The organism is Pseudomonas sp. AIG, assembly GCF_977020205.1.
In genome coordinates this window covers 1-106,037 of record NZ_CDROCK010000017.1, presented here as the reverse complement: position 1 = coordinate 106,037, position 106,037 = coordinate 1, and the positions used below count along the sequence as shown (strand labels likewise).

The window sequence follows — 106,037 nt, the reverse complement described above, 5'->3', positions numbered from 1 at the left end:
GTGCTGGCACCAAACCAAACGGAACATGGGGTAACCAAAATTGATCCCATTATTTAAGACCTTTTCGTAACCCCATCACCCCCCCCCCCCCAGCTTGAAACAGCGCTATCCATCGCCTCAACATCGCCCGCCTGGTTAACCATGGCGCCAGCGTGGACGGCGCTATCCGCGCAATTAGCATCGATGATAATAAATATAATCATGCGCTCAGCCTTAACGAGATTAAGAGCTGAGCACGTCAACCGTGTCTGCAATATCGTCCGTGATTCAGCGATAAACCCCACTGATGTGGTGGGCCTATTTTTATGTGCACCAGCCGCAGGAGCGATGGTCGTGTCGGAGGTGCTGCAGATTCAGTCTGGGTTTCAATGTCAGCTCAAGGCGCGCCTTCTTCACGGATAAGTTCGATTTGAATGAATATGTCACAGACTGCTACGAAGGCCTTTTCGCCGAAACCATGTAGGCGAACCGCAGGATAGGCGGATCGAATGATCCATCCGTACTTTCATTCTCCTAACTGTTAGCCCGACCAGTTGCCGTGACGTTGAATAGTGCAGGGTAGTCAATGCTGGGGCAGGGCGGATGAAGCAGTTCTGCGCGAGCCCCACCATCTACGTAGTAGGTAGACTGCCAAACTTACTTAGAAAAATAGCGAAAGATAGTATTACGATTTGCTGAGTTTGCGGATAGATATCATGACAGCTGTTAGTCGTCGGATATTTTGAGCTTCGTTGGCAATATTCGGGTTGTCCGATGTCATTGCTATATCTGCAAGACGCCCCCTAATCGAACATATCATTCGCCAAAGCGCCGTGAGGGAAAATGCGCCCAGTGCGTAACCTCTGGGAAAGAGATTGGAGTCAGGTAAAGGCTGTTTGGAGTCGATATTCAGGTAAAATAGGTAACGCTCAAATGCCTGTCCAAATTCAATTGATAAGGACACCAAATTGCCATTTTTTGGGTTGGTTTCCTGCCAAATACCCTGATCACTGCGCGTGAACTGCTCAACGCGTCCGGGGCTTGATGCGGTACCCAGCACATGCCACATGGGGCGAGCCGAATGCCTAGCGATCATCAGGTACATCGAAAGCAGCTGCACATCGTGCGTGCTCAAATCCAATGTTGGTAGAGTTTTCAATATCCAGTTAAAAACTTCATCAGAAACAGCGCCTAGAGCCTCTGAAATTTTAAATGTGAGAAATTTAAGTCTTTCAGTGGCCACGTTCTCTCTGTTTGTGGACACGGTCTTCAGGTAGAAATCCATGAATTGACTTACGCATCTAATCTCTCGCTCCCACACCTTTTTAGCAAATTCACGAGATCCTGCGGGACGGTTGCCTTGGAAAATTATCCAAGTAGGATTGATTCTCCATTCTCGAAAATCCTTGGATGGACTTCCTAAGAACCTCGATTGTTTTCCAGCCGATGTCCAATCAGGCGGAGGACTACGGATAAATTCCGAATAACTCTCGAAATCGGAGCGCGTCCAATCAAGCAAACAACGATTGTTCGCGAAGCTCCAGTTGAGCATTTTTTCTAGACCATTGATGCATGAGCTGTAATGCAGTTGAGGATTAATAGGGTTCCAGCAGTGGGCAACCCAATTGATGAACTGATTGACGTACCAAGTACTAATGAATGGATGGCTCGATTGGCTGACGTCATTTAGACAGTCTATGACTTGTAGATTGCTTGGGAAATCTGGCACCCGATTAGGATGCCAGTGACTGTAAGGAGGAAAGATAGGGAATGGGACGAACGGCCGCTTCATTGCTGCACTCGCCAGCTAAAATCATTGATGGTGTACTTATTTTTAGCAGATACGCCATGCACTGACCAGTTTCTGGGTGTTATTGCTGAACCGGACGTTAATGACAGGGCAACCTAAGAGAGAATATGCGGATGGAGCGCCAAGCGTCTGATTTTCCAGCAAACGGAGTTTTCTGGAAAAGCGATCGGGGTTTAGTGAGAGTGGACAACTGTCGTTGTATGGATCAATTGACATGATTTAACATAATATACATTACACGTAACAAGATGTTTCGAGATTAGCCTCGTTGTCCACGGGATTTCATTCTCCTGCGAAGCCTCAAATCGTCTTTCCCTTCAATCTTATAATCCCTTGGATCTGCATCGCTCAATCCTCATCCCGCGTCAGCTTTTCAATCAACGCTCGATGCTGTGGAAACGCTGTCGTGAGCTTCTGGCGACTCCCCATCTCCATGTCGGCAAAATCAAACCCTGGCGAAACCGCTTCACTGATCAATCCAAATCCGTTTGCGCCATTCAGCAATCGTGATGCTTTCCAGATGCCGCCCGGTACGTGCAATTGCAGATGCTGTCCGGCCAAAACGTCGTTGCCCATCACCAGCGTTTGCAGCGAGCCGTCAGCATCAATCAGGTTGTATTCGATGGCGTCGCCCAAATGGAAAAAATGCAGGATGTCCGACTGGTTGAAATGAAACTGGCCCACCGGCGATTGTTCGGTCAGCAGATAGTAGATCGACGTCATCAGGTAACGCGGTCATGCAGCGGTTTCAAGCCAGTCACGATGGTCTGACTGATAGGTTCTACGAAAATAGCCACCCTCGAGGTGAGGTTCGAGATCCAACGCATTGATCACGTCTTGTGCGCTTGTTTCACGTTGAATCATCGCCCGCTCCATTGATTTGATCGTGGCTTTTTGATAGCTCAACTAAACGACCATTTAGTGTAGTTAACTGTAAATGGGCGACAATCGACGATTTTTTCGATCATCACCCTACTTCTACACCCCATCACGAAATCAGCGACTCAAAGATTTTCGTCTAGCACCTAAGCACTCAGCTGCTTGATCCAGTCAAGACTCGCAACGGTAGAGCCAGAAGGACGGTATTCACACCCGATCCATCCTGCATAGCCGCGTTGCTCCAGCGCCGCGAACAACGCTGCAAAGTCGATACTCCCCGTTCCCGGCTCGTGACGACCCGGGCAATCGGCAATTTGCACATGGACGGTTCTGTCATAAAACCGCGCCAGCACATCGGCTGCGTCTCCGGTCAAAAGCTGCGCATGGTAAAGATCAAGAATCAGCCCGACACTCGGGAAGGTCTCCAGTACCTGTTGCGCCTTGCTGAAGTCGGACATGTAATAGCCCGGCATCGCCTCCGCGCTGATCACTTCGATAAGTGGCCGCAGCCCTTGGTCTTCCAAGTACTTAACCGCATAGTCCAGGTTGCCCGCGTAGATACGCTCTGCCTCATTCTGCGTGGTAACGCCCGACATGATGTGGACATCCGAACATGCCAACGCCTTTGCGTAGCGGGCGGCCTGGCGCAACCCATCGCGAAACTCCTCTTCCCTGCCCTGTAACGCGGCGATGCCTTTGGTCACGCCCGCCGGGGCGGCGAACTGAATCAACGGCAAGCTGTATTGGGCTAGATGGTCGGCAAGCAGACTTGCGTCGAATTCATACGGCGACGGGAACTCCACCGCCCGGAAACCCGCGGCTGCGGCGGCTTCGATGCGTTGCAGAAAAGGCAGTTCATTGAATTGGAAGCCGAGATGAGCATTGAACTTGAGCATTGGGTAATCATCCATCCTGGGAAGAAACGACATCATCAGCCTGGAGCATCCTTCGCCGCTCCAGCACTGCACTATCGCAAGTGCGTTCAACGATTAAAACCAGGTTTCCATCTGTATACCGTACTGCCACACCCCTCCAGCCTGGAAGTCGGACATGCCAAAGGAGTCGTTAGTACTGAACCTGTCCAGATCCGAAGACCAGTTCATGTAGCTGGCGAATACGCGCAACTCCGGACGCGTGAGTAGATCGCCAACGTCAAGTTTGAATGTCGGGGCGACAGTGAATTTCCAGAAGTTACCATCGACCGCATTACGTTGTAGATAGCCTTTGGGGTCGAGGTTCATGGTTTGCCAGCTCATTTCGTAGGCCATTTCGAAGTTGCTGTTGATTTTGTTGGCCAGTCGCACGTTCAGCGTCAGCCAGCGGTAGTCGTCACCTTTGACGTATCGATCCTTGCTCTGTTCGGCCAGCACACTGGGGCCGATGCGCCAGTCAGAGGTCAGCGGGGTCTCCCCGTAAAGTGCCAGACGCAGCGCGCGGGCCTCGTCGATCAGTTCACCATCCGAGCCAACGTTCTTGACCTCTGCCCCCAGACCTTGCCCATAGAGCAGCGCCGTTTTGAAGAAGCCTTCCCTGCCGAAAAAGTTCTTCTGGTGATTGGCCAGCATGCTGTGCAAACCGGAATCCGCAGGCGTTAAACCGGCTTTATTGGTGCGGGTGCCGAAATCATTTTTCTTTGCGCCGATGGCGTTGTACATCCACTGCCACTGGCCATCGTCGAAGAACTGGTTGGAGGTCAGGATGTAGCTTTCCACATCGGCATTAATACCGCCTTGACTGAAATCCCCGTAGCTACGCCCGATCAATGAGTAATTCGAGCGCCAATGTTTGTTCACCTGCACATCGTAAATTCCACCGCCGGTACCGGCCAGGTAGACGACGTCCGAGTCCAGCCAGTGGATATCGAAATTATCTCGATCGAACCGCTTGCCTGCCCACAGCGTAGCGTTCTCGAAGACTGAATTACCTTTGAACGCAGCGACATGGTCGAGCGTTGTGAAGACCTGGCGAACGTTGAGTTTGCTTTCGTCGGCCGTCCAGTCATTGGAGCTTTCCACGCCGTCGGCGATGGAGACCGTGAATTTGGCACGGGTGCCGTTTTGCGCATAGGTCTCTTTCGACAGGTCGATACGCATGTAGGTGTCGTCTTCGTTGCCGAGTCGCCCGACTGCCCCCCCCACCGAGCCGGCCGGCGTTGTATAAGGGCCGCCACGGCCACCCCCCAGTCCCTCATCGACCAGCAATCCGGAGCGCGCGTAGCCGTTGAAGCTGAACCCATCGGTGAGGTGTCCGGTACCGCCCTCCTTCTCCAGGCTTTGCTGACGGGCTTCGAGTTTTGCCAGTCGCGTGTCCAGAGCAGGCGCCGAAATGGCTGTTGCGTTAGACGCGACAGGTTGCAAGGGCGGCGTCGCGAATTTGATCTGCTGCAATTCCCGGGCGAGTACCTGGGTCTGCTGTTCGGCCGTGGCTGCACGTTTTTCCGCTGCGCTGGCACGGGCTTCAAGTGCGGCCATGCGCTCTTCCAGCGTCGCGGCCTGAGAAGCCGCCGCCGATGTGCCGAGCACACCGACCAGTAGCCAGCTTGATCCTTTCTGCATGTTGATTCCCTGTTTTGTTTTTATTTTTGGTTGCCGCGATTGCCTTTTTTGCGTGAGTCGCGAGTTGTCACAAACGACAAAAAAAGGATGCCTCCTCGCAAATACGCTGCTACATTTGGCGATGTTAACGTTAACTTTTCTAAAAACAAAAATAAAGGACGCTCGATGAAACACCTGAAATCGCTCCTGCCCGTCGCATTGATCACCCTGTCTGCCGCACTGCCATCCGTCTCGAGCGCAACCGATCTGACGATCTCGTGCGGTGCGGTGGGTGCGGAGTTGCAGCTGTGCAAGGAGGCTGTCGATGCATGGTCGAAACAGACTGGCAACAACGTCGAGGTGGTCTCCACGCCTAACTCGGCGACCGAAAGGTTGTCGTTCTACCAGCAGATCCTCAGTGCGCAGTCCACCGACATCGACATCATTCAAATCGATATGGTCTGGCCGGGGATGCTGGCCAAACACCTGATGGATCTGCGTGAGGTGCTGCCCGCCAACGCGACCCAAGGCTACTTCCAGGCACAGGTCGATAACGCCACGGTCAACGGCCGACTGGTGACGATGCCGTGGTTCACCGACTCGGGGCTGCTGTATTACCGCAAAGACTTGCTTGAGAAATACAACAAGCAGGTTCCTCAGACGTGGGAAGAAATGACCGCTATCGCCAGGGATGTGCAACAGGCTGAACGCAACGCCGGCAACGCCAATGCGTGGGGTTATATCTTTCAGGGACGTGCCTACGAGGGGCTGACGTGTAATGCGCTGGAGTGGATCAGCAGCCAGCCGCAAGGCGGACTGATCAATCAACGCGGCGACATCGTGGTCAACAGTCAGGCCTCAAGAGCGGCGTTGACCCTGGCGAAAAGCTGGGTCGGGGATATCTCCCCGCGTGGCGTGCTCAACTACACCGAGGAAGAAGGACGTGGCGTATTCCAGTCGGGCAATGCGCTGTTCATGCGTAACTGGCCTTATGTCTGGGCCTTGGTGCAAAGCCAGGACAGTGCCGTAAAAGACAAGGTCGGCGTCGCTCCCCTGCCCCGCGGCGGCGAAACCGGCGAGCATGCCTCCACCCTCGGTGGCTGGGGCCTGGCGGTCTCGCGTTACAGCGCGCATCCCAAACTTGCCGCCGAACTGGTGAGCTACCTGAGCAGTGCCCAAGAGCAAAAGCGTCGTGCCCTGAGAGGCGGCTATAACCCGGTGATCGAGTCGCTGTATCAAGATCCCGAGTTGCTCGCGGCCATGCCTTATTACGCGCAGCTGCACAGCATTCTCAACGATGGGGTCATGCGCCCCGCCGCCATCACCGCCGATCGCTATCCGCGGGTCTCCAATGCCTTCTTCGATCGGGTGCATGGCGTGCTGGCCGGCGAGTTGCCCGTCGATCAGGCACTGGCCGAACTGGAAAGCGAACTCACGCGCATCAAACGCCGGAACTGGTAAGCCACAAGGAAGGAAATCACCATGTCTGTCTCTACGACCCATGCCCCCTTTGACGAGCTGCTGCTCACGAGGGAAACGCCTGTACAACGTCGCCGGGTGCGCGCGGCCTGGTTGTTTCTGACGCCAATGCTGGTCTGCCTGGCCCTGGTGGCTGCGTGGCCGCTGCTGCGCACATTCTGGTTCAGCCTGACCGACGCCAGCCTGGCGGACACCGGTGGCGCAACCTTCATAGGCTTGAGCAATTATCTGTTGTTCAGCGATGCCGGCTGGTCGGGCATCCTCGTCGATCCACAGTGGTGGAATGCGGTGCGCAACACGTTGTATTTCACGGTGGTCTCGGTGGGGCTGGAAGTCGTCCTGGGACTATTGGTGGCGTTGCTGCTGAACATCAAGTTCACCGGCCGCTCTCTGGTGCGTGCGTTGATTCTGATTCCGTGGGCGATTCCGACGATTGTCTCGGCGAAGATCTGGTCATGGATGCTCAACGACCAGTTCGGCATCATCAATCACCTGATGCTCAGCCTCGGCCTGATTGACGCCCCCCTGGCCTGGACGGCAGATGCGGACCTGTCGATGTGGGCGGTGATCATCGTTGACGTCTGGAAAACCGTGCCCTTCGTCACGCTGCTGATGCTGGCGGCCTTGCAGATGTTGCCGAGCGATTGCTACGAAGCGGCCAGGGTCGATGGCATTCATCCGCTCAAAGTGTTCTGGCGCGTCACGCTGCCACTGTTGATGCCTGCACTGCTGGTGGCGGCGATCTTTCGCATCCTCGATTCCCTGCGGGTATTCGACGTCATCTATGTGCTGACCTCGAATTCGTCGAGCACCATGAGCATGTCGGTGTATGCCCGCCAGCACCTGGTGGAGTTCCAGGATGTCGGCTACGGCAGCGCGGCATCGACGCTGTTGTTTCTCGTGGTCGCGGTGATCGCCATGCTTTATCTCTACCTCGGACGCCGTCAACTGGAGGTCCGCGCATGAGCCCGCGCCTGCTGAAAAAAGCGCTGTTGCGCCTCGGGTTCTGGTGCCTGATCGGGGTGTTGCTGCTGTATGCGGTGTTCCCGTTTTACTACGCCATCGTGACGTCGCTGAAGCCCTCCAGCGCGTTGTTCGAGGTGAGCTACTGGATCGAACATCCCGACTTTTCCAATTACGCGGCGGTCCTCCAGCAGGCCTCATTCCTGCGGGCGATCGGTAATTCGCTGGTGGTTGCGCTGTGCGTGGTGACCCTGGCGCTGTTCCTCAGCCTGACCGCTGCTTATGCCTTGGGCCGGGTGAAATTCCGTGGGCGTGGCACGGTGTTGATGATGGTGCTTGGCGTGTCGATGTTTCCCCAGGTCGCAGTGCTGTCGGGTCTGTTCGAAGTGATCCGCGCCTTGGGCCTGTACAACACGTCGTGGGCGCTGATCCTCAGCTACACGATTTTCACCCTGCCCTTTACCGTCTGGGTGCTGACCACGTTCATGGGACAACTGCCCCATGAACTGGAGGAAGCGGCAATCATGGATGGTGCTTCACCCTGGGTGACGCTGACCCGCGTGCTGTTGCCGCTGCTCTGGCCCACCCTGGTCACCACTGGCTTGTTGGCCTTCATCGCCGCATGGAACGAGTTCCTGTTTGCCCTGACTTTTACCCTCACCGACAGCCAACGCACCGTGCCGGTGGCCATCGCCTTGATTTCCGGCGGCAGCCCCCATGAGTTGCCTTGGGGCTTGTTGATGGCCGCCTCGGTGCTGGTCACCGTCCCCCTGGTGATTCTGGTGCTGATCTTCCAGCGCCGAATCGTTTCCGGTCTCACTGCCGGCGCGTTAAAGGGTTGATGCCCAATAAAGACAAGGAACCGCATCGTGATGAAATTGAAACTGGACAACGTCAACAAACAATTGGGCGGCGCGCGGATTCTTCGCGACATCAACCTGGAGATCGCTGCGGGTGAATTCGTGGTGTTCGTCGGTCCTTCAGGCTGCGGAAAGTCGACGCTGTTGCGCCTGATCGCCGGGCTGGACTCGATCTGTGCCGGCGATCTGCTGATCGACGGGCGCCGAGTCAACGACCTGGAACCACGCGAACGTGGCGTCGGCATGGTGTTTCAGTCCTATGCGCTGTACCCACACATGAGCGTCTACGACAACATCAGTTTTGGTCTCAAACTGGCCAAAACTGAAAAGAGCAGCTTGCGCGATCGCGTACTGAAAACCGCGCAAATCCTGCAATTGGACAAACTGCTGCAACGCAAACCGAAAGAACTGTCTGGCGGGCAGCGTCAGCGTGTGGCCATGGGCCGGGCCATGGCGCGGGAACCGGACATTCTGTTGTTCGATGAGCCGCTTTCCAACCTGGATGCATCCTTGCGGGTGCAGATGCGCAACGAAATCGCCCGGCTGCATGACCGATTGGGCTCGACCATGATCTACGTCACTCACGATCAGGTGGAAGCGATGACCCTGGCCGACAAAATTGTCGTGCTCAATGGCGGCCATATAGAGCAGGTCGGCTCACCGCGCGAACTCTACGAGCGCCCGGCGAGCCGCTTTGTCGCCGGTTTTCTCGGTTCGCCGAGAATGAATTTCCTGCCGGCACGCCTGCAGGCGCCGGGCGAAACCAGCCTGATCGATGCTGCCGTTTTGGGGATGACCACCCTGCCCTTCGACAGCTCGAACCTGGCGGCGGACGCCTCGCTGAGCCTGGGCGTTCGCCCGGAACACCTGTCGCTCAGGGCAGCGTCGGGAACGGCTGGCGTCGTCGTGACCGGGGTCGAATACCTGGGCAGTGAAACCTATGTGCATCTGGATACCGGGCAGGACGAGCCACTGATCTGTCGTTGTGAAGTCAACGCCGGATGGCGGACAGGCGATCGGGTCGAACTGCACCTGGACATCGACACAATCCACCTGTTCGACACCGACGGCACGGCATTGAAGCGCCACCCGCACGCCATTGAATCCGTGGCGGATGACCTCTCTCTGCGCTCAATCCGAGCACACGCCCTATGACCTTGTCTTTGAATACCGCGAGCGATCCAATGCCTTCGACCCTTGACCTTGCGCAGCGCGCCCTGGCTGACAGCCAGTCTCGCGTCATCGAGGATTATCGACCCGGTTATCATCTTGCCCCGCCGGCCGGCTGGATGAATGACCCGAACGGGGTCGTGTACTTCCGTGGCGAATATCACGTTTTCTATCAGCATCACCCCTTCGACGCGAAATGGGGGCCGATGCATTGGGGTCATGCCAAGAGTGCCGATCTGGTGCATTGGCAGCACCTGCCCATTGCGCTGGCACCCGGCGATGAGTGCGACCGCGACGGCTGTTTTTCCGGTAGCGCCGTGGTCTGTGGCGACACCCTCGCCCTGATCTACACCGGACACACTTGGCTGGGCGAAGTGGGTGACGAGCGCTTGATCCGCCAGGTCCAGTGTCTGGCAACCAGCAACGACGGCATCCGCTTCGTCAAACACGGCGCAGTGATCGACAGCGCGCCGCAAGACACCATCATGCACTTCCGTGACCCCAAGGTCTGGCAGGCGGATGACCATTGGTACCTGATTGCCGGCGCACGTCTGGGCGACACGCCGCTGCTGCCGTTGTACCGCTCCACGGATCTGCACGTCTGGGAATTCCTCGACTATGTATCCACTGGCAGTGAAGGCGATGGCTATATGTGGGAATGCCCGGACCTGTTCCGATTTAGCGGACGCGATGTGCTGCTGTACTCACCACAAGGCATGCAAGCCGACGGTTATGACCGGCTCAACAAGTACCAGACCGGTTATCGAGTGGGCCAGCTCGACAACCAGTGGCGCTTCACCGGTGGGCCTTTTATCGAGCTGGATAACGGCCACGATTTCTATGCGGCGCAAACCCTGGTGGCCGCCGATGGTCGGCGCCTCCTATGGGCCTGGCTGGACATGTGGGAAAGCCCGATGCCGAGCCAGGCCCATCACTGGTGCGGCATGCTCGGATTGCCCCGCGAACTGGAACTGTGCGCCGATCGCCTTTGCGTGTATCCGGCACGGGAGCTCAGCGCGCTACGAATGACGCAATTGCCGGGGACGCCCTGGTGGGAAGCGTCGGGAACCCGCCGGGTGCCGGAGGTAAACGGCGACATGCTGGAAATCCATGTGCATCTGGATCTGCTCGGCTGCACTGACGGCCACCTGGGAGTCGCCCTCCGTTGCAGCGACGATGGCCGTGAAGAAACCCTGCTCTATTACGATGCGTCACTGCAGCGTCTGGTGCTTGACCGCAGCCGCTCGGGTACGCAAGTCAGCGGCCAGCGCAGCGTCTCGATAGACCCGACGCTAGAGCGTCTTGAGCTGCGCGTGTTCCTCGATCGCTCATCCATCGAGGTGTTCGACGAAAACGGCCGCTTCAGCCTCAGCAGTCGCCTCTATCCGCGCTCCGACAGTCTGGGCGTGAAGCTTGTGGCGAGCGGGAGTGGCGGCCGCGTCTCGATTGCCAAGGCATGGCCGCTCGGTTCTGGATGGTCATGAGCGGCGTCATTCGGGTCGCGAGAAGCCCGGGCCCTGTGTCATGATTCTGCGTCAACCTGACTGGCCGCACTTCGCATGACTTCAGTGAAAGACGTTGCACAACTGGCCGGCGTGTCCCTGATGACGGTGTCTCGAGCGCTCAATACTCCGGAAAAACTGAGCCCCGAAACCCTTCTACGGGTGCGTCGTGCCATTGATGAACTGCAATTCGTACCCAGCCTGTCAGCACGCAAGATGCGCGGTGACAACCTGCAGTCGCGCACCATCGGTGTGTTCGCGCTGGACACCGCGACCACGCCCTTCGCGGTCGAGCTGCTGCTGTCCATCGAGCAGACCGCGCAGCAGGCCGGCTGGAATGTCTTTATCCTCAACCTGCTGAGCAACCCGCCCACCGACCAGAACATCGACCTGATGCTGTCGCACCGTCCGGACGGCTTGATCTTCAGCGCCATGGGCTTTCGCCAGGTCAGCATTCCCGAGCGACTGAAGAGCAAACCTCTGGTGCTCGCCAATTGCCTGGCAGATGACAGCCGCCTCGTCAGCTATGTACCCGACGACGAAATGGGCCAGTATCGCGCCGTACACCACGCGTTGAGCCTCGGCTACAAGCGTCCTCTGTGTATCAATCTGCCGAAACAGAGTCTGGCATGGGGGCTGCGACAAAAAGGCCTGCAGCGTGCCTGTCAGGCATTCGGACTGGCGCCGGACACGCTCCTGCAGTACGACCTTTCCGATCATGATGCCTACAGTGAAACAGCCGCTATTCTCGACCGGCATGTCATTGATGGTCGCCCCCAATTCGATATTCTGATTTGTGGCAACGACCGCATTGCCTTTTGTGCCTATCAGCTGTTGTTGGGGCGTGGCCTGAAAATTCCCGACGATGTCGCCGTCCTCGGCTACGACAACATGATCGGCATTGCCGAGTTGTTCATCCCGCCGCTGACCACGGTGCAACTGCCGTACTACGAAATTGGCCGCCAGGCTGCACGGCACCTGATCGAGACCCTTGAGCTATCGGGAACTCAGCGAGTTGACTGTCCATTGGTGGTCAGGACATCACTCTGAGAGTGGGTCAGTTCGCCGATAGCACGCTTTGGATTTGCCGAGTGGAATCAGAAATCCACTGTCGCTGAAAGCAGATAGGTTCTCGGTGTCGACAACGTCAATCCTGGCTCACTGTCATCCGAAGCGCCTGCTGAACTCCAGTAGCGTTTATCCAGCACGTTCTCGACATTGGCGCGCAGGGTGATGGTTTTCTCATCGACTTTGAAGGCGTACCGCGTACCTACGTCGAAGCGCTCCCAGGAGTCGATTTCCTTGTCGTTCGACTGATCCAGATACTGCGAACTCGAATAGATGCCACGGGTTGTCAGCGTCAGCCCTTGCACCGTCGGCACGTCCCACTCGGCGCCCAGGTTGACGTTGTATTTCGGCGTCGCCGGCGCGCGGTTGCCATCGAAGGTGCCATTGGTGGTCTTGGTCAATTCGCTGTCGATGTACATCACGCCGCCAAGCAAACGGAAGCCTTTGAGCGGTTCGCCGAATACGCTCAACTCCACGCCATTGTTCTCGCGCTTGCCATTGGGACCAAAGACTCGCGTGGTGGCGTTGGTTTCGTACGCCGGCTGCTTGATGCGGAACACCGCTGCGGTCAATGCATACGCGCCGGCGTCGTACTTGGCGCCGACTTCAACCTGACGGCTGATGAATGGCGGGAAGATTTCATCTTCGTTCACCGAGGTCGACGGCGCGATCTTGCCCTGGCTCAGGCCTTCCATGTAGTTGGCGTACAGCGACAACTTGTCAGTCGCCTTGAACAGAATCCCGCCCGAGGGTGAAACTTTTTCTTCGTCATACGCCGTGTCGCCTTTGACGTCATCGCTCCAGTCATCGACTTTCACCCGCTGCCAGCGAGCACCGAGGGTCAGCAGAAGCCGATCATCAAAAAAGCCCAGGGTGTCGGATAACGCCACGCCGCTGAAGCGGTTTTCTGTGTAGACCTTGGCGTCATAGCGCGTCGGTGTGCCGGGTTTGGCGGTTTCCACCGGGTCGTACAAATTGCTTCGGCCTGCGGCATAACGCGCGCCGCCATTCTCGAAATCCATATAAAAGTAGCTGGCCGCCAGATTGACTTCGTGGCTCACCGGCCCGGTGTGGAACCAGTTGCGCACGCCGGCCGTGGCGGTACGGACGTTTTCATCTCGGGTGAAATCACGCGGTTGCACGCTGAAGTCGCCGGCATCGTTGGTCACAGAAACCGCATGCCGGAGGAAGTCGTGATTGCTCTTGCGAGCGCCAACACCGCCATACACCATCACCGAATCACTGACATCAAACTCAGCATTGACGGTGCCGAAGGTGTCTTTGGTCCGCGCCTGGCTCCACGGTTGCGCGTAGTTATCGCGCACCTCGTTGGCGTTGGGCACCTTGGCATTGGCGGCGACTTGCACGCGTTCTTGCGGTGCGTCGGTATCGCGTTCGGTGTGGCCGATGTCGGTCGAAAGCCTTAGCCGCTCACCGCGAAAATCCAGGCCGAGCACCGCCATGTCGCGGTCGACACTCTGATGATCCCACTCCGTGTCACCAGACTGCTTCACGCCGTTGAAACGCAGGCCGAACTGGTTGTCCTCACCGAAACGGCGCCCGACATCCACCGCACCACCGACCTGATTATTCGAAGCGTAATTGGCGGTCAACGACGTGATCGGCTTATCGGTAGCGCGCTTGGGCACCACGTTGATCCCCCCGCCCACACTGCCTCTCGGCGAGATGCCGTTGATGAGCTGGCTCGGGCCTTTGAGAATATCGACGCGATCAGCCATTTCCATGTCGATCGTGTAAGTCGGCAACACACCATAGAGGCCGTTATAGGCCACGTCGCTGTTGAACAGACTGAAACCACGGATGGTGAACTGCTCGTAACGGCCGCCGGCCGGGTTGGTCGCGCGCACCGACGGGTCACTGCCGATCAGGTCACCCAGCGTGCGTGCCTGCTGGTTTTTCACCGCTTCGCTGGTGTACGTGGTCATGCTGAACGGGGTTTCCATGAAGTCTTTTGACCCCAGCAACCCCTGTGAACCACGACGCGCCACCTGGCCTCCGGCAAATACATCGGCATCGCTGGAACCGGTGGCACCGAGAATCGATGTCGGCGCCAGTTGCAGGCTGCCGGCCTCCGCTGCCGGTACCAAGGTGTACGCGTGCTCACCCAGCGGTTGCAGTTGCAAACCAGAGCCAAGCAATAACCGGGTGAAGCCCTCCTCCACGCCAAATTCGCCGGACAAACCATTACTGTTGCGCCCGCTGACCAGTGCCGGGTCGACCGACAGATTGACCCCGGCCAATCCGGCAAATCGTGTCAACGCTGCACTGAGGCTGCCGGCCGGCACCTGATAACTGCGCCGGGCTTCTTCGGCCCAACTCGACTGGATCAACACAGGGCTGGCACTCAGGCTCAGCAAGAGGCTCAACTGCAACAACGGACGCAAACGACTTGGGAATACTGCGGGCATTGGAAGAAGCTCTCGATTTTGTTCACTTACCTGCAATGACCCGTGAGGCGAAAAAAAGGGACAGGCTTCAGCCAACATTTTGCCGAGGCGTAAGAGAAACCCAGAACCGGGTGCGGGTGTGGACTTCAATCGGCAGACTCGCCGTGAGCAGCGCAAGCACTTGATCGGTGTTGTCGAGGCGGAAACTACCGGTGATGCGCAACGCCTCCAGCGCGGGATCCCAACGCAACAGCCCCGAACGATAGCGACTCAGCTCACGCAGGAAATCCCCCAGCGGTTGGTTCTGCGCCATCAACACGCCGTCGCGCCAGCCCGGCATCAACGCATCGAACGCCGTAACGGCACCTGCGCCAGACGCTTGCAGGTTGACTTGCTGTCCTTGATTCAACACCAGCGCGGGTCCGTGCAACGGCTGTAACTGCACCGTGCCGCTGACGACCGAAACATTGCAGTCACGCTCATTGAGACGCACGCACACCTCGCTGCGACTGACGATGATTCGTCCGTAAGGCGCGTTGATGGTCAGCGACGAAGTTTGCGGGACGTTGAGCGCTATCTCGCCACGCACCAGCGTCAATTGCCGTGCCGGCAGATCAACATTTACCGCACTGGCAGTATTGAGTTGCAACGAGCTGCCATCGGCCAACGGCAAACGCTGGTGCTCCCCGGTGCTGGTGTGCAGATCGGCGCGCCACGCGTCCATCGGCAATTGTCGACTGATCAGCCACGCCGCCGGCACCAGCGCAGCCAGGCCGAGTGCACCTTTCAATGCAGCGCGACGCGCCAGATCCGGACGGTCCAGCGTGGCCATGGCCAACGCCGCCGGCACTGCGCAAAAGCGTTGGCGCAACAGCTGGATCTTCTGCCAGGCGTTTTCATGGCGACTGTCGCTGCTGCGCCATTGCTGCAGCCGCGCGTGATCATCATCAGTGGCATCGCCCGATTCGAGCAGCGCCAACCATTGCGCGGCGGCGCGTGCCACTTCGCGCACTTCTGCGTTGGGCGCTACGCGCATGCTAGATCCAACATCAAGCAATGCTCGTAAGCCTGCGCCATATAACGTTTTATTGTGCGTTCGGAAACTTGCAGGCGCTCGGCGATTTCGCGGTAACCGAGGCCTTCAAGCTGACTCCACAAAAACGCCCGGCGCACCGCTCGCGGCAAGCCATCGAGCAGTTCGTCCAGCGCCTGCAGGGTTTCCAGCAGCAGCCAGCGCTGCTCGGGCGACGGCACGCACTCCTCGGGCAATTGCGCCAAGGCTTCGAGGTAGGCTTTTTCCAGACTGCGGCGGGTGTAGAAATTGCTCAGCAGGCGTTTGCCCACGGTCAGCAGATAAGCCCGCGGTTCGCGCATGTCGGCGATCGGTTGCGCGCTGCACAGCACGCGCAAGAAGGTGTCCTGGCTCAGGTCCGCCGCATCCCAGGCATTGCCCATGCGCCGCCGCAGCCAGGTTTCCAGCCAGCTTCGGTGATCGCGATACAGTTCGTGCAGGTGCTGCGGCGAGGGCGTCGCTGCTTCAGTCATCTCAAGAGGTCCTGCGCGAAGTCAGTTCAAATGAGAGTGATTCTATTTAACTTGCGCGCCGACACAAAGCTTTTTATCCGCTAGACCTTTTGTGAACGCTTCAGCGTCTCACTCGGCAACTCCTTGAACAACGTCCGATAACTGCTGGAAAACCTTCCCAAATGCCAGAACGACCAGTGCATGGCCACCTCGGCCACGGTGGTTTCCGTAGGGCGGCGCTTGAGCAATTCGCGGTGTGCGCTGTTCAGTCGGCGCAGGCGCAGCCAGTGACTCGGGGTCATCCCGGTGTAGGCCTTGAACGCCTGCTGCAATTGCCGCAATGGCACCCCTGCCACGTGCGACAGCTCAAGCAGATTGACGGTGTCTTCTGGCGAATCCGCCGCCCACTCGCCTACCCGTTTCATGATCATCCGTTCTTCGCTACGCCGCTGTAAGCCACCGCGATCAAGACTGGTGTGGGCGTTATCGAGAATGAACAGGCAGTCTTCCAGTAACTGCTGAGTCAGCGCATCTGTATCAAACGGATCAATGGCTTGCGATAACTTCGTGAGAGTTGAGCTTAACCAGCGACTGAACAAGGCGTTCTGTCCGCAATTGAGTTGCGTCATGAACAGTCCTTCGAGTTTCGCCAGATCCAGACCGTGTTGACGGACAAATTCCGGGCCGAACACCACGGCGATTTCCTGGTAGTTCTCCGGGGTGATCCAGATATTGCGACTCTCTTCGTTGAGCAAATAAAGCGCGTTGTCACTGCGATCAAAACAGAACGCCAAGGCACCCGACGGCGCACTGAAATTCTGCTCGACGCGGGTGTTCATCTGCTCCTCATAGACCTCGACACCCTGCAGATCCAGATAGCGGATCTGCCCGGCGAAATGGCCCGGCGACATCTGTTGGTAATGCTGGACCCAGCCCGGCGTAACACGGACCTGCTCGGCGACATCGGCGGTGCTGAACGCTTGAACCTGTAACGAATTGCACGTTGTCATGGGGTGACCTTGCGCACTCTTTTGGTGCGCTTTGGTGCTGCTTAAAGTGGATAGATGGAACTGCAAGGCTCGCCCAAGATAGTCGTCAACGCGCCACAGGGGAAGGGGCGGAAGATGAAACCCGCCCTCCCCGGCGCCTATAAAACCAATAACGAGGTCTTTATGAATGCCCCTTTCGATCAGCTGTTCACGTGGCTGAAAGATCACAAGATTACCGAAGTCGAATGTGTGGTCAGCGACCTGACCGGCATTGCCCGCGGCAAGATCGCACCGACCAACAAGTTCCTGCATGAGCGAGGCATGCGCCTGCCGGAAAGTGTGCTGCTGCAAACGGTAACCGGGGATTTTGTCGACGACGACATCTACTACGACCTGCTCGATCCCGCCGACATCGACATGGTCTGCAAACCAGTGGCTGACGCGGTCTACGTGATTCCGTGGGCGATCGAGCCGACCGCCATCGTCATCCACGACACCTTCGACAAGTTCGGCAACCCGATCGAACTATCGCCGCGCAACGTGCTGAAGAAAGTCTTGCAGCTGTACACCGACAAAGGCTGGAAGCCGATTGTTGCGCCGGAAATGGAGTTCTACCTGACCCAACGCTGCGAAGACCCGGACTTGCCGCTGAAGGCACCGCTCGGCCGCTCGGGCCGTGCGGAAAGCGGTCGTCAGTCGTTCTCCATCGACGCCGCCAACGAATTCGATCCGCTGTTCGAAGACGTCTACGACTGGTGCGAACTGCAAGGTCTGGACCTCGACACGCTGATCCACGAAGACGGCCCGGCGCAGATGGAAATCAACTTCCGTCACGGCGACGCGCTGGATCTGGCCGACCAGATCACCGTGTTCAAACGCACCATGCGTGAGGCGGCGCTCAAGCACAATGTCGCCGCGACCTTCATGGCCAAACCGATTGGCGATGAACCGGGCAGTGCCATGCACATTCACCAGAGCGTGGTGGAGATCGCCACCGGCAAACCGATCTTTGCCAACGCCGACGGGCAGATGAGTGAACTGTTCCTGCACTACATCGGCGGTTTGCAGAAGTACATCCCGAAAGTGCTGCCGATGTTCGCGCCGAACGTCAACTCGTTCCGCCGCTTCCTGCCGGACACCTCGGCGCCGGTCAACGTTGAATGGGGCGAAGAAAACCGCACTGTGGGTCTGCGTGTACCGACTTCCAGCCCGGAAGCCATGCGCGTGGAAAACCGCCTGCCGGGCGCTGATGCCAACCCGTACCTGGCGATTGCCGCGAGCCTTCTCTGCGGTTACATCGGCATGGTTGAAGGCATCGAACCGAGCGCTGCGGTCCATGGCCGTGCTTACGAGCGCCGCAACCTGCGCCTGCCGATCACCATCGAAGAAGCGCTGACGCAAATGGAAGAGTGCGAGACCGTTGCGCAGTACCTGGGCGACAAGTTTGTCCGTGGCTACGTCGCGGTGAAACGTGCCGAGCATGAAAACTTCAAGCGCGTGATCAGTTCCTGGGAGCGTGAGTTCCTGATGCTCAGCGTCTAGCCGAACCTAAAAGATCCCCTATGTCGATCGTTCCCACGCTCTGCGTGGGAATGCAGCCCGGGACGCTCTGCGTCCCATCCAAAGCCGAACGCGGAGCGTCCGTTGAGGCATTCCCACGCAGAGCGTGGGAACGATCATTCTAAGAAGAGGTGTCGAAATGCGTCTGTTGAAATCCGTACTCCCGGTTGCCCTGAGCGTGCTGTTCAGCATCGGAGCCCAAGCCCAACCCCAGGTCAGCGTCTACAACTGGACCGACTACATCGGCGAAACCACCCTCGCCGACTTCCAGGCCAAAACCGGGATCAAGGTGATCTACGACGTTTTCGATTCCAACGAAACCCTCGAAGGCAAGCTCCTCGCCGGCCGTACCGGCTATGACGTCGTGGTGCCGTCCAACCATTTTCTCGCCCGTCAGGTAAAGGCCGGCGCGTTCCTCAAACTCGATCGCTCGCAGTTGCCGAACTTCAAGAACCTCGACCCGAAGTTGCTCGAACTGCTGGAGAAAAACGATCCGGGCAACCAGCACTCGGTGCCGTACCTGTGGGGCACCAACGGCATCGGCTACAACGTCGACAAGGTCAAGCAAGTGCTGGGCATCGATCACATCGATTCCTGGGCCGTGCTGTTCGAACCCGAGAACCTGAAGAAACTTACGCAGTGCGGCGTGTCGATGATGGACTCCGCTGACGAAGTGTTCCCGGCGGTGCTCAATTACATGGGCATGGACCCGCGCAGCGAGAACCCGGAGGACTACAAAAAAGCCGAAGCCAAACTGCTGAGCATCCGCCCGTACATCACCTATTTCCATTCCTCGAAATACGTGTCAGACCTGGCCAACGGCGATATCTGTGTGGCCTTCGGTTACTCCGGCGACGTGTTCCAGGCCGCCAACCGCGCCAAGGAAGCCAAGAACGGCGTGAACATCGCCTACGCGATTCCAAAGGAAGGCGCCAACCTCTGGTTCGACCTGCTGGCCATCCCGGCCGACGCGAGCAACACCAAAGAAGCCCATGCGTTCATTAATTACCTGCTCGATCCGCAAGTGATCGCCAAGGTCAGCGCTTCGGTCGGTTATGCCAACCCGAACCCGGCCGCCAAGCAGTACATGGATCCGCAACTGGTCAACAATCCTGAGGTGTATCCGCCTCAAGACGTCCTCGACAAGCTCTACATTTCTACCACCCCGCCCCAGGCGATCATGCGTCTGATGACCCGCTCCTGGAGCAAAGTGAAGTCGAACAAATGAATCAGTACACCCAAGAACACGCTCGCTCCTACTACGCTGCTTCGGCGCGGGCGACCGCCCCTTATCCGGTATTGGACGGTGACCTGACGGCCGATGTCTGCGTGATCGGCGGCGGGTTCACCGGGGTCAACACCGCCATCGAGCTGGCTCAGCGCGGATTGTCGGTGGTGTTGATCGAAGCCCGGCGTATCGGCTGGGGCGCCAGCGGGCGCAATGGCGGCCAGTTGATTCGCGGCATCGGTCATGAGGTCGAAGGATTCGCCAAGTACGTCGGTCAGGAAGGCGTGCGCTATTTGCAGCGCGCCGGAATCGACTCGGTGGACCTGGTGCGTCAGCGCATCGGCGACAACGGCATCGAATGTGATCTGCGCTGGGGCTTCTGCGACCTGGCCAACACCCCCGCGCAGTTCGCTGCGTTCAAGGATGAATTGCTCGACCTCGCCGAACTCGGCTATGCCCACGAAACCCGTCTGATCGGCCCGGAGCAGATCCGCCAGCACGTGGTGAATTCCGACATCTATGCCGGCGGACTGGTCGACATGGGTTCCGGGCACCTGCACCCGCTGGATCTGGTGCAGGGCGAGGCGCGACTGGCGGCGTCACTCGGCGTGCGAATTTTCGAGCAGAGTGAAGTGCTGGAAATCATCCACGGTCCGACCGTTCAGGTGCGTTGCGCCAAGGGTTCAGTGCATGCCGGCAGTCTGGTGCTCGGTTGCAACGCGCATCTGGACGACCTCGAACAACAACTCAGTGGCAAAGTCCTGCCGGCCGGCAGTTACATCATCGCCACCGAACCGTTGTCCGAGGCGCGCGCCGCGCAACTGATCCCGCAGAATCTGGCAGTCTGCGATCAGAAAGTCGGCCTCGATTACTACCGGCTCTCGGCGGACCGGCGCTTGCTGTTCGGCGGTGCCTGCCATTATTCCGGGCGCGATCCGGCGGACATCGCCGCCTATATGCGACCGAAGATGCTCAAAGTCTTCCCGCAACTGGCGGACGTGCGCATTGATTACCAGTGGGGCGGCAAGATCGGCATCACCGCCAACCGCTTTCCACAGGTCGGCCGGCTCAAGCAACACCCGAACGTGTTTTATGCGCAGGGTTATTCCGGGCATGGCCTGAACGTCACGCACTGGTGCGCGAAACTGCTCGGCGAGGCGATTCATGCCGGTCACAGCCAAGGCATGGACGTGTTCAGCGGCGTGCCGCACATGACCTTCCCCGGCGGCCCGGCCTTGCGCTCGCCACTGCTGGCACTGGGGATGTTCTGGTATCGCCTGCGGGAAATGCTCGGCTGACAGCACAAACCGCGCTGACACGATCTGATCGTTCCCACGCTCTGCGTGGGAACGCAGCCCGTGACGCTCCGCGTCACTGGACGCAGAGCGTCCCTTGAGGCATTCCCACGCAGAGCGTGGGAACGATCATCAAGCGCAGGTGAGCTATACACATTTGCTCTATCGCCAAGCACTTCTATATTGATGAGGTGCTTTGGCGTTCCTGACGCTCAGTGCCCAATCAATCGAGGAGGACATGGATGAAGTCGTCAGCCACCGACGAGCCGCGAGCGCCAGGCCAAGCCCCAGTCAAAACCCGCCGTTTCAGCATTTCACTCGTCTGGATCGTGCCGATTGTGGCGGTGCTCGTGGGCATTTCGCTGGTGGTGCACAACTTGATGCAGGAAGGCCCGACGATCATCGTCAACTTCAAGACCGGCAGCGGCCTGACGGCCAACAAGACCGAGGTCAAATACCGCAACGTGGTCATCGGTCAAGTGACGGATGTCGAGTTGAGTGGCGACCAGAAAAGCGTCGACGCCACCATCAAACTGTCCAAACAGGCGGAAACCTTCACACGCGAAGATTCACAGTTCTGGGTGGTGCGTCCGCGCATTGGCGCCGGCGGCGTTTCGGGCATCGACACCCTGCTTTCCGGTGACTACATCGGCGCCGACGTCGGCCAGTCCGATGGCCGCGCAAAGAACTTCAAGGGTCTGGAAAATCCTCCACCGATCACCTATGGCGAACCCGGCAAGCGCTTCATGTTGCACGCGCCGGACCTCGGTTCGCTGGACATCGGCTCACCGGTTTATTACCGCAAGATTCCGGTCGGCCAGGTCGTCACTTACGCCCTCAACCCGGAAGGCAAAGGCGTGGATATCGAGGTGTTCATTCACGCGCCGAACGACGCGTTCGTCACCGAAAACACCCGCTTCTGGAATGCCAGCGGCATCGACATCAATGTCGGTGCCAACGGTTTTGCCGTGAAGACCGAATCGCTGTCGACCCTGCTGGTGGGCGGTATTGCGTTCCGTGCTCCGGAATACAGTCCCAACGATGTGGCTGCCGCCGACGACAAGGATTTCGAACTGTTCGCCGACCAGCAAACCGCCCTCGCCCCGCCGAACGGCAAGGCGCAATACATGGTGTTGCGTTTCGAACAGTCACTGCGCGGACTCAAGGTCGATGCGCCGGTCGAGTTCCTCGGTATGGAAATCGGCCGGGTCGTGGGCATCAACCTGGATTTTGATGCGAAAAAACGCACCTTCCCGCTTAACGTCGGCATCGTCATTTACCCGCAGCGTCTCGGTCAGGCCTACAAAAAGATGCTCACCGAATTCAAGCACGACCCCAACGACGAAGCCGCCGGCATCCGCCTGCTGGGCACCTTCATCGATAATGGCCTGCGTGCCCAGGCGCGCAGTGGCAACCTGCTGACCGGCCAGTTGTACGTGGCACTGGACTTTTTCCCGAAAGCGGAGAAAGTCGCGTTCGATCCGAGCGCTCGCCCGGTCGTTCTACCGACCGTTCCCGGCAGTCTCGAACAACTGCAGGAAAAACTCGAAGCGATGGTCAATAAGATCAACGCACTGCCGATTGAACGCATCGCCGGCAACCTCGACAGCAATCTGGTCGAACTGCGCAAAAGCCTGACCCAGTTCAACGCCAAGACCTTGCCGGGCGTGCAGAGCACCCTCGCCGACGTCAGCAAGACCTTGCAGTCCGCCAGTTCAACGCTCGCCGAAGATTCGCCGCAACGCGAGAAACTCACGGAAACCCTCGACGAACTCGGGCGCATGTCTCGCTCCCTGCGTGAACTCTCCGACTATCTCGGTCGTCATCCGGAATCGCTGATCCGCGGTCGCCCCGACAACGCCGCGCCACTGGATCTGAAAGGACCGCCACGCAATTGAGCACAGGAGCTACCCCAATGGCTTTACCGCTGAAGATCACCGTGCTCGCTGCCTTCATGCTGCTGGGCGCGTGCCGCAGCGACCCGATCAGTTTTCACACGCTGACCCCGGTGCAACTGAGCAATAAGGGCGCCGGCACGCAGATTCCGATCGAAGCCCTCAGCGTGCCGCCACAGGTCGACCGTGCGCAAATCGTTATCCGCCAAGGCAGCAGCGGCCTGGCGATTCTGGAAACCGATTGGTGGGGGGCGACACTTGCCGATGAGCTGCGCGGTGCGCTGAGCGATCAATTGAGCAATACCGGCGGCCAGGGCACTGCCTCGGTACGCATCGAGGTGCAGCGCTTTGATTCGATTCCGGGTCAGTACGCCTTGATCGACGCCAAATGGCGCCTGCGTCCATCAGGGGCGACCGACAGTGGCCTGCTGACCTGTCGCTCGACCTTGCAAACACCTTCAGGCCCGAGCATCGATGAGCTGGTGACGGCCCAGCAGAACAACGTCAAACGTCTGGCTGCAGCGATCAGTCAGGCCGCTGGCAATCCGCGTGGCTGTCCGCCCTCCTCCTGAATCAGCGTCACCGTGAAACGACAGCCGTTGGGTTCACGGGTGGTGAGCTGCACTTGCCAGTGTTGCTGGCTGCAGATCCGCTGCACCAGCGAAAGCCCCAACCCGAGTCCTTCGCCGCGCTGTTCGTCACCGCGCACGAAGGGCTGGAACATCGCATGGCGCTGTTCTTCCGGGATACCAATGCCGCTGTCTTCGACCACGAAGCTGTTTTCGAGCAAGGTCAGGCGCACGTAACCGTGGTCGGTGTAATGCCAGGCGTTGCGCAACAGGTTGCCCATCACTGATTGCAGAAAGGTCAGGTTGAAGCGTCCGGCGCCCGCATGCAGCGGATCGTAGACAAACTCCAGGCCTTTTTCGCGGATCAAGCGGCCCCATACCTCTGTCTGCGCATCGGCGATTTCCTTCAGCGTGCACGTAGATTGCACGCGAACCTCTTCAGGCTTGCGCGCCAGCATCAGAAAGGTTTCGACCAATTGGCGCATCTCGTGGCTGGCCCGGGCAATCCGGCTGACTTGCGCTGTCGAGCGGGTATCAAGCGACGGATTGGCCAATAGCAATTCACAGGACGTGCTCAGCACCATCAACGGCGTGCGCAGTTCATGGCTGACGTCGCTGGTGAAGAGTTTTTCGCGGCTCAAGGTCGCGCGCAGGCGTCCCAACGTCTGATCGAATGAAAGCGCCAGCTCGCCGACTTCATCGGCGGCGTAATCAGGATGCAACGGCGGCGCCACCTCGATGAGCTGATCGCGGTGGCGCACCTGTCGGGCCAGACGAATCACCGGCGCCATGACCCTTCGTGCGAGCAATCGCCCAAGCACCAGCGCCAAAACGATGCTGAGGATGAATCCGACAATCACCACAATAAACAGCAGATGCTCACGCTGTTCGAGGCTTTCCTGGTCACGCAGCAGCACGTATTTGCGCCCGCCGACGGCTTCGACCATGGCGTAGAAGTCATCACCGTGGAAGGTGATTTCCTGAAAACCCAAAGGTAACTCGGCCAGTTGTCGAGTCAGTGCCAACGGCCCCTGCCCGCCCTCGAAGAAAAACAATTCGCTTTTTTCCGGCGTATGACTCCAGAGGCTGACGTCGTCCATCGCCAATAACCGGTGCAGGCCGCCGCTCAGCGTGGTGGTGGTCAACTTGCGCTCCACCACGTGCACGGTGGCGACGATGCCCAATGCAAACACACCGGCCACAAGAGCACTCATCAGGGCGAACACGATCACGATCCGTTTCGTCAGGCTTTGCTTGAGATCCATGCGCTTGAGTGGCCCCTTGTTTATCCGTGTCACGGCAACGATAGCCCAGCGCTACGCCGTTGCCCGGTAATCCTGAGCGTCACCGCAACGGTGCAGACTTGGTAAGGCCCTCCGATAAATAAAAACAACAATTGAGTTTATTTATCAAATGGCCGTTTTAGTTGCCCTGATCAACTTCCGGCAATTTTTTCACATGTTCTTCACCGCGCCCCGACGAGCGTGAACGTAGTGTTCAGCCAGCATTCAAGTTAACAGTCGTAAAGTTGCTCGCTGCCCAAGCCTTACGTTGCACTGAATGAACTATCTGGCGTTTCAAGAGGCGACATTGTGGCGCAATTATTTCAGTTGAAACATTTATTCCGCTACCGGCGTACGCCGCGCTTTCGGCTATGGATTGCACTGGTGTGCGTCGTGCTTGTGGCCATTCTGGTCAGCGGATTTGTCTGGTGGCCACGCTCGCCGACCGACCTCGATCATGCCGGGCACAGCACCACCGCTGAATGGATAAAAGCCTGGCGGGCCGGTGAAGTCGTTGCGCTGGTGCGGCACACCGAACGTTGTGACCGCTCAAGCAATACCTGCCTGGGCCCGGCGGATGGCATCACCGAAGTGGGCAGCAGCGCGGCGCAAGCGGTCGGTCAAGGCTTCGTCAGACTGGGCATGCAGCGGGCCGAGGTGTTGAGCAGCCCGCTGACCCGCACGGCGCAAACCGCGCATTACATGTTCGGCCACGATGCCCTTGCCGAAGACTGGCTGGCCACGTGCGGGCCGACACTTCGCGATGAAATCGTCGCGCGCAAAGTGGCGCAGCAGAATCTTGTGCTGGTCACTCACAGCGGCTGCATCAGTGATTTTGAAAAACAGACCGGTTTTCCTCACGCGATTGCCGCCGAATATGGAAGCACCTTACTTGTACGAATTGATAACCGGAAACAACTTACAGTGCTGGGCATTATCAATACACCGTTCTGGCAGACATTAGACGTTACACATAACCAATGAAAAAACCGCCACGGCTTCTCGTGTTTTAAGCCAGATACTATTTATTCGCCCCAAGGCCCAGTTATGACGTCCGATACCCCACCGTTGCGCCACGCTGCCCGTCATTTGCTGCAACCTCCCTCGCTGATCGAGCGCTGGGCGATCCCCGGGCTGATCCTGGCCTTTGTGCTGTTCTATCTGCTGCCGCTGATGACCCACGGTTTGTGGATCCCCGATGAAACCCGCTACGGCCAGATCAGCCAGGAAATGCTCCTGAGCGGCAACTGGGTCGCGCCGCACTTCATGGGCATTCGCTACTTCGAGAAACCGATTGCCGGCTACTGGATGATCGCCATCGGTCAGGCGATTTTCGGCGACAACCTGTTCGGTGTGCGCATCGCTTCGGCGCTCAGTACCGGGGTCAGCGTCTGGCTTGCGTACCTGTTGGCGCGCCGGCTCTGGAACAACCCGCGCATCAGCGCGGCGTGTGCCCTGCTGTACATGAGTTTTGGCCTGATCGCCGGTCAGGCAGGCTACGCCAACCTCGATCCGCAGTTCACCTTGTGGGTCAACCTCAGTCTGGTGGCGGTGTGGTTTGCCATCGACAGCAGCACCACAAAGGCCCGCCTCGGCAGTTGGGCATTGCTCGGCGCCGCTTGTGGCATGGGCCTGATGACCAAGGGCTTTCTAGCCCTGCTGCTGCCGGTGCTGATCGCCCTGCCCTACATGATCTGGCAGCGCCGTTTCGGCGAACTGCTGCGCTACGGCCCGGTGGCGGTGCTGGTCGCCGCATTGGTCAGCGTGCCGTGGGCACTGGCGGTACACGTGCGTGAGCCGGACTTCTGGCGGTTCTTCTTCTGGCATGAACACATCCGCCGTTTCGCCGCTGGCGATGATGCCCAGCATGCACGGCCGTGGTGGTTCTATCTGCCGTTGCTGTTTGCTTCGACGTTGCCATGGGCGCTGTTATTGCCGTCGACGCTGATTCGTACCTGGCGTGAAAAACACGAGGCAAAAACCGCGTTTCTGGCGCTGTGGTTTGTGCTGCCGCTGATCTTTTTCAGCCTGAGCAGCGGCAAGCTGCCGACCTACATCATGCCGTGCCTGTTTCCTCTGGCCCTGCTGATGGGTTACACCGTGGTCAACTGGCTGGAGCAGCGCAACACGCAGGTTCTGCGCCTGAACGGGCTGATCAATACCGTAATGGGCAGCGTTGCCCTGATTGCGCTGATCTACCTGCAAGCGAGCAAGGAACTCTACGAAAACACCGAGATGTTCAGCCTGTCGCTGGTGTTCATCGTGCTGATCGGCTGGATCATCGCCAATGCCCTGCAAGTCATGCGGCCGCTGACGATGTGGGCCATGCCGGCGCTCGGCATCGGTCTGCTGATCGCCTTGCTGCCCGCCGCCATGCCGGCGCAAATCGTCGACAGCAAGATGCCCGACCAGTTTATTGCCGAGCATCAACAGGCCTTGAGCGAAGCGTCCTCGCTGTTGAGTAATGACCTTGGCGCCGCGTCGGCCTTGGCGTGGCGTCTGAAGCGGCCGCAAGTGGACCTGTTCAATACCGTCGGTGAACTGAAATACGGCCTCGACGATCCGGCCATGGCTGCCCGCAAGGTCGGTCTGGACGATGTCGGCCAGTGGATGACCGAAGCGCGCAAACAAGGCTCGGTGGCGGTAGTGATGCGCGTCAACAGCACCCAGGAAGCCCAGGAAATCGAGCTGTTGCCGGCAGATGGCAAGCATTACCAGCGCGGCAATCTGCAGATCTACATCTTCGCCAAGCGCCAGCCATGACCTCAACGGTCACAGAACGCAGGGCGTTATGGATTCTGCTGGCGGCGACCGCCCTGATGCTGCTGCTCGGGTTGGGCAGTCGCGAACTCTGGGGCGCGGAAACCCGCTGGGCCAATATCGCCCTGCAGATGCTGCAAAGCGGTGACTACTTCGATCCGTATCTCAAGGGCGATCCGTACTACGACAAGCCGTTGCTGTCGTACTGGCTGATCACCGCGACTTCCTGGCTGACCGGAGGCCTGGGGCCTTGGTCATTGCGCTTGTCGTCGGTCATTTCGGCGTGGTTCAGCGTCTGGCTGGTGTACCTGCTGGGCGAGCAATTGTTTCGCAAGGGCACCGGGCTGATTGCCGGATGGATGTTGGCGACGACGTTCTATTTTGTCTTCTGGGCAAGGGTCGCCACTGCCGACATTCTCACGGTCTGCGGGGTCCTGGCGGCGGTGTGGTGGTATTGGCGCGGGCCGGATGACACCCGGCTCTGGCGCTACGTGGTGTTTTTCGGCCTGCTGTCGTTGACGTCATTGTTCAAAGGCTTGATTGGTTTCATTCTGCCGGGGCTGGTCCTGCTGCCGCATCTTTTGCATGGCGGGCGCTGGAAACGCCATCTCAACCTGCGCCTGTGCGCCGCGCTGCTGATCGCAGGCGCGTTCTATGGGTTGCCGTTCCTGCTCTCGCATATTTACGGATCCCCCGACTATCGGCAAAGCGGTCTGGAACTGGTGTTGCGGGAAAACGTCGTGCGGTTTTTCCAGCCGTTCGACAACATCGGGCCGATTTACACGTATTTGTTGTACCTGCCGGTCTACACCCTGCCCTGGGCGCCGTGCTGGATCATCGCCCTGTGGATGGCGCAGAGAAACTGGCGAAACATCGAGCCGAACACCCGCTGGTTGATTCAAGGCCTTGGCCTGTTGCTGCTGTTTTTCACTGCCAGCGGTAGTCGACGCAGCTATTACGTGTTGCCACTGGTGCCATTCGCGCAACTGCTCGGTGCGTGGTGGATCACCCGACGCATGGCGACACGCAACCCCGAAGGACGAGGATTGAAAATTGGTTTTGCGGTCGCCACAGTCATGATGGCCGGTGTGCTCGGCGTGCTGTATCCGTGGACCAACAGCGCTGGCGGCGTGATCCGCTTCGGCGCAACCGTGCGCGAGCAGGCCAGCCAACAGGCACCGCTGAATCAGTGGCGCATGGTCATGATCGAGGTCGACAACAAAGTGCCGATGTACCTGCAAACCGGCGGCGCGCCCTTCTACTACGTGGCAGAAACCGCTGATTTTCCCCGTGCCGGCACCAGCGCTGCGTTGTTCGCCTGGCTGGAGCGCACTAGCGGTCAGCATTGGGATGCGCAACGCACCATCATCGTCGCGCAATACCGAAATGGCGATTCGCTGCCGCTGGATTATCTGAGCGCAGACCACCGGATCATCACCACCACGCCAACCCGCGGCGAACAAGTGTTCCATGGCCGCGCCGACCAGAGCGTCGCCTACCTGCCCAATCCCTCTTGAACACCTGACGCGGAATGACGCACGGCAACCGCGCGTCACCGAGTCGCTGCTAATCTGAATGGCAATGACATGTATTAACGGTTTGTTTGACGTTTTTTTCTCATTTGCCTCTCTACATTGCCTGCGGCTGAATATCTGCAAATCATTCGCATTGAAGTCTGCCCGCGAATGCCTGCCCATAACGTCTAAAAAATCAGGAGCGTCACCGTTATGAATTCAAAGGTCCCGTCCTTTCTGAAACGTGCATTGTTGGTCACCGCCCTGCTCAGTGCCGGCCACGCCTTCGCGGCTGACGGTGTTGGCTTGCTGGTTTACAACGCCCAACACGAAAGCCTGACCAAGGCCTGGGTCGCCGGGTTCACCGAAGAGACGGGCATTCCGGTGACGATTCGCAATGGCGACGACACCGAAATGGGCAACCAGATCGTGCAGGAAGGCGCGGCCTCGCCGGCAGACGTGTTCCTCACTGAAAACTCCCCGGCGATGGTGCTGGTCGACAACGCCAAGCTGTTCGCCCCGATAACCCCCACCACGCTGGAACAAGTGGATGCGGCGTACCGCCCTGCCCACGGCCAATGGATCGGCATCGCCGCGCGTTCAACGGTGTTCGTCTACAACCCGGCGAAACTGGCGGAAAAAGACCTGCCGAAATCCCTGCTCGATCTGGCCAAACCGGAGTGGAAAGGCCGTTGGGCTGCCTCGCCGGCCGGTGCCGACTTCCAGGCCATCGTCGCCGCCGTGCTCGAGCAGAAAGGCGAAGCCGCCACGCTCGACTGGCTCAAAGGCATGAAAACCAACGCCACCGTGTATCGCGGCAACAGCGCCGTGCTCAAAGCGGTGAACGCCGGGCAGATCGACAGCGGCGTGATCTATCACTATTACAGCTTCGTCGATCAGTCCAAGACCGGCGAAAACAGCAAGAACACCCAGCTTTATTACTTCAAACATCAGGACCCGGGCGCGTTTGTCAGTACCTCCGGCGCTGGCGTGCTGGCCTCCAGCAAACACCAGGAAGAGGCGCAGAAGTTCGTCAAATACATCACCGGCAAAGAAGGCCAGGAGATTCTGCACAGCGGCACCTCGTTTGAGTACGCGGTCGGCAAAGACGCACCGTCCAACCCGAAACTGACGCCGCTGAAAGATCTCGACGCACCCAAAGTCGATGCGTCCAAACTCGACAGCAAAAAAGCCGTCGAGCTGATGACCCAGGCGGGAATCCTGTAAGTGCTCCCCGAAACCCTTCCTGCGCAGGTCGCTGCGGCCTCCTCCGCCACCCTAAGGTTAAAACCCCGCGCCCTGACCGGGCGCGGTGGTTCTTGGGTGGTTGCACTGGCCGTCGGTGTTTCACTGTTGTCGTTGCTGCCGATCGCGTTTGTGCTCGGTGTGTCGTGGGCCACCGGTTGGGCGACCATCGAAGCGTTGGTGTTTCGCCCACGGGTGGCGGAACTGCTGATCAACACCGTGCTGCTGGTGTTGATCACGCTGCCGCTGTGCATCTTGCTTGGCACCGCACTGGCCTGGCTGACCGAGCGCACCAACCTGCCCGGTCGACGCCTGTGGTCATTGCTGGCCGTGGCGCCGCTGGCAGTGCCCGCGTTCGTTCACAGCTATGCGTGGGTCAGTCTGATTCCTTCGATTCACGGATTGCCGGCGGGCGTGCTGGTGTCGGTGATCGCTTATTTTCCGTTCCTTTATCTGCCGGTGGCGGCGACGTTGCGTCGCCTCGACCCGGCGATTGAGGACGTTGCCGAATCCTTGGGCCTCAAGCCCTGGGCGGTGTTTTTCCGGGTGGTGTTGCCGCAACTGCGTCTGGCGATCTGTGGCGGTGCGTTGCTGGTCGGCTTGCACCTGCTGGCCGAGTACGGCCTGTACGCGATGATTCGCTTCGACACGTTCACCACGGCGATTTTCGACCAGTTCAAATCGACCTTCAACGGCCCGGCAGCGAACATGCTGGCGGGCGTTCTGGCGTTGTGTTGTCTGGCCATGCTCACCGTCGAATCCGCCGCCCGGGGCAAGGCGCGCTATGCCCGCGTGGGTTCCGGCAGCGCGCGCGAACAGCGCACCGTGTTACTGAGTCGCGGCACCGTCATGCTCGGGTTGGGGCTGCAAGGGCTGACCTGTCTGCTCGCCCTCGGCGTGCCCTTACTGACGCTGGGTCGCTGGCTGATTGCCGGAGGCGTTGAGGTCTGGGGCGGCGGCGAATTGTTGCCGGCGCTGCTGCAAACCCTGTCATTCGGTGTCGCCGGTGCGCTGTTGACCAGTCTGGCGGCGATACCGATTGCCTGGCTGTCGATCCGCGCACCGGGCAAATTGCAGCGCCTGCTCGAGGGCTGCAACTACATCACCAGTTCACTGCCGGGGATTGTTGTGGCACTCGCGTTGGTCACCGTGACCATCCATTTCGCCCGACCGATCTACCAGACCACCCTCACCGTACTGCTCGCCTACCTGCTGATGTTCCTGCCGCGTGCGCTGGTCAGCCTGCGCGCCGGGTTCGCCCAGGCGCCGGTTGAGCTGGAAAACATTGCGCAAAGCCTCGGCCGTTCGCCGCTGCGTGCCTTATGGCTGATCACCCTGCGTCTTGCCGCGCCGGGTGCTGCCGCTGGCGCCGCACTGGTGTTTCTGGCGATCACCAATGAATTGACCGCGACCTTGCTGCTCGCGCCTAACGGCACGCGCACCTTGGCCACCGGTTTCTGGGCCATGACCAGCGAAATCGATTACGCCGCTGCGGCGCCTTACGCGCTGTTGATGGTGCTGCTTTCGCTGCCGCTGACGGCCCTCCTCTATCACCAATCCAGGCGCACCGCTGGCCGATGAACGCACTCGAACTGATTTCCCTGAACAAGTCCTTTGGCGCGCAGAAAGCGCTGGATGACATCTGCCTGTCCGTACCGACCGGCAGTCGCACGGTGATTGTCGGCCCGTCCGGCTCAGGTAAAACCACACTGTTGCGGATGATTGCCGGTTTCGAATTCCCCGACGCCGGTAGCCTCACACTCAACGGTCAGGTGCTGGTCGACAGCACCCACGCCGTGCCGGCTTATCAACGGCAGATCGGCTATGTGCCGCAGGACGGCGCGCTGTTTCCGCACATGACCGTCGCCGCCAACATCGGTTTCGGACTGGCGCTGACCGGCACCGCCAGAGAGGAACGGATCAAGGCATTGATGGACAGCGTCTCGCTGGACGCCAACATGGCCAACCGTTGGCCACATGAATTGTCCGGCGGCCAGCAGCAACGGGTTTCCCTCGCTCGGGCATTGGCGCAACAACCGCGACTGATGCTGCTCGATGAGCCCTTCTCCGCCCTCGACACCGGCCTGCGCAGTGCGATGCGCAAAATGGTTGCGCGCCTGCTGGAGGACGCTGGCGTCACGACGATTCTGGTCACCCATGATCAGGGCGAAGCGTTGTCCTTTGCCGATCAGTTGGCAGTGATGCGCGGCGGACGGCTGGTGCAGTCCGGGCATCCGATGGACCTCTACCGTTATCCCGACGATGAGCAGACCGCGCACTTTCTCGGTGAAGCCGTGGTCATGCCGGCGCGGATCGAATCCGGTCTGGCTCACTGCGATCTCGGCCAGGTGCCGGTGAACAGCAACGGTTTTAGCGGCAACGCGCAGATCATGCTCAGGCCCGAGCAGTTGCAGTTGTCCGGCGCAGTGGCCGGTAATCACGGCTGTCCTGCCGTGGTCACCGAACGCGACTTCGCCGGCAACACCTGCACCCTCACCGTCGAACTGCGCTCGCCGGTCAGTCAGGATCTCGGCCGTTCGCTGCTGGTACGCAGTTCCGGCATGCACGCGCCACCGCCCGGAAGCGACGTGCAGCTATCGGTGCTCGGTGCGGCTCACGTCTTCGCGGTTTCCTGATCACAGGTCGAAGCGATCCACCGCCCGCCGCCGCTCGTTGTCATCGCGCACATCGTAGTTGGCGGTGGTCTGGATGTTGCTGTGGTGCGCGAGCTTCTGCGCGATCGACAGATCATGTTCCTCGATGACCCGCGTGATAAACGAGCGGCGGAAGTCGTGCGGCATGATCTTCACCCCGACCTGCGTGCCACGCTGACGGGCAATGTAATAGATCGCATGTTTGGTGATGCGCTCGCGGGTGATATGGCTGCCGCGACGGATGCGATTGAACAGAAAGCCATCGTCGCTCTCGCCTTCCTTGAGTTGCGAGCGACGCAGCTCCAGCCACGCATCGAGTTTGGCGAACGCCCAGGCCGGCGCGTACTTGATCAATTGTTTATTGCCCTTGCCGGTGACGGTCAGGCTGCGCTCAGTGAAATCGACCTGATTCAAGTCAAGGTCCACCGATTCGGATTTACGCATACCGGTGCCGTACAACAACGCAATCACCGCTGCGTCGCGCAGCCCCTGCGGGCGCGGATCGGCAGCGCAGACTTCCATCAATTCATGGATCAAAGTGCGCTTCAAGTTGCGCCCCTGCGACAACCGCGTACCGGCAATGGCTTTGACCGAACGCATCTTCAACAGATGATCCTGAGAGATCAGGCTCATCCGCCAGGCTTCATTCATTACCCCGCGCACGGCATTTACATAAAGCGAAGAAGTGTTCGGCGCATAGTTGTCTTCGCGCAAAGCAGCGACCAGGGCGACGACATCTTCAGGTTGTAATGCGTGCCAGGGAATATCCTCGACATTCATGTCTTCAAAACCGAGACGGTCGGCCGCATCCTGCAAAACATAGCGCATGGTCAGCTGGCTGGAAGGAGCCAGGCGCGCCAGATACAGGGTCATCGGATTGGTTTGGCGGGTTTGCAGCGGTACAACGGACAAGTCAGTCAAACGTAAAGGCCTTGAGTAAAAACAATTCAACACACCAACTAATAACTGCAACATTCCCAGTATAAGGGGAATACTTCTGTAGGACTTTTCTACTAAAAATGACGATAAGCGGTAGAAGTCTGAACAGTGGCTGTATGGGGTTCAGATAAACGATTCGCCGACCGGTTTTTCATGTTCCTTTCACAAAAACGGGCATAACCTTAATTCCAACAGATCCCGTGCCGGCGCCGTCCAAACTGCCGCGCGAAGCCACAAAAGTCAACCGAACCCCGACGGTAAGTCGTATCAGCAACTTATTGATGCAAAGGTGTTTTTTGCGTCTACGCTGAGATTGGATCCTGTTTGATGAGTTGGTTTTCTTCTGATTGTTTGTGATGAGGTGTTCATGAGTCAGGCGTTTCTCCCCTTTTCTCGTCCGAGTATCGGCGATGAAGAAATTGCAGCCGTAGAACAAGTCTTGCGTTCCGGCTGGATCACCACCGGACCGAAAAATCAGGCACTCGAAGAACAATTCGCACAGTACGTTGGCTGCCGTCACGCGGTGGCACTTTCGTCCGCCACCGGCGGCATGCACATCACCTTGTTGGCTTTGGGCATTGGCCCGGGTGACGAAGTCATCACCCCATCGCAGACCTGGGTGTCGACCGCCAACATGATCTCGCTGCTCGGCGCTACCCCGGTGTTCGTCGATGTCGATCGCGACACCTTGATGACCGATGCCGCACGCATCGAAGCCGCCATCACCCCGCGCACCAAAGCAATCATTCCGGTGCATTACGCCGGCGCCGCGTTTGATCTTGATCCGCTGTACGCGCTGGCCGACAAACACGGCATCGCCGTCATCGAAGACGCCGCCCACGCTGCCGGCACCCGTTACAAGGGGCGCCACGTCGGCTCGCAGGGCACGGCAATTTTCTCCTTCCACGCGATCAAGAACATGACCTGTGCCGAAGGCGCGATGTTCGTCACCGACGACGAAGCCCTCGCCAGCCGCGTGCGTATGCTCAAATTCCACGGTCTGGGCGTTGACGCCTACGATCGCCTGACCGGTGGCCGCAAGCCGCAGGCGCAAGTGATGGAGCCGGGGTTCAAATACAACCTTGCCGACATCAACGCCGCAATCGCGCTGGTGCAACTGGAGCGTCTGGACGCAATCAATGCGCGTCGCACCGAACTGGCCGCCGCCTACCGGCAAAAACTCGAAGGCCTGCCGGTGCAGCCGCTGGCCGTACCGGCCTACGCCCAGACCCACGCCTGGCACCTGTTCATCCTGCGCATCGACAGCGAGCGCTGCGGCATGGACCGCGAAGCCTTCATGAAAGGCTTGCAGGACCAGGGCATCGGTACCGGTATCCATTTCATCGCCACCCACCTGCACACCTGGTATCGCCAGCGTGACCCCGACCTGTACCTGCCCAACACCGAATGGAACTCGGCGCGGCTGTGCTCGATTCCGTTGTTCCCCGACATGAGCGATCAAGACCTTGATCGCGTGGTCGGCGCCATCGCCACTCTTATGGACAAACGCCTGTGAAACCTTATCCGATCCGCTGTGTGTCGATCGTCATCCCGGTCTACAACGAACAGGACAGCCTGCCGGAACTGCTGCGCCGTACCGAAGCGGCCTGCCGCATGCTGCGTCACGACTATGAAATCGTCCTCGTCGACGACGGCAGCCGCGACGACTCCGCCAACTTGCTTGAAGAAGCGGCGAGCCGTGAAGACAGCCCTTTCGTGGCGGTCATCCTCAACCGTAACTATGGCCAACACGCGGCAATCATGGCCGGTTTCGAACAGTGCAAAGGCGATGTCGTCATCACCCTCGACGCTGACCTGCAGAATCCGCCGGAAGAAATCCCGCGCCTGGTTGCCGAAGCGGAAAAGGGTTACGACGTGGTCGGCACCGTGCGCGGCAATCGTCAGGATTCGGCCCTGCGCCGCTATCCGTCGAAGCTGATCAACCTTGCGGTGCAGCGCTCTACCGGCGTCGCCATGAGCGACTATGGCTGCATGCTCCGCGCTTACCGCCGCACGATCATCGACGCGATGCTCGCCTGCCGGGAACGCAGCACCTTCATCCCGATTCTGGCCAACAGCTTCGCCCGCCACACCACGGAAATCGTCGTCGCCCACGCCGAGCGTGAACACGGCGATTCAAAGTACAGCCCGATGCGTTTGATCAACCTGATGTTCGACCTGATCACCTGCATGACCACTACGCCGTTGCGCCTGCTGAGCATTGTCGGTTTCACCATGGCCGGTTTGGGTCTGCTGTTTGCTTTCGCGCTGATCGTCATGCGCCTGGCGTTCGGTTCCGGCTGGGCCGGTGACGGCATGTTCGTGCTGTTCGCCGTGCTCTTTGTGTTCACCGGCGGCCAGTTCATCGGCATGGGTCTGCTCGGCGAATACCTGGGCCGCATGTACAGCGACGTGCGCGCCCGCCCGCGTTTCTTCATTGAAAAAGTCTTGCGCAGCCACGCCGCCGAACCGGCGCCTGCAGTCACCGTTGATGGTCTCTCCACTACTACTTCTACTACCGGTCAGGTTCACTCATGAGTGCAAAAACTGTTGTCTTCGCTTACCACGATATTGGCTGCGCCGGCATTCAAGCCCTGCTCGACAGCGGCTATGACATCGCGGCGGTGTTCACTCACGCCGATGACCCGAAAGAAAACGCGTTTTACGGATCGGTCGCGCAACTGTGCGCTAGCAAAGGCATCCCGGTACACGCGCCGGAAGACGTCAACCATCCGTTGTGGATCGAGCGCATTGCCAAGCTCGCGCCTGAGTACATTTTCTCCTTCTACTATCGCAACCTGCTCAGCGAGTCGTTGCTGGCCGTGGCCAAGAAAGGCGCGTTCAACCTGCACGGCTCGCTGTTGCCGAGCTACCGCGGTCGTGCCCCGGCGAACTGGGTGCTGGTCAACGGCGAGACCGAAACCGGCGTGACCCTGCACCGCATGGTCAAGCGTGCGGATGCCGGGGCCATCGTTGCCCAGCAGCGTGTCGCCATCGAACGCAGCGACACCGCGCTGAGCCTGCACGGCAAGCTGCGCACCGCCGCCGCTGATCTGTTGCGCGATACCTTGCCAGCCATGCTGCAAGGCAAGATTTCCGAAACCCCGCAGGACGAATCGAAAGCCACCGTATTCGGGCGTCGCACCGCCGCGGACGGCAAACTGGTCTGGGCGCAACCGGCCGAGCAACTGTTCAACCTGGTGCGTGCGGTGACCCAACCGTATCCGGGCGCGTTCTGCGCGGTCGGCGAGCACAAACTCATCGTCTGGAGCGCCGAAGTCGTCAAAGGCAATGACGGCCAGGCACCGGGCCGGGTGATCAGCGTCGACCCGCTGCGCATTGCCTGCGGCGAAGACTCGCTGGTGATCCTCTCCGGCCAACGCAACGACAACGGCCTGTTCCTCAGCGGCCCGCAACTGGCCAACGAACTGGGCCTGGTCGACGGCTCGCTGCTGCGCGGCGCTGAATCCGGTCGTGCGCCACGTCGCACCCGCGTGCTGATCCTTGGCGTTAACGGCTTTATCGGCAATCACTTGTCCGAGCGCCTGCTGCGTGATGATCGCTATGAAGTCTATGGCCTGGACATCGGTTCCGACGCCATCGACCGTCTGCGCAGCCATCCGCACTTCCACTACGTCGAAGGCGACATCAGCATTCACTCCGAGTGGATCGAGTACCACATCAAGAAGTGCGACGTGGTCCTGCCGCTGGTGGCCATCGCCACGCCGATCGAATACACCCGCAACCCGCTGCGTGTGTTCGAACTCGACTTCGAAGAAAACCTGAAACTGGTGCGCTACTGCGTCAAGTACAACAAGCGCGTGATCTTCCCGTCGACCTCGGAAGTCTATGGCATGTGCCAGGACAAACACTTCGATGAGGACACTTCCAACCTGGTGGTCGGCCCGATCAACAAGCAGCGCTGGATCTACTCGGTGTCCAAACAACTGCTCGACCGGGTGATCTGGGCCTACGGCGCCAAGGGGCTGAATTTCACCCTGTTCCGCCCGTTCAACTGGATGGGCCCGCGCCTTGATCGTCTGGACTCGGCCCGTATCGGCAGCTCCCGCGCCATTACGCAGTTGATCCTCAATCTGGTGGAAGGCACGCCGATTCGCCTGTTCGACGGAGGCGAGCAGAAGCGCTGCTTCACTGACATCGCTGACGGCGTCGAGGCACTGGCGCGGATCATCGATAACGACAACGACGTCTGCAACGGCCAGATCATCAACATCGGTAACCCGGACAACGAAGCCAGCATTCGCCAGTTGGGTGAGGAGCTGCTGCGTCAGTTCGAAGCGCATCCGCTGCGTGACAACTTCCCGCCGTTCGCCGGTTTCCGCGACGTGGAAAGCAAGGCGTTCTACGGCGCCGGTTACCAGGACGTCGAGCACCGCAAACCAAGCATTGCCAACGCCAAGCGTCTGCTCGATTGGACGCCGACCGTGGAAATGCGCGAGACCATTGGCAACACGCTCGACTTCTTCTTGCGTGAAGCCATGCTCGAACAAGCGGACAAGCGCTAATGCAGGCAGGCCTTCGTATCGACGTCGATACCTATCGCGGCACCCGTGAAGGGGTGCCGCGGCTGCTCGAAATGCTCGACGAGGCGCAGATCAAGGCAACGTTCTTCTTCAGTGTCGGCCCCGACAACATGGGCCGGCATCTGTGGCGCCTGATCCGCCCGCAGTTCCTCTGGAAAATGCTCCGCTCCAACGCGGTCGGCCTGTATGGCTGGGACATTCTGCTGGCCGGCACGGCGTGGCCGGGCAAGCCGATTGGCCGTGATCTCGGGCACCTGATGCGTCAGGCCCGCGATGCCGGTCATGAAGTGGGTTTGCATGCCTGGGATCACCATGGCTGGCAGGCCAACGCCGGGCGCTGGAGCAACGCGCAACTGATCGAGCAGATCCGTCAGGGCGTCGACACCTTGAGCGACATTCTCGGCGAAAAAGTCGAGTGTTCCGCCGCTGCCGGTTGGCGTGCCGACGAGCGTGTGATCGAGGCCAAGCAAGCCTTCGGCTTTCGCTACAACAGCGATTGCCGAGGCAACCGCCTGTTTCGTCCGCTGCTGGCCGATGGCACCCCGGGGACGCCGCAGATCCCGGTGGACCTGCCGACCTTCGATGAAGTCGTTGGCCCCATCGTCGCGGCGCGGGATTTCAACGGTTTCATCCTTGATCACTTCCGCCCGCAACAGCTCAACGTCTACACCATTCACGCCGAAGTAGAAGGGATTCTGATGGCTGAGGATTTTCGTCAATTGCTGGCCGATGCACGCCAGCGAGGTATCGATTTCAAACCGCTGGGCGATTTGTTGCCCGAGTTTTTCAATACCTTGCCCGTGGGTCGCGTGCAACGCGGCGCCCTCGACGGCCGTGAAGGCTGGCTGGGAGTGCAAGGCGCATGACTAAACGCTGGACGCTGCCACTGCTGTTACTGGGTATTTGCCTGCTGGCCTATCTGCTGCCGCTGGGCACGCACGGCTTGTGGATTCCCGACGAAACCCGTTACGCACAGATCAGCCAGGACATGCTGCTCAGTGGCAACTGGGTATCGCCGCACTTCATGAGCCTGCGTTATTTCGAGAAGCCGATTGCCGGTTACTGGATGATCGCGCTGGGTCAGGAGTTGTTTGGGCAGAACCTGTTCGGCGTGCGCTTTGCTTCGGCGCTGAGCACTGGCTTGAGCGTGCTGCTGTGCTATCTGGTCGCGCGACGCTTGTGGAACGAGCCGCGCAAAAGCTTCGTCTGCGCCCTGCTCTACATGAGTTTTACCGTGGTCGCCGGCCAGGCCGGTTACGCCAACCTCGATCCGCAATTCACTTTCTGGGTCAACCTCAGTCTGGTGGCGCTGTGGTTTGCCCTCGACAGTCAAACCGGCGGCAAGCGCATGGCAGCCTGGGCGGTAATGGGTCTGGCCTGCGGCATGGGTTTCATGACCAAGGGTTTTCTCGCCTGGCTGCTGCCGGTGTTGATCGCCTTGCCGTGGATGCTCTGGCAAAAACGCTGGCGTGAACTGCTGATGTTTGGCCCGGTGGCGATCGCCGTGGCGATCATCGTCAGTCTGCCGTGGGTGCTGTCGGTGCACGCACAGGAACCGGACTACTGGCGGTTCTTCTTCTGGCACGAGCACATTCGTCGCTTTGCCGGTGATGACGCGCAACACGATGCGCCGTGGTGGTTCTATCTGCCGCTGCTGGTGGCGTTCAGTCTGCCGTGGGTCGGGTTGCTGCCGACGGCATTCAAGCAGGCATGGCAAACCCGCGTTCAGCCAAAAGTCGTGTTTGTGTTGTTGTGGCTGCTGATGCCGCTGGGTTTTTTCAGCCTGGCCAACGGCAAACTGCCGACCTACATCCTGCCGTGCCTGCTGCCGATGGCGTTGCTGCTGGGCAATGCGCTGGCCGACCGCTTGCGTCTTGAGCAAGGTCGCGCGCTGAGCATCAATGGTCTGCTCAATCTGTTGCTGGGCGTCGTCACGCTGATCGCGCTGGTGTACCTGCAACTGACCAAACCGGTCTACGACCACGAACTGCACAGCATGGTGCTGGTGTTCATCGCGTTGATTGCCTGGATCATCGCCAACCTGCTGCAAGCCTTCCTGCCGCTGCAATGCTGGGCGGCGCCGGCACTCGGCAGCCTGTTGCTGATCGCGGTGTTGCCGGCAGCGCTGCCGAAATCGGTGATCGCCAACAAGACGCCGGATCAGTTCATCAAGCATCACGTCACCGAACTGGCGCAGACCGAACACCTGCTGAGCAACGATCTGGGTGCTGCTTCGGCACTGGCCTGGCGCCTGAAACGTCCGCAAGTGGCGTTGTACAACACGATAGGCGAATTGAAATATGGCCTTGCCTATCCTGACGGCATTCAACAGCGGGTCGACAGCAAAGACGTGCAACGGTGGATGCGCGAGGCGCGCCGCAGCGGCTCGGTCGGCGTGGTGATGCGCGTCAAGGGGCAGGACGAACTGGACGAAATCGACAAGTTGCCCAAGGACGGCATCCGTTACGAACAGGGCAACCTGGTGATCATGATTCTGCCCAAGGAGGCGTCATGAGCCTGTTGCTGCTGTTGGCTGCGTGCCTGCTGACTTGTCTGGGCCAAGTGGCGCAGAAATACGCCGTGGAGAGCTGGCGTGGCGTCGAGTCGACTTGGGCCGACAAACTGCGCTCGCCGTGGTTGTGGCTGGCCCTGCTCGCCCTCGGCTCAGGCCTGTTGGTCTGGCTGCTGGTGTTGCAGCGTCTGGAAGTCGGCGTCGCCTACCCGATGCTCAGTCTCAATTTTGTGCTAATCACCCTGATCGCGCGCTTCGTCTTTCGTGAACCCATCGACCGCCAGCATTGGCTCGGCGTGGCGTTGGTGATCGGCGGCGTGGTGTTGCTGGGGCAACAGTCATGAACCAACGTCGTGGCATCACCTTCGCACTGGGCAGCGTGTTTCTCGTCAGCGCTGCGCAACTGGGCATGCGCTGGAGCATGACTCGCCTGCCCGCACCGGAACAATGGCTGCACATCGACAGCCTCGATTGGCGTGCGCTGGCCGTGGTCATCGCGGCGATTTTTGCCTACGCGCTGTCGATGCTCTGCTGGCTCGCCGCCCTGCGCGATCTGCCGCTGGGCCGGGCTTATTCGCTGCTGAGCATCAGTTATGCGCTGGTTTATCTGTTGGCGGCGAGTCTGCCGCTGTTCAACGAATCCTTCAGTTTCACTAAATCACTCGGCGTGGCGCTGGTCATGCTCGGGGTCATCACCATCAACACTCGTCCGGCTCGTGCGCCCGAATTCAGGAGTGCTCCATGAAAATCACAGTATTTGGCAGCGGTTACGTCGGTCTGGTGCAGGCGGCTGTGTTGGCCGAAGTCGGCCACGATGTCGTGTGCATGGACGTCGACCAGAAGAAGGTCGACCTGTTGCGCCAGGGTCATGTCAGCATCTTCGAACCGGGGCTGGCCAGCCTCGTTCGTGAAGGTCTGGATTCGAAACGGCTGCAATTCACCACCGATGAACAACTCGCCGTGCAGCACGGTCGGGTTGCGTTTATTGCCGTGGGTACGCCGTCGCGTGAGGACGGTTCGGCAGATCTGCGCTATGTGCTTTCGGTCGGCGATGCCATTGCCCGCCATCGTGAGCAGCCGTTGATCATCGTCGAGAAATCCACGGTGCCGGTGGGCACTGGCGATACCCTGCGCACGCACATCGAAAAAGCCTTGATCAAGGTCGGCCGCCTGCTGCAATTCGATATCGTCTCCAACCCGGAATTTCTCAAGGAAGGCTCGGCGGTTGCCGACTGCCGCCGTCCGGACCGTATCGTTATCGGTTGCGAAGGCGATGAAGTGCGCGACGTGATGCGTGATCTGTACTCGCCGTTCAACCGCAACCACGACCGCATCATGTTCATGGACCTGCGCAGCGCCGAGCTGACCAAATACGCCGCCAACTGCATGCTGGCGACCAAGATCAGTTTCATCAACCAGATCGCCGAACTCGCCGAACACCTGGGCGCCGACATCGAATCGGTACGCCAGGGCATCGGTGCCGACACACGTATCGGCTACCACTTCATCTACCCGGGCTGCGGTTATGGCGGTTCGTGCTTCCCCAAAGACATGCGCGCGTTGATCCACAGTGCCGAAGAAGCGCACTGCTCCAGCGACTTGCTGCAAGCCGTCGAGGCGATCAACCAGCGGCAGAAACACAAGTTGTTCGAGCGTATCAACGCCTTCTACAAAGGTGATTTGCGCGGCAAGACTTTCGCCCTCTGGGGCCTGGCGTTCAAACCCAACACCGATGACATGCGCGATGCGCCGAGCCGGGTGTTGCTGGAGGAGTTGTGGGCGGCCGGTGCCAGCGTGCGCGCGTTCGACCCCGAAGCCATGCAGGAAACCCAGAACCTCTACCCGGACGAATCGAAACTGATGCTGATGGGCACCCCGGAATCGGTACTGCCCGGCGCCGATGCGCTGATCATCTGCACCGAGTGGCAGCAGTTCAAGGCACCGGATTTCGACCTGATCAAACAGCGTCTCAACACCCCGGTGATTTTCGATGGCCGTAACCTGTACGACGCCGAGCGTCTGGCGCGCAACGGTTTCCATTACTTCCCGATGGGCCGTGGCGAATCGCGCAAGTTGCCGATCCCGCTGCAACAGTGGCCACACGCGTCCGACGTCGCTTGATCACGTTATCGCCTGAAATCCGCCAGCAGTCCCTGATCGCAGGGCTGCTGGCGTTTTTATTGTTCATGGCCGGGGTCCACGGGCAGGCCCCGATCGGTTTCGATTCGCGGTTTGTGTTGTTCGCGCAGGAAATGCTGCGCCATGGGCCGACGGTGTTTCCGACCACCTATGGTCAGCCTTACGCGGATTACTCAGCGGTTTCGACGCTGTTCATCTGGCTGTTGTCGTTGCCGTTTGGCGCGGTGAATGCGTTGACCGCGTGGGCGCCGAGCGCAATGGCGGGCGCGTTGATCGTGACGTTGATGTATCGCCTGCTGGCACCGTACTCACGGCGCTGGGCGTTGATCAGTATTGCCTTGCTGATGCTCACCAGTGGTTTTGTCACTGAAGTGCGCGCGGTGTCGCAGGACTTGATGCTCGCGGGTGCGGCGTTCGCAGTGTTTTATCTGGGCTATGCCCATGATCATTTTGGCGGCGGGCGTCGTTGGCCGTTGATCTTCGTATTGCTGCTGCTCGGTTTCGGCATACGCGGGCCGATTGGTCTGGTGGTGCCGACCGGCATGCTCTGCAGTTATTACCTGCTCAACCGTGAATGGTCGCGCTTGCTGGTGTTCGGTGTGTTGGCTTCGCTGTTGCTGGCCGCGTGTGTCGGGTTGTTGTTATGGCTGGCGCAGGTCAGCGGTGGCCCGGTGTTCCTGCAGGACGTGATCCGCATGCAGTTCATGGGACGCATGGACGGCAGCGAAGGCGTCAGCGGTTCGCTGTATTACTTCACCAGTTCCTTCGGTAACTATGCGTTGGCCTATCCATTGGCATTGCTGGTATTGGCGGCAGCCTGGCTGAGCAGACCGCAACAGCGTGGCCCGGCGCTGCGTCTGGTGCAGTACTGCGCGGCGGCGGGGTTGATTGTGATGGTCGGGCTGTCGATTCCCCAGGCGAAGAAGGCCCGGTATCTGCTGCCGATGCTGCCCATGGCGGCGATCATTGCGGCGTATCCGTTTCAGGTGGCGCATGGGCGGGTGTTCCGCTGGTTGCGCGGCTTGATCATGGGCTTGTGGCTGGTCACACCGGGCTTGCTGCTGGTGGTTTTGCTGATCGCCCGACGGCGCTTTCCCGAGCAATTGGGGGAGGTTTCCATTGTTTTGATCGCGTTGGGCGTGCTGCAGCTGTTGGCGTTGTCGCGATTATTGGTCCCGCGTTGGCGCGCTGAACTGTTGGCGCTGTGTGCCGTGTTGGCGCTGTGGACGGTGTACGCGGCGGTGTTCGAACCGGTGGAACGGCGTTTGTACGACACCCAGACGTTCAGTCGCGCGGTGTTCGCTCAGGTTCAGCAAAACCCGGCGCCGCTGGTGCTGCACGGTATGGGCAAGGACGCGAAGGCGATCAAGTTCATGGTCAATCTCTCGCAGGACCTGCAGCCGCAGTTCAGCGACTCGATCCAGCAACTGGAGGTGCTCAAAGGTCCGGCGTGGCTGATGATGGATCGCAGTGATCTGCCCTCCCTCAAGGGCACGCCGCTGGAAAGCGCGCAACCGGTGTTGAGTGGGCGTTTCGACAAAAACGACTATGTATTGCTGTGGCTGAAACCGTAACCTGTCGGGCTCTTGACCGGCAGGATGCACCTCAACATGACTTTCGACGTACGCCGCGCCAGCCTTGCTGACGCGGCGGCCCTCCCTGTGATCGAACGCTCGGCTGCGCAATTGTTTCGTCTTGATCCGCCACTGGCGTGGCTGGCAGATGCCGAGGTGCCCGATGCTGCCCGACATCGGCAGGCCATCGAACAGGCGTACGTCTGGGTTGCTGAAAATAGCGATGGGCAACTGACTGGATTTGTTCGTGCTGTCGACATCGATCAGCACCTGCACATTGAGGAGCTCTCCGTCAGTCAGGCTTTTCAAGGACAAGGTATGGGTCGCGCACTGGTTGCGGCAGTCATCGAACAAGCGCGCGCGATGCAGTTGAACTCAGTGACGCTGACCACCTTTCGCGATCTGCCATGGAATGCGCCGTTTTATCAGCGGTTGGGGTTTGTCGAGTTGGCGCTTGCGCAAGCTGATCGCCATTTGCGCGATGCGCTGCAAGCCGAAATCGCCTGCGGATTTCCCCCAGAGCGGCGCTGCGCCATGCGCCTGCGCCTTTCCTGAAGACAACACAAATCCCCTGTAGGAGTGAGCCTGCTCGCGATAGCGGTAGATCTGCCAATGAAGTGTTGAATGTGCAGACGCTATCGCGAGCAGGCTCACTCCTACAGGGAATGGTGTTGTGGCGGCTTGACCGGTGATGGCCGCCCGGTGAGGATGACGCACGCCTGCCAAGTATTTGAAATAAGGACATTGACCCTTCGTGGCCACCTACTCCCGCCTCATCCGCCGGTTGATGATCAGTTCGCTGAGCGTCGTCATCAGTCGTGCCCTGATCAGCCCACTGCTGACGCTGTTCCTCAGCAACAAGCTCGGCCTCAACCCGCAGGACGTCGGTCTGCTGCTGGGCATTGCGGTGTTCAGCGCCACATTGTTGTCGCTGTACGGCGGCTACATCATCGATCGGCTCGACAAACGCCAGTTGCTGATCCTGACCATGCTCTCCAGCGGCATCGGCCTGATCCTGCTGACCTTCGCGCAGAATCTGTATCTGGTTACGCTGGTGCTGATCATCAGCGAAACGGCGTCGGCGCTGTTCCTCATCTGCTCCAAAGCCATCCTCAGTGAAAACCTGCCGGTGGGCCAGCGGGTCAAGGCGTTTTCCCTCAACTACACGCTGACCAACATCGGTTACGCCGTCGGCCCGATGATCGGCGTAGTGATTGCCGGGGTGCAGCCCTCGGCGCCCTTCATCGTCGCCGGTGCGATTGCCATCGGCAGCATTTTTTTACTGCTCGGCGCGGCTCGGGAGGTGAGCCCGATCACTGCTGTCACTGCGCCGCCGAGTTTTCTGAAAACCCTGATCATCCTGAAAAACGACCGCACGATGATCCTGTTCACCCTTGGCTGTCTGCTCAGCACATTGGTTCACGGACGTTTCACCCTGTACCTGTCGCAATACCTGCTGGTCACCCACACCCAGCAACAGACGCTGGACACCATGGCCGCCCTGCTCGCCTGCAACGCAATCACAGTGATTCTCCTGCAATACCAAGTCGGCCGATTGCTCACCCGTGAGCACCTGCGCCACTGGATCGCCGGCGGCACCGCGTTGTTCATCATCGGGCTGATCGGCTTCAGTCTGGCTGACAGTCTGGTCGGCTGGTGCGTGGCGATGTTCATCTTCACCTTGGGCGAAATGATCATTTACCCGGCCGACTTTCTGTTCGTCGACACATTGGCCCCGGAAGACCTGCGCGGCAGCTACTACGGCGCGCAGAATCTGGCGGCCCTGGGCGGTGCGGCCAGTCCAGTCATGTGCGGATTCTTGCTGATGCACACACCGGCGCCGAGCATGTTCTATGCCTTGAGCGCACTGGCGGCTGTCGGCGGCTATTTGTGTTTCATCAGCGGACGCCGCGCCGCTTCAATTCAAAATTAATGCACTAAATCTTCATTAATATGAATTTGTCAGCATCGAGTTTGCCCGGCACACTGTGCACGTTCCTCCCCCAATGTTGGAACACTTCGAGGGCTTTCCGGATATGCCGGACAAGTCCTTTTTTTTGCCTCGGATTTGCTGCAAGGATCGGATTCACATGCTCGCTCGCTGGTTGCCCGCCGCCATCAACACCCGCCCGACCGAATGGAGCCGTGCCGCCATCGGCATGGCCTTGGGCACGTTGTTCAGTGTGTGGTTGTGTGCGCAAGTATTCGGCCATGAAGTCGCCTATCACCTGATCGGTCCGCTGGGCGCCTCGGCCGTGCTGCTGTTTGCCGTGTCCTCCGGTGCACTCGCTCAGCCGTGGTCGATTCTCGGCGGCTATTTATGTGCCGGCGTTGTCGCGCTGCTGGTGGCCCATGTGCTCGGGCGAACGCTCGGCAGCGCGTGTCTGGCGGCGGGCATGGCGCTGATTCTGATGTGCTGGCTGCGTTGCTTGCATCCGCCCGCTGGCGCGTTGGCCCTGACGCTGGTGCTGGCGGATCCCGCGACCATCGCCCTGGACTGGAAAGCCATGGAACCGGTGATGCTCGGCGCGGCGTGCATGCTGCTCAGTGCGCTCGCCTACAACAACCTGACGCGGATTCGTTACCCGAAACGCCCGGCTGAACCGGCGCCGATCGTTGCGCCCGTCGACAGTCACGCGATCACCGCCGAAGACCTCAAACTGGCGCTGGCGGATATGGAGGCGTTCATCGACATCACCCCCGAGGATCTGGAACAGTTGATCCACGCCAGTGAACTGCACGCCAAGCGTCGCAGCATCACCCAAACCTTCCGCTGACTCCGTGTAGGAGCTGCCGCAGGCTGCGATCTTTTGATCTTTAAAATCAAAGTCAAAAGATCGCAGCCTGCGGCAGCGCCTACATGAGCGCGCACATTTTCGACCAAGGCAAAAACGCAAACTCCCCCTGCGAATATCCCGGTTGTACACGGCAAATTTGCACTGTTACGATCCGGTAACGCTCGCGCGCGAGCTTCTCGAATAAAGACAATAAAAGCAGGGAGTTACTGATGACAGCTCAGGCTTCATCCCAGCGGACACCGTCCATGGATGCCACGCAATGCGAAGTGCTGGCCGAGGTTCGCAACCACATCGGTCACCTGACCCTCAATCGCCCCGCCGGCCTCAACGCCATTACCCTCGACATGGTGCGTTTGCTGCAACAGCAACTCGACGCTTGGGCGACCGACGCCAATGTTCACGCCGTTGTGCTGCGCGGTGCCGGTGAAAAAGCCTTCTGCGCCGGGGGCGACATTCGTTCGCTGTACGACAGTTTCAAAAGCGGCGACACGCTGCACGAAGATTTCTTCGTCGAGGAATACGCCCTCGACCTGACGATTCATCACTACCGCAAACCTGTATTGGCGCTGATGGACGGTTTCGTCCTCGGCGGCGGCATGGGCCTGGTGCAAGGCGCCGATCTGCGCGTGGTCACCGAGAGGAGCCGCCTGGCGATGCCGGAAGTGGCCATCGGTTATTTCCCGGATGTCGGCGGCAGCTATTTCCTGCCGCGTATTCCCGGTGAGCTGGGGATTTATCTGGGCGTCAGCGGCGTGCAGATCCGTGCGGCCGATGCGCTGTATTGCGGCCTCGCTGACTGGTATCTGGACAGCAGCAAACTGGCGCTGCTCGATGAAAAACTCGATGTGATGGAGTGGCAGGATACGCCGCTGAAAGCGCTGCAAAACCTGCTGGCCAAACACGCCGTGCAAACCCTGCCCGATGCGCCGCTCGAAGCCTTGCGCCCGGCCATCGATCACTTTTTCGCCCTGCCGGATGTGCCGAGTATGGTTGAGCAGTTGCGCGCAGTGACCGTCGCTGACAGCCATGAGTGGGCGACCACCACGGCCGACTTGCTGGAAACCCGCTCGCCGCTGGCCATGGCCGTGACGCTGGAGATGCTGCGTCGTGGCCGCCACTTGAGCCTGGAACATTGCTTCGCGCTGGAGCTGCATCTGGATCGCCAGTGGTTTGTACGCGGCGACCTGATCGAAGGCGTACGCGCCCTGCTGATCGATAAAGACAAGACACCGCGCTGGAACCCGCCGACCCTCGCTGCGCTGGACGCAGAGCATGTCGCGAGTTTCTTCCAAGGCTTTGATGAGAGCGGGAGCTGAGCCATGCACGATCTCGAACTGACTGAAGAACAAGTAATGATCCGCGACATGGCCCGGGACTTTGCCCGTGGTGAAATCGCACCCCACGCGCAGGCCTGGGAAAAGGCTGGCTGGATCGATGACGCGCTCGTCGCGAAGATGGGCGAACTCGGTTTGCTCGGCATGGTGGTGCCCGAGGAATGGGGTGGCACTTACGTCGATTACGTCGCCTACGCCTTGGCCGTGGAAGAGATTTCCGCGGGTGACGGCGCGACCGGCGCATTCATGAGCATCCACAACTCGGTCGGCTGCGGCCCGGTGCTCAATTACGGCAGCGAAGCACAGAAACAGACCTGGCTGGCGGATCTGGCCAGTGGGCAAACCATCGGCTGCTTCTGCCTGACCGAACCACAGGCCGGTTCCGAAGCGCACAACCTGCGCACCCGTGCCGAACTGCGTGACGGCCAGTGGGTGATCAACGGCGCCAAACAATTTGTCAGCAACGGCAAACGGGCGAAGCTGGCGATCGTGTTTGCCGTGACGGATCCGGACCTGGGCAAGAAAGGTATATCGGCGTTTCTGGTGCCGACGGATACGTCGGGGTTCATCGTTGATCGCACCGAACACAAAATGGGCATCCGCGCTTCCGACACCTGCGCGGTGACGCTGAATAACTGCAGCATCCCTGAGGCCAATCTGCTCGGTGAGCGTGGCAAAGGTCTGGCGATTGCGCTGTCCAACCTTGAAGGCGGACGCATCGGCATCGCCGCTCAGGCACTGGGCATTGCCCGCGCGGCGTTTGAAGCGGCGTTGGTGTATTCACGCGACCGTATTCAGTTCGGCAAACCGATCAATGAGCACCAGAGCATCGCCAACCTGCTGGCCGACATGCACATGCAAATCAACGCGGCGCGTTTGATGATCCTGCATGCGGCGCGACTGCGTACGGCGGGCAAGCCGTGCTTGTCTGAAGCGTCGCAGGCCAAGCTGTTTGCGTCGGAAATGGCCGAGAAGGTGTGCTCTTCAGCGATTCAGATTCATGGCGGGTACGGCTATCTGGAAGATTATCCGGTCGAGAAGTACTACCGCGATGCGCGGATTACCCAGATCTATGAAGGCTCGAGCGAGATTCAGCGGATGGTGATTGCGCGGGAGCTGAAGAACTACCAGATGTAATGGTGTTGGCCCCTTCCCCTCACCCCAGCCCTCCCGAAACGTCGGACCGCCCAGAGGGAGAGGGAGCCGACCGAGGTGTCTGGCGTTATGCATCGACCTGAAAGACCGGGTCGATTATGGATTCAATAAAGCACCTTCAGGTCGGCGTACCTCCCAAGCATCCCCCAATCAGTCCCCTCTCCCTCCGGGAGAGGGTTAGGGTGAGGGGCTTTTCGCTCTAGACCCGTTACTTGCCCTTGAACGCAGCCTCACGCTTGGCAATAAACGCCGCCATCCCTTCCTTCTGATCCTGCGTGGCAAACGCCGCATGGAATACCCGGCGCTCAAAACGTACGCCTTCCGCCAGGTTGACTTCAAAAGCACGGTTCACGCTTTCCTTGACCATCATCGCAATCGGCAGTGACTTGCTGGCAATCACCGCCGCCACTTTCAGCGCTTCGTCGAGCAGTTCATCACTCGGCACAATCCGCGCGACAATCCCGCAACGCTCAGCCTCCACCGCGTCAATCAAACGCCCGCTCAGGCACATTTCCATGGCCTTGGCTTTACCGACTGCGCGAGTCAGGCGCTGGGTGCCGCCCATGCCCGGCAGCACGCCGAGGTTGATTTCCGGTTGGCCGAATTTTGCGTTGTCGCCGGCCAGAATGAAGTCGCACATCAACGCCAGTTCACAGCCGCCGCCCAACGCGAAACCGTTAACGGCGGCGATGATCGGTTTACGGCGGTTAGCCACGCGATCACTGTCGCTGAACAGGTCATCCATGTAGATCTGCGGGTAGGTCAGCTCGGCCATTTCCTTGATGTCGGCGCCGGCGGCGAAGGCTTTTTTCGAGCCAGTGATGACGATACAACCGATGTTCGCATCGGCCTCCAGCGCATCGAGGGCCTGATTCACTTCGCCGACCAGTTGCGCATTCAGGGCGTTCAGCGCCTGCGGGCGGTTCAGGGTGATCAAGCCAACGCGGCCGTGGGTTTCCAGCAGAATGGTTTCGTAAGTCATGGAGAAAAATTCCTTGTCAAAGGTTGCGCGAAATGACCATGCGCTGAATGTCGCTGGTGCCTTCGTAGATCTGGCAGACACGCACGTCGCGGTAGATCCGTTCCAGCGGGAAGTCGTTGAGGTAACCGTAACCGCCGAGGGTTTGCAACGCCATCGAGCAGACCTTCTCGGCCATTTCCGAGGCGAACAGTTTGGCCATCGACGCCTCGACCAGGGCCGGTTGGCCGCTGTCACGCAGGGCCGCCGCGTAATGCACCATCTGCCGGGCGACGGCGATCTGCGTGGCCATGTCGGCCAAGCGGAATGCCACGGCCTGATGCTCGATGATCGGCTTGCCGAAGGTGTCGCGCTCACGGGCGTAATCACGCGCCGCTTCGAACGCCGCGCGGGCCATGCCCACCGATTGCGAAGCAATGCCGACGCGGCCGCCTTCAAGGTTGGCCAAGGCGATCTTGTAGCCCTCGCCCTCTTCGCCCAAGCGGTTGGCCACCGGCACCTTCACATCGTCGAAAAGAATCTGACAGGTGTCGGAGGCGTGCTGACCGAGCTTGTCTTCGACGCGGGCGACTTTATAGCCCGGTGAATCGGTCGGCACGATAAATGCGCTGATGCCGCGCTTGCCGGCACTCGGTTCGGTCACCGCAAACACAATCACGATCCCGGCGTTCTGCCCGGAGGTGATGAACTGTTTGCAGCCGTTCAGCACGTAGTGATCGCCTTCCAGGCGTGCACGGGTTTTCAGGCTGCTGGCGTCGGAACCGGCCTGCGGTTCGGTCAGCGCAAAGGCGCCGAGCATGGCACCGCTGGCCAACGGTTTGAGAAAGCGCTCGCGCTGATCGTCATTGCCGAACTTGAGGATCGGCACGCAGCCGACCGAGTTGTGCACGCTCATGATCGTCGAACAGGCGCCGTCGCCGGCGGCGATTTCTTCCAGGGCCATGGCGTAAGCCAGATAACCGGTGTCGCAGCCGCCCCACTGTTCCGGCACAAGCATGCCGAAGAAGCCCAGCTCGGCCATCTGGCCGATGGCTTCCTTGGGAAAACGGTGTTCGCGATCCCACTCGGCGGCGAACGGCTTCAGGCGTTCCTCGGCGAATTGCCGGGCCATGTCGCGGATCTGGGTTTGGTCTTCGTTGGGAATCATGGTGAATCCTTAAATGTCAGTCGCACCGCTAACCTTGTAGGAGTGAGCCTGCTCGCGATAGCGGTGGGTCATATAAATCAGTGGTGACTGACACGACGTCATCGCGAGCAGGCTCACTCCTACAGGGAGATTGGTGTTGGGCTCAGTAGAGGCATTCCACAGCCATGGCCGTGGCTTCGCCGCCGCCGATGCAGATCGCCGCGATCCCGCGTTTCTGCTTCCGCTGGCGCAAGGCCGACAACAACGTAACCAGAATCCGCGCACCCGACGCGCCGATCGGATGGCCCAGCGCACAGGCACCGCCATGCACGTTGAGCTTGTCATGGGGGATTTCCAGATGGGTCATCGCCGCCATGCCAACCACGGCAAACGCTTCGTTCACCTCAAATAGATCGACATCACCCAGCGACCAACCGGTTTTCTTGATCAACTTCTTGATCGCCCCAATCGGCGCCACCGGGAACAGGCCCGGGGTGTCAGCGAATGCGGCATGACCATGAATCACCGCCAGCGGTTTCAGCCCCAGTTTCTGCGCCTGCGACTGACGCATCAACACCAGTGCCGCCGCGCCGTCAGAGATCGAACTGGAGTTCGCCGCCGTCACCGTGCCGCCTTCGCGGAACGCCGGTTTCAGCGAGGCGACCTTGTCGAGTTTGGCTTTCGGTGGCTGCTCGTCATGGCTGATCAGCACCTGTTCTTTGCCGACGGTCACGGTCAGCGGGACGATCTCGTCCTTGAAGCTGCCGTCCTTGATCGCCTGCTGCGCACGGGTGGTCGAAGCGATGGCAAACGCATCCTGCGCTTCACGGCTGAAGGCGTTGGTTTCGGCGCAGTCTTCGGCGAAGGTGCCCATCAGGCGGCCCTTGTCGTAAGCGTCTTCGAGGCCGTCGAGGAACATCGAGTCGAGCACGCGGCCATGGCCCATGCGGTAACCGGCGCGGGCACGATCGAGCAGATACGGCGAGTTGGACATGCTTTCCATACCCCCGGCGATCACCACATCGGCGCTGCCAGCGATCAGCATGTCGTGAGCGAGAATGGTGGTTTCCATGCCCGAACCGCACATCTTGTTGACCGTGGTGCAACGGGTCGATTTATCCAGCCCGGCGCCCAATGCCGCTTGACGCGCCGGTGCCTGACCGAGGCCGGCCGGCAGCACGCAACCGAACAGCACTTCATCAACCGCGTCGCTGGCGACACCGGCGCGTTCAACCGCAGCCTTGATTGCCGCAGCGCCGAGTTGTGGCGCGGTGAGGCTTTTCAGTTCGCCCTGAAAGCCGCCCATTGGCGTGCGCACGGCGCTGACGATAACAATCGGATCGTTGGAAATAGTCATGACAAATCCTCCTTACTTGGCGGCCATGCGCAAGGCGCCGTCGAGACGGATCACCTCACCGTTGAGCATGCTGTTTTCGATGATATGCCGAACCAGCGCGGCGTACTCGGCAGGCTTGCCCAGGCGCGGCGGGAACGGTACGCCGGCGGCCAGCGATTCGCGGACTTCCGGGGTCATGCCGGCCATCATCGGCGTTTCGAAAATACCTGGGGCGATGGTCATCACGCGGATGCCGAAGCGCGCCAGTTCGCGGGCAGCTGGCAGTGTCAGGCTGGCGATCGCACCCTTGGAAGCCGAGTACGCCGCTTGGCCGATCTGGCCGTCGAACGCTGCGACCGAAGCGGTGTTGATGATCACGCCGCGCTCGCCGTCAGCGTTTGCCTCGGACTCGGCAATTGCCGCAGCGGCCAGACGCAGCATGTTGAAGCTGCCGATCAGGTTGACGTTGATCACCTGAGCAAAACTGGCCAGCGCGTGCGGGCCATTCTTGCCAAGGATCTTCTCGCCCCGCACGATACCGGCGCAGTTGACCAGACCGTTAAGGCTACCAAACGCGGCGACGGTCGCCTGTACGGCGGCTTCGGCGGCGGCTTCGTTGCTGATGTCGGCAACCACGCTTTGCGCACCCAGACGCTGAGCCTGCGCGGCCACCGCTTCGGCATTCATGTCCACCAGCATCACTTTGGCGCCGGCACTGACCAGCAATTCAGCGGTCGCCGCACCGAGGCCGGACGCGCCGCCGGTGACGATAAAAACCTTGTTCTCGATCTGCATGACTGTAGTTCCTGATTCAAGCTGAAACGTTAAGCGCTGCGGCCTCTTGAGCCTTGGCGATTTCCTGGTTGCGCAAGATAAAGCGCTGCAATTTGCCACTCGGGGTCTTGGGCAATTCGCTGACAAATTCGATTTCACGCGGGTACGAATGCGCCGCCAGACGTTTGCGCACGTGCTGGCGCAGTTCTTCGGCCAGCTCCGGCGCGGCGCGGTATTGCGCACTCAGCACGACAAAGGCTTTGACCAGCTCGGTGCGCTCCGGGTCCGGTTTGCCGACGACCGCTGCTTCGACCACCGCCGGGTGTTCGATCAACGCGCTTTCCACATCGAACGGGCCGACGCGGTAGCCGGAGGTGGTGATCACGTCGTCACTGCGGCCGACGAAGCTGATGCTGCCGTCCGGGTTCCATTCGACGGTGTCGCCGCTCAAGTAGTAATCGCCAACGAAGGCTTTGGTTGGCGCGCCTTCATAGCCGCCGAACCAGCACATTGGCGATTGCGGACGGTCGATGGCGAGAATGCCCGGCTGACCGACGCCGAGTTCTGTGTACTGATCATCGAGCACGACGATGCGATGGCCCGGCGAGGCGAAACCGGCGGCGCCGACGTGCACGGCGTGGTCGAGGCCGTGGTGGTTGCACAGGACCATGCCCAGTTCGGTCTGGCCGTAATGGTCGTGAATGACCACGTCGAGGTTGTCGGCAAACCAGCGGATCACTTCCGGGTTGAGCGGCTCGCCGGCGCTGCTGACGATGCGCAATTTGCCTTTGATCGACTTGGCGAACTCGTCACCGCCAGCAATCAGCAAACGATAAGCCGTTGGCGAACCGGTGAGGTTGGTGATGCCGTACTTGTTGATCACCCGGCAGGTGCTTTCGAGGGTAAACGGGCCATCGTAAAAGGTAATCGGATGGCCCATCGACAACGGGCCGGTGACGCCGAAATAGATGCCGTAGGCCCAGCCCGGATCGGCAACGTTCCAGAATGCATCTTCCGGGCGCAGATCGACGGCATCGCGGGTGTAACTCTGGAACGCGACGATGGCTTTGAGCGGCACCGACAGCGCTTTCGACGGGCCGGTAGTGCCCGAGGTGAACATCAACAGAAACGGGTCTTCGCCGGTCAGCAGCACCGGTTCGCAAACGTTGGAATAGTTGGCCAGTTCGGCCCAGAAACTGAAATCACCACGGACGATGCCCTGACCTTTGGCGCCGCCGACGGTAACGAGCGTCGGACAATCGGCAACTTCGGTGAGTTTCGCCCGGTTAACCGCGTCGGTGACCACGACTTTGGCGCCGGAGCTGTTCAGGCGATGTTCGAGGGCTTTGGGGCCGAATGCAGTGAACAGTGGTTGATACACCGCGCCGATGCGCCAGGTGGCCAACACGGTGATGAGCAATTCGATGTTGCGCGGCAGCAGGCCGGCGACTTTGTCGCCCTTCTGCACGCCTTGGGCGAGGAGGAAATTGGCGAAACGCGCGGCGTTGTCCTGCAGGTCGCTGAAGGTGTACGTCGCACTGGCGCCGTCGCGGCCTTCCCAGAACAGCGCGATGCGACCCGGCAAGGCATGGCGGTCGCAACATTCGACGCAGGCGTTGAGCGCCGCAAGCGTACCGCTGAGCGCGGCATCCACAGTGTGCTGATAGTTGAACTGTTCAGTGGCAGACAAGTAATCGCGCATTGCCAGAATCCCTCTGTTTTTTATTAGGCTGGGAAGCGTAAACAACAGGGGGATAGTCGCGCTGTGGGGCGGTGGCGGCAATGGTCAAAGCCATCAATGTGGCTGACTGGTTTGGCCAAGACCGCTACCACACTGATCGTTCCCACGCTCTGCGTGGGAATGCAGCCTCGGACGCTCTGCGTCCGCTCCAGAGCTGGAACGCGGAGCGTCCCTTGAGGCATTCCCACGCGGAGCGTGGGAACGATCAAGCGGCGGAATGTGTTGGATCAGACAACCTCATTGAGGATCAGCGTGCGGTAATGGCCCGGATTCGACCCCGACCACTTGCGAAACGCCTTGTAGAACGAACTCGCATCAGCAAACCCCAACCGCGCGGCAATCTCGACAAAACTGATCGAAGGCTCCGCCAGCCAAGTAATCGCCAGTTCCTTGCGCACGCTGTCCTTGAGCCCCTGATAGGTCTGCCCTTCTTCCGCCAGTCGTCGGCGCAACGTCGAGGCTGACATGCACAACTGTTGCGCCAGTGCCTCGGTTTCCGGCCATTGTTCAGCGGGCAGCTGCCGTAGATCTTGCTTGATCCGGCTGGCGAGGCTTTCCGGATCACGGTACTTCACCAGAATATTGGCCGGGGCGTGGGCGAGAAAGCGTTTCAACTCTTCGGTAGAACGCTTGATCGGCAAATCGAGGCAATCGGCAGAGAAAATCATCCGGGTTCGCGGCCGATCAAAACGTAGGTTTTCCGAAAACATCACCCGGTAGTCATCGGTGAAATCCGGCGCTGCACAGCGCAGTTCAATCGCCAGAATCGGAATCCGCCGCCCCGCCAGCCAGCAGGCCACGCCGTGGACGATCATCCAGTAAGTGAAATAAGCGAAGGCGCGGCGCGGTTCGGGGTCCTCTTCCAGCAGGACGATTTCCGCCAGACTTTGCTGGTGCACCAGTTGCGCGGGCATGCGTTCAAGCATCAATGACAAAAAGCTCAGGCCCGTACTCAAACCCGCCGCCAATGTGGGTTGCGCCATCGCGCTGCGACAGAGGAACTCAAGACTGCCGGACTTGAGTTTGCGCGGGTCCATGCCGAAAAACTCGTCATCGCCACGGCGGGCCAATAACCGCCAGAGTTTGGCGTACTGCGAGGCCGGTACCCGGCCGTACTCGGTTTGCAGCAACGCTGGATCAATTCCGACCTTGTTCAAGACCTCTTCGATGGCTGCGCCCGGGGCACAACTTTGCAGCAGCGCTTCACGCACCAGTTGAATGGCAATGGTGTCCTTTTCCGACATTGAACGTCACTCGGGTGTACGGATTGATCTGTCGGCCATCTTAGGCAGCACTCAGTAAAAAGCCAGCGTTGTGCAAAAGTCGGCTCAACTACCGGCCTCGCTGGCCGATAGGCTGTCGTGTTGAATTGCGCAATTGAAAGGGAGCGGTAAGCGTATGAACGTCGGCGTTGATTTGGCTACGACTGGCCGCCTGGTTGCGGAACGAGGTTCGTGCCGTTGAATTGCTGGGACATTTTGGGGCTGGAAGCCGATAGCGACTTACGCAGCATAAAACGCCAATACGCCGCGTTGCTCAAAGTACATCGCCCGGACGAAGATCCGAGCGGTTTTCAGCGTCTGCGCGAAGCTTACGAGCAGGCAATGGCGTGGAGTCGCCACCTGGCGACAAGGCCTGCGCCCGATGGCCAAGAGCTTGCTGTGCACACTCAGCCGCCGGCTCCCGCGCTTGAACCGCTCCTGAAGATCGAGCGCGACCCTGCAGAACGACAGGCTGCGCAGTTGCTGGAAGGCGTTTGCGTCAATCAACTTGCAGAACGTTTTGCTCAGGCTCAAGTTTCAAACTGCGAGCGGGCGTTCGAAGATCAATTGTTGATGCTGTGCCTGTCACCGCGCGACGACAGGATGCGGCTGGCCGCCTGGGGACTGGAGCGCTTCAACTGGCTCAGTGCCTGGCAGCGCGAGGACTTGTCGCCCGCCGCGCTTGATTTGCTGCTGGGTGCTTACTGCAAACATGTCGAACAGGACTTGCGCGAGTTGCTCGATGCAGGCCAGATCGACGCCTTCATAGAGCGCTATCTGGTGCTCCAAAAGGCTGACTGGTTACAGCCGTTCGAACGCTATGACTGGTTCAATGAGACGCTGGCCTGTTTACTGGTGCAATCGCACGTCTGGTCGCCCCGCCTGTTTGAAACGCTGTGTACGCATCAGCACTGGTACACCGACGACGAGCAATCACGCTGCCCGCAAAGCTGGCCGATCCTGGTGAAACGCCGGGATGACCGGGTGATGATCGAAACCCTTGAAAACCTCGCCGAGCGGGATGACCGCACCCCCGAAAGCCGCGCGGCGCGTCTGTTACTGACACCTATGAGCGACGAGGAACGACGCGCCTTTGCCCGACGTTTTTTCGAAGCCGACTGGAATGCCTGCCTGACGCTCACCGAAACGCTCAAGCGCCTCGACCCGGCGCGAAGTCAGCAGATGCCCAACGCCGATCCGTATTTCTGGAAATCGCTCAGGCAGCCCAATCAAGACTGGCCGATGTACGCCGGGCTGTTTGGCGCGTCACTCACGGTGGTGGGCGCGCAATACTGGGTTGATCGATCAGGGTTCGGCACAAGCCTTGCTGCATTGCTGTTCTGGCTGTGCGCATTGGCAATGCCGGGCGCTGCCTTGCTCTGGGCATGGCGGCCGATGGCAGACCGGTTGTGGTCTCTGGACATGCGCTTGAGCCGGACATTGTCACGGCGCTTCAGTTTCAGACGCCCCGCTCCGCTGGTGCTTCGCCAGTTGTTGCCGTGTTGGGTAATGGGCGCGTTGACATGGGCTTGTTGTGGTGCGGCAGCCTTGGCCGGGTACACCGTGGTGATGCTCGCGGCGAGTCGTTTGAGTCGTGTCGCCCGGCTACGCACGCTGACCCTCAAGCGCCCCAAGGTTCGCCTGCCCGTGCTCGGTGCGGCAGGCTCGGTCGCCCTGATGGTCGGTGTGATTGGTACAACTGTGTTGGTTTTTCTGATTGCGCGCGCGCAATTGATGGGCGTCGATCAAGGCCTGCAACCGTTCGCCAAGCGCAGTTGCAGCGGCGCTTTCGACAGTCGCCCGGAATGCCGGGAAATCCCTGACTTGAAACAATGGTATGGACATTTGCAGGCACGGGAGACTCAGCGATGAACAAACGCGCAAAGGCCGTCGTGCTGACCATCGTGCTGACCGGGGGCTTGCTCAATATCGTGAAAGACAACCATGCGCTGCTGGCCCCTGCCCAGCGTTGGCTCGAACAACCCGACCTCACCGAGCAGGAAACGGCCAGTGCCCTGCGCCCGCTGATTGCGTGCCTGAACCAGGCCGACGGCCGCTGGCGTGATGCCTATGACCGCTACCTGAGCCGGGATCTGAACATTGACCCGCGCAAGGTCGACGCCCGCGACAGGCTCTTCTATGCCAGCGTTCATGACGCGTACGGCTGTCAGATGAATGCACTGCAAAGAAACGCTCTACAGAAATCCGCGCCCGAACTACTGCAACTGCAACAGCGCTACGAAGCCAGCCTGAAGGCGGCCAACGCTGTGGCCACAAGCTTCGACTTTTTCAGTCCCAGGGCGCTCTATTCGGTCAGCGCTGCGGACAAGGCGGATCGCGACAGTCAGTTCATTCCTTTGGCCAGAGACTTTCTCGACGCGTCAGATCAGCTGCGCCGGGCACTTGATCGTCAAGATCAGGATTTGCGGCAGGTGCAACTGCAGCAACTCAAGGCCCGGGAGCAGTTCAAATACGCGCATGTCCTCACCTACATGACGCACGCGCAAAACCTCATGCTCACGCTCGACAAGCGGGTTCGCGATCAGGCGTTTTCGCCCAATGATCTGAGCCTGGGCGCAATGGCACTGCAGGATGCCTGGGACGCGGGCACCGCGTACATGCAGGCACACCCGGCGACGAGTAACGCCGATTCGCCGGAGAACCTCTGGAACTATGTGCGAGCGCCCGGCCAACGGTATCTGGAAGCGGTCAACCGCCTGCACGATCACTGGGCGGCAAATGCTTCCGCGCAGCAGTTGAGTGAAGATTATCAGCGGGTGGGGCGCGCTTATGATCAGTTGATCGAGGTCTACAACGGCCAGGTCGCCCAACTGTATTAAGCGCATTTGAGCCATGCGCTCAGCTGTTCAGCTGACGTTCAGGTAATTGTCAATCCTTGCTGTTTGAGAATGAGTGTCATTATGTTACAAATTGACATCTTCTCTTACAACTCGGTGCCGAATGCTCGTTCCCTTCCTGATCATGCTGCGCGAAGGCATTGAAGCCGCGCTGATCGTTGGCATCATCGCCAGCTACCTCCAGCAAACCGGCCGTGGCCAATGGATGCCCGCCGTGTGGATCGGGGTTTTCCTCGCCGCCGCCCTCGCCCTGCTGGTCGGCGGTGGTCTGGAACTGGTCAGCGCTGAATTCCCGCAAAAGCAACAGGAGCTGTTCGAAGGCATCGTCGGCCTGGTGGCCGTGGGCATTCTCAGCTCCATGGTGTTCTGGATGCGCAAAGTGGCGCGTTCGATCAAGCATTCGTTGCAAGCCTCGCTGGATCACGCGCTGACTTCTTCGAAGCATCAGGTCATTGCGCTGATCGCCATGGTCTTCTTCGCCGTCGCCCGTGAAGGCCTGGAAACGGTGTTCTTCCTGCTCGCGGTGTTCCAGCAGAGCGAAGGCCCGGGCGCGCCGATCGGTGCCCTGCTCGGCCTGATTCTCGCGATCATCGTCGGTTTCCTGATCTACAGCGGCAGCATGCGCCTCAATCTTTCGGCGTTCTTCAAGTGGACCGGGCTGTTCATTCTGGTGGTCGCCGCCGGGATTCTCGCCAATTCCGTGCAAGCCCTGCATGAAGCCGGGCTGTGGAATCACCTGCAAACCGTGCTGTTCGACTTCAGCGCGACGCTGCCAATGGACGGCCCGTTGGGCTCGGTGCTGGCCGGCATGTTCGGTTATCAGGATGCGCCGACCGTCAGCACCCTCGGCGCGTATCTGATTTATCTGCTGGTGGCGCTGGTGATGTTCTTTTACCCGGCTCCGCCGCCGAAGCCATCCGCACAATCGTCTTCCGTTTCCAGCCAATAAGGGCATTCATGTCAAAGCCTAATACTCCTCAGGCCTCCCCTCCCCGCGCCTTGCGTTGGGCGGTGGCCGGTTCGGTGGTGGTGATGATCGCCGCCGGTGGTCTGTTTTATTACGCCTCGAAAATGGCTGCGGCCAAGCGTCAGCACAATCACGATGAAGTGGTGGTGAACATTCATCCGGGCAGTTGCGAGCCAAACGCGCTGACGGTACCGGCCGGTCGCGCCAGTTTCCGCATCGTCAACCGCTCCGAGCGGGCCGTGGAATGGGAAATCCTCGACGGCGTGCTCGTCGTTGAGGAGCGCGAAAACATCGCACCGGGCCTGAGCCAGGTAATCAATGCCAACCTGCAACCGGGCGATTACGCGATCACCTGCGGTTTGCTGAGCAATCCGCGCGGCACATTGCACGTGACGCCGACGGCAGCCTCTGACGCAGCGGCCAAAGCCAAACCGTCGATGGTCGCCTTCGTCGGGCCGCTGTCGGAATTCCGCGTGTACCTGGCCAGCCAGAGCAGCGCGCTGATCAAAGCCGTGACCGCGCTCAATCAAGCCATTGAAAGCGGCGACTTGAGTCAGGCGCAGGCACTGTACTTGCCGGCGCGTGCGGCGTATCAACGTCTGGCCCCTGCCGCGCAACGCTTGGCCGAGCTGGACAACAGCATCAATGCCCGCGCCGATTATTTCGAAAAACGCGAACAGGATCCGGCCTTCGTCGGTTTCCACCGTCTCGAATTCGGCCTGTTCCAACAGCGCAAACTCGACGATCTGACGCCGGTCGCCCAGCGCCTGCTCAGCGATGTCACCACGCTCAAACAACAACTGCTCGCGCAGAGCCTGCCGCCGGAGCAACTGGTCAACATCGTCGTGCGCAACCTCAACACCTTGGCCGATGTGCGTGCTGCCAGTGGGGAAGAAGAACGTTACAGCCACAGCGACCTCAACGGTTTCGCCGCCAACGCGCAAACCGCGCGCAAAGTCTTCGACCTGCTGCGGCCGATGCTGAGCAAATCAGCCGCCGACCTGCTGCCGAAAATCGACAAGGCACTGGCGGACTTCGACACAGAACTCGACACCTACAAGATCAAGGACGGCTACGCCAGCTACGACTCCGTCAGCGGCGCACAACGCAAGCAGATCGCCGACAAGGCTCAGGCCCTGGCCGACGCACTGGATGGCATCGATCCCGCCCTCGGCCTCTCCGGCCTGTAAGCAGAAGACGAATTCCCGATGAAAGATTCAGAAAGCCTCAACCTGCAACGTCGCCGTGTCCTGATGGGCATGGGCGCCGCCGGTGTCGCCCTCGCAGGTTCAGCCCTGAGCTGCCCCGCCATGGCTGCCGCGCCGGCGCAAGTGACCGAAGCGCCGAGCAGCGACAAGACCGAAGACCGCCACGATTTCCACGGCGTGCACCAGACCGGCATCGTCACCCCGCGCCCGGCCTCGGGCATGCTGGTTTCGTTCGATGTGCTGGCCAGTGATCGCGAAGACCTGGAGCGGCTGTTCCGTACCCTCAACGAGCGCATCGCGTTTCTGATGAAGGGCGGCCCGGTCGCGCAGATCGATCCGAAACTGCCACCACCGGATTCCGGCATCCTCGGCCCGAACGTCACGCCGGATAACCTGACCATCACCGTTTCGGTCGGCGAATCGCTGTTCGACGAGCGCTTCGGTCTGGCCGACGCCAAGCCAAAACGGCTGATCCGTATGGTCGGTTTCCCCAATGATGCGCTGGAAGCCGATTGCTGCCACGGCGACCTGAGTTTGCAGTTCTGCTCGAACACCGCGGACACCAACATTCACGCCCTGCGCGACATCGTCAAAAACCTGCCCGACTTGCTGTTGGTGCGCTGGAAACAGGAAGGCAGCGTGCCGCCGCAAGCCCCGGCGAAACCGGGGGTGCCGGCGCAGTCGGCGCGTAACTTCCTTGGTTTCCGCGACGGCTCGGCCAACCCTGACTCCAACGATGGCAAAGCCATGGATCGCCTGGTCTGGGTGCAGCCGGGCAGCGACGAGCCCGCCTGGGCCGCGCACGGCAGTTATCAGGCGGTGCGGATCATCCGCAACTTCGTCGAGCGCTGGGACCGCACGCCGTTGCAGGAGCAGGAAAGCATCCTTGGCCGGGTCAAAACCACCGGTGCACCGATGGGTGGCCAGCATGAAAGCGAAGTCCCGGATTACAGCAAAGACCCGGCGGGCAAGCTGACCAAACTCGACGCGCACATTCGTCTGGCCAACCCGCGCACGGCCGCGACCCAGGCCAACCTGATCCTGCGCCGGCCGTTCAACTATTCCAACGGTGTGAACAAGAACGGTCAGCTCGACATGGGCCTGCTGTTCATCTGTTACCAGGCCGATCTGGAAAAAGGCTTTATCACCGTGCAGACCCGCCTCAACGGCGAACCGCTGGAGGAATACCTCAAACCGGTCGGCGGTGGTTACTTCTTCACCCTGCCGGGTGTCACGGGCGACAAGGACTTCATCGGTCGCTCGCTGCTCAACGCCACACAACCGAAAACCGCTGCATAAAACAATCTCAACACTGGAGCCGCCCCCATGAAAAAGACGCCACTCGCGTTATTGCTGACCCTTGGTTTGCTCAACACCCCGCTGTCGGCGTTTGCCGCGACAGCACCGCTGGATCTGGTGGGGCCGGTGTCGGACTACAAGATTTACGTCACCGAACAACTCGATGAACTGGGCAGCCACACGCAGCAATTCACCGATGCCGTGAAAAAAGGCGACCTGGCCACCGCGCAAAAGCTCTATGCACCGACCCGCGTCTACTACGAGTCGATCGAGCCGATTGCCGAGCTGTTCAGTGACCTCGATGCGTCCATCGACTCGCGCGTTGATGACCACGAAAAAGGCGTGAAAGCTGATGACTTCACTGGCTTCCACCGTATCGAGTACTCGCTGTTCTCGGAAAAAAGCACTCAGGGTCTGAACGAACTGGCGGACAAGCTCAACAGCGACGTCAAAGACCTGCAAACCCGTGTCGCCGGCCTGACCTTCCCGCCTGAGAAAGTCGTCGGCGGTGCCGCTGCGCTGCTGGAAGAAGTCGCCGCCACCAAGATCTCCGGCGAAGAAGATCGCTACAGCCATACCGACCTGTATGACTTCCAGGGCAACATCGACGGCGCGAAGAAAATCGTTGATCTGTTCCGTCCGCAGATCGAGCAGCAGGACAAGGCTTTTGTCGCGAAGGTCGACAAGAACTTTGCCACGGTCGATAAGATTCTGGCCAAGTACAAGACCAGGGACGGTGGGTTTGAGACTTACGACAAGGTGAAGGATAACGACCGTAAAGCGCTGGTCGGGCCGGTGAATACACTGGCGGAAGACCTGTCCACGTTGCGTGGCAAGCTGGGTCTGAACTAAGTTTTTTTAGCGTCTAAGCGGGCCCCTTCGCGAGCAAGCTCGCTCCCACATTTGGAATGTGTTCCCCTGTGGGAGCGAGCTTGCTCGCGAAGGCTTTATCAGCAGCGCTACATAATTTTGATTTTAGAGAATCCGGTAGAGCAACCGCTCAATCCGCACCCGACTCACGCGCTTGAGAAACTTGGCCACCGCGCCCGGGTACTCCGGCAACGTCTCCAGATTCTGGAAATTCTCGATCCGCGTGGTATGGCGGAAAATCTCTTCCAGTTCCTTCGCCCGCGGTTCCAGCCACTCGCCTTTCGGGTCATCGATCAACAACGCGTTTTCCAGATCCAGGCGAAACGCCCGTGGATTCAGGTTATTGCCCGTCAGCAATGTATAACGCTGATCGATCCACATGCCCTTGAGGTGATAGGTATTGTCACCATCACGCCACAAGTGCAAGTTCAATTGGCCGCTGTCGATATTGCGCTGATGCCGTTTGGCAAAGCGGCGCAGGCTGATCTCGTACAGATACGGCAGCGCGGCGATGACCTTGAACGGCTCGCTCGGCGGGATGTAGAAGTCGTTGGCGGTTTTGTCGCCGACCACGATGTCGATCTTCACGCCACGCGCCAATGCGCGGTTGATCTCGCGGATCACGCCCAGCGGCAAGTTGAAGTACGGCGTGCAAATGGTCAGCTGTTTTTGCGCGCTGGCAATCAGCTCGAGAATCGCCCGGTTCAGCGGGTTGTTCTTGCCGACGCCGAGCAACGGTGTCACCGACAGACCGTCTCTGGCGGTGCTGCCAGTGGCCGTGTCGTACGTTGCATATTTGAGGCGGCTGCGCAGGTCGCCGATGTCGTTGCGCAAGCTGCGCGTGGTCGGCAGGTTTGGCAAATCGAGACGGTGCACGGCTTTCGATTCGATCAGACCATGCTTGACCAAGTGATGCATCGAATCGGCCAGTTCGTGGCTGTGCAGGACGTGATAACGGTCGAAACGGTACTTGTCGAACTTGTGCAGGTAGACGTTGTTCAGGCTCGCACCGCTGTAGACCACACAGTCGTCGATCACGAAGCCTTTCAGATGCAGCACACCAAACAACTCGCGAGTCTGCACCGGTACGCCGTACACAGGCACTTCACTCTGGTGCGTGCGGGTCATTTCCTGATACCACGCCGAATTGCCCGGCTGCTTGCCGGCGCCGATCAGCCCGCGCTGGGCGCGCAACCAATCGACCACCACGGCGATTTCCAGCTCGGGACGCTTGAGCTTGGCGGCGTGGAGCGCATCGAGGATTTCCTGACCGGCTTCGTCTTGCTGCAGATACAGCGCGACGATGTAGATGCGCTGGGTCGCAGCAGCGATTTTCTCGAGCAGGCAACGACGAAACTCGGCGGCGCCGGACAGAATGGTCACGGCCTCGGCGGTCAGCGGAAAGCTGCGCAGTTTGGGCAGCAAGGAACGTTTGAAAAGCAACGGCATAGGGCTCGCAATGGGTCGAATCCGAAGAACCCGAGAGCTTACACCATCGCATCCTTCGGGTCTGCCCGCCGAAGACTCGTTCCCACGCTCTGCGTGGGAATGCCTCAACGGACGCTCTGCGTTCGGCTCTTTGGGAACGCAGAGCGTTCCGGGCTGCATTCCCACGCGGAGCATGGGAACGATCAAAAAAAATCCCGCTTGACCAAGGAGAACAATCGTTCTACTGTTCGCCACATGAACGAAATCACTCGCAACGACACACGCGACATCATCCTGGATGTCACCGAAAAGTTGATCTACAAAAGTGGCATCGCTGCCACCAGCATGGATCTACTGGTGAAAACCGCCGGCGTCTCCAGAAAAAGCATTTACCGTTACTTTGCCGACAAGGACGCACTGACCGTCGCCGCTCTGCAACGCCGTGACGTGCGCTGGATGCACTGGTACAGAAGCGCGGTCGATCAGGCCGCAACCCCGGCCGATCGCCTGCTCAACCTGTTTACCGTGCTCAAGAGCTGGTTCGCCTCCGAAGGCTTTCGCGGCTGCGCATTCATCAACACCAGCGGCGAAACCGGCGATCCGCAGGACCCGGTGCGGCAACTGGCCAAAGAACACAAACAGAAGCTGCTCGACTACGTGTGCGAGCTGTGTACCGAACATGGCGCCGAAGATCCGCAGCTGCTGGCCAAACAGTTGCTGATCCTGATTGACGGTGCCATTACCGTAGCGCTTGTGATGGGTGATCACAGTGCCGCCGATAATGCGCAATGCATGGCGCGGAAGTTATTGGACCTGTAACGCCTTAATAAGCCGGACTTGTTGTTCAATTATTAATTAGATCGGGAGACTGAACATGTCTACTGCAGCCCAGGTACGTCCGCCATTGCCGCCGTTCAACCGTGAATCGGCCATCGAAAAAGTTCGTCTGGCCGAGGATGGCTGGAACTCCCGCGACCCGGAACGGGTATCGCTGGCTTACACCCTCGACACTAAATGGCGCAACCGCGCCGAATTCGCCAACAACCGCGAAGAAGCCAAGGCGTTTCTGACCCGTAAATGGGCGAAGGAACTGGATTACCGTTTGATCAAGGAACTGTGGGCCTACTCCGACACCCGCATCGCCGTGCGTTACGCCTATGAATGGCACGATGATTCGGGCAACTGGTTCCGCTCCTACGGCAACGAAAACTGGGAGTTCGACGAGCAGGGCCTGATGTTCCAGCGCTACGCCTGCATCAACGACATGCCGATCAAGGAAAGCGAACGCAAGTTCCACTGGCCGCTGGGCCGTCGCCCGGATGATCATCCAGGCCTGTCTGACCTCGGTCTCTAAGCCAACACAGATCCAATTGTAGGCCTTCGCCTGCTCGCGATAGCGGTGTGTCAGTCAACATATAAGTTGAATGTTCAGACGCCATCGCGAGCAGGCTCACTCCTACAGGGGATTTGCGGGTGTCAGGCGACGGCGGCGGTCTTCTCGGCCTCCAGTTCACGAACCAACGGTAATACGCGCCGCCCGAAATATTCCACCTCCTCCTGAAAGTGCAGAACCCCCGCCAGCACCAGATCCACACCCACCGCTTTCAGCGCCACAATCCGTTCGGCAATCTGCAGCGGCGTGCCAATCAGATTGGTCTTGAAACCATCGTTGTACTGCACCAGATCCTCAAACGTCGATTTTGCCCAGTTGCCCTCTCCTTCCGGCGATGCCCGGCCCGCCTGCTTCGCTGCATCGCCGAAGGCGTTCACGGCTTCCGGGTCAGCCTGATCGATGATCTGCGCAAGCACGGCCCGCGCCTCTTCTTCGGTATCACGGGCGATGACAAACGCGTTGACGCCAACTTTCACCGAATGACTATTTGCCGCTGCTTTGGCACGAATATCGTCGACCTGCGCCTTGATCCCCTCAACGCTGTTGCCATTGGTGAAACACCAGTCCGACACCCGCGCCGCCATGTCCCGTGCCGCACGGGAACTGCCGCCCTGAAAGATTTCCGGACGGCCCAAGGGTTTTGGTTTCAGGCTGTAATTGTCGAAACGGTAGAAGTCGCCACGAAAGGTGAAGTTGTCCTGACTCCACACGCCGCGCAGTGAACGAATGAACTCTTCGGAACGGCGATAACGCTCGTCGTGCTCCAGCCAATACTCACCGATGGCCTGGAATTCGCCCTTGAACCAACCACTGACGATGTTCACCGCGATGCGACCGTTGGTGAGTTGGTCGATCGTCGCCAGTTGCTTGGCCGCCAGCGCCGGCTGCCACGGGCCAGGCAGAATCGCTGCGATGACCTTGAGTTTGGTGGTTGCAGCCAACAAAGCATGACTGAACGCAACCGACTCATGCTGGAACTCGGCGCCGTAACCAGCAGTAAAGCGGATCTGCGTCAGTGCATATTCGAACCCGGCGGCTTCGGCGATCTGTGCCAGTTTGCGGTTGTAGTCGATGCCCCAATCGGTGCGCTGTTCGATCTTGCTGACCACCAGCCCACCGCTGACGTTCGGCACCCAGTAGGCAAATTTTACGGCTTGCTGACTCATTGGCGTGTCCTCGGGACATTTGCGGAGATGTGGGTGATAGAGCAGCAAGCGTGCCAGGGTTGGAATGCCCGGTTTTGTTGGGCTTTTCGATTGTGCAGATGTTTTGCACAAGGAGATTTGTTGTCTGGGTGTCGGGTGGGCAACAGTGGGTGATGGGGTGGCCGGACTGGCGTCATCGCGAGCAGGCTCACTCCTACATTTGGAATGCGTTCCCCTGTAGGAGTGAGCCTGCTCGCGATTGGGCTTTACGGGTCGCCGCAACACTTGGAAATGAGTAACATGACCGCCCTCCCCGCAGCCAAATCTGCGCCCTGCCGAATAAGCCGATTCCATGCCTTTCGAACTCAGCGTTGACCTCACCACCCTGGCCATTCTGGCCTTTGTCGCTTTCATTGCCGGCTTCATCGACGCCATCGCCGGCGGTGGCGGTCTGTTGACCACGCCTGCCCTGCTGACGGCTGGCCTGCCGCCGCATCTGGTGCTCGGCACCAACAAATTGAGTTCGACCTTCGGTTCGGCCACCGCCAGTTTCACCTTCTACAAACGCAAATTGTTTCACCCGCGCCAATGGACACACGCCATCGTCGGCACACTGGTCGGCGCACTGACCGGCGCCGTCGTCGCTCATTACCTGCCGGCCGAATGGCTGAACAAGATGCTCCCGGTGATCGTCTTCGCCTGCGGTCTTTACCTGTTGTTCGGCGGCACGCCAAAAGCACCGCTGGACAGCGATGCGCCGATCAAAAAGAAATGGCAATCGACCCAAGGCTTCAGCCTCGGTTTCTACGACGGCGTGGCGGGTCCGGGCACAGGCGCGTTCTGGACAGTCAGCAGTCTGCTGCTTTACCCGATTGACCTGGTCAAGGCCAGCGGCGTGGCGCGCAGCATGAACTTCGTCAGCAACATTGCGGCGCTGTCGGTGTTCGTGTTTTCCGGGCAGGTGGACTGGATCATCGGCCTGAGCATGGGTCTGTCGGTGATGGTCGGCGCGTTCTTTGGCGCGCGCACCGCGATCAGCGGCGGCGCCAAGTTCATTCGCCCGGTGTTCATCACCGTGGTCCTGGGTTTGACCGTGCGCCTAGCCTGGCAGCACTGGTTCAGCGTGGCCTAAGCGCCGCGCCACGTAGACGTCGATCAGGTAACGGGCAATCGACTTGGACGCCGGCAACGGCGGCAGGTCGTGCACGTTGAACCACTGGGCGTCTTCGATCTCGTCTTCCTGACAGACAATTTCGCCACCGGCGTATTCGGCATGGAAGCCGAGCATCATCGAATGCGGGAACGGCCAGCACTGGCTGCCCATGTACTGAATGTTCTTCACCTCGATCTGCACTTCTTCACGCACTTCCCGAATCAGGCAATCCTCGGCCGACTCGCCAGGTTCGGCGAACCCGGCCAGCGTGCTGTAGACCCCGGTGACGAAACGCGGTGAACGCGCCAACAGAATCTCGTCGCCCCGGGTGATCAGCACAATCATGCTCGGCGAAATACGCGGATAACTGCGCAAGTCGCACGGCTGGCAATACATCGCCCGTTCGCGCGGGACCTGCGTCATGGCTTGCCCGCAATTACCGCAGAAGCGATGCTCGCGGGCCCACGTACCAATCTGCGCGGCGTAACCAAGGACTTTGTAGATTGTGTGATCGCCATCGAGCATGAACGCCCGCAGACCTTTCCAGTTACAACCCGACACTTCGCTGGCACTGCGCAGCTCCAGCAAGTACACCGGCTCGCCATCGAGATGGCCAATACCGTGCTCGGCGAGGATCGACAGGTCCTGACGCTTGAGCCATTCCCGAGGGAACAACGCGCCGTTGTCATCGAACAGAAAGCCTTCCGGGCTGCGCGCCACGGCCCAGCCGCCGGGTTGATCGGTGTCCAGTACTGCAGTGGTCCAGCGAGATGTCATGGTTTCTCAGTCCAGGAATTCGGGTTTCTGTTTGCTCATATGGGCGGCCATGGCCACGCGCAAGTCGGTGGATTGCAACATGGCGGCGTTCCAGGTGGCAACGTATTCGAGGCCATCGTCGATGCGATGGTCACGCATGTAGCTGATCATTTCCTTGGTGCCGGTGACCGCGATCGGCGATTTCGAGGCGATTTCACGGGCGATGTCGATCACGCCTTCGAGCAGCGCGTCTTTGTCGCCGTACACCCGATTGACCAGGCCGATGCTGCGCGCCTCGTCAGCGCCAAAAGTGCGACCGGTGTACGCCAGTTCACGCAGCATGCCGTCACCGATGATCCGTGGCAACCGTTGCAAAGTGCCAACATCGGCGGCCATGCCGATATCGATTTCCTTGATCGAGAATTGCGCGTCTTCGGCGGCATAACGCATGTCGCAGGCCGCAATCAGATCGATGGCGCCACCCAGGCAGTATCCCTGAATCGCTGCGAGCACCGGTTTGCGGCAGTTGTCGACGGCGTTGAACGAGGCTTGCAGGGTGAGGATCTTGCGCCGCAGCAAGCGCGCATTGCGGCCGACGTCCTTGCCCAGTTCATTGGCGACGCCGGCTAGCATCATCAAATCGATGCCAGAAGAAAAGTGTTTACCGTTACCACTGAGCACCACCACGCGCACTTCGTCGGTGTCATCGATCCACTGAAAGATCTCGACGATCTCGCTCCAGAACGCCGCGTTCATCGAGTTGATTTTTTCCGGGCGATTGATCTGCACATGGGCGATGTTGTCGGCCAGTTCGACGCTGAAAGCGGAGTATTGAGGCATGGCAGTGATCCTTTACCGGGCTGAAAATGAGGCCCGAACTATAACAAGGCATCACGGTGGCGGTTCGGCCAAATGCGGGACTGTCCTGAGTTTTACTTCGCCTGTGCCGACCTCTTCGCGAGCAAGCTCGCTCCCACAGGGGAATGCATTTCGAAATGTGGGAGCGAGCTTGCTCGCGAAGGCGTCCGATCAATCACTACAAATCATCTGGCCAAACGCCGCAGCCCAAACAACATCCCCCCCGCCCCCAGCAACATCACCGCCAGAAACAGCGGATAAGAAACCCACCACGGCGTCCCCGCCGTCATCATGCTGAACTCCGACATCCCGCCAATGCTCGCAATCAGGTTCAACGGCAGAAACACCACGTTGATCAACGTCAGCTTGCGCAGCAGGTTGTTCATGCTGTTGTTCATCAGGTTGCCGCGCGCATCGATCAACCCGGAAAACACCGTGGAGTAGATTTCCGCCTGCTTGTAGCACTGGTTGTTTTCGATGATCAGGTCGTCGATCAAACTGAGCGCTTCGCTGCCGAAATGCTGCTTCTCGGCATGATTGCGCAGGCGCGTCAGGACTGCGCCGTTGCTGTGCAGCGCGTTGATGTAATAGATCAGGCTTTCGCTGAGGTTGAACATCTGCACCAGATGCTGGTTCTGCATCGAGGCGTTGAATTTCTGCTGCAGTTCGCGGGCGACCAGTTTGATCACCTTCAAATGGCCGAGGTAGTGATGGATGTTGTTGAACAGCAGGTCGAGCAACACATCCAGCGGCGTATTCAACGGCTGGCGGGTGCCGAGGCCGTGCAGCGGCGTGTCGTCGGTGGCGATCACCAGTAGTTGTCCCGGCGCGAACAGCAATCCGCAGGACGACACCTCAAACGCCAGACTGCCACCGCCGGAATAGTTTTCCGGACGCTTCCAGATCAGGAACAAATGGTCGGGGTGAAACTCGATGCGTGACACCTCGTCCGGGTCCAGCGCTGACGCCAGTGCATGCTCATCAACCTTGAAATGACTGTGCAGCAAGTCGCGTTCGGCGGCGTCGGGGTTGCTGAACAGCATAACCTCGGCGTCCAGTCGCTCGACCCGCTGCAAGGCGCCGTGGCTCAGTGCGAAGCTATTGATCATCGGCGCTTCACCAGGCCTGGCCGCGACGTTTGAGTTCCAGGCGTCGCACGAACTCCTCCAGCACCAGTGAATACAGATCGTCGTGCAAATAGGCGTCTTCGATACCGGCGTCGAGGTTGGGGTTGTCGTTGACTTCGATCACCACAACCTTGTCGCCCGCCTGTTTCAGATCGACGCCGTAGAGGCCATCGCCGATCAGGTTGGCGGTCTTCACCGCCAGTTCCACTACAGCGCGTGGCGCCTCGTGGATCGCCATCGTCCGGCACTCGCCGTTGACGTCCTGGCCTTTGGCCTTGTGGTTGTAGATCTGCCAGTGGCCCTTGGACATGAAGTATTGGCAGGCGAAAATCGGTTTGCGGTTGAGCACGCCGATGCGCCAGTCGTACTCGGTGTAGAAAAACTCCTGAGCCAGCAGCAACACCGAGTGTTCGAACAATTCGGCGGTCGCTTCGAGCAAGGCCTGCTGGCTTTCGACCTTGATCACGCCACGGGAAAAGCAGCCGTCGGGGATTTTCAATACCAGTGGAAAACCCAGGCGCTCACCGACGCGTTCGAAGTCTTCGGGTCGCTCCTTGTAGAGGATTTCGGTGGCGGGCATGCCCAGTTGATGGCTGTTGAGCAAGTCCGTCAGGTAAACCTTGTTGGTGCAGCGCAGAATCGACGTCGGGTCATCCATCACCACCAGGCCTTCGCTTTCGGCCTTCTTGGCGAAACGATAGGTGTGATTATCGACGCTGGTGGTTTCGCGGATCAGCAAGCCGTCGTACTCGGCCAGGCGTGCGTAATCCTTGCGTTCAATCAGTTCGACGTCAATGCCCATGCCTTTGCCAACCCGGACGAAATTCGCCAGTGCCTTGGCGTTGGACGGCGGCAAAGCTTCTTGTGGATCGTACAGTATCGCCAAGTCGTAGCGCGCCACTTGCGGCGAGCGCGGTACTCGCCAGACTTTACGACTGAAACCGTCCAGCGCATTGGCAAACTGATCTTCCTGATCATCGCGCAACTTGTGCAAGGCGCCGGACTTTATCCCTTCGATGTGCCAGCCATTAGTTCGGCGAAACTCAACTAACAGAATCGGACAGGGAAACACTTCAAACAACTGCCGGGCCAGGTCCTGTAATGGCTCGATATGTGTTCGACCGAAATACAGGGTCAAAGTAAAACCTTCGGTATCACTGTAGAGATGATGGCTGAGGGCTTTTTCCAGAGTTTTATCGAGATCGTCCAGTGCCAGACCGTAAAGAGATTTCTTCGTCAGTTCGCTGATGGTGCGTACCGACGGAATCACCTTGTGGCCCCGTGCCTCGGCGAGTAGCGAGCAGTAATAGCCGTGGCCCAGGTACTTGTAGCTGCGGCACAGATTGATCACCTGCACGCGCTTGCCCGGCTCGCTGTCACAGCTGTGCTCGAGGTATTCCTGCGCTGTCAGGATGTCTTCACTAGGGAAGTATGAAGCCCAGTCTTCCTTGCGTTCGACAATAATCAAAACCTGACTGGATGTTTTAATCGCTGATTTTAAAAAAGTTGCCGCCGGCAAACTTTGCTCGGATACTTCGCGCCAATGACCCTGTACCGCTGACATAGAGATTGATCCGTTGGAGAACAAGACCTTTTCTATTAAGCACGAAGTTTTTCGAAAGTCTCGTTTCGTTACGCAACTTTTACGGTGGTCATATGAAGGCTGTTTTTCGTTTGGCGGTAGTTGAAGACTTGCCGGCACTGCTGGCACTGGAAATGCAATGTTTCACCACGGACCGGCTCACCAGTCGCAGTTTTCAATGGATGATTACCCGAGCTCACGGGCAGTTGCTGGTGGCCGAATGCGACGGTCAACTGCTGGGTTACGCGTTGGTGTTGTTTCATCGCGGCACTTCACTCGCGCGACTGTATTCCATCGCGATCGCCGTCGAAGCGCGCGGCACAGGCCTGGGCAAGGCATTGCTGCAGCGCATTGAAGCGATGGCCCTGGAGCATGACTGCGCGTACCTGCGCCTGGAGGTGCGTCTCGACAACCCTGCGGCGATCGCGCTGTACGAGCGCAATGGCTACCGGCGTTTTGCGCTGATTCACGATTACTACGAAGACCACGCCGATGCGCTGCGGCTAGAGAAACGCATTCTCCAGCACCGTGATTCGCGCAGCATCAAGGTGCCTTACTACCCGCAAACCACCGACTTCACTTGTGGCCCGGCGTGTCTGCTGATGGCCATGGGCGCGCTGCAAGCGGAACGGTCGTTGGAGCGTCGAGAGGAACTGCAGGTCTGGCGGGAGGCGACCACGGTGTTCATGACCTCCGGCCATGGCGGTTGCAGCCCGCAAGGATTGGCATTGGCGGCGTGGCGTCGGGGGTTTCGCGTGCGTATGGCGCTGAGCATGAGCGGGCCGTTATTCCTCGACGGTGTGCGTGATGCGCATAAAAAAGACGTCATGCGCCTGGTCCACGAAGAGTTCACGGCGCAATTGCAGGAAACCGATGTCGAGTGTGTGATCGGTGCGTTGCTGGATCTGCCGCGACTGCTGGATGCCGGTGGGCAGCCGTTGGTGTTGATCAGCAGCTATCGACTGACGCGCTCCAAATCGCCGCACTGGGTGGTCGTGACCGATTGTGACGAAGACTTCGTTTACCTGCATGACCCAGATGTTGACCACAGCCAGCATCGACAATCCATGGATTGCCAGCATGTGCCGGTGAGTCACGGGGAGTTCGAGAAAATGTGTCGGTTTGGCCGGGGTAAATTGCGTGCGGCGGTGGTGCTGTATTCCCGCGAAACGTAAGCCTCCACATGCAGGAGCTGCCGCAGGCTGCGATCTTTTGATCTTGATCTTAAAAACAAGATCAAAAGATCGCAGCCTCATTGCACTCGACAGCTCCTACAGGGGGACTCTTCTTTAAAGTTCGGGCTTCAGGCCGATTTTGTACAAAGAGCCCTTCTCTTCATCCGTCAGCACGTACAGGTAACCATCCGGACCTTGCCGCACATCGCGAATGCGCTGCTTGAGTTCACCCAGCAAACGCTCCTCATGCACGACCTTGTCGCCATCGAACTGCAAGCGAATCAGTTCCTGAGTCACCAGCGCGCCGATAAACGCATTGTGTTGCCACGGCTTGAAACGATCGGCATCGTAAAACGCCATACCGGTAACGCCCGGCGACTTCTCCCACACGTGGTGCGGTGCGACAGTGCCTTCGGCCGTTTTGCCCTGGGCTTCCGGGATCGGCTGCATCGAGTAATTGATGCCGTGGGTCGCCAGCGGCCAGCCGTAGTTCTTGCCGCGCTCGATGATGTTCACCTCATCGCCACCGCGCGGGCCGTGCTCGTTCTCCCACACTGTGCCGGTCCAGGGATTGAGCGCCGCCCCCTGCGGATTGCGTACGCCGTAGGCCCAGATCTCGGGGCGTACGCCGGACTGACCAACAAACGGGTTGTCATCCGGCACCTTGCCGTCCGGGTAGATGCGCACGACCTTGCCTTGCAACTTGTCGAGATCCTGCGCCGTCGGCCGGTCGTTGTTCTCACCCAGGGTGATGAACAGATAGCCGTCGCGATCGAACACCAGTCGTGAGCCGAAGTGATTGCCGACCGAAAGCTTCGGTTCCTGGCGGAAGATCACTTTGAAATCCTTCAGGGTCTTCAAGTCATCCGAAAGCCGCCCACGCCCGACGGCGGTGCCCGCCTTGTCGCCGGCCCCACCCCCTTCGGCATAGGACAGATAGACCAGACGATCCTGTTTGAAGTCCGGCGACAGCACGACATCCAGCAACCCGCCCTGCCCCTTGGCCCAGACCTGCGGTACACCGGAGATCGGCGCCGACAGCTTGCCGTCGGCCGCGACCACGCGCAGATTGCCCGGACGTTCGGTGACCAGCATGCCTTGTCGATCCGGCAGAAATGCCAGTGCCCATGGATGTTCAAGGCCTGCGGTGATGGTCGTGACTTCGAGGGTGCCCTGTTCGCTTTGCAGCTCTTTGGGGGCAGCGGCAAACGCCGGCGCGCTGAGCAGCGCACTGGCGCAGAAAGTGGCTAGAAGGGTTTTACGCAACATGCACGATTCCTTTTGTTCGCTTGAATGGCCGACAGAACCTCGGTCCTGCCGCTCAACGGTTGCTGTCTCCGCTGCGCGAAGGTGGGTTGGGAATGAACCTGGGCGGGGTACTCGGCACCGACTGAATTGGCTGGCCGTTGCCGATGCCGCGGTTTTCGACCGTAGGCTGACGCGGCGCCGGCACTGTGTTCGGGCCACGAATGTTCGGAGTGGCGGGCTGGGTGCCCTGCATGCTGTTGGGGTTGGCCCGGCGGATCGGGCTGTTGTAAGGGTTATTGCTATTGCCGGTCGGGCTTTGCGCCAACAGGACGTCGGCATGAACCAACCCGCCACTGAGGGCCAAAGCGACGATGCCAAGCAGAATTCGGTTCATGACGCTGCCTCTCGATGGGCCAAGGATAGAGCCTTCGAGTCCACGCTACGCTCAGGGTTCGGATTTGTTAACCCGCAAGCCTTAAACAACATGTAACACGGCTTGACCGAGTCCCTGGAAACCCGCGCATTCCGGGGAAACTTTCAGCCACGGCTGCAGGTCATCCGATCATCACTCGGAGAACTCACCATGGCTCGGGCAATCTGGAAAGGCGCAATCAGTTTCGGACTGGTGCACATCCCTGTCGCACTGGTCTCGGCGACCTCGTCGCAGGGCGTGGATTTCGATTGGCTCGACAGCCGCAGCATGGACCCGGTAGGTTACAAACGGGTAAACAAGGTCACTGGCAAGGAAGTCACCAAGGAGCACATCGTCAAAGGCGTGGCCTATGAAAAGGGCCGCTATGTGGTACTCAGCGAAGAGGAAATCCGCTCGGCGCACCCCGTCTCGACGCAGACCATCGACATCTTTTCCTTCGTCGACGCCGAACAGATTCCCCTGCAAAACATCGACACCCCCTACTACCTGGCACCCGACAAGCGCGGCGGCAAGGTCTACGCGCTACTGCGCGAAACCCTGAGCAAAACCAACAAGGTCGCCCTCGCCCGCGTGGTCCTGCATACGCGCCAGTACCTGGCGGCGTTGATGCCGCTGGAAGATGCATTGGTGCTGGTGAAACTGCGCTGGCCGCAGGAGGTGCGTGGCCTCGATGAGTTGGAATTGGGTCCTGAAGTGACCAAGCCACAGCTGGCCAAGGGTGAACTGGACATGGCCAAACGGCTGGTGCAGGACATGAGCGCCGACTGGAAACCCGAAGACTACAAGGATGAATTTGAAGACAAGATCATGGCCCTGGTCGAGAAAAAGGCCCATGAAGGCAAGATCGAGGATGTTGAAACGGTGGGTGGCGAGGAAGAGCGTAAAACCGCTGATGTGATCGACTTGACCGAGCTGCTCAAACGCAGTCTGGGTGGGAAAGCGCCGGCCAAGCCTAAGGCGAAGGCTGAGAAACCGGCGAAAGCTGCGCCGGCTAAAAAAGCCAAGAAGGCTTCCTGATAGTGATTGGTTGCCCTTGAGATCGTCATCGCGAGCAGGCTCGCTCCTACAGGGGAACGCATTTCAAATGTAGGAGTGAGCCTGCTCGCGATGGCGTCAGCAGCGTCTGCGTTGAATTCAGATCAGAATGAACACCGCCAGCAAACCACCGAAGATCGCCCACTTTTCCATGTAGTAACGTTTGCGATTGCGTTTCTTCAGCTCTTTACCACGCAGGCGAATCTTGTAGATCCGGGTAAACAAACGGTTGATCCCGCCCGTGCGGTCGCCAGCATCGTTCGGCGCGCCTGCCGCCGACATCACCGTACGGCTGAACCAGGCATTGAACGCTGCGGCCCAACGGTATTTCATCGGACGTTCAATATCGCAGAACAGGATGATGCGATTCTGGTCGGTGGTGTTTTCCGCGTAATGAATAAACGTCTCGTCGAACATCACTGCTTCGCCATCACGCCAGTGGTAGTTCTCACCGTCGACATTGATGTAGCAGCCGGCATCGTTCGGCGTGTCCAGACCCAGGTGATAGCGATACGAGCCTGCATACGGGTCACGGTGACGCACCAGTTTCGAACCCGGCGGCAATTCGGCGAACATCGCGGCCTTGATCGAGCCGATGCTTTGCACCAGTTCGGTGGTGCGTGGGCACAGTTTCATTGCCGACGGATGGCTTTCGCCGTACCACTTCAGGTAGAAACGCTTCCAGCCGCTTTTGAAGAACGAGTTGAAACCGACATCGTCGTACTGGGTAGAGCGCTTGATTTCGCCGGCACGCAGCAGATTCTGGCCTTCTTCGCGGATCTCCTGCCAATGCGCCTGCAACACGCTGAGATCGGGGAAATCCGCCGGATCGAGATAAGGCTGGTTAGGTTTCTTCGAAAACAGATAAAGGAAGCAGTTGATCGGCGCAAGAAACGTCGAATGGTCACTGAGTTGTCGGCCGAGCTTGTGGCGCACACGTCCACGCAAATGAACGTATGCAATGGAAATGACATAAATAGCAGCAATGATGAGTTTCACGGAAATCGTCACACGTCAGAAGTGAACAAACTGCGCGCCCGGCGGCCTGAGGCCCAGCGTCTTATGCAGCGGTCTGAATACACATGGCACGTCCTTGGCCCGCGCCGTAACCGGACGCTCGGTGAATAGGTGGCATTTTAGCCACAGTTTGTAACCGATAGTGAATCTTCAACTGTGAAAAACTGTCCCGCGATCATGCCAATCGGCGATCGTGGCGTGATCGCCCTATCGTTTAAAGAGCCAGACCAGTACAATCGCCGCCAAACTTTACGCGCCCCCCTTGGTCGATGACGGGACTCTCCCGCTTCAGCGCACTTTGACTCGGGCCAAGCGCTGCAGCCGCACCCTCGCTTTTTAAGAATGCTTCGCAGGAAAAACTCTTGATTTCTACAGCTAACATCACGATGCAGTTCGGCGCCAAGCCGCTCTTCGAAAACGTTTCGGTCAAATTCGGTGCGGGCAATCGCTACGGTCTGATCGGCGCCAACGGTTGCGGCAAGTCGACCTTCATGAAAATCCTCGGCGGCGACCTCGACCCGTCCGGCGGTCAGGTCATGCTCGAGCCGAACGTGCGTCTGGGTAAATTGCGCCAGGACCAGTTCGCCTACGAAGAATTCACCGTGATCGACACCGTGATCATGGGTCACGAAGAGCTGTGGAAGGTCAAGGCCGAGCGCGATCGTATCTACTCGCTGCCGGAAATGAGCGAAGAAGACGGCATGGCTGTAGCCGAGCTGGAAACCGAATTCGCCGAAATGGACGGCTACACCGCCGAGTCCCGTGCCGGTGAACTGTTGCTGGGCCTGGGTATCGGCATCGAACAGCACTTCGGCCCGATGAGCGAAGTCTCGCCAGGCTGGAAACTGCGCGTATTGCTGGCGCAGGCGCTGTTCTCCGATCCAGAAGTGCTGTTGCTCGACGAACCGACCAACCACTTGGACATCAACACCATCCGCTGGCTGGAAAACGTGCTGACCCAGCGTAACAGCCTGATGATCATCATCTCTCACGACCGTCACTTCCTGAACAGCGTGTGCACGCACATGGCTGACCTGGATTACGGCGAGCTGCGTCTGTTCCCGGGCAACTACGACGAGTACATGACCGTGGCGACCCAGTCCCGCGAGCAACTGCTGTCGGACAACGCCAAGAAGAAAGCACAGATTTCCGAGCTGCAATCGTTCGTCAGCCGCTTCTCGGCCAACGCCTCGAAAGCCAAGCAGGCGACGTCCCGCGCCAAGGCGATCGACAAGATCCAGCTGGCCGAGGTCAAGCCTTCGAGCCGCGTGAGCCCGTTCATCCGCTTCGATCAGAACAAAAAGCTGCACCGCCAGGCGGTCATCGTCGAAAAAATGGCCAAAGGTTTCGACGGCAAGCCACTGTTCAAAGACTTCAGCTTCCAGGTTGAAGCGGGCGAGCGCGTAGCGATCATCGGCCCGAACGGTATCGGTAAAACCACCCTGCTGCGCACCCTGGTCAACGAACTGACCCCGGACGCCGGCAGCATCAAGTGGACCGACGCGGCAGAACTGGGCTACTACGCCCAGGATCACGCGCACGATTTCGAAGACGACGTCACCCTGTTCGACTGGATGGGTCAGTGGACTCAGGGCGAGCAGATGATTCGCGGCACTTTGGGCCGCATGTTGTTCTCCAACGACGAGATCCTCAAGTCGGTCAAAGTGATTTCCGGTGGTGAGCAAGGTCGCATGCTGTTCGGCAAGCTGATCCTGCAAAAGCCGAACGTGCTGATCATGGACGAACCGACCAACCACTTGGACATGGAATCGATCGAGGCGCTGAACCTGGCGCTGGAGAACTACCCGGGCACGCTGATCTTCGTCAGCCACGACCGTGAGTTCGTATCGTCCCTGGCCACGCGCATCATCGAGCTGAGCCCGGATGGCGTGACTGACTTCAGCGGCACGTATGATGACTACCTGCGTAGTCAGGGTGTGGTGTTCTAAAAGCAGCTTCAAGTGTTGAGCTGCTAGCTTCAAGCTAAAGCCCTGTCCATGTGACGGGGCTTTTTGCATTCAGCGCGCTGATCGTTCCCACGCTCTGCGTGGGAATGCATCCCGTGACGCTCCGCGTCACACGAGCAGGACGCGGAGCGTCCGTGGCGGCGTTACCACGCAGAGCGTGGGAACGATCAGTCTGGAAAGTAGTTAGCCTGCTTTCTTTTATCTGACACCCAAGCCATGATGCGAACTCTCCCACCGCCGCCCGCGAACGAGTCCTCATGTCTGCGCAGCAACAGCCACCGCAAAGCTCCATGGCGATCACCCTGCAGATCGTCTCCATCGTGTTCTATACCTTTATTGCCTTCCTCTGCATCGGTCTGCCGATCGCGGTGTTGCCCGGTTACGTGCACGAGCAGCTGGGTTTCAGCGCAGTCATTGCCGGGCTGGTGATTGGCTCGCAGTACCTGGCCACCCTGCTCAGCCGGCCGATGGCCGGGCGCATGTCGGATACGGTCGGGACCAAACGGGCGATCATTTATGGCTTGTGGGGGATTGTCCTCAGCGGCTTGCTGACGCTGCTCTCCACGCTGTTGCAGAGTTTCCCGCTGGCCAGCCTGATCATTCTGATCATCGGCCGTTTGCTGCTCGGCGTCGCCCAAGGGCTGATCGGCGTCGGCACGATCAGTTGGTGCATGGGCCAGGTCGGTGTCGAACACACGGCGAAATCCATCGGCTGGAACGGCATCGCCTCCTATGGCGCGATTGCCATTGGTGCGCCGCTGGGCGTGGTCATGGTCGCCGATTACGGCTTCACCAGCCTCGGCATTGCGCTGGCCGTGCTGGCGGCCGGTGCGCTGGTGCTGATTCGCAATAAACCATCCGTGCCGGTGATCCGTGGGGAACGCCTGCCGTTCTGGGCGGTGATCGGGCGGATCGCCCCGTATGGCGCGAGCCTGACCCTGGCCTCGATCGGCTACGGCACGCTAACGACGTTTATCACGCTTTATTACCTCAACCGAGGCTGGACCGGCGCAGCGTATTGCCTGACGGTGTTTGGTGTGTGCTTCATCCTGTCGCGCCTGATGTTTATCTCGGCGATCAGTCGTTTCGGCGGTTTTAGATCGGCGATCGCCTGTATGACGATCGAAACCGTGGGGCTGGTGATGTTGTGGCTGGCGCCGTCCACCGGGTTCGCACTGATCGGCGCAGGACTCGCGGGGTTTGGCCTGTCGCTGGTGTATCCGGCGCTGGGTGTCGAGGCGATCAAGCAGGTGCCCAGTTCCAGTCGCGGGTCCGGGCTGGGCGCTTATGCGGTGTTCTTCGATCTGGCGCTGGCGATTGCCGGGCCGTTGATGGGCGCGGTGGCGTTGAACCTGGGGTATTCGTGGATATTCTTCAGTGCGGCAATGTTGTCGGTGATTGGGTTGGGGCTGACTTTGCTGCTCCAGCGCCGGGCGATTTCTTGAACAATCCACCAAAACCTGTGGGAGCGAGCTTGCTCGCGAAGGCGGTGAATCAGTTAGCACATGTATTGACTGACACTACGCCTTCGCGAGCAAGCTCGCTCCCACAGTTGCTGCGGTGCTGCGGGGATCGGATTATTGATCCGCGGTTTGCATCCCGGCCCGGGTCGGTTTGCCCAGCGTGTGCGAGAAGAAACGCCCGGCTTCAGAGATCAGGTTGCGATGGATATCCTCGCGATCAACGCCATCGGCATCAGTACACAGCGCCGGCATGGCGCGAATCTGCTCTTCGTTGCACGGCGCCATGAACACGAAGTGCCCTGCCCCGGCCAGCAATTTGAAATCCGGTGCGGTCGGCAGTTTGCGCGCCAAAGCCGCCGCGTTCTTGTCGAAAGCCACCAGTTTGTCGCCATCGCCGCTGTAGAGCAGCACCGGCACATGCACGTCCGCCAGGGTGTGGCGGCCGAATTTCAAACTCAACGGCGCCATCAACAGCAAGGCGTGCACGCGTGGGTCAGCCACCGGCTGCAAGTCATCACGGTCGACGATCAGTTCACCCTGCGTATTACAGGCATCACGGTCATCCGGACGTTCCTGGCAATAACGCCGCAAGCGATCCAGGTCTGGCTGCGCGCCTGACAGAATCAACGCGGTCTCGCCACCCGCCGAATAGCCGATCACGCCGACCTGATCGGCATTGACGTAGGGCGCGAGCATGCGGTCGCCGAGGGTGGCGGTAATCGCTTCGGAAATCTGGATTGGCCGCCCGTAGAGATTGCTCAGGGTGCCGAGGCGGCTGTGGTCTTTGGAGTTGTCGCCGGGATGGATCACCGCAACCACGACAAAGCCTTTGCGCGCCAGCGAGGTGGCGAGGTCGTGCAAGGCCAGCGGTGTGCCGGTGTTGCCGTGCGAGAGCATCAGCATCGGAAAGCGGCCAATGGCGACTTTGGTGTCTTCGCCGGCTTCCACCGAATAGCCTTCGAGCAGGCTCATGTGCTCGCGGTCGCTGGAAGGATAGAAGGCGATGGCGCGCATCGGTTGCAGGTCCAGCGGATCGAGAAACGTCATCTCGTGGTAGCCAACGCTCCACACAGGGTGTCGCCCAGGCGCAGCATGCACTGTGTTAAAGCTGCCAAGCAGGCAAATCAGTAACGTTGCACAAAGACGCATCATGGGATGCTCCACCCTGTTGTTACTCAATCGAAAGTTCCGTTGCGTTGCGGGCCTGAAACGCCGGGGATTCGGTGTTTCGGTACGACAATGCACTCAGACGCTGATTGTGTGACTGCATAACCCGGGCCAGATTATGTAACAGCCAGAAACAAAAAACTCCGCATTCGCCCCTTGCGGAACCAGAATACAGAGTTTTTTGAGTGTTACCTGAACAACAGCTGTTCTTTACGCAAGCCTTACGCAGCGGCGAACAGTTGCTCGCTGATCTTCGCTTGGGCAGCGGTCATGGCGTTGTTGCGCACTTCGTCGCCATAAGCCAGGCCTTCGGCACGGACGATTTCGATGTCGGTGATGCCGAGGAAGCCCAGCACCAGCTTCAGATATTCTTCGTGAGCAATACCGCTGGCCTGACCGGCATGAATGCCGCCGGAGGTGGAAACGATCACCACTTTCTTGCCGCCGCACAGGCCTTCAGGGCCGGCTTCGGTGTAACGGAAGGTTTGACCCGCGACGGCAACGCGGTCGATCCACGCCTTGAGTTGGGTCGGTACGGTGAAGTTATACATCGGCGCGGCGATGACGACGGCGTCGGCAGCGATGAACTCGGCCAGCGTGGAAGCGCTCAGTTCGGCTTCGTGCTGTTGTGCGGCGTTACGCAGTTCAGCGGTGGTGCCGGCGGCGACCAGGGTGGTCGACGAGAAGTGGCTGATGGCGTCGGCAGCCAGGTCGCGGTAGGTCACCACGGCGCTTGGCTCGGCGGCCTGCCAGGCTTTGACGACTTCGCTGCTCAACTGACGGGAAGCCGAGTTGTCGCCCAGAATGCTCGAATCGATATGCAGCAGTTTCATGTGGAATCTCCTGGAAGGAATCGCCGGTGGCGACGGAATGGAGACAATCCTACGCAAGAAACCAATGGATGATTAGCCGCCTGAAATGCGATAGTTTGTCCCACTGATAGAACAGTTGGAATTCAACGATGCAAGACCTCAACGATCTCTACTATTTCGCCAAAGTCGTCGAGGCCGGCGGCTTTGCGGCGGCCGGGCGTTTGCTGGGCATTCCCAAGTCACGCCTGTCACGACGCATCGCCGAACTGGAAGAACGTCTCGGCGCACGTTTGCTGCAACGCACCACCCGGCAACTCAATCTCACCGCCGTTGGCGAACGTTATCTGCGTCACTGTCAGGCGATGTTGCTGGAAGCGGAAATGGCCGATGAAGCGGTGGCGAGCATGTCCAGCGAGCCGCGTGGCCGCCTGCGGGTCTCCTGCCCCACCGGTCTGGCCCGGGAAATGTTGCCGTGGGTGATCAGCGAATTTCTCGGTAAATTCCCGCAGGTGCAACTCGAAGTCGTCCTGCTCAATCGCCGCGTCGATCTGGTCGGCGAAGGCTTTGATGTGGCGCTGCGCGTGCGTGAACACGGTGACGAAGATCCGTTGCTGGTCACCCGGCGTTTGCGGCAGGCGCAAATGGTCGTGGTGGCCAGTCCGGATTTTGTACAGGACCAATCGATCAACCATCCGCAAGACCTGAAAAATCTGCCAGTGCTCGGCGCGCTGGAGGCTGATCGCATGGTGCATGTGCGCTTGCTTGATCAACAGGGTGAAAGCTTCGAGTTGAACATGGAAGCGCGCCTGGGCATCGATGACTTTATTGTGCGCAAAGCCTGCGTGCTGGCCGGTCAGGGTTTCACTTTGCTGCCGATGATGTACTGCGAAGAAGAACTGAGAAACGGCACGCTGGTGCAATTGCTGCCAGAGTGGTCACTGCCCGGCGGCTGGCTGCAAGCGGTGTATCCGCATCGACGCGGGGTGATGCCGGCGGTGCGCGCGTGGATCGATCATCTGGTCGAATCGTTCAATGCTTGTGGGGAGCGGTTGTTATGAGCAAGGGAAAAATGAGCGAAGCCGACGTTGCGGCGTTCTGCCTGGCATTGCCGGGTGCTCGGGAAGATTACAAGTGGGGTGGCGTGCGGGTGTTTTCGATTGCCGGCAACAAGATGTTTGCCTTGCAGGGGCTGCGCGGCGATTCGCTGGCATTCAAGGTCGACAAGGATCTGTTTCTCGGCCATTGCGACCGCCCGGGCATTCACCCGGCGCCGTATCTGGCGCGGGCGCAGTGGATCATCATGCATCCGCCCTACCCTTTGGGTGCCGAAGAGTTGCAGGGGTTGTTGCAGCGCTCGCATCAACTGGTGGTGAGCAAGTTGCCGAAAAAGACCCAAATCGGTTTATTGCTCTAACCCCGATCCCTGTAGGAGTGAGCCTGCTCGCGATAGCGGAGTGTCAGTTGGAATTTCTTTGACTGACACTCCGCTATCGCGAGCAGGCTCACTCCTACATAGGGAATTGCGGTGTATTCAGAACAGGGTCAACAGGTTCGAACCAAGAAACAGCTGGTCGATCCAGAACACCTGATGCAGCAGCACAATCACCCAGAACAGAATCTGAAACGACACCTTGCGCGTCTTGTGCCGGAATACCTGCTGGGCAATCAACGCGCCCGGCCAGCCGCCGGCCAGTTCCACGGCATGCAGGACGTTTTCCGGCGTGCGCCAGGCATCGGTGCGCGCCTTGCGCTTGTCGGCCCAGTACATGAAGAACGCCAACACACTGACGATCCCGTAAGCGGCCAACGGCACCCGCGAGATCCCGCGCAGCCACATCGACACTGAGCCGAACAACGGCAGTGCGCAGACGATCAGCAGAACCACCAGCTTCAGCTTCAGATGCTGGATGTTGTTGCCACCCGAAGGTCGCCCTTCGGGTCGGCGTGCGCGGGAATCACTCATGGTTTGGCCGCCGCCCAATCGATCCAGCCAAACTGCCACGTCGCCAGAATGACCAGACCAAACACAATCCGATACCAGGCGAACGCCGCATAGCTGTGGCTGGCAATGAACTTGAGCAAGCCGCGCACGGCGATCATGGCGAAGATGAACGCGGTGACAAAGCCGATGGCGAACACCGGGAAGTCCGCTGGCACAAACAGGTGACGGTACTTGTAGCCCGAATAGACCGCCGCACCGACCATGGTTGGCATCGCGAGGAAGAACGAGAACTCGGTGGCAGTCTTGCGCGACAGGCCGAACAACAACCCGCCAATGATCGTCGAGCCAGAGCGCGAGGTGCCGGGAATCATCGCCAGACACTGCGCGAAGCCAACCTTCAAGGCATCTTTCCAAGTGATCTCGTCGACCGTTTCCGCATGCACTTCATGCTGACGCTTTTCCGCCCACAACATGATGATGCCGCCCACCACCAGTGCTGTCGCCACGGTAATCGGGTTGAACAGGTATTCGTGGATCAGGTCGGCGAAGATCACGCCCAGCACCACAGCGGGCAGAAACGCAATCAGCAGGTTGGCGGTAAAACGCCGTGCGCTGGGCTGTGTCGGCAAGCCGATGACCACATCAAGAATCTTGCGCCGAAACTCCCAGACCACCGCGAGGATCGCGCCGAGCTGGATGATGATATTGAACGCCATGGCCCGTTCGCCGCCGAAATCGAGCAAGTCGGCAACAATGATCTGGTGTCCGGTACTGGAAATGGGCAAAAACTCCGTCAGCCCTTCTACAACTCCTAGTATCAGTGCCTGCAAGGCCGTCCAAAGATCCATCAATCCCCCAAAGAGCGATGCGCGTTGGCATGCTCCGATAGTATTTTTCTAGCGTTCACTGCGATCAGCGTAGCTGTTTATGGCTGTACCGATTCCGCACGCACAGGATCCACACGAAACGGTCAAAATTCCGTGAAATATCAATTTGGATTCAGGTTTTCACGCGCGGGGCCGAAATCCTAACAGACAAGCCTTAATAGCGCTGCCGCGTTATACGACTTGGGTCGCGTATGCCCGCTCACGAAATCGTGGTTGGATGCTGGCGGTCGTTTATTACAAGAAAAAGAATCCGGAGTGACAGCGTTATGAACAGCTTGCGCAGTGTGTCGATCAGCCGACGCTTGTGGCTCATCTTGATTGTGGCGGTGGTCATGTTGCTGACCTTGGGCATGTTGATGCTCAAGCAGATCCACGACGATCTCTACCACGCCAAGGCCCAGAAAACCCAGCACGTGGTGCAGACGGCCAGTGGCCTGCTGACCTACTACCACGACCTCGAAACCGCCGGCACCCTGAGCAAAGAGGCGGCGCAGAAACAGGCGCTGACGGCGATTCGTGGCCTGCGCTATGACCAGAGCGATTATTTCTGGATCAACGACCTCACGCCCGTGATGGTCATGCACCCGACCAACCCCAAACTCGAAGGCCAGAACCTCTCGGCGATCCGCGACCCGGACGGCTTTGCGGTGTTCAACGAAATGGTCGCCATCGCCAAGGCCAAAGGCGCCGGCATGGTCGACTACCGTTGGCCGAAACCCGGCGCCAGCGAGCCGGTGGCCAAGACCTCCTACGTCAAACTGTTCGAGCCTTGGGGCTGGGTGCTCGGTTCCGGGGTTTACGTCGACGATGTGCAGGCGGAATTCCAGGGCCAAGTGATCAAGGCCACGGTCATCGGTTTGGCGATTGCCGTGATCATGGCGCTGCTGGTGATCCTGATCGCGCGCAGCATCGTCCGGCCGCTGCAGGAAACCGTCAACGCCATGGCCAACATCGCCAGCGGCGAAAGCGACCTGACCCGCAGCCTCGATACCCATGGCAAGGATGAAGTCACTGAACTGGCCCATCACTTCAACGCCTTTACCGCCAAACTGCGCCGGGTGATCGGTGACTTGCAGGTGTCGGCCAGCGCCCTTGGCCAGTCGTCCAGCGAACTGGGCAACGACGCCTCGCAGGCGCAGCAACGTAGCCAGCAGCAATCGCAGCAGATGGAACTGGTGGCCACAGCGATCAACGAAGTGACCTATGGCGTGCAAGACGTGGCGAAGAACGCCGAGCACGCCGCCGCCGAAATGCGCGATGCCGAAGCCCAGGCGCAACAGGGCCAGATCAATATCGATGGCAGCTTGCAGCAGATCGACAAGCTGTCCGGGACCATTGATCAAGCCGTTGAAGTGATTCGCACCCTGGCGGCCGAAAGCACCCAGATCGGCAGCGTGCTGGAAGTGATCCGCTCGATTGCCGAGCAGACCAACCTGCTCGCGCTCAATGCCGCCATTGAAGCGGCCCGGGCCGGTGAACAAGGACGCGGTTTCGCCGTGGTGGCGGATGAAGTACGCCTGCTGGCGCAGCGCACACAGAAATCGACAGCGGAAATCCAGTCGATGATCGAGCGCCTGCAGAACCATTCCGAGGCGGCCGTGAAGGTGATCGGCGACAGCAGCAAGGCGTCGCAATTGACCATCGAACAAGCGGGACTGGCCGGGGCGAGTCTGAATGCCATTGGCCAGGCACTGCGCAATCTCAATGGCCTGAATGCGTCGATTGCCAGCGCGACGTTGCAGCAGGCGCATGTGGTCGAGGACATCAATCAGAACGTCACCCAGGCGGCTGGCCTCTCGCACAGCACGGCGATCGCGGCCGAGCAGTCGAGTGCGGCCAGCGTACGCCTCGGCCAATTGAGCGAACAACTCAACGGCCTTCTGCGCCAGTTCCGCGTCTGACCCGTGTAACTCTGGTGAGCCCCCCCTCACCCCAGCCCTCTCCCCGAGGAGAGGGGGCCGACCGAGGTGTCTCAAGCTATACGTCGACCTGAAAAATCGAGTCGATTATGGATTCAACGCAGAAAGATCAGGTCGGCGGATCTCGAACATCCAACTCGGTCAGTCCCCTCTCCCTCCGGGAGAGGGTTAGGGTGAGGGGCTTTTGATCTACAGCGGTCATCAGTCCCTAGTCCAATGCAGTACAATCCGCCCCCTTCTTCGACTCCCCCAAGGAACCCCCATGTCCGGGCTTGAACTGTTTGCCGCCGCCCTCGGTGTGATCGCCGTCTGGCTGACGGTCAAACAGAATCCGTGGTGCTGGCCGATCGGGCTGGTCATGGTGTTGCTCTATAGCTGGATCTTCTTCGAAGTGAAGCTGTACTCGGACATGTTGCTGCAAGTGATTTACGCCGCGTTGCAAGTCTATGGCTGGTGGCAATGGACCCGCGCCGGGACGATGCATGACGGCCGCGAGGTCACCCGCCTCGATCACCGTTCGCTGTTGCTCGGCTTGGGTATTGGTGCCGTCGGCAGTGTCTTGCTCGGCGCGGCGATGGCCCATTGGACCGACGCCGCGCAACCGTGGCTGGATGCGGCGCTGACCGGTTTCAGTCTGGTCGCGCAACTGTGGATGGCGCAGAAGCGCCTGCAATGCTGGGCGCTGTGGTTCGTGCTCGATGTGATCTTCGTCGGCCTGTTCATCTATAAGGGGCTGTACCTCACCGCTGCGCTGTACGCTCTGTTCACCCTGCTGGCGATTCAAGGCTTTCGCGAATGGCGCGCCGACCCGGCGTTGCGCACATGAAGGTCGTGGTCCTGACCGGCCCGGAATCCACCGGCAAGAGCTGGCTGGCGGCGGGCCTGCAACAGCGCTTTGGCGGCTTGCGCGTGGATGAGTACGTGCGCCGGTTTATCGAACTCAATCCCCGTGACACCTGTCTGGCCGACATCCCTGAAATCGCTCGCGGTCAACTGCAATGGGAAGATCAAGCGCGGGCGCAACAGCCGTCCCTGCTGATTCTCGACACCCATTTGTTGAGCAATATTCTCTGGAGCCAGACGCTGTTCGGCGATTGCCCGGCCTGGCTGGAATCCGAATTGTTGGCGCGGCATTACGACCTGCACCTGTTGCTGTCCCCGGAACAGATTGACTGGACCGATGATGGTCAACGTTGCCAACCGGATCTGGACGAGCGACTGGCGTTTTACCGAGCCACGCAAAACTGGCTGGAAAACCACCACCAGCGTTTACAGGTCATCGAGGGCAATTGGGCCGAGCGCCAGACGCAGGCCTTCGCCGCCGTCGAGCAACTGCTGACTGAGTGACCCGCTCGACGGGTGCCCTTCCCCGATATTTTCCCCTGGTTTGGGGGCAAAGTGTCCGTTCTTGAAACAGTCGTCCAAGCGCAAAGTGGCCGTTTCAGCACTGTTCATCGCTTTGTCATCCGGGTTGTTACGCGGCTGATACACACCGCTGCAAACCCTTGTTTCAGAGCTTTGTTCAGCCAATGGACAGGTCAGCGCAACCCTGCGTGTATCAGCCATGAAACAGCCGGTGTATCAGGCCTGCGCATCTATTTCCCAAGCAATTGAAATTCAAACACATTTCAAAAGCGGCACAGCTTTCGCTCTCTCCTTCACAACGCTGACCAAGGGCAGCCCACTGAAGAAGGAATTGCAGCCGTGGGGAATATCAAAAAAGCCTTTACTTGCCTCCTGCTGATTGGATCAGCCGCCAGTACGTTCGTGAGTTTCAACGTACAGGCAGAAGGCAACGGTGTGATTGTGCTCAATCGCGATGTCCAGCCGATTCCTATCGGTCGCAGCGGCGGCAAAGACCCCTACCCGACGACCGTCAATGCCAACCCTTCCGGCCGCATCAACCAGGCGATGAACAGCACCGAACTCAATGACGGTGACTTCGCCAGTGTAGCCAGTGGTTCGTCGATTCGCGGCGGTATGTCGACCGCAACCGGTAGCCTGCCGGGGACCAATGTGCTGACCAACCCCAATGGTCTGCCCGGCATGAGTGCCGGTCATGGCGGCGGCGGTGGCAGTTCCATCTCCAACACCGTCAACCGCGCAATGGGCGCCGGCCTCGCTCCGCTGACCCGCATGGCTGGAGGCCAATAAGATGAATCGCACCCTGCTCCTGCTTACCCTCTTCGGCTGCGCCAGTGCCATGGCGGCCGACCCCAGTTCAGTGAACAACGCGAACATTCAGGACACCGGCATTCAGTACCGCGGCAATTACAACGTCAACCAGGCCGCCGGCGACCAGATGCAGCAAACCAATGCCAAATCCATCGCCATTGGCACGTCGGCGAGCGCTACGACGATCGTCCGCCAACACATCGATACACCCGGCAATCCGTCGACGAATGCCAGCGCCACCATCGGCGGCAACTCTTTCAGTAATGGCAACGGGATTCTCGGTGTGAACCAGGGTGCCGGCGCCAACAACCAGATGGCCAACGTGACGCGCGTCAGCATCAGTGCTGCCCCGCAGAGCGTTGACGACAGTGCCCTTTCACAACAGAACGTGGCGCTTTTACCGAGCTCAGGAGCAACTGGTACCTCACCCGGCAGTCGCCAGGTCACGACAAGTGATCAGGCCTTCACCGGCAGCCGCGGGGTAATCCAGGTGAACCAGAGTGCCGGGGTGGGGAACCGAATGGCTAACACCCTGAGCATCCGGGTCGCTGACTGACCCAAACAACAAAAGCAGTGCAATTAGAAAGTACCAACACTTAACCAACTAATAAGCACGATGGAGAAACACCATGAAACCTACAATGGCTCTCAAACCACTGGTTTTCGCACTTGCAGCAGTGATGGCAATCGCAGCACAGGCAGGCGGTCGTGATGACAATGATCACGGTCATGGTAACGGGAACGGCAACGGTCATGGCAATGGCCATGATCCAAAAGGCCCTACCCTCGAAGAACTGCTGCAAATCGGCGCTGGCGCCGGTGCCGCAGTGCTCGATACGCAAAGCAGCGGCGGCAATACTGTGCTTAACCAAGGCACTCAAAACAACGCCAGCGTCAGTGGCTCGCTCAATGGTGCCAACGGCAACATCGGTGCGAACAACACCGCAGGCGACGGCAACCAACAAGACAACGCTGCGGCTCTGGCGACTGCTGACGAAAGCTTCATCTTCGGCACCGCAGTGGCTGTCTCCAGTGCCACTCAAGTCAACGCCAACAACGCTGTAGGCAACTACTCCAGCACCGCCAACGCCAGCCTCAACAACGTCGGCAACAGTGGCTCGGGTAATATCGGCGTGAACAACAGTGCCGGCAACTTCAACCAACAGAAAAACAACCTGGCAATCGCTGTGTCCGGTGGTCGCGTAGCTCAAGCAGCTGCCGCTGCCAACCAAAGCTCCAGTGGTTTGTCTGTCGCCAACAACGGCACTCAAACCTACAAAAAAGATACCCTCACTGGCACTGTTACCGCCGCCGGCGCATTCGTCGCCGCCGGTACTGCAACCACCAAAGATGACGATCATGGTCATGGCGGTGGCGGCTATGGCAACAATGACAAAGGGCATGGCGGCAATGGTGGCAACAAACCATCCAGCTCTGACTTCGTCGCTGTGGGTGTCTTCGGTCTGGCTGGTGTAACCACTCAACAAGTGATGACTCCAGATGGCTGGAAAAACCCTGTCACCAACAATGCCAACATGACCAACGTGGGCAACAACTGGTCTGGCAACGGTGGCTTCAACAACGCCGCTGGTGTTGGCAACCAACAAAGCAACTCGCTGTCCATCGCTGCAGGTTGCAAAGCCTGCATGTAATCGCGATCGAAAAGAAAGCCCCGGAAACGGGGCTTTTCCTCAGTCCGCAAAGGCGTATCGATCATGCGTAAAACTGCCCTTTTCGCTCTGCTTTGTGTCTGTGGCCTGACTCAGGCCGGTCAGATGCCCGTTGCCGCCTTGCCGGGTGGCACGCTCATCTACAAGAACGTGCAAAGCATTCGTGAGCGCAAATTTTCCGACATCGTCGAACAGAAAACCGATTTCAGCTGCGGCGCTGCTGCACTGGCCACGGTGTTACGCCAGGCCTATTGGCTCGACGTCGATGAGGAGCACATCATCAAAGGCATGCTGGTCAACGCAGACCAGGACCTTGTTCGTACTCAAGGGTTTTCCATGCTCGACATGAAGCGCTACATAGAAAGCATCGGCATGCGCGCCAGGGGTTACAAGATTCCACCGGAAAAACTCGACGCTGTAACGATCCCGGTGGTGGTACTGATGGAAATTCGCGGCTACAAGCATTTCGTGGTTCTGCAGCGTTCGGACAAGGACTGGGTTTACATCGGAGACCCGGTTTTAGGCCATAAACGCTACAAACACGATGACTTTGTCAAAGGTTGGAACGGCATAGTCTTCGCCATCGTCGGCCCCGGTTATGACAAAACCAATGCGTTGCGCAGCCCGCCGACACCACTGACGGCCAAGAACAAGCTGGATAACTTCAACCCTGTCAGAGATGCTGAATTGATGGATTTCGGGTTCATACAGAGCGACTTCTTTTAATCGCCGATTATAAAGAATGGGGCTGGATGTCCCGGGAGCAGCAAATGAAAACCTCATACTGGCTGGCCGCCGCCTGCCTGGCAGCGAGTGCGTCAGGCTATGCCAATGCAGGATTCAAACCTATAGAAATACAAGACAAGGAGTTGTCCGAACTACGGGGTCGTTATGTCATGCCGGGGCGGATTATCAGCTTCGGCATTGTCATGAGCAGTACCTGGCGCAACGCCAGTGGTGATCTGATCGGGGCAGCCACCTCGATGCAACTTCAGGCAGCAACGATCAAACCCGAATTCTACGTGCAAACCATCAAGGAGCACGGCAACGGCAGTGTCCTGCCAACGGGCACCGGCACAATCACCGGTGGCGCCGGACTCGACAGCAGCCAGGGCGTGACACAAAGCGTGCGCGCCGCTGGCGACAGCAACACCGCCTACAACAACGTCGCCATTAACGTTTCGGAAGCCAGTCAGGCCCCGGCGCTGGTGCCCGCACAAGGGCAGGCACTGATGGCCGGGCAGACTATCGGCGGCAGCAATGCTGCGGGCAGCGTGGCCGTTTCGGCCAACGGCGGTGGCGTACAAATGGCCATTCAGGCCTCCGGCAATCAGGGCTCGGCCCTGCAACAGGTCGCTCAGGGTGGCTTGCTGCAGAACACCCGTTTGCTCGGTAGCGCCAACGTGGTCAACAACATGACTCAACTCAACGTCGTCCTGAACAATAACGGCATGAGCGCCGGCGCACTGGATTGCAACCTGACTCAACTCAGGGCACTACGCACTATTGGATATTGAACTACGCTGAGTCTCGATCATTGGGCTTAAAGGGACGGCTTATTCATGTATCGATCAGTATCACTGCGTGCCGCTGTTTGTTTGAGCACTCTTCTACCTGCAGCCATGCTGCAAGCGGCACCGGACGCCGATGTAGAAGTCCTGAAACAAGAGCTTCTGGAGCTGAAGCAAAGATACGAAGTACAACAAAAAGCCTTGGCGGTACTCGAACAACGGGTTCGCCAGGTCGAAGACCAACCGGCGGCGCCACAACCCAAAAGGTTGGCCAAGTCGCCGTCGGATCTCAAAGGCAATCCCAAAGTGGCCACCGGTACCGGGGCCGCAGCAGCGTCGGGGGGCGCAGCCGGAGGCAGTGGGGCTTCTTACGGGCAATCGCTGGCAGATGATTCACAACCGGCACAGAGTGTGTCCAACCTGTACGACGAAGCCAGTGGTTTCTTCGGCGGTGGCAAATTCAGCTTCGAAACCGGTGTCACCTACTCGCGCTATGACACCCGTCAGTTGATTCTCAACGGCTTCCTGGCACTCGACTCGATCTTTCTCGGCAACATCAACCTTGACCGGATCAAGGCCGATACCTGGACCCTTGACCTCACGGGTCGCTACAACTTTGACAACCGCTGGCAGTTCGACCTGAACGTGCCCGTGGTCTACCGTGATTCGACCTATCAGTCCGGCGGTGGCAACGGCGGCGCGTCTAACGTCACGACCGAACAGGACGTCGACCGCGACCCGACCATTGGCGACGTCAACTTCGGTATCGCCTACAAGTTCATGGATGAATCGGTCAACACGCCGGATGCAGTCGTGACCTTGCGGGTCAAGGCGCCAACCGGCAAGGATCCATTCGGCATCAAGCTGCGCCAGACCGATGCCAATTCCAACCTGTTCGTGCCTGACACCCTGCCTACCGGCAACGGCGTCTGGTCGGTCACCCCGGGCATCTCGCTGGTCAAGACGTTTGACCCGGCGGTGCTGTTCGGCAGTCTGTCCTACACCCACAACCTGGAGGAATCGTTCGACGACATCAGTTCCACGGTTAACCAGAAAACCCCGGGCAAGGTACAGATTGGCGACAGCTTCCAGATTGGCGCCGGTATTGCGTTTGCGCTGAACGAGAAGATGAGTATGTCGTTCTCGGTGTCTGATCTGGTGCAACGCAAGAGCAAGCTGAAACAGGATGGCGGCGATTGGGAATCGGTGGTGTCCAGTGACGCCAACGCCGGTTACTTCAACGTCGGCATGACCATTGCGGCCACCGACAACCTGACCATCGTGCCCAACCTGTCCATCGGCATGACCGACGATGCCCCGGACTTTTCCTTCAGCCTGAAATTCCCGTACTACTTCTAGGCAAAAGCAAAAGATCGCAGCCTTCGGCAGCTCCTACATCGGATTCATGTAATCCCTGTAGGAGCTGCCGCAGGTTGCGATCTTTTGATCTTCAGGTATCTATCGAATCTGGTGCTTGTGCAGCAAACGGTAAAATGTCGGCCGGGACACGCCAAGGACCTTGGCCGCAACACTGAGATTGTCGCTGTGCCGGTTCAACACATCACACAGTGCCTGGCGTTCGGCGCGGGTTTTGTAATCTTCCAGCGTGCCCATGGGGGTAGCGATCGAGTGCTGGCTGATCAGCCCCAGGTCTCGGGCCTCGATCTGCCGGCCTTCGGCCAACACCAGCCCGCGCCGCACACGGTTGGCCAGCTCACGGACGTTGCCCGGCCAGTCATGTTTGCCCATGGCAATCAGCGCGTCTTCGCTGAAACTGCGCGGACGGCGGCCGGTTTCGTGGCTGTAGAAGTGGGAAAAATGGTTGGCCAGCATCGACAGATCACCATGGCGTTCACGCAAAGGCGCAGTGACCACTTGCAGGACGTTGAGCCGGTAATACAGATCTTCGCGAAATCGCTTCTTCTCAATGGCCGCTTCCAGGTCGACGTGAGTCGCCGCCAGAACCCGCACATCCACCGGGATCGGCTGGCTGCCGCCGACACGTTCAATGTGCCGTTCCTGCAGGAAACGCAGCAGATTGGCTTGTAGCTCCAGCGGCAGATCGCCGATTTCATCGAGAAACAGCGTGCCGCCATTGGCCGCTTCGATGCGCCCGATCTTGCGTTGATGCGCGCCGGTGAAGGCGCCTTTCTCGTGGCCGAACAGCTCGGATTGAATCAAATGCTCAGGAATCGCCCCGCAATTGATTGCCACAAACGGCTTGCTGTGACGCTGGGACTGGCGGTGCAGCGTGCGCGCGACCAGTTCTTTGCCGGTACCGCTTTCGCCGCGGATCAACACAGGCGATTCGGTGGGTGCCAGTTTGCTGAGTAGTTTGCGCAGTTCACGGATCGGTTTGCTGTCGCCGAGCAGTTCATGTTCGGGCTGATCGACGTGGATCGTGCCTTGCCCGCGCAAACGCGCCATGCCGAACGCGCGCCCGAGCGTCACCTGCACGCGCGAGACGTCGAACGGCAAGGTGTGAAAATCGAAAAACCATTCACAGACGAAGTCACCGACGTTCTGTAAGCGCAGCACTTCCTGATTGAGCACGGCGATCCATTCGGTGCCGCTGCGGCTGATCAGTTCTTTGACGGCTTCGGGACGTTCGAGATGAAATGGCTGCAATCGCAACAAACCGACATCACAACTGCGATCAGCGGCGTTTTCCAAAGTACAGCTGTCGACATCCCAACCTACGGCGCGTAATCCGGGCAATAAGCGGTGGCAGTCGTCGCACGGATCGACCACCAGTAAACGTCGTAACGCAGGCGCTTCGCTCATGACTGTTCCTTGGCGCCAAATTATTAGAAATGATTGTAAAAACAGTCATTTGGCAGACCCGACTGTAACATTAGCAAGATTTTGACAGGGCCTTGTATCGATTGCTTATAGGTGTACAAGCAAACACGTTATAAGAAGCAAAGTTGTTAGTGAGCTATCGACTAATCCCAGCCTTAACCTTTCAGGGAGCTTTCAAAAACCTGTCGGTAAAGCAACGCCATGAAAGAAAGTTGAAATTTCTTTGTTTCATGTGTGACCTGCCTGCGGGTTCGGTGCATCAGTACAAGTACCAGCCGAACGGTAAGCCCAACCGACGGCACATCACTTGATTGGGCACCATAGAGAGAACAACCCATGACCGCCCCGCTCCGTATCAACGAAGCTCTTTTGATTGCCAACCACGCGTTCAAACCTTTCCAGTGCGTGGCCTGGGCGCCACAAGACGGCAATGGCGAACTGAGCCTTACCGTCATTGACCGAACCAATTCGCACATCGGTCGCAAACAGATCCCAAGCAGCGCCTACTCCGATCCAGCGCAACTCGAGCAACTGCTGCAGCAGGCTCGCGCTGAACTCAGCGAAGAAGGTTACAGCCTGCAATCGTGGTCGATGCCGCACTAACAGCCGGGCGATGCGGATGACTTTCAGGTCATCCGCCCTCTTCGCTTAGTTGTAATCTTTTAAACACCCGATACTTTTGTACAACTCTTTGCAAGGTGCTCAGGCTTAACTGCTTGGCCGGCTTGCTATTGGTTCAAAAAGACACTGTTCTGGCACAGTGCGACCCTCCACCTGTTAGTTCTTACAGTTGTACTTCTCCCGGTTCAGGGATTGAATGTTCCGCTCATGCAGTTACCCACCCGGTTTCCGGTAAAGGTCAACTCGCAAGGAGATGCGTGCATGTCCACTCTGAACACTTTTGCGCTGCCGGCGTTATCGACGTCTGCCGGTCAACTCGATAAAACATTTGCCAACACCGGCATCGCCCAAGTGTATTTCGCTGGCAGCCTGTCCAGCCTGACTGAAGATATCGCGCTGGATGCGCAGGGGCGGATCCTCGTTGCGGCGAAAGTCGGCATCGCCGCTGGCAGTCGCTTCGGACTGGCGCGGATGCTCGCCGATGGCTCAGCCGATCTGGCCTTTGGTGATCAAGGCAGCGTGATCGAGACCTTTGCTCCAGGCTTCGAAGCCACCGCCGGCAAAGTCCGGGTGCTGCCGGACGGACGCATCCTGCTCGCCGGTCTGCATTACGAAACCGCGCATCGCACCTTGCCTGCGTTGGCCTTGTTCGATGCACAGGGCAAACCGGAAATAACCTTCGGTGACAACGGTCGTCAGGTGGTGCGCCTGCCCGGCGATCTATCCATGGGCAGCCGTGATGCCTGGCTGCCACCGGGCGTACCCGGTGCCGAAGCCTGCGACTTCGTTGTCCAGGACGACGGCCACATTCTGCTGATCGCCAATCATCATTTCGAACTCGCCGACCATGCCGGCATGCTGATTCGCCTCAAGCCCGACGGCCGCCTGGATGAAACCTTCAACGGTCGCGGCTTTGTGATGATTCGCCATCTACTGTTGAACACCTGGCTCAGCAGCCTGCTGTTGCAAGACGACGGACGGATTGTCGTGGCAGGCTCCATCGACTTTCCGCAAGAGGGTTTGTTGGCGCGCTACCTGCCGAATGGTCGCCTCGACGAGCGCTTTGCCGTCGACGGCTTCATGGCGTTCAAGGCGCACGGCCAAAGCGCGCTAGTCAGTCAGGTCCTTGAGTCCACTGACGCACTGCACTGTTTCGGCAGCAGTCGCGACCCGATTCGTTGCATGGCCTACAGCGTGCACACCAACGGTCGCCCGGATCTGCACAACCATGGCGGCCGGCCACAACTGCTGGAAATCGGTCCCAGCGGCTGCCAATGGAGCGCCGCCCAGCGCATGGCGGACGGTCGCATCATCGCGGTCGGCGCAACCATTGGCGGCATCGAGGCGGATTTTATCGTTGCCCGTTACTTGAGTGATGGCGGTCTGGACCACAGTTTTGCCGACGGCAAAGGCTGGCTGCGCACACGACTGGGACGAAGTCTGGACACAGCCAATTCACTGGCCGTGCAGGCGGATGACGCCATTCTTGTGGGTGGTTATTCGCTGGATGGCAACTATCGGGCGATGGTGGCGCGGTATCTGAATTCATAGGCGAGACGTGTAACCGTTTGTCGGGAATGGGCCTGTACCTGTAATTTCTGACAGTAGACGCCAGCCTTGATCGGGCATCAGATTGCAGGGCGCGCAGAGCACTGCGTGCTCTACCCGAAAAAGGAATTTTGATATGAACGATCTCGTGAAACCGTCCAAACATCGCACATCGGTTCAACTGTCCTCAGGAAGTGCCGAGCTTGAGGCGCCCAGGATTATCTCAATCACTAATGGTGACGGTATCTCCATTCCACCTGACGGTATTACCACGAACGGCAATCTGTCTTTTGTCGGTTGGGCGGAGCCGAATCAGTTAGCAGAGATACTGGACTTCGGTCTTCCTGCACACCATCCCGTGACTGTTGATAACACGGGTCATTACAGCGCCGAGCTGCTGGGTCAGCAACGGGGTCTTCACGACTACAGCGTGCGAACCTCCGATGGTCAAGTGTCAATGTCGTGGTTTATTGTAGTGGATGTCAGCGAAGGGCTCTCAATCGACTCGGTATACGATCCTACCGGTACGCCCGTCGGAAACGGTGAGACTACATTTCAAGGTGAACTGAATTTTGTTGGCAAGGGCACACGTGACAAAGTAGTGGAGTTGGTGAACAACGGCATAGTGGTAAAACTCCTGAATGTCGGTTCAGACGGGCATTGGAGCGCCAACCTCAAGGATCTCAAGACAGGCACGCAAAACTTCAGCGCTCGGGAAACCAATGGGCAGCAATCCTCTCCATGGCAGGTCCTGATAAAGAAACCCGCACCGCTCAGCATTCAATTCGCCTTGGGCGATGAAAGTTATCAATTGATCCCGAATCAACACCCCACGTCCGATTCATCGGTGACAGTCACGGGCACAGGAACCCCCGGTGAAACTGGCTGGATTGTCGACTATGAAAATAACCTGGTGCCCTTCGAGACAAATGATCACGGCATCCACTCCACAACGATCCACGGCCTGGAAAAGAACAAGTTTCACACATTCAGGCTCCAATCCCATCTGGGTCGAACCTCAGAGCCTTGGGTAATCAAGGTGACTTCGTCAGAATTGGACTAAACGTTTCCTGCAGCAGGCAAAGGCCCACCGAGTCGATGACTCGGTGGGCCTTTGCCGTTGGCTGTCCTTTTCACAAGAACATCGGTTAAATCCAGTAACAACTTGAACTTGCACGACACATCCGGCAACTTGCGCGCTTCAATAAAACAAGGAGCAACCGATGTCCGGTTCAATGGCCCAGGCGTTCGCGCACAACTTTCTCGGGCAATCGCCACGCTGGTACAAGGCGACCATCGTCGGTTTTCTGATCCTCAATGCGCTGGTGCTGTTCACGGTTGGCCCGGTTGCGGCCGGCTGGTTGTTGGTGATCGAATTTATCTTCACGCTGGCGATGGCGCTCAAGTGCTATCCGTTGATGCCCGGCGGTTTGTTGTTGATCGAAGCACTATTGCTGAAGATGACCACGCCACAGGCGCTTTACGATGAACTGGTGCACAACTTCCCGGTGATCCTGCTGCTGATGTTCATGGTGGCGGGCATCTACTTCATGAAGGACCTGTTGCTGTTTCTGTTCTCGCGGCTGCTGTTGGGCGTGCGTTCAAAAGCGGCGCTGGCGTTGATGTTCTGCTTTCTTTCGGCGTTTCTCTCGGCGTTTCTCGATGCCCTGACGGTGACCGCTGTGATCATCAGTGCGGCTGTTGGTTTCTATTCCGTTTATCACCGCGTCGCTTCCGGCAATGATCCGCGCCAGGACAGCGAGTTTGGCGACGACCAGAACCTGCCGACACTGCATCACGACGACCTGGAACAATTCCGCGCCTTCCTGCGCAGCCTGTTGATGCACGGCGCGGTCGGTACGGCGCTGGGCGGTGTCTGCACACTGGTCGGTGAGCCGCAGAACCTGTTGATCGGTCATGAAATGGGCTGGCACTTCGGCGAGTTCTTCCAGAAAGTCGCGCCGGTTTCTTTGCCGGTTCTGGCAGCGGGTCTGGTCACCTGCGTGTTGCTGGAGAAACTGCGCTGGTTCGGTTACGGCACACTGCTGCCGGACAACGTTCGCACCGTGTTGGCCAACTACGCCGCCGAAGACAACGCTGAACGCACGGCGCGCCAACGCGCCGCGCTGTTGGTGCAAGGCGCAGCAGCACTGATCTTGATCGGTTGCCTGGCCTTTCACATCGCAGAAGTAGGCCTGATCGGATTGATGGTGATTGTGTTGATCACCGCGTTTACCGGCATCACCGACGAGCATCGTCTGGGCAGCGCATTCAAGGACGCCATGCCGTTCACCGCGTTGCTGGTGGTGTTTTTTGCAGTGGTGGCGGTGATTCACGATCAACAACTGTTTGCACCGTTGATCCAGTGGGTGCTGGCCCTGCCGGTCGAGCAACAACCGGGCATGTTGTTTATCGCCAACGGCCTGTTGTCGGCGATCAGTGACAACGTGTTTGTCGCCACGATCTACATCACCGAAGTGAAACAGGCGTTTCTCGCCGGGCACATGAGCCGCGAGCATTTCGAGACGCTGGCGATTGCGATCAACACAGGGACTAACCTGCCGAGCGTGGCGACGCCGAATGGTCAGGCTGCGTTTCTGTTCCTGCTGACCTCGGCGATTGCACCGCTGGTGCGTTTGTCGTACGGGCGGATGGTGTGGATGGCGTTGCCGTACACCTTCGTGATGGGATTGCTGGGCTGGTATGCGGTGAGCTACTGGCTCTGATCAACACCGCTTAAAAACTGTAGGAGTGAGCCTGCTCGCGATAGCGGTGTGTCAGCCCCAGGAAATGGTGACTGATATATTGCTATCGCGAGCAGGCTCACTCCTACATTTGGTTTTGCGTGCTCTCAGCGAGGGAGGATGTAGTTTTCGATCGCCAGGGCGACGCCGTCTTCGGTGTTCGGCGCGGTGACCACGTCAGCCTGACGCTTTACCGCCTCCTCCGCCTGCCCCATGGCAATCGACAGGCCTGCGCAATGAAACATTGCCGGGTCGTTGCCGCCATCGCCGATGGCCGCCGTGTGCTCCAGCGGTATGCCCAAGTGCTCGGCCAGAGTCGCCAGCGCGGTGCCTTTGTTGGCCTCCAGCGCGGTCACGTCAAGATAAACAGGTTGTGAACGCGATACCTGCGCCATGCCGTTGACCTTGGCCTGCAGTTGCGCCTCCAGTTCGATCAACAGTTCTGTGTTGTTGCTGGTCGCGACAATCTTGTCGATGCGCTCCAGATACGGCTCGAAACTTTCCACCACCACTGGCGGATAACCGAGGCCATGCTGTTCGCGCGGGACCATTGGCCCGTGCGGGTCCTTGAGCAACCAGTCGCCGCCGCTGAACACCCAGATTTCCACATCTGGCTGATCGGCAAAGGTTGCCAGCGCAATCAGCGCGGTGGTGGCCGGCAGGTAATGCGCGACCAGCAGACTGCCGTCGGGATTGACGATCGTGCCGCCATTAAACGCCGCTGTCGGCAGATCGACGCCCAAGGCTTCGATCTGCTGCAACATGGCTTTCGGCGGTCGCCCGGTGGCAAGACTGAACAGCACGCCGGTCTCGCGCAGCGCACGCACTGCGTCGATGGTGCGTTGGCTCAACGTGTGATCGGGCAGCAACAACGTGCCGTCCATGTCGCTGAGCAGAAAACGGACAGGTTGCTTCGGCAAGTCACTCATCCCAGGCCATGCCAGACGCGACCATCGCGAGTCAGCAGATCTTCGGCGGCTTGCGGGCCATCTTCGCCGGCGGCATAAGTCTGCACGCTGGCATCCTGCTGCCAGGCGTCGAGGAACGGCTGCACGGCGCGCCAGCCGTTCTCGATGTTGTCCGCACGCTGAAACAGTGTCTGGTCGCCGGTGAGGCAGTCGTAGATCAGCGTTTCATAACCGGTCGACGGCTGCATCTCGAAAAAGTCTTTGTAGGCAAAACCCAGTTCGATGTTGGCCATGTTCAACGCCGGCCCCGGCCGTTTCGCCAGCAGATCAAACCACATGCCTTCGTTTGGCTGGATCTGGATGCGCAAATACGTCGGCTGCAACTCATCGACTTCGGTGTCGCGGAATTGTGCATACGGCGCCGGTTTGAAGCAGATGACGATCTCGGTGTCGCGCACACTCATGCGCTTGCCGGTACGCAGGTAAAACGGCACGCCGACCCAGCGCCAGTTGTCGATCATCACTTTCAGGGCAACGTAGGTTTCGGTGTTGCTGTCCGGCGCGACGTTGGCTTCCTGGCGATAACCGTTCAGTGGTTTGCCGTCGACTTCGCCAGCGCTGTACTGGCCGCGAACCGAGTTGGCCCGAGCCTCTTCAGTTGTCCAGGGGCGGATCGCACCCACCACTTTGGCCTTCTCGCCCCGCACCGCATCGGCGCCGAACGCCGCCGGCGGTTCCATCGCCACCATGGCGAGCAACTGGAACAAGTGATTGGGCACCATGTCGCGCAGTGCGCCGGTGTGTTCGTAAAAACTGCCACGGGTTTCGACGCCGACGGTTTCGGCGGCGGTGATCTGCACGTGGTCGATGTAGTGATTGTTCCAGAAGGCTTCGAACAAGCTGTTGGAGAACCGGCTGACCAGAATGTTCTGCACGGTTTCCTTGCCCAGATAATGGTCGATCCGATAGATCTGCTTCTCGGACATCACCTTGAGCAAACAGGCGTTCAACGCTTCGGCGGTGTGCAGGTCGGAGCCGAACGGCTTCTCGATCACCACCCTTCTGAACGCTTCCGGGGTTTCTTCAAGCAAACCGGCGCTGCCCAGTCGGCGCACCACTTCACTGAAGAAACGCGGCGCGGTGGCCAGGTAGAACACCGCATTGCCGGTGCCGCTGTCGGCGATTTTCGCCGCCAGGGCTGAATAGGTGCTGTCGTCCAGGAAGTCGCCCTGAACGTAGCTGATACCTTTGGCGAGCTTGGCCCACAAGGCCGGATCAAGCATCTGATCGCCCTTGCCGACCTTCGCCGCCACTTCGGTACGGATGAAATCTTCGAGCTTGTGCGCGAAGGCCTCATCGGTAATGGCGTTGTGGTCAACGCCAACGATCCGCAGGTTTTCGTCAAGCAAGCCGTCGCGACTGAGGTTGTACAGCGCCGGCATCAGCAAGCGCTTGACCAGGTCGCCGTGGGCACCGAACAAAAACAGCGTGGTCGGTGGTGCGGGTTCTGCCTTGGATTTTCTGCGGATCGTATGGGTCATTTCTTCGGTGTCTCCACGTGGCCGCCGAAGCCGAAGCGCTGGGCCGAAAGAATTTTGTCGCCAAAGGTGCCCTGGCCGCGCGAACGGTAGCGCGAGAACAGCGAGTTCGACAGCACCGGTACCGGCACCGCTTGCTCCATGGCCGCCTCGATGGTCCATTGACCTTCGCCGCTGTCCGCTACGGAACCGGAGAAGCCGTCGAGTTTCGGATCGCTGGCCAGTGCATCGGCGGTCAGGTCCAGCAGCCACGAGGAAACCACGCTGCCACGACGCCACACTTCAGCAATGTCGGCCACGTTCAGATCAAAACGCTGATCTTCCGGCAGGCGCTCGCTGGATTTGGTCTTGAGGATGTCGAAGCCCTCGGCGAACGCGGCCATCATGCCGTACTCGATGCCGTTGTGAATCATCTTCACGAAGTGCCCGGCACCGGCAGGACCGGCGTGGATGTAGCCGTGCTCGGCGCGATGATCATCCGACTTGCGATCCTTGGTGCGCGGGATGTCACCCATGCCTGGCGCCAATGCGGCGAACAGCGGATCGAGGCGCTGCACGGTTTCAGCGTCACCGCCGATCATCATGCAATAGCCGCGCTCCAGACCCCAGACGCCACCGGAAGTACCGACGTCGATGTAGTGCAGGCCCTTCTCGGCCAGGGTCTTGGCCCGGCGGATGTCATCCTTATAGTTGGTGTTGCCGCCGTCGATGATGGTATCGCCGGCTTCGAGCAACGTGCTCAGGGTGTTGATGGTGTCTTCGGTAGGCGCGCCGGCCGGCAACATGACCCAGACCGCGCGCGGTTTGGCCAGGCCGACAACCAGTGCCGGCAAGTCGGCGACGCCGGTGGAGCCCTCGGCGACCAGGTTATCGATGAAAGCGGTATTGCGGTCGTAAACAACGGTGGTGTGACCGTTGAGCATCAGACGTCGCGCAATATTGCCGCCCATGCGGCCCAGTCCAATAATCCCGAGTTGCATGTGCTGATGCTCCTTACTACAAATAAATGTGTGTCATTGGTTATAGCCCAACGCGACTGATGGAGGTTAGTCCAGAGCGTTGCGATGAAGTTTCCGGGCATTGTGCCCGATCCTGACTGATAACGCCCCGAATCGTGCCGAAGACACACGGACCATGAAAAATAAAAAAGTTCCATTCACAGGCAAAAGAAATCAAAATCGGCGCCGATAGTAAGTCAGTACCCGCCAACGGGGACGATTTACAGTTGATGCACGCCATTTGCGAGGTGAGCAATGGGCACAGTACACACAGCAATGCCGCCACAAACCCTGTACGTGACGATTCGTCGCGACGAATTGCGTCAGTTGAAAGATGAACGCGACCAGTTGAAGCAGGAGTTGGCGCAGCTGCGCCTCTTGACCCAAGTTTCTCAACCCCAACCTTTTCCCCTCTTTCCTCTTCTTCCTCTC

The 106,037-nt window shown here is 59.2% G+C and carries 93 protein-coding genes and 1 pseudogene; 61 read left to right on the top strand and 33 right to left on the bottom strand.

From position 1 onward, the window contains the following. Positions 1 to 664 precede the first annotated feature (664 nt). The 4 genes and pseudogenes from ACWR1S_RS12720 to ACWR1S_RS12705 all read right to left on the bottom strand — a co-directional run bounded on the left by ACWR1S_RS12720 (position 665) and on the right by ACWR1S_RS12705 (position 5,223). Positions 665 to 1,771 carry an integrase gene (locus ACWR1S_RS12720; protein WP_454563735.1) on the bottom strand — a complete coding sequence of 369 codons (1,107 nt, stop codon included), beginning with the start codon at positions 1,769 to 1,771 and terminating at the stop codon, positions 665 to 667. Positions 1,772 to 2,137: 366 nt separating this feature from the next. Then, a pseudogene (locus ACWR1S_RS12715) lies at positions 2,138 to 2,653 on the bottom strand (cupin domain-containing protein). A gap of 161 nt (positions 2,654 to 2,814) precedes the next feature. Continuing rightward, positions 2,815 to 3,564 carry a hydroxypyruvate isomerase family protein gene (locus ACWR1S_RS12710; RefSeq protein WP_454563734.1) on the bottom strand — a complete coding sequence of 250 codons (750 nt, stop codon included), beginning with the start codon at positions 3,562 to 3,564 and terminating at the stop codon, positions 2,815 to 2,817. 93 nt (positions 3,565 to 3,657) lie between these two features. Next, entirely contained in the window at positions 3,658 to 5,223 is a 1,566-nt protein-coding gene (locus tag ACWR1S_RS12705) for a carbohydrate porin (protein WP_454563733.1), read from the bottom strand. Between the two features lie 165 nt (positions 5,224 to 5,388). On the opposite strand from ACWR1S_RS12705, the gene ACWR1S_RS12700 reads away from it, so the two are divergent. The 6 genes from ACWR1S_RS12700 to ACWR1S_RS12675 all read left to right on the top strand — a co-directional run bounded on the left by ACWR1S_RS12700 (position 5,389) and on the right by ACWR1S_RS12675 (position 12,226). Continuing rightward, the gene (locus ACWR1S_RS12700; protein WP_454563732.1) at positions 5,389 to 6,663 is read left to right on the top strand and encodes an ABC transporter substrate-binding protein; all 1,275 of its coding nucleotides are present in this window, start codon (positions 5,389 to 5,391) and stop codon (positions 6,661 to 6,663) included. Positions 6,664 to 6,684: 21 nt separating this feature from the next. Next, on the top strand, positions 6,685 to 7,647 hold the full coding sequence (locus tag ACWR1S_RS12695) for a carbohydrate ABC transporter permease (RefSeq protein ID WP_368965862.1): 963 nt from the start codon (positions 6,685 to 6,687) through the stop codon (positions 7,645 to 7,647). Continuing rightward, positions 7,644 to 8,486, top strand: a complete 843-nt coding sequence (locus ACWR1S_RS12690) for a carbohydrate ABC transporter permease (RefSeq protein WP_454563731.1) — start codon at positions 7,644 to 7,646, stop codon at positions 8,484 to 8,486. Before ACWR1S_RS12695 ends, ACWR1S_RS12690 begins: the two co-directional genes overlap by 4 nt. Before the next feature lie 27 nt (positions 8,487 to 8,513). Next, a complete protein-coding gene (locus tag ACWR1S_RS12685; RefSeq protein WP_454563730.1) occupies positions 8,514 to 9,659 on the top strand; it encodes an ABC transporter ATP-binding protein in 1,146 nt (381 codons plus the stop codon). Further along, the gene (locus tag ACWR1S_RS12680; RefSeq protein ID WP_454563729.1) at positions 9,656 to 11,158 is read left to right on the top strand and encodes a glycoside hydrolase family 32 protein; all 1,503 of its coding nucleotides are present in this window, start codon (positions 9,656 to 9,658) and stop codon (positions 11,156 to 11,158) included. Before ACWR1S_RS12685 ends, ACWR1S_RS12680 begins: the two co-directional genes overlap by 4 nt. Positions 11,159 to 11,233: 75 nt before the next feature. Beyond that, positions 11,234 to 12,226: a LacI family DNA-binding transcriptional regulator gene (locus ACWR1S_RS12675; RefSeq protein ID WP_007910211.1), complete on the top strand. Its 993-nt coding sequence runs from the start codon at positions 11,234 to 11,236 to the stop codon at positions 12,224 to 12,226. A 47-nt stretch (positions 12,227 to 12,273) separates the two neighbouring features. On the opposite strand, the gene ACWR1S_RS12670 is transcribed toward ACWR1S_RS12675, so the two are convergent. From ACWR1S_RS12670 to ACWR1S_RS12655, 4 genes are all read right to left on the bottom strand, one after another. Beyond that, positions 12,274 to 14,673, bottom strand: a complete 2,400-nt coding sequence (locus ACWR1S_RS12670; RefSeq protein ID WP_454563728.1) for a TonB-dependent siderophore receptor — start codon at positions 14,671 to 14,673, stop codon at positions 12,274 to 12,276. A gap of 67 nt (positions 14,674 to 14,740) precedes the next feature. After that, positions 14,741 to 15,688, bottom strand: a complete 948-nt coding sequence (locus ACWR1S_RS12665; RefSeq protein ID WP_454563727.1) for a FecR domain-containing protein — start codon at positions 15,686 to 15,688, stop codon at positions 14,741 to 14,743. After that, positions 15,679 to 16,197: a sigma-70 family RNA polymerase sigma factor gene (locus ACWR1S_RS12660; protein ID WP_454563726.1), complete on the bottom strand. Its 519-nt coding sequence runs from the start codon at positions 16,195 to 16,197 to the stop codon at positions 15,679 to 15,681. The genes ACWR1S_RS12665 and ACWR1S_RS12660 overlap by 10 nt, the downstream gene beginning before the upstream one ends. Before the next feature lie 80 nt (positions 16,198 to 16,277). After that, positions 16,278 to 17,186, bottom strand: coding sequence for a helix-turn-helix domain-containing protein (locus ACWR1S_RS12655; RefSeq protein WP_454563725.1), 909 nt, complete (start codon positions 17,184 to 17,186; stop codon positions 16,278 to 16,280). Positions 17,187 to 17,348: 162 nt separating this feature from the next. Between ACWR1S_RS12655 and ACWR1S_RS12650 the strand changes: the two genes are divergently transcribed. From ACWR1S_RS12650 to ACWR1S_RS12630, 5 genes are all read left to right on the top strand, one after another. After that, positions 17,349 to 18,707, top strand: a complete 1,359-nt coding sequence (locus tag ACWR1S_RS12650) for a glutamine synthetase family protein (RefSeq protein ID WP_454563724.1) — start codon at positions 17,349 to 17,351, stop codon at positions 18,705 to 18,707. 157 nt (positions 18,708 to 18,864) lie between these two features. Next, positions 18,865 to 19,953 carry a polyamine ABC transporter substrate-binding protein gene (locus ACWR1S_RS12645; protein ID WP_454563723.1) on the top strand — a complete coding sequence of 363 codons (1,089 nt, stop codon included), beginning with the start codon at positions 18,865 to 18,867 and terminating at the stop codon, positions 19,951 to 19,953. Further along, entirely contained in the window at positions 19,950 to 21,251 is a 1,302-nt protein-coding gene (locus ACWR1S_RS12640; protein WP_454563722.1) for an NAD(P)/FAD-dependent oxidoreductase, read from the top strand. The genes ACWR1S_RS12645 and ACWR1S_RS12640 overlap by 4 nt, the downstream gene beginning before the upstream one ends. 239 nt (positions 21,252 to 21,490) lie before the next feature. After that, positions 21,491 to 23,146 (top strand): PqiB family protein, encoded by a 1,656-nt coding sequence (locus ACWR1S_RS12635; RefSeq protein WP_454563721.1) that lies wholly within the window; start codon positions 21,491 to 21,493, stop codon positions 23,144 to 23,146. A gap of 17 nt (positions 23,147 to 23,163) precedes the next feature. After that, positions 23,164 to 23,715, top strand: a complete 552-nt coding sequence (locus ACWR1S_RS12630) for a PqiC family protein (protein ID WP_454563720.1) — start codon at positions 23,164 to 23,166, stop codon at positions 23,713 to 23,715. On the opposite strand, the gene ACWR1S_RS12625 is transcribed toward ACWR1S_RS12630, so the two are convergent. Further along, positions 23,673 to 24,977: a sensor histidine kinase gene (locus ACWR1S_RS12625; RefSeq protein ID WP_454563719.1), complete on the bottom strand. Its 1,305-nt coding sequence runs from the start codon at positions 24,975 to 24,977 to the stop codon at positions 23,673 to 23,675. The two genes, ACWR1S_RS12630 and ACWR1S_RS12625, sit on opposite strands and share 43 nt — an antisense overlap. Before the next feature lie 327 nt (positions 24,978 to 25,304). Between ACWR1S_RS12625 and pmrG the strand changes: the two genes are divergently transcribed. From pmrG to ACWR1S_RS12595, 6 genes are all read left to right on the top strand, one after another. Further along, complete coding sequence (gene pmrG, locus ACWR1S_RS12620; RefSeq protein ID WP_454563718.1) at positions 25,305 to 25,979, top strand: lipopolysaccharide core heptose(II)-phosphate phosphatase PmrG; 675 nt, start codon at positions 25,305 to 25,307, stop codon at positions 25,977 to 25,979. Between the two features lie 63 nt (positions 25,980 to 26,042). After that, on the top strand, positions 26,043 to 27,758 hold the full coding sequence (gene arnT / locus ACWR1S_RS12615; protein ID WP_454563717.1) for a lipid IV(A) 4-amino-4-deoxy-L-arabinosyltransferase: 1,716 nt from the start codon (positions 26,043 to 26,045) through the stop codon (positions 27,756 to 27,758). Then, positions 27,755 to 29,272 (top strand): ArnT family glycosyltransferase, encoded by a 1,518-nt coding sequence (locus ACWR1S_RS12610; protein ID WP_454563716.1) that lies wholly within the window; start codon positions 27,755 to 27,757, stop codon positions 29,270 to 29,272. The genes arnT (ACWR1S_RS12615) and ACWR1S_RS12610 overlap by 4 nt, the downstream gene beginning before the upstream one ends. A gap of 210 nt (positions 29,273 to 29,482) precedes the next feature. Beyond that, the gene (locus tag ACWR1S_RS12605; protein ID WP_454563715.1) at positions 29,483 to 30,496 is read left to right on the top strand and encodes an iron ABC transporter substrate-binding protein; all 1,014 of its coding nucleotides are present in this window, start codon (positions 29,483 to 29,485) and stop codon (positions 30,494 to 30,496) included. Beyond that, entirely contained in the window at positions 30,497 to 32,095 is a 1,599-nt protein-coding gene (locus ACWR1S_RS12600; protein WP_454563714.1) for an ABC transporter permease, read from the top strand. It abuts the gene before it with no gap. Beyond that, positions 32,092 to 33,150, top strand: a complete 1,059-nt coding sequence (locus ACWR1S_RS12595; RefSeq protein WP_454563713.1) for an ABC transporter ATP-binding protein — start codon at positions 32,092 to 32,094, stop codon at positions 33,148 to 33,150. The genes ACWR1S_RS12600 and ACWR1S_RS12595 overlap by 4 nt, the downstream gene beginning before the upstream one ends. Here the strand turns inward: ACWR1S_RS12595 and ACWR1S_RS12590 are convergent, their stop codons facing one another. Beyond that, positions 33,151 to 34,041: a site-specific integrase gene (locus ACWR1S_RS12590; RefSeq protein ID WP_454563737.1), complete on the bottom strand. Its 891-nt coding sequence runs from the start codon at positions 34,039 to 34,041 to the stop codon at positions 33,151 to 33,153. It abuts the gene before it with no gap. A gap of 433 nt (positions 34,042 to 34,474) precedes the next feature. Here ACWR1S_RS12590 and arnB point away from each other — a divergent pair, with 433 nt between their 5' ends. The 14 genes from arnB (at position 34,475) to ACWR1S_RS12520 (ending at position 50,145) form a co-directional block, all read left to right on the top strand. Continuing rightward, complete coding sequence (gene arnB, locus ACWR1S_RS12585; RefSeq protein ID WP_454563712.1) at positions 34,475 to 35,623, top strand: UDP-4-amino-4-deoxy-L-arabinose aminotransferase; 1,149 nt, start codon at positions 34,475 to 34,477, stop codon at positions 35,621 to 35,623. Beyond that, positions 35,620 to 36,645: an undecaprenyl-phosphate 4-deoxy-4-formamido-L-arabinose transferase gene (gene arnC, locus ACWR1S_RS12580; RefSeq protein WP_454563711.1), complete on the top strand. Its 1,026-nt coding sequence runs from the start codon at positions 35,620 to 35,622 to the stop codon at positions 36,643 to 36,645. Before arnB ends, arnC begins: the two co-directional genes overlap by 4 nt. After that, positions 36,642 to 38,633, top strand: coding sequence for a bifunctional UDP-4-amino-4-deoxy-L-arabinose formyltransferase/UDP-glucuronic acid oxidase ArnA (arnA, locus tag ACWR1S_RS12575; protein ID WP_454563710.1), 1,992 nt, complete (start codon positions 36,642 to 36,644; stop codon positions 38,631 to 38,633). The genes arnC and arnA overlap by 4 nt, the downstream gene beginning before the upstream one ends. Then, complete coding sequence (gene arnD / locus ACWR1S_RS12570) at positions 38,633 to 39,517, top strand: 4-deoxy-4-formamido-L-arabinose-phosphoundecaprenol deformylase (protein ID WP_454563709.1); 885 nt, start codon at positions 38,633 to 38,635, stop codon at positions 39,515 to 39,517. The genes arnA and arnD overlap by 1 nt, the downstream gene beginning before the upstream one ends. Continuing rightward, positions 39,514 to 41,166 (top strand): lipid IV(A) 4-amino-4-deoxy-L-arabinosyltransferase, encoded by a 1,653-nt coding sequence (gene arnT, locus ACWR1S_RS12565; protein WP_454563708.1) that lies wholly within the window; start codon positions 39,514 to 39,516, stop codon positions 41,164 to 41,166. Before arnD ends, arnT (ACWR1S_RS12565) begins: the two co-directional genes overlap by 4 nt. Continuing rightward, positions 41,163 to 41,507, top strand: a complete 345-nt coding sequence (gene arnE / locus ACWR1S_RS12560; protein ID WP_454563707.1) for a 4-amino-4-deoxy-L-arabinose-phosphoundecaprenol flippase subunit ArnE — start codon at positions 41,163 to 41,165, stop codon at positions 41,505 to 41,507. The genes arnT (ACWR1S_RS12565) and arnE overlap by 4 nt, the downstream gene beginning before the upstream one ends. After that, a complete protein-coding gene (gene arnF, locus ACWR1S_RS12555; RefSeq protein ID WP_454563706.1) occupies positions 41,504 to 41,908 on the top strand; it encodes a 4-amino-4-deoxy-L-arabinose-phosphoundecaprenol flippase subunit ArnF in 405 nt (134 codons plus the stop codon). Before arnE ends, arnF begins: the two co-directional genes overlap by 4 nt. Beyond that, positions 41,905 to 43,284, top strand: a complete 1,380-nt coding sequence (locus tag ACWR1S_RS12550) for a UDP-glucose dehydrogenase family protein (protein WP_454563705.1) — start codon at positions 41,905 to 41,907, stop codon at positions 43,282 to 43,284. Before arnF ends, ACWR1S_RS12550 begins: the two co-directional genes overlap by 4 nt. After that, positions 43,281 to 44,876, top strand: a complete 1,596-nt coding sequence (locus ACWR1S_RS12545; protein ID WP_454563704.1) for an ArnT family glycosyltransferase — start codon at positions 43,281 to 43,283, stop codon at positions 44,874 to 44,876. The genes ACWR1S_RS12550 and ACWR1S_RS12545 overlap by 4 nt, the downstream gene beginning before the upstream one ends. A gap of 36 nt (positions 44,877 to 44,912) precedes the next feature. Next, a complete protein-coding gene (locus ACWR1S_RS12540; RefSeq protein ID WP_454563703.1) occupies positions 44,913 to 45,431 on the top strand; it encodes a GNAT family N-acetyltransferase in 519 nt (172 codons plus the stop codon). A gap of 199 nt (positions 45,432 to 45,630) precedes the next feature. Further along, positions 45,631 to 46,809: an MFS transporter gene (locus tag ACWR1S_RS12535; RefSeq protein WP_454563702.1), complete on the top strand. Its 1,179-nt coding sequence runs from the start codon at positions 45,631 to 45,633 to the stop codon at positions 46,807 to 46,809. A gap of 157 nt (positions 46,810 to 46,966) precedes the next feature. After that, on the top strand, positions 46,967 to 47,653 hold the full coding sequence (locus ACWR1S_RS12530; protein ID WP_454563701.1) for an HPP family protein: 687 nt from the start codon (positions 46,967 to 46,969) through the stop codon (positions 47,651 to 47,653). A 230-nt stretch (positions 47,654 to 47,883) separates the two neighbouring features. Next, on the top strand, positions 47,884 to 48,990 hold the full coding sequence (locus ACWR1S_RS12525; RefSeq protein ID WP_454563700.1) for an enoyl-CoA hydratase/isomerase family protein: 1,107 nt from the start codon (positions 47,884 to 47,886) through the stop codon (positions 48,988 to 48,990). Positions 48,991 to 48,993: 3 nt separating this feature from the next. After that, the gene (locus ACWR1S_RS12520; protein ID WP_454563699.1) at positions 48,994 to 50,145 is read left to right on the top strand and encodes an acyl-CoA dehydrogenase family protein; all 1,152 of its coding nucleotides are present in this window, start codon (positions 48,994 to 48,996) and stop codon (positions 50,143 to 50,145) included. Between the two features lie 226 nt (positions 50,146 to 50,371). On the opposite strand, the gene ACWR1S_RS12515 is transcribed toward ACWR1S_RS12520, so the two are convergent. The 6 genes from ACWR1S_RS12515 to ACWR1S_RS12490 all read right to left on the bottom strand — a co-directional run bounded on the left by ACWR1S_RS12515 (position 50,372) and on the right by ACWR1S_RS12490 (position 57,363). Then, positions 50,372 to 51,145: an enoyl-CoA hydratase gene (locus ACWR1S_RS12515; RefSeq protein WP_454563698.1), complete on the bottom strand. Its 774-nt coding sequence runs from the start codon at positions 51,143 to 51,145 to the stop codon at positions 50,372 to 50,374. A gap of 16 nt (positions 51,146 to 51,161) precedes the next feature. Then, positions 51,162 to 52,289, bottom strand: coding sequence for an acyl-CoA dehydrogenase (locus tag ACWR1S_RS12510; RefSeq protein WP_454563697.1), 1,128 nt, complete (start codon positions 52,287 to 52,289; stop codon positions 51,162 to 51,164). A gap of 142 nt (positions 52,290 to 52,431) precedes the next feature. Continuing rightward, entirely contained in the window at positions 52,432 to 53,625 is a 1,194-nt protein-coding gene (locus ACWR1S_RS12505; RefSeq protein ID WP_454563696.1) for an acetyl-CoA C-acyltransferase, read from the bottom strand. A 12-nt stretch (positions 53,626 to 53,637) separates the two neighbouring features. Further along, positions 53,638 to 54,399 (bottom strand): SDR family NAD(P)-dependent oxidoreductase, encoded by a 762-nt coding sequence (locus ACWR1S_RS12500; protein WP_454563695.1) that lies wholly within the window; start codon positions 54,397 to 54,399, stop codon positions 53,638 to 53,640. Positions 54,400 to 54,415: 16 nt separating this feature from the next. Continuing rightward, entirely contained in the window at positions 54,416 to 56,080 is a 1,665-nt protein-coding gene (locus tag ACWR1S_RS12495) for an AMP-binding protein (RefSeq protein ID WP_454563694.1), read from the bottom strand. 266 nt (positions 56,081 to 56,346) lie between these two features. After that, the gene (locus ACWR1S_RS12490; RefSeq protein ID WP_454563693.1) at positions 56,347 to 57,363 is read right to left on the bottom strand and encodes an AraC family transcriptional regulator; all 1,017 of its coding nucleotides are present in this window, start codon (positions 57,361 to 57,363) and stop codon (positions 56,347 to 56,349) included. Positions 57,364 to 57,573: 210 nt separating this feature from the next. Between ACWR1S_RS12490 and ACWR1S_RS12485 the strand changes: the two genes are divergently transcribed. The 6 genes from ACWR1S_RS12485 to efeO (ACWR1S_RS12460) all read left to right on the top strand — a co-directional run bounded on the left by ACWR1S_RS12485 (position 57,574) and on the right by efeO (ACWR1S_RS12460) (position 64,565). Beyond that, positions 57,574 to 59,253: a hypothetical protein gene (locus ACWR1S_RS12485; RefSeq protein ID WP_454563692.1), complete on the top strand. Its 1,680-nt coding sequence runs from the start codon at positions 57,574 to 57,576 to the stop codon at positions 59,251 to 59,253. Continuing rightward, the gene (locus tag ACWR1S_RS12480) at positions 59,250 to 60,221 is read left to right on the top strand and encodes a DUF3829 domain-containing protein (protein WP_454563691.1); all 972 of its coding nucleotides are present in this window, start codon (positions 59,250 to 59,252) and stop codon (positions 60,219 to 60,221) included. The genes ACWR1S_RS12485 and ACWR1S_RS12480 overlap by 4 nt, the downstream gene beginning before the upstream one ends. Positions 60,222 to 60,342: 121 nt before the next feature. Then, complete coding sequence (gene efeU / locus ACWR1S_RS12475; RefSeq protein WP_454563690.1) at positions 60,343 to 61,188, top strand: iron uptake transporter permease EfeU; 846 nt, start codon at positions 60,343 to 60,345, stop codon at positions 61,186 to 61,188. Positions 61,189 to 61,196: 8 nt separating this feature from the next. After that, on the top strand, positions 61,197 to 62,396 hold the full coding sequence (efeO, locus tag ACWR1S_RS12470) for an iron uptake system protein EfeO (RefSeq protein ID WP_454563689.1): 1,200 nt from the start codon (positions 61,197 to 61,199) through the stop codon (positions 62,394 to 62,396). Between the two features lie 18 nt (positions 62,397 to 62,414). Further along, the gene (gene efeB / locus ACWR1S_RS12465) at positions 62,415 to 63,713 is read left to right on the top strand and encodes an iron uptake transporter deferrochelatase/peroxidase subunit (RefSeq protein WP_454563688.1); all 1,299 of its coding nucleotides are present in this window, start codon (positions 62,415 to 62,417) and stop codon (positions 63,711 to 63,713) included. 27 nt (positions 63,714 to 63,740) lie between these two features. Then, a complete protein-coding gene (efeO, locus tag ACWR1S_RS12460; protein WP_454563687.1) occupies positions 63,741 to 64,565 on the top strand; it encodes an iron uptake system protein EfeO in 825 nt (274 codons plus the stop codon). Between the two features lie 123 nt (positions 64,566 to 64,688). Here efeO (ACWR1S_RS12460) and pssA read toward each other — a convergent pair whose 3' ends face one another. Further along, on the bottom strand, positions 64,689 to 66,032 hold the full coding sequence (gene pssA / locus ACWR1S_RS12455; protein ID WP_454563686.1) for a CDP-diacylglycerol--serine O-phosphatidyltransferase: 1,344 nt from the start codon (positions 66,030 to 66,032) through the stop codon (positions 64,689 to 64,691). Between the two features lie 234 nt (positions 66,033 to 66,266). Between pssA and ACWR1S_RS12450 the strand changes: the two genes are divergently transcribed. Both ACWR1S_RS12450 and ACWR1S_RS12445 read left to right on the top strand, forming a co-directional pair. Continuing rightward, positions 66,267 to 66,830 carry a TetR/AcrR family transcriptional regulator gene (locus tag ACWR1S_RS12450; protein WP_454563685.1) on the top strand — a complete coding sequence of 188 codons (564 nt, stop codon included), beginning with the start codon at positions 66,267 to 66,269 and terminating at the stop codon, positions 66,828 to 66,830. Between the two features lie 55 nt (positions 66,831 to 66,885). Then, positions 66,886 to 67,365, top strand: a complete 480-nt coding sequence (locus tag ACWR1S_RS12445; protein WP_034153955.1) for a nuclear transport factor 2 family protein — start codon at positions 66,886 to 66,888, stop codon at positions 67,363 to 67,365. Positions 67,366 to 67,487: 122 nt separating this feature from the next. On the opposite strand, the gene sfnG is transcribed toward ACWR1S_RS12445, so the two are convergent. Further along, positions 67,488 to 68,570 (bottom strand): dimethylsulfone monooxygenase SfnG, encoded by a 1,083-nt coding sequence (gene sfnG / locus ACWR1S_RS12440; RefSeq protein WP_454563684.1) that lies wholly within the window; start codon positions 68,568 to 68,570, stop codon positions 67,488 to 67,490. Between the two features lie 331 nt (positions 68,571 to 68,901). Between sfnG and ACWR1S_RS12435 the strand changes: the two genes are divergently transcribed. Continuing rightward, on the top strand, positions 68,902 to 69,681 hold the full coding sequence (locus ACWR1S_RS12435; protein ID WP_141125628.1) for a TSUP family transporter: 780 nt from the start codon (positions 68,902 to 68,904) through the stop codon (positions 69,679 to 69,681). Here the strand turns inward: ACWR1S_RS12435 and nudC are convergent. The 4 genes from nudC to ACWR1S_RS12415 form a co-directional block, all read right to left on the bottom strand. After that, entirely contained in the window at positions 69,649 to 70,479 is an 831-nt protein-coding gene (gene nudC / locus ACWR1S_RS12430) for an NAD(+) diphosphatase (RefSeq protein WP_095118807.1), read from the bottom strand. The genes ACWR1S_RS12435 and nudC overlap by 33 nt on opposite strands. Before the next feature lie 6 nt (positions 70,480 to 70,485). Next, positions 70,486 to 71,298 carry a crotonase/enoyl-CoA hydratase family protein gene (locus ACWR1S_RS12425; protein WP_454563683.1) on the bottom strand — a complete coding sequence of 271 codons (813 nt, stop codon included), beginning with the start codon at positions 71,296 to 71,298 and terminating at the stop codon, positions 70,486 to 70,488. 203 nt (positions 71,299 to 71,501) lie between these two features. Further along, positions 71,502 to 72,425, bottom strand: a complete 924-nt coding sequence (locus ACWR1S_RS12420; protein WP_454563682.1) for a magnesium transporter CorA family protein — start codon at positions 72,423 to 72,425, stop codon at positions 71,502 to 71,504. Positions 72,426 to 72,432: 7 nt separating this feature from the next. Beyond that, the gene (locus ACWR1S_RS12415) at positions 72,433 to 74,007 is read right to left on the bottom strand and encodes a RimK family protein (protein WP_454563681.1); all 1,575 of its coding nucleotides are present in this window, start codon (positions 74,005 to 74,007) and stop codon (positions 72,433 to 72,435) included. Positions 74,008 to 74,099: 92 nt separating this feature from the next. Between ACWR1S_RS12415 and ACWR1S_RS12410 the strand changes: the two genes are divergently transcribed. Further along, positions 74,100 to 75,200, top strand: a complete 1,101-nt coding sequence (locus tag ACWR1S_RS12410; protein WP_454563680.1) for a peptidase C39 family protein — start codon at positions 74,100 to 74,102, stop codon at positions 75,198 to 75,200. A 114-nt stretch (positions 75,201 to 75,314) separates the two neighbouring features. On the opposite strand, the gene ACWR1S_RS12405 is transcribed toward ACWR1S_RS12410, so the two are convergent. Beyond that, positions 75,315 to 76,469 carry a PQQ-dependent sugar dehydrogenase gene (locus tag ACWR1S_RS12405; protein WP_454563679.1) on the bottom strand — a complete coding sequence of 385 codons (1,155 nt, stop codon included), beginning with the start codon at positions 76,467 to 76,469 and terminating at the stop codon, positions 75,315 to 75,317. A gap of 52 nt (positions 76,470 to 76,521) precedes the next feature. Beyond that, positions 76,522 to 76,842 carry a hypothetical protein gene (locus tag ACWR1S_RS12400; RefSeq protein ID WP_454563678.1) on the bottom strand — a complete coding sequence of 107 codons (321 nt, stop codon included), beginning with the start codon at positions 76,840 to 76,842 and terminating at the stop codon, positions 76,522 to 76,524. 189 nt (positions 76,843 to 77,031) lie between these two features. Between ACWR1S_RS12400 and ku the strand changes: the two genes are divergently transcribed. After that, a complete protein-coding gene (gene ku, locus ACWR1S_RS12395; protein ID WP_454563677.1) occupies positions 77,032 to 77,898 on the top strand; it encodes a non-homologous end joining protein Ku in 867 nt (288 codons plus the stop codon). Positions 77,899 to 78,015: 117 nt separating this feature from the next. On the opposite strand, the gene lpxO is transcribed toward ku, so the two are convergent. Beyond that, the gene (gene lpxO / locus ACWR1S_RS12390; RefSeq protein WP_454563676.1) at positions 78,016 to 78,915 is read right to left on the bottom strand and encodes a lipid A hydroxylase LpxO; all 900 of its coding nucleotides are present in this window, start codon (positions 78,913 to 78,915) and stop codon (positions 78,016 to 78,018) included. A gap of 380 nt (positions 78,916 to 79,295) precedes the next feature. Between lpxO and ACWR1S_RS12385 the strand changes: the two genes are divergently transcribed. Both ACWR1S_RS12385 and ACWR1S_RS12380 read left to right on the top strand, forming a co-directional pair. After that, positions 79,296 to 80,882: an ABC-F family ATPase gene (locus tag ACWR1S_RS12385; RefSeq protein WP_007914779.1), complete on the top strand. Its 1,587-nt coding sequence runs from the start codon at positions 79,296 to 79,298 to the stop codon at positions 80,880 to 80,882. 275 nt (positions 80,883 to 81,157) lie between these two features. Beyond that, positions 81,158 to 82,345 (top strand): MFS transporter, encoded by a 1,188-nt coding sequence (locus ACWR1S_RS12380; protein ID WP_454563675.1) that lies wholly within the window; start codon positions 81,158 to 81,160, stop codon positions 82,343 to 82,345. Between the two features lie 132 nt (positions 82,346 to 82,477). On the opposite strand, the gene ACWR1S_RS12375 is transcribed toward ACWR1S_RS12380, so the two are convergent. Both ACWR1S_RS12375 and ACWR1S_RS12370 read right to left on the bottom strand, forming a co-directional pair. Beyond that, entirely contained in the window at positions 82,478 to 83,515 is a 1,038-nt protein-coding gene (locus ACWR1S_RS12375) for an alpha/beta hydrolase family protein (RefSeq protein WP_137216731.1), read from the bottom strand. Positions 83,516 to 83,751: 236 nt separating this feature from the next. Further along, positions 83,752 to 84,363: an FMN-dependent NADH-azoreductase gene (locus ACWR1S_RS12370; RefSeq protein WP_116030393.1), complete on the bottom strand. Its 612-nt coding sequence runs from the start codon at positions 84,361 to 84,363 to the stop codon at positions 83,752 to 83,754. Between the two features lie 128 nt (positions 84,364 to 84,491). Here ACWR1S_RS12370 and ACWR1S_RS12365 point away from each other — a divergent pair, with 128 nt between their 5' ends. Continuing rightward, on the top strand, positions 84,492 to 85,400 hold the full coding sequence (locus tag ACWR1S_RS12365) for a LysR substrate-binding domain-containing protein (protein ID WP_160057969.1): 909 nt from the start codon (positions 84,492 to 84,494) through the stop codon (positions 85,398 to 85,400). Further along, positions 85,397 to 85,756, top strand: a complete 360-nt coding sequence (locus ACWR1S_RS12360; RefSeq protein ID WP_095118795.1) for an MmcQ/YjbR family DNA-binding protein — start codon at positions 85,397 to 85,399, stop codon at positions 85,754 to 85,756. The genes ACWR1S_RS12365 and ACWR1S_RS12360 overlap by 4 nt, the downstream gene beginning before the upstream one ends. Positions 85,757 to 85,873: 117 nt before the next feature. On the opposite strand, the gene ACWR1S_RS12355 is transcribed toward ACWR1S_RS12360, so the two are convergent. Both ACWR1S_RS12355 and ACWR1S_RS12350 read right to left on the bottom strand, forming a co-directional pair. After that, entirely contained in the window at positions 85,874 to 86,305 is a 432-nt protein-coding gene (locus ACWR1S_RS12355) for a DUF1294 domain-containing protein (RefSeq protein WP_454563674.1), read from the bottom strand. Beyond that, positions 86,302 to 87,132 carry an undecaprenyl-diphosphate phosphatase gene (locus tag ACWR1S_RS12350; RefSeq protein WP_454563673.1) on the bottom strand — a complete coding sequence of 277 codons (831 nt, stop codon included), beginning with the start codon at positions 87,130 to 87,132 and terminating at the stop codon, positions 86,302 to 86,304. The genes ACWR1S_RS12355 and ACWR1S_RS12350 overlap by 4 nt, the downstream gene beginning before the upstream one ends. Before the next feature lie 305 nt (positions 87,133 to 87,437). Here ACWR1S_RS12350 and ACWR1S_RS12345 point away from each other — a divergent pair, with 305 nt between their 5' ends. From ACWR1S_RS12345 to ACWR1S_RS12300, 10 genes are all read left to right on the top strand, one after another. Continuing rightward, the gene (locus ACWR1S_RS12345) at positions 87,438 to 89,072 is read left to right on the top strand and encodes a methyl-accepting chemotaxis protein (RefSeq protein ID WP_454563672.1); all 1,635 of its coding nucleotides are present in this window, start codon (positions 87,438 to 87,440) and stop codon (positions 89,070 to 89,072) included. Positions 89,073 to 89,352: 280 nt separating this feature from the next. Then, positions 89,353 to 89,916 (top strand): nicotinamide riboside transporter PnuC, encoded by a 564-nt coding sequence (pnuC, locus tag ACWR1S_RS12340; RefSeq protein WP_141125613.1) that lies wholly within the window; start codon positions 89,353 to 89,355, stop codon positions 89,914 to 89,916. Continuing rightward, positions 89,913 to 90,437: an AAA family ATPase gene (locus tag ACWR1S_RS12335; RefSeq protein ID WP_141125751.1), complete on the top strand. Its 525-nt coding sequence runs from the start codon at positions 89,913 to 89,915 to the stop codon at positions 90,435 to 90,437. Before pnuC ends, ACWR1S_RS12335 begins: the two co-directional genes overlap by 4 nt. A gap of 217 nt (positions 90,438 to 90,654) precedes the next feature. Next, positions 90,655 to 90,834 carry a hypothetical protein gene (locus ACWR1S_RS12330; RefSeq protein WP_171057221.1) on the top strand — a complete coding sequence of 60 codons (180 nt, stop codon included), beginning with the start codon at positions 90,655 to 90,657 and terminating at the stop codon, positions 90,832 to 90,834. Next, positions 90,795 to 91,244 carry a hypothetical protein gene (locus ACWR1S_RS12325; RefSeq protein ID WP_141125612.1) on the top strand — a complete coding sequence of 150 codons (450 nt, stop codon included), beginning with the start codon at positions 90,795 to 90,797 and terminating at the stop codon, positions 91,242 to 91,244. Before ACWR1S_RS12330 ends, ACWR1S_RS12325 begins: the two co-directional genes overlap by 40 nt. A gap of 1 nt (position 91,245) precedes the next feature. After that, positions 91,246 to 91,821 carry an adhesin gene (locus tag ACWR1S_RS12320; protein ID WP_141125611.1) on the top strand — a complete coding sequence of 192 codons (576 nt, stop codon included), beginning with the start codon at positions 91,246 to 91,248 and terminating at the stop codon, positions 91,819 to 91,821. 73 nt (positions 91,822 to 91,894) lie between these two features. Further along, positions 91,895 to 92,917: a heme utilization protein gene (locus ACWR1S_RS12315; RefSeq protein WP_454563671.1), complete on the top strand. Its 1,023-nt coding sequence runs from the start codon at positions 91,895 to 91,897 to the stop codon at positions 92,915 to 92,917. A 63-nt stretch (positions 92,918 to 92,980) separates the two neighbouring features. Beyond that, positions 92,981 to 93,661: a C39 family peptidase gene (locus ACWR1S_RS12310; protein ID WP_141125608.1), complete on the top strand. Its 681-nt coding sequence runs from the start codon at positions 92,981 to 92,983 to the stop codon at positions 93,659 to 93,661. A 44-nt stretch (positions 93,662 to 93,705) separates the two neighbouring features. Next, complete coding sequence (locus ACWR1S_RS12305) at positions 93,706 to 94,452, top strand: hypothetical protein (protein WP_454563670.1); 747 nt, start codon at positions 93,706 to 93,708, stop codon at positions 94,450 to 94,452. A gap of 45 nt (positions 94,453 to 94,497) precedes the next feature. Beyond that, positions 94,498 to 95,805 (top strand): hypothetical protein, encoded by a 1,308-nt coding sequence (locus ACWR1S_RS12300; RefSeq protein ID WP_454563669.1) that lies wholly within the window; start codon positions 94,498 to 94,500, stop codon positions 95,803 to 95,805. 99 nt (positions 95,806 to 95,904) lie between these two features. Here the strand turns inward: ACWR1S_RS12300 and ACWR1S_RS12295 are convergent, their stop codons facing one another. After that, a complete protein-coding gene (locus ACWR1S_RS12295) occupies positions 95,905 to 97,230 on the bottom strand; it encodes a sigma-54 dependent transcriptional regulator (RefSeq protein WP_127927869.1) in 1,326 nt (441 codons plus the stop codon). 354 nt (positions 97,231 to 97,584) lie between these two features. On the opposite strand from ACWR1S_RS12295, the gene ACWR1S_RS12290 reads away from it, so the two are divergent. From ACWR1S_RS12290 to nhaB, 4 genes are all read left to right on the top strand, one after another. Continuing rightward, positions 97,585 to 97,851 carry a hypothetical protein gene (locus ACWR1S_RS12290; protein ID WP_016983763.1) on the top strand — a complete coding sequence of 89 codons (267 nt, stop codon included), beginning with the start codon at positions 97,585 to 97,587 and terminating at the stop codon, positions 97,849 to 97,851. A 279-nt stretch (positions 97,852 to 98,130) separates the two neighbouring features. Then, positions 98,131 to 99,420: a hypothetical protein gene (locus ACWR1S_RS12285; RefSeq protein WP_454563668.1), complete on the top strand. Its 1,290-nt coding sequence runs from the start codon at positions 98,131 to 98,133 to the stop codon at positions 99,418 to 99,420. A 133-nt stretch (positions 99,421 to 99,553) separates the two neighbouring features. Next, positions 99,554 to 100,480: a hypothetical protein gene (locus ACWR1S_RS12280; protein WP_454563667.1), complete on the top strand. Its 927-nt coding sequence runs from the start codon at positions 99,554 to 99,556 to the stop codon at positions 100,478 to 100,480. Between the two features lie 160 nt (positions 100,481 to 100,640). Further along, complete coding sequence (gene nhaB / locus ACWR1S_RS12275) at positions 100,641 to 102,143, top strand: sodium/proton antiporter NhaB (protein ID WP_454563666.1); 1,503 nt, start codon at positions 100,641 to 100,643, stop codon at positions 102,141 to 102,143. A 125-nt stretch (positions 102,144 to 102,268) separates the two neighbouring features. On the opposite strand, the gene ACWR1S_RS12270 is transcribed toward nhaB, so the two are convergent. Genes ACWR1S_RS12270 through gnd form a run of 3 tightly spaced genes read right to left on the bottom strand, consistent with a single transcriptional unit; the run spans position 102,269 to position 105,587 of the window. After that, positions 102,269 to 103,090 carry an HAD family hydrolase gene (locus ACWR1S_RS12270; RefSeq protein ID WP_454563665.1) on the bottom strand — a complete coding sequence of 274 codons (822 nt, stop codon included), beginning with the start codon at positions 103,088 to 103,090 and terminating at the stop codon, positions 102,269 to 102,271. Then, entirely contained in the window at positions 103,087 to 104,610 is a 1,524-nt protein-coding gene (gene zwf / locus ACWR1S_RS12265; protein WP_454563664.1) for a glucose-6-phosphate dehydrogenase, read from the bottom strand. The genes ACWR1S_RS12270 and zwf overlap by 4 nt, the downstream gene beginning before the upstream one ends. After that, complete coding sequence (gnd, locus tag ACWR1S_RS12260) at positions 104,607 to 105,587, bottom strand: phosphogluconate dehydrogenase (NAD(+)-dependent, decarboxylating) (RefSeq protein ID WP_454563663.1); 981 nt, start codon at positions 105,585 to 105,587, stop codon at positions 104,607 to 104,609. Before gnd ends, zwf begins: the two co-directional genes overlap by 4 nt. 273 nt (positions 105,588 to 105,860) lie before the next feature. Between gnd and ACWR1S_RS12255 the strand changes: the two genes are divergently transcribed. Next, a partial coding sequence (locus ACWR1S_RS12255) for a DUF6026 family protein (RefSeq protein ID WP_454563736.1) occupies positions 105,861 to 106,037 on the top strand: 177 nt, incomplete at its 3' end.

What these genes read in the sequence shown, in the direction of transcription:
- ACWR1S_RS12345 (WP_454563672.1), top strand. Translation starts at nt 87,438, where the DNA reads ATGAACAGCTTGCGCAGTGTGTCGATCAGCCGACGCTTGTGGCTCATC.
- ACWR1S_RS12595 (WP_454563713.1), top strand. Translation starts at nt 32,092, where the DNA reads ATGAACGCACTCGAACTGATTTCCCTGAACAAGTCCTTTGGCGCGCAG.
- ACWR1S_RS12415 (WP_454563681.1), bottom strand. Translation starts at nt 74,007, where the DNA reads ATGTCAGCGGTACAGGGTCATTGGCGCGAAGTATCCGAGCAAAGTTTG.
- ACWR1S_RS12400 (WP_454563678.1), bottom strand. Translation starts at nt 76,842, where the DNA reads ATGAACCGAATTCTGCTTGGCATCGTCGCTTTGGCCCTCAGTGGCGGG.
- ACWR1S_RS12420 (WP_454563682.1), bottom strand. Translation starts at nt 72,425, where the DNA reads ATGATCAATAGCTTCGCACTGAGCCACGGCGCCTTGCAGCGGGTCGAG.
- ACWR1S_RS12705 (WP_454563733.1), bottom strand. Translation starts at nt 5,223, where the DNA reads ATGCAGAAAGGATCAAGCTGGCTACTGGTCGGTGTGCTCGGCACATCG.
- arnB (WP_454563712.1), top strand. Translation starts at nt 34,475, where the DNA reads ATGAGTCAGGCGTTTCTCCCCTTTTCTCGTCCGAGTATCGGCGATGAA.
- efeB (WP_454563688.1), top strand. Translation starts at nt 62,415, where the DNA reads ATGAAAGATTCAGAAAGCCTCAACCTGCAACGTCGCCGTGTCCTGATG.
- nhaB (WP_454563666.1), top strand. Translation starts at nt 100,641, where the DNA reads ATGTCCGGTTCAATGGCCCAGGCGTTCGCGCACAACTTTCTCGGGCAA.
- arnE (WP_454563707.1), top strand. Translation starts at nt 41,163, where the DNA reads ATGAGCCTGTTGCTGCTGTTGGCTGCGTGCCTGCTGACTTGTCTGGGC.
- ACWR1S_RS12480 (WP_454563691.1), top strand. Translation starts at nt 59,250, where the DNA reads ATGAACAAACGCGCAAAGGCCGTCGTGCTGACCATCGTGCTGACCGGG.
- ACWR1S_RS12320 (WP_141125611.1), top strand. Translation starts at nt 91,246, where the DNA reads ATGAATCGCACCCTGCTCCTGCTTACCCTCTTCGGCTGCGCCAGTGCC.
- arnA (WP_454563710.1), top strand. Translation starts at nt 36,642, where the DNA reads ATGAGTGCAAAAACTGTTGTCTTCGCTTACCACGATATTGGCTGCGCC.
- ACWR1S_RS12610 (WP_454563716.1), top strand. Translation starts at nt 27,755, where the DNA reads ATGACCTCAACGGTCACAGAACGCAGGGCGTTATGGATTCTGCTGGCG.
- ACWR1S_RS12680 (WP_454563729.1), top strand. Translation starts at nt 9,656, where the DNA reads ATGACCTTGTCTTTGAATACCGCGAGCGATCCAATGCCTTCGACCCTT.
- ACWR1S_RS12350 (WP_454563673.1), bottom strand. Translation starts at nt 87,132, where the DNA reads ATGGATCTTTGGACGGCCTTGCAGGCACTGATACTAGGAGTTGTAGAA.
- ACWR1S_RS12495 (WP_454563694.1), bottom strand. Translation starts at nt 56,080, where the DNA reads ATGCGCGATTACTTGTCTGCCACTGAACAGTTCAACTATCAGCACACT.
- ACWR1S_RS12635 (WP_454563721.1), top strand. Translation starts at nt 21,491, where the DNA reads ATGAAGTCGTCAGCCACCGACGAGCCGCGAGCGCCAGGCCAAGCCCCA.
- ACWR1S_RS12405 (WP_454563679.1), bottom strand. Translation starts at nt 76,469, where the DNA reads ATGTTGCGTAAAACCCTTCTAGCCACTTTCTGCGCCAGTGCGCTGCTC.
- efeO (WP_454563687.1), top strand. Translation starts at nt 63,741, where the DNA reads ATGAAAAAGACGCCACTCGCGTTATTGCTGACCCTTGGTTTGCTCAAC.
- efeU (WP_454563690.1), top strand. Translation starts at nt 60,343, where the DNA reads ATGCTCGTTCCCTTCCTGATCATGCTGCGCGAAGGCATTGAAGCCGCG.
- ACWR1S_RS12710 (WP_454563734.1), bottom strand. Translation starts at nt 3,564, where the DNA reads ATGCTCAAGTTCAATGCTCATCTCGGCTTCCAATTCAATGAACTGCCT.
- ACWR1S_RS12690 (WP_454563731.1), top strand. Translation starts at nt 7,644, where the DNA reads ATGAGCCCGCGCCTGCTGAAAAAAGCGCTGTTGCGCCTCGGGTTCTGG.
- gnd (WP_454563663.1), bottom strand. Translation starts at nt 105,587, where the DNA reads ATGCAACTCGGGATTATTGGACTGGGCCGCATGGGCGGCAATATTGCG.
- efeO (WP_454563689.1), top strand. Translation starts at nt 61,197, where the DNA reads ATGTCAAAGCCTAATACTCCTCAGGCCTCCCCTCCCCGCGCCTTGCGT.
- ACWR1S_RS12500 (WP_454563695.1), bottom strand. Translation starts at nt 54,399, where the DNA reads ATGCAGATCGAGAACAAGGTTTTTATCGTCACCGGCGGCGCGTCCGGC.
- ACWR1S_RS12590 (WP_454563737.1), bottom strand. Translation starts at nt 34,041, where the DNA reads ATGACCCTGTATCTGGCGCGCCTGGCTCCTTCCAGCCAGCTGACCATG.
- ACWR1S_RS12425 (WP_454563683.1), bottom strand. Translation starts at nt 71,298, where the DNA reads ATGCCTCAATACTCCGCTTTCAGCGTCGAACTGGCCGACAACATCGCC.
- ACWR1S_RS12670 (WP_454563728.1), bottom strand. Translation starts at nt 14,673, where the DNA reads ATGCCCGCAGTATTCCCAAGTCGTTTGCGTCCGTTGTTGCAGTTGAGC.
- ACWR1S_RS12335 (WP_141125751.1), top strand. Translation starts at nt 89,913, where the DNA reads ATGAAGGTCGTGGTCCTGACCGGCCCGGAATCCACCGGCAAGAGCTGG.
- arnT (WP_454563708.1), top strand. Translation starts at nt 39,514, where the DNA reads ATGACTAAACGCTGGACGCTGCCACTGCTGTTACTGGGTATTTGCCTG.
- ACWR1S_RS12640 (WP_454563722.1), top strand. Translation starts at nt 19,950, where the DNA reads ATGAATCAGTACACCCAAGAACACGCTCGCTCCTACTACGCTGCTTCG.
- ACWR1S_RS12375 (WP_137216731.1), bottom strand. Translation starts at nt 83,515, where the DNA reads ATGATGCGTCTTTGTGCAACGTTACTGATTTGCCTGCTTGGCAGCTTT.
- ACWR1S_RS12660 (WP_454563726.1), bottom strand. Translation starts at nt 16,197, where the DNA reads ATGACTGAAGCAGCGACGCCCTCGCCGCAGCACCTGCACGAACTGTAT.
- ACWR1S_RS12525 (WP_454563700.1), top strand. Translation starts at nt 47,884, where the DNA reads ATGACAGCTCAGGCTTCATCCCAGCGGACACCGTCCATGGATGCCACG.
- ACWR1S_RS12530 (WP_454563701.1), top strand. Translation starts at nt 46,967, where the DNA reads ATGCTCGCTCGCTGGTTGCCCGCCGCCATCAACACCCGCCCGACCGAA.
- ACWR1S_RS12490 (WP_454563693.1), bottom strand. Translation starts at nt 57,363, where the DNA reads ATGTCGGAAAAGGACACCATTGCCATTCAACTGGTGCGTGAAGCGCTG.
- ACWR1S_RS12380 (WP_454563675.1), top strand. Translation starts at nt 81,158, where the DNA reads ATGTCTGCGCAGCAACAGCCACCGCAAAGCTCCATGGCGATCACCCTG.
- zwf (WP_454563664.1), bottom strand. Translation starts at nt 104,610, where the DNA reads ATGACCCATACGATCCGCAGAAAATCCAAGGCAGAACCCGCACCACCG.
- arnF (WP_454563706.1), top strand. Translation starts at nt 41,504, where the DNA reads ATGAACCAACGTCGTGGCATCACCTTCGCACTGGGCAGCGTGTTTCTC.
- ACWR1S_RS12625 (WP_454563719.1), bottom strand. Translation starts at nt 24,977, where the DNA reads ATGGATCTCAAGCAAAGCCTGACGAAACGGATCGTGATCGTGTTCGCC.
- ACWR1S_RS12435 (WP_141125628.1), top strand. Translation starts at nt 68,902, where the DNA reads ATGCCTTTCGAACTCAGCGTTGACCTCACCACCCTGGCCATTCTGGCC.
- nudC (WP_095118807.1), bottom strand. Translation starts at nt 70,479, where the DNA reads ATGACATCTCGCTGGACCACTGCAGTACTGGACACCGATCAACCCGGC.
- pssA (WP_454563686.1), bottom strand. Translation starts at nt 66,032, where the DNA reads ATGCCGTTGCTTTTCAAACGTTCCTTGCTGCCCAAACTGCGCAGCTTT.
- ACWR1S_RS12515 (WP_454563698.1), bottom strand. Translation starts at nt 51,145, where the DNA reads ATGACTTACGAAACCATTCTGCTGGAAACCCACGGCCGCGTTGGCTTG.
- ACWR1S_RS12365 (WP_160057969.1), top strand. Translation starts at nt 84,492, where the DNA reads ATGCAAGACCTCAACGATCTCTACTATTTCGCCAAAGTCGTCGAGGCC.
- ACWR1S_RS12510 (WP_454563697.1), bottom strand. Translation starts at nt 52,289, where the DNA reads ATGATTCCCAACGAAGACCAAACCCAGATCCGCGACATGGCCCGGCAA.
- ACWR1S_RS12520 (WP_454563699.1), top strand. Translation starts at nt 48,994, where the DNA reads ATGCACGATCTCGAACTGACTGAAGAACAAGTAATGATCCGCGACATG.
- ACWR1S_RS12370 (WP_116030393.1), bottom strand. Translation starts at nt 84,363, where the DNA reads ATGAAACTGCTGCATATCGATTCGAGCATTCTGGGCGACAACTCGGCT.
- ACWR1S_RS12505 (WP_454563696.1), bottom strand. Translation starts at nt 53,625, where the DNA reads ATGACTATTTCCAACGATCCGATTGTTATCGTCAGCGCCGTGCGCACG.
- ACWR1S_RS12645 (WP_454563723.1), top strand. Translation starts at nt 18,865, where the DNA reads ATGCGTCTGTTGAAATCCGTACTCCCGGTTGCCCTGAGCGTGCTGTTC.
- ACWR1S_RS12330 (WP_171057221.1), top strand. Translation starts at nt 90,655, where the DNA reads ATGAAACAGCCGGTGTATCAGGCCTGCGCATCTATTTCCCAAGCAATT.
- ACWR1S_RS12355 (WP_454563674.1), bottom strand. Translation starts at nt 86,305, where the DNA reads ATGAGTGATTCCCGCGCACGCCGACCCGAAGGGCGACCTTCGGGTGGC.
- pnuC (WP_141125613.1), top strand. Translation starts at nt 89,353, where the DNA reads ATGTCCGGGCTTGAACTGTTTGCCGCCGCCCTCGGTGTGATCGCCGTC.
- ACWR1S_RS12550 (WP_454563705.1), top strand. Translation starts at nt 41,905, where the DNA reads ATGAAAATCACAGTATTTGGCAGCGGTTACGTCGGTCTGGTGCAGGCG.
- ACWR1S_RS12315 (WP_454563671.1), top strand. Translation starts at nt 91,895, where the DNA reads ATGAAACCTACAATGGCTCTCAAACCACTGGTTTTCGCACTTGCAGCA.
- arnT (WP_454563717.1), top strand. Translation starts at nt 26,043, where the DNA reads ATGACGTCCGATACCCCACCGTTGCGCCACGCTGCCCGTCATTTGCTG.
- ACWR1S_RS12290 (WP_016983763.1), top strand. Translation starts at nt 97,585, where the DNA reads ATGACCGCCCCGCTCCGTATCAACGAAGCTCTTTTGATTGCCAACCAC.
- arnD (WP_454563709.1), top strand. Translation starts at nt 38,633, where the DNA reads ATGCAGGCAGGCCTTCGTATCGACGTCGATACCTATCGCGGCACCCGT.
- ACWR1S_RS12285 (WP_454563668.1), top strand. Translation starts at nt 98,131, where the DNA reads ATGTCCACTCTGAACACTTTTGCGCTGCCGGCGTTATCGACGTCTGCC.
- sfnG (WP_454563684.1), bottom strand. Translation starts at nt 68,570, where the DNA reads ATGAGTCAGCAAGCCGTAAAATTTGCCTACTGGGTGCCGAACGTCAGC.
- ACWR1S_RS12450 (WP_454563685.1), top strand. Translation starts at nt 66,267, where the DNA reads ATGAACGAAATCACTCGCAACGACACACGCGACATCATCCTGGATGTC.
- ACWR1S_RS12305 (WP_454563670.1), top strand. Translation starts at nt 93,706, where the DNA reads ATGAAAACCTCATACTGGCTGGCCGCCGCCTGCCTGGCAGCGAGTGCG.
- ACWR1S_RS12675 (WP_007910211.1), top strand. Translation starts at nt 11,234, where the DNA reads ATGACTTCAGTGAAAGACGTTGCACAACTGGCCGGCGTGTCCCTGATG.
- ACWR1S_RS12650 (WP_454563724.1), top strand. Translation starts at nt 17,349, where the DNA reads ATGAATGCCCCTTTCGATCAGCTGTTCACGTGGCTGAAAGATCACAAG.
- ACWR1S_RS12295 (WP_127927869.1), bottom strand. Translation starts at nt 97,230, where the DNA reads ATGAGCGAAGCGCCTGCGTTACGACGTTTACTGGTGGTCGATCCGTGC.
- ACWR1S_RS12720 (WP_454563735.1), bottom strand. Translation starts at nt 1,771, where the DNA reads ATGAAGCGGCCGTTCGTCCCATTCCCTATCTTTCCTCCTTACAGTCAC.
- ACWR1S_RS12445 (WP_034153955.1), top strand. Translation starts at nt 66,886, where the DNA reads ATGTCTACTGCAGCCCAGGTACGTCCGCCATTGCCGCCGTTCAACCGT.
- ACWR1S_RS12300 (WP_454563669.1), top strand. Translation starts at nt 94,498, where the DNA reads ATGTATCGATCAGTATCACTGCGTGCCGCTGTTTGTTTGAGCACTCTT.
- ACWR1S_RS12540 (WP_454563703.1), top strand. Translation starts at nt 44,913, where the DNA reads ATGACTTTCGACGTACGCCGCGCCAGCCTTGCTGACGCGGCGGCCCTC.
- ACWR1S_RS12605 (WP_454563715.1), top strand. Translation starts at nt 29,483, where the DNA reads ATGAATTCAAAGGTCCCGTCCTTTCTGAAACGTGCATTGTTGGTCACC.
- ku (WP_454563677.1), top strand. Translation starts at nt 77,032, where the DNA reads ATGGCTCGGGCAATCTGGAAAGGCGCAATCAGTTTCGGACTGGTGCAC.
- ACWR1S_RS12700 (WP_454563732.1), top strand. Translation starts at nt 5,389, where the DNA reads ATGAAACACCTGAAATCGCTCCTGCCCGTCGCATTGATCACCCTGTCT.
- ACWR1S_RS12695 (WP_368965862.1), top strand. Translation starts at nt 6,685, where the DNA reads ATGTCTGTCTCTACGACCCATGCCCCCTTTGACGAGCTGCTGCTCACG.
- ACWR1S_RS12360 (WP_095118795.1), top strand. Translation starts at nt 85,397, where the DNA reads ATGAGCAAGGGAAAAATGAGCGAAGCCGACGTTGCGGCGTTCTGCCTG.
- ACWR1S_RS12410 (WP_454563680.1), top strand. Translation starts at nt 74,100, where the DNA reads ATGAAGGCTGTTTTTCGTTTGGCGGTAGTTGAAGACTTGCCGGCACTG.
- ACWR1S_RS12280 (WP_454563667.1), top strand. Translation starts at nt 99,554, where the DNA reads ATGAACGATCTCGTGAAACCGTCCAAACATCGCACATCGGTTCAACTG.
- ACWR1S_RS12665 (WP_454563727.1), bottom strand. Translation starts at nt 15,688, where the DNA reads ATGCGCGTAGCGCCCAACGCAGAAGTGCGCGAAGTGGCACGCGCCGCC.
- ACWR1S_RS12270 (WP_454563665.1), bottom strand. Translation starts at nt 103,090, where the DNA reads ATGAGTGACTTGCCGAAGCAACCTGTCCGTTTTCTGCTCAGCGACATG.
- ACWR1S_RS12310 (WP_141125608.1), top strand. Translation starts at nt 92,981, where the DNA reads ATGCGTAAAACTGCCCTTTTCGCTCTGCTTTGTGTCTGTGGCCTGACT.
- ACWR1S_RS12630 (WP_454563720.1), top strand. Translation starts at nt 23,164, where the DNA reads ATGGCTTTACCGCTGAAGATCACCGTGCTCGCTGCCTTCATGCTGCTG.
- ACWR1S_RS12655 (WP_454563725.1), bottom strand. Translation starts at nt 17,186, where the DNA reads ATGACAACGTGCAATTCGTTACAGGTTCAAGCGTTCAGCACCGCCGAT.